Below are 115,343 nucleotides of genomic sequence, written 5' to 3'. Positions count from 1 at the left end.
CGCAATATTTCGCGCATGTCATCATTGCTGCGGAACCGATTTGCCATGGGCACGTTACATGCCTGTCCCCCCGATGGAAGGCAAGCCGGACGAAGTGCCGCCGCGCAATTCACCCAGCTTGCCTTTCCCCTCTCCGAGATCATCAAGACGTTCAAAGCAAGGGTGAGCGCTGCCAGCCAGGCGTTATCGATATGGACATTGCCCATCCGCACCGCGTCGCGCGCTGCGCGAGATTGAAGCGGTAATTCAAGGATTTGCGCGGGTCCAACCGGGTTTTCCACAGCCCCTTCCGCCCTGCCAAAAAAACACGTCCGTGAGCGAAAAAAATCAAATTTACCGCTTGCGGAGCAACGGGAGCCTGACTATAAGGGCGCCACACCACAAGCGCACGCGCCCTTCGTCTATCGGTTAGGACGTCAGATTTTCATTCTGAAAAGAGGGGTTCGACTCCCCTAGGGCGTGCCACTTGCTTCTCCCAAAAAATCAAAAACATGATCGAATGTCTTGATGCAACGCATTGAGATTGCGTGACGCATTTTTCCTGTCCGCCAGTCGTGTTTTTCGTGGAGTTTTTGGCTAATTCCCAAACGCCTCACGGCGCGAAAGCGGCGTCCAGAACGCGCAGCTGCACGCGCCGCTGGCCCTGCCAGAGATCAGCCCCGACGGTGCCCGCCACGTGGATGTTTCTGCCTCGCGCGTTCAGCAGCATCTGCCCCAGGGGCGCCTCTGCGGCACGGAATGCAATGCCGTCCAGCCGAGAGCCGTCCATGGCCTCCAGCGTGATCTTGACATGCGACGTCCCCACCAAGCGCACATCCCGCAGACGATGTGCCGGCACCGCAAAGATCGGCTGCGAATGGCCTGACCCGTAAGGCCCCGCCTGCTCCAGCTGATCGACAAGCTGCACTGTGGCGCCAGACGCGCCGATGGCGCCGTCGATTTTGAGAACGCTGCTCTCCACCAGCTCATTGACGGTCTTTGCGGCCGCCTCCTCAAAGAATGTCCTGAGCTTGCCCAGATTGGCGCGCTCAACCGTGAGGCCCGCAGCCATGGCGTGCCCGCCCCCCTTGACCAGCAGTCCTGCCTCCACGGCCGCCCGCACCATGCGGCCCATGTCGAAGCCGTTGATCGAGCGGCCCGAGCCGGTGCCCTTGCCGGACGGATCGAAAGCGATGGCGAAAGCCGGGCGGCGGAACCGGTCCTTGAGGCGGGAAGCCAGAAGCCCAACGATGCCGGGATGCCAGTTCTCGCGCGCCGTCACGATGACGCCAGCGCCTGAGCCATCGCCGTATTCGAACAGAGCCTCGGCTTCCGCCTCAGCCAGCATCGCCGCTTCCATCGCCTGCCTCTCGCGGTTCAGCTGGTCCAGTCGCTCGGCAATCGCTTCGGCCTGCGAGGGATCATCGATCGTCAGCAGGCGACTGCCAAGCGCCGCATCCCCGATACGGCCGCCGGCATTGATCCGCGGCCCGATGAGGAACCCGAAATGATAGGGCGTGACAGGCCCCCCGAGACCGGCCTTCTTGAAGAGGGCCGCAAGCCCGGCATTGTTCATATGACGGGCGGCAATCAGCCCCTTCACCACATAGGCGCGGTTGAGGCCCTTCAGCGGAACCACATCGCAGACAGTGGCCAGCGCGACGATATCGAGAAGGGACAGCAGGTCGAGCGTAAAGGCCTGTCGATGCCGCCTGTCCTTCAGCATGCGCAGCGTCGCGACCAGCACGAGGAACACCACGCCTGCCGCACACAGATGCCCCTGCCCCGACAGATCGTCTTCCCTGTTGGGATTAACCAGCGCGACCGCAGGCGGCAACTCCGTGCCGACCTGGTGATGGTCGATCACCACCACATCCGTTCCGGCATCCTTTGCGGCCTGAAGGGATTCATGGCTGGTGGAGCCACAGTCCACGGTGACGATGAGCGTCGCTCCATTGGTGGCGAGCTGCTGCATCGCCGCCGGGTTCGGCCCATAGCCTTCGAAAATACGGTCGGGAATATAGATCTCGGGTGTCAGACCGAAATGGGCGAGGAACCGGTACATCAGAGCGGACGCCGCAGCACCATCGACGTCATAGTCGCCGAAGATCGCAACCTTCTCACCGGTCTCGACAGCGCGCACCAGCCGCTGCGCGGCCTTTTCGCAATCGGTCAGCATATGCGGATCGGGCATCAGCGAGCGTATCGTGGGATCAAGAAACGCCAGCGCGTCATCCACTCCAACCCCGCGCCCCGCTAGAACGCGTGCAATCAGTTCGGGAATACCGTGGACCTGCGACATCGCCAAGGCGCGGTTCTGCCCGGCCTGATCCAGCCGCGACACCCATCGCTGTTCTGTTGCCGACCGCTCCACGCTCAGAAATGCGCGGACCACCGTATCGGCCGGCTCCAACATCGCCATTCCGTCCATTCGTCCTGTGATGCGCCATCGCGCTTTCAGAAGGGGCTAAATGGCGATGACGCGTTTTTCAAGCAAAAACGCGCATGGACCATTTCACAGGGAGAAAATCGAGAAAAACGGGCTGATGATCGACACAGCGCCGATGAGAAGCAGCAACGAAAAAACAGCGAGCGAACTCCAGTTGCGCTCGTATTCGCGTGTGTCGAATTCCATGCTGCGGATATTGTCGTTTGCCCCCTGGGGCCGCGGCCGATGCGCCGTAAAGGCGCGCTCGCGCCTGTTGTCCTTGAACAGGATCAGTGATGTCACGGCCACGCCTCCCTCGCTTGGTGAACATCGTCAACAGTAAAGCCGAATCGCTTGGTATTCCAGCGTGGTCCGAAGAGGATCGAACAATTTTTTGGATGTCGCCGGCTCAAAAAAGGAGCGGGATATCAAACGCCGAAAAAAATCGAGCCACTCTAAAAGGACGCTCTCTTCCTACTCGAAACGTCTTTCGTCGTCGTCCTCGGGGCACGCCCGAGGATGACGACGTGCTTGGCAAGAGTGCCGTGCCCCCGTGTGACACGGCTCTAGCGTCTCAGGTCCTCTCAATCCGTATGACCTGAGGCTCGCTGACGAGATATTTCTCGCTCTTGATCGCCTTCACCGCCTTGCGGATCGCATCTTCCATCGTCGCGTGGGTGACGAGGATGATGGTCTGCGGCGCACCTTCGACATGCACGCGCTGGCGCTGCACAATGGATTCCAGCGAGATGTTATTATCCGCCATGCGGGTTGCAATGGAGGCAAAGACGCCTGCCTGATCCTTTACCGTCAGACGGATGAAGTACCCGCCCTCATGGCTCTTCATCTTGGCACGGCGGTACTCCGTCAGGGACTTGGCCGGACGGCCGAGCACCGGCACCTGCTGGGCGCCCGGACGGCTCTTGGCGATATCGGCGATGTCACCCAGCACGGCAGACGCCGTCGCGTTGCCGCCCGCACCCGGTCCCACCATCAGCAGCTCGCCGAGAATGTCGGATTCGATCGCAACCGCATTGGTGACGCCATCGACCTGGGCAATCACGGAATCAAGCGGCACCATGGTCGGATGCACGCGCTGTTCGATGCCGGACTCCGTCACCTGCGCCACGCCGAGAAGCTTGATGCGGTAACCCAGCTCGGCGGCCGCCTGAATATCCTCGATGGAAATATTGGTTATACCTTCGAGATAGATGTCGTCGGCAGCGATCTTGTTGCCAAAGGCGAGTGTCGTGAGGATGGACAGCTTGTGTGCGGTATCGTTGCCCTCAATATCGAAAGCAGGATCGGCTTCAGCGTAACCCAGCCGCTGCGCTTCCTTCAGGCACGCCTCGAACGACAGACCTTCCTTTTCCATCTTGGTCAGGATGTAATTGCACGTGCCGTTCATGATGCCGTAAATGCGCGACACATGGTTGCCGGTAAGCGATTCACGCAGCGCCTTGATGACGGGGATGCCGCCAGCCACAGCCGCTTCGAAATTGAGCAGCGCGCCCTTGTCTTCAGAGAGGATCGCCAGCTCTACGCCATGCTTGGCCAGCAGCGCCTTATTGGCAGTCACCACGTGGAGACCGCGCGCCAGCGCCGCTCGCACGGCATTTTCCGCCTGGCCGGAAGCACCGCCGACCAGTTCGACGAAAACATCGATATCGGCTTCGCTCGCCATCTGCTCCGGCGTGTCGAACCAGGTAATACCCGTGAGATCAATGCCGCGATCGCGCGAACGATCGCGCGCGCTCACTGCGATAATCTCAATTGCGCGTCCGCAGGTAATCGCAAGTTCGTTGCTTCTCTGCTGGAGGATGCGCACGAGCGAAGCGCCGACAGTGCCGAGCCCCGCTATGCCGATTCTCAATGAATCTGCCATGGGTATGTTCCTGATTGCTGGTGATGGTGGCGGCCGAGGCCCGGCCGCCTTGGGTTGCCCTTATCTGTGGGCGTTCAGCGAAACGACATTGTGCATCGTCTCGTCTGCGCTCGACAGGAAACGCTTCAGATTGCGCGCGGCCTGACGAATTCGATGCTCGTTTTCAACGAGCGCGAGACGGACGTAATCATCGCCCATCTCGCCAAAGCCGATGCCGGGAGCAACGGCGATGTCTGCCTTCTCGACAAGAAGCTTGGAGAACTCCAGGCTGCCGAGATGGCGGAACTTCTCCGGGATCTTCGCCCAGGCGAACATGGTCGCTGCCGGTGGCGGAACCTCAAAGCCGGCCTTGCCGAAAGTGTCGACCATGACGTCGCGGCGGCGGCGATAGACATTACGCACCTCGGCAATATCGGAGCCATCACCGTTGAGCGCGTGGGTCGCCGCAACCTGGATCGGCGTGAAAGCGCCGTAATCGAGGTAAGACTTCACGCGCGTCAACGCCGCGATCAGCCGCTCGTTGCCGACGGCAAAGCCCATGCGCCAGCCGGGCATGGAGAAAGTCTTCGACATGGAGGTGAACTCCACCGCAACGTCGATGGCGCCGGGAACTTCCAGAACCGACGGCGGCGGATTGCTTTCGTCGAAATAGATTTCCGAATAGGCAAGATCGGAGAGCACGATGATCTCGTGCTTCTTGGCAAAAGCGATGACGTCCTTATAGAAATCGAGCGATGCGACATGCGCCGTCGGGTTAGACGGATAATTGACGATCAGCGCCAGCGGCTTGGGGATGGAATGGCGCACCGCGCGCTCCAGGGGCCCGAAGAAGCTCTCATCCGGCTCGACATTCATGGACCGGATAACGCCGCCCGCCATCAGGAAGCCGAAGGCGTGGATCGGATAGGTCGGGTTTGGGCAAAGAATGACATCACCGGGTGCCGTGATGGCCTGCGCCATGTTGGCGAAGCCTTCCTTGGAGCCAAGGGTCGCGACGACCTGCGTATCCGGGTTCAGCTTCACACCGAAACGGCGGGCGTAATAGGCAGCCTGGGCGCGGCGAAGGCCGGGAATGCCCTTGGATGAGGAATAACGATGGGTGCGCGGGTCCTGAACGACCTCGCAAAGCTTGTCGACGATCGCCTTCGGGGTCGGAAGATCGGGATTGCCCATGCCGAGATCGATGATATCGGCCCCGCCCGCTCGCGCGCTCGCTTTCAAACGGTTGACCTGTTCGAAGACGTATTGCGGCAGACGCCGGACCTTGTGAAACTCTTCCATCTCTTTCCTCATGGGAATGGACCGGTTCTGCCGGCCCATAACGACGGTTCGTTTTTGCTTTGAAACGCCGCCGACACGAACCGACCCGGCAGGCGTTATTCATTGTAACGCAAAGCACGGGAAAGCCCACAAGGCTTTTCAATGCCCACGCTGCATCGCAGCCACCGTGGCGTCCCTCCGGCAGGGCCATTCAGCCCGGCAACAAAGGATCGCGCACAATGATCAGGAAACCTGCATAACGCCAGATTCTGGCAAAATGCAAGGCAAGCCATGCTCAAGAACGGCGTCAGCCGCGCTCACCCTTCACAATTGCCGACCGGATGACCGAGAGCACGCGCTCCGGCTGGATATCGGTGCAGACAAGCTGGCTCGGATGCCCGTCCCAATCCCCTGGCGGAAAGGCGCGTCCGTCAGGCTTCTGGATCGTCTGGCCATCGGCAAGACCGCCGCAGACGACGCGGATAGGGCCGCTGCGGGTCTCGAAAAGCTCGGGCGCGACAAGATAGACGCAGGCGCAGCTATCGTGCACCACCATGCCGTCACCCGTGCGGGTCTTGTAGAAATCGATGTAGAATTGCGACAAGTCGGACAGCAGTTGCACCGGTTTGCCGCCCGTCTCTGCCATCTCTGCCATGAAGGCGCTCGTCATCACGGTTTTCGTCGTGACATCGAGACCAACAACAGCCACGCGCCACGGCGCGGTGAAAACGAGATCGGCCGCTTCCGGATCGCCGTGAATATTGGCCTCGGCCGCCGGTGAAACGTTGCCGTTGATATCGAAAGCACCGCCCATGACGATGACGTCCTTCACCAGCGCGGCGAAATCGGGTTCCTCCCGCAGCGCCAGGGCCAGATTGGTCATGCGGCCAACGGCAATCAGCGTCACCTCGCCGGGGTTGGCTTTCACCGTTTCGATGATGAAGCGATGCGCCGGACGCGGATCGAGCGGCAGATCGATGGTGTCAGGAATATCGATATCGCCAAGGCCGTTTTCGCCATGGATGAAGGTCGGCCAGTGGCCTTCCTTGCGGGCGGGATCGAAGGTTACACCAGCACCCTTGGCAACCGGAGCCGTCATCTGCCATTCCCGCTTGAGGAAGAGCGCATTGCGGGTGGTAATATCGATGGGCGCGTTGCCGAAAACAGTGGTGACGCCGATCAGATCGATATCGGGGTGGCGGTGCAGAAAAAGAAGCGCCATCGCATCATCTACACCCGGGTCCGTATCGAATATCACTTTATGCATAATGCCCTCATCCGTCTGTCTCTGGCGCCAGCCGGCCTTGCCGCGTTGCGCCACGGAAACATAACGATAAGCGGCCGCACCGCAATCCCCTGCCAGCCGCCGCAAGCACAGAAAGAGATTGCGCGCTTGGCCTTTCGGTGAAAGAAGAAGCCCTCTTCCTCCGCCTGCCCGGACACATCAAGTGCAAGACATCGCCCTCAACGTTTTCATCGTCCTCTTCTGCGTCGCCGTCTTTGCCGGCTTTATCGATTCCATCGCCGGCGGCGGCGGTCTCATCGTCATTCCGGCCATGCTGATCATGGGAATTGCGCCGCTCGATGCGCTCGGCACCAACAAGCTGCAGTCGCAGTTCGGCTCTGCCTCCGCCACGATAGCCTATGCGCGGCGGGGACATGTCAATCTGCGAGAGCAGTTGCCGATGGCCCTGATGGCCATGCTGGGAGGGGCGCTGGGCGCGATCGCTGCCGGCTTCGTGCCCTCGAGCGTCCTGCGCACGATCATGCCGTTCCTGCTGATCGCCATCGCCCTTTACTTCGCCCTGAAACCGCAGATGAGTGACGTCGACAGCCATCGCCGCATCACGCCTTTTGTCTTCGGTCTGGTGATCGCGCCGCTGATCGGTTTTTATGATGGGGTTTTCGGCCCGGGCGCTGGCTCGTTTTATATGCTCGCCTTCGTGGCGCTTGCCGGTTTTGGCATGCTGAAAGCCACCGCCCATACGAAGCTCCTGAATTTCGGCTCTAACATCGGCGGCTTCATTGTCTTTGCTATCGGTGGCTCCGTCTTGTGGAAACTGGGCCTTGCCATGGGTGTGGGCCAATTCATCGGCGCACAGGTCGGTTCCCGATTCGCGATGAAGAACGGGGCAAAAATTATCCGGCCGCTACTGGTGGTATCTTGCCTCGCCATGGCGACGAAGCTACTGATCGACGCATCATCCGCATGGTCGATCGCCGCTATATGGGAAACCATATTCCCGAACTAGCCGGAATAGAAAACGGCGCACCTTGCCATTGCCATCAGAGACGTGCGCGGGCTTCACGCCATGGCGCGGCGTCTGCGATCTTCGATTTCGCGGATGACCACCATCGCACCGACGAGTTTATAGGCAGACGAATAGCAGGGCGACATCTCAAGCGACTTCACGATGGTACGACCGTTCTGATCTTCCGCGTAGGTGTATTTCGACGTGTCGCCCTTGAAGCAATTATCGAGTTTCTCTCTGAGGTCGTTCTGGAACCGGTGAACGCCAACAAGCTCGGCGATGTGGCAACCGACGAGCCCCTCCGGTGCATTGCGCTGAAAGGCATCGAGAGAATTGGCGAAGGAGACGCGGTAACCAGGCGTCACGATGACGACAGGCTCGTCCAGATCGTTCAGCATGTCCTCATCGAGGATCAGGTGGCGATGGTGCCACTCCAGCGTGTCTTCATCCTCATCGCCAACGACCTTGGCCTTCGAGGGCATACCCACGTAACGATCGACCAGCGTGCGCAGCAGTTCGGAGTTGCGCTGCACGCAGCCCAGATCTTCCGCCTCATGGTTGAGGAGGTCGATAGCGAAGCGGAACTGTTCCCTGATATCTTCAGAGTTTTCCGTCTTGCGTCCAACAACCCGTTCGAGGAGCTGTTCAAGCTCGCGCTCCAGCACGGCAATCTTGTCCGCCTCGTTTTTACCAACGGCAGATTGCAGTTCCGTGTAGCGCAGCCAGAACAATTCAATCAAATCTTTCAACCCAACTCTCCCTGAACGGGCATTTGGCTCCAATACGAACCGCGACGAGCCCCTTGCCCCGAGCTATAGCGCCTGCGCGCTTAAAAATGACGTAACGAAAGGCTGCCACGACACGGGACTGTAATAAATTATCACAGCGACGACTATTTTTTCAATTTCGATAATCCATGAACGAGAAATGAGGTTCCGCTGAAATGAAAAAAGATTGAAAACCGCAAAAACTGCGCCGAAACTTGTAAAATCACAAAATACAACGCGTCGAGAACAGTCAGATGCGGTGCTTAACATCCCAGCGGTCGTGATACCACAACCATTGTTCAGGATATTCGCGGACCCAACTTTCAACCTTGTCGTTCAAAAGCTGCGCCGTTGCCTGAATATCGACATTTCCCCTGTCGTCACGCGGAATGTCGACCCTCGGCTCGATCTCCAGCCGGTAGCGATTGCCGGGCAGACGCACGCACCGCGCGGGATAAACATCGCAGTTGAATTGTCGAACGAGCTTTGCGAGAAGCGGGTTGGTCCGCACCTCGTGGCCAAAGAACTTGGTTGTCAGACCCTTGCCGAATTTCTGGTCGACAAGAACACCCACGCCACCGCCCTTTTCCAGCTGCCTGGCCAGCGCGAAGGAGGAACCGGCATGCGAGGGCACGAGATTGCCCATACGCTCCTTGCGGAAGTTGAAGACCTTGTCAGCGACGAACGGATTGTTCGGTGGACGAAACAGCACCGTTACATCGAGGCCGAAGGCGGAACCCGCAACCGGCAACAGTTCAAAGTTACCACTATGGGCTGTAAACACGATGAAGGGCCGCGGGTGGTCGCGTAGCTCCATGAAGGTCGGGATGCCCTCAACCTCGATGCGGCCAGGCTCGTTCTTGTCCGGATCGAAATCGAACAGCCGGTCGAGAAACACATATTCCGCCGCGAGCCGGCCCATATTAGCCCAGCTGTCCATCGCGATCTCCAGCCGCTCCTCCTCGGATTTCTCCGGAAAAGCGCGGGCCAGATTGTAAAGCATCAGCTTGTGGCGGCCGGTTTTCGGCCCCACCAAGCGCGCCAGCCGGTCAGCGGCGCGAATACCCGCATCGGCGGGGAAAAGCTTCAGCAGATTGAGAAGGCCAAAGGCGAATGTCGCAATCAGCCACTGCCGGAAGTGGTCCAGTTTCAGGACAATCCGTGTCAGGAATAGCTTCAAGATGCTCAGTCCATCCGCAGCACGATCTTGCCGAAGACCTGGCGCGTCTCCATGCGCTCCAGCGCCCGGTCGATATCGTCGAAGGTGACTTCGGTATCGATGACGGGATGAACGATGCCGCGCGCCATCTTCTGCATGGCATTGGCCATGTTTTCCATGCGGCAGCCGAAGGAGCCGAGCAGCTTCAGCTGCTGCTGGAACAGCATCATCAGGTTGATTTCGGTCGAAACGCCCGAGGTGGAGCCGCAGGTGACCAGGCGGCCGCCGCGCTTCAGCGAGAACATGGAGGCGACGAAGGTGTCCTTGCCCACGTGCTCGAACACGACATCGACGCCCTTCTTTTTTGTCAGCTTGCGCACGACGCCTTCGAAACGGTCGGTCCGGTAGTTGATGACATGATCGGCTCCGAGCGCCTTCGCCCGCTCGATCTTGTCGTCGGATCCGACCGTCGTGATGACGGTGCAGCCCATCTTCTTGGCAAGCTGGATCGCCGCCGTGCCGATGCCGGAACCGCCGGCATGGATGAGAATGGTTTCGCCCGGCTCTAGCTTGGCATTGTCAAAGAGCATGTGCTCGACGGTACCGAACGTCACCGGTGCCAAGGCAGCGGCAACCGCGTCGATGCCAGGCGGTGCCGGCACGAGCTGGCGGGCTGGAATGTTCATCTTTTCCTGCGCGAAACCATCAAGATGGAAACCGTGGACGCCCTGGACATGTTCGCACAGATTGTCGCGGCCTTCGCGGCAGGGCTTGCACAGGCCGCAGGTGCGCGCGCCATAGACCGACACCAACTGACCGGGCAGCACATTCGAAACGCCGGGACCGATCGCCTCGACCACGCCGGAGGCTTCCGCACCGATGGTGAGCGGCATCTTGCGCTTGGCGAAAGCCATGCCGCGCCAGCCCCACACGTCGATATGGTTGAGCGCCACGGCCTTGACGCGCAGCGTCACCTCGCCCGGGCCCGGAGCGTCCGGTTCGGGGAGGTCCACTTTTTCGAGCTTCCGGTCGTCGACGAGTTGAAGAGCGCGCATATATCAGTCCTTCGCCCGAAGGCGTTATCTAAAATCATTCCAGCAAAACTCTGTAACGGTTTTGCGGCTGGAATGCGAAATCAAAGAAACGGGCGCGTTTCCGCAAGTCATTCGGAAACGCCCCTGTTGTAACGAACCGGTTAAGCCGGTTCCCGCGTCATGACAAGGCTGGCATTCTGCCCGCCAAACCCGAAGGAGTTCGACAGAACCGCACCGACCTCGGCATCCCGCTTCACATTCGGCACCACGTCGAGCGTGATGGTCGGATCGGGATTGTTGTAGTTGATCGTCGGCGGCAGGGTGCCGGTCAGCATGGTCTGCAGCGAGAACACCGCTTCCACGGCACCCGCGGCGGTCAGCGTATGGCCGATCATCGACTTGTTGGACGACAGCGGAATGTTCTTCAGGCCTTCGCCGAAGACGGCCAGCATCGAGCCATATTCCATCTTGTCGTTCTCGGGCGTCGAGGTGCCGTGGGCGTTGATATAGCCGATATCGCTTTCGGCCACGCCCGCATCGGCCAGGGCCGCGCGGATCGTCGCAATCGCCGGGCCGCCATCGGGCGAAGAGCGCGTACGGTGGAAGCTGTCAGCCTTTTCCCCTGCCCCCTTGATGATGCCGAGAACCTTCGCGCCGCGAGCGACGGCTGCTTCGAGCGATTCCAGCACCAGCGTTGCGGCCCCTTCGGCGATCACGAAACCATCGCGATCCTTGCTGAACGGCTTGGAAGCCTTTTCCGGCGGATCGTTCTGGGTCGAAAGCGCCGAGAGCAGCGAGAAGCGGATCAGTGCTTCGGCACTGACGGAACCATCGGTCGCAACCGTCAAAGCCCGCTCGGTGCGGCCCTGACGAATGGCCTCGACACCAAGCTGGATCGCGGTCGCGCCCGATGCACAGGCGGTCGACAGCGTGACCGGCAGGCCGCGGGTACCGAAACGGTCGGAAAGGCGTTCGGAAATCGCACCGAAAAGTGCTGCTTCCTGGAATGTCGGATCGGGACGCTGACGGAAGGCCGTCAGGAACCGCTCATAGGCGTCACCCGGCTGGGAGGCCGGCGGAGACCGGTCGGCCAGTTCGAAACGGGCGCTCCATTCCGGCTCGATCGGCGGTGCCGCGAGAAACAGCGGGCCGTCGAAGTCACCGGAGATGCCAGCCTGAGCCAGCGCCTCTATGGTGGTTTCGCGGGCAAAGGCATAGGAGCGCTCGACCGAATTCGGAACCGGAATATCGATGAAATCCACCGTCCCGCTGATCCGGGTTGAAAGCCCTTCGGTCGGGAAACGGGTGATCTTGTGGATGCCCGACTTGCCTGACGTCAGCGCCGACCAGTTGTCCTGAAGCCCCTGACCGAGCGAGGTGATGATGCCCATGCCGGTGACGGCGACGATCGGGCGACCGAGATGATCCTTAAAATTGGTCATGGTCTATTCTCCTCACACGTCACGGGACAGAACGGCGACACCTTCGCCACGGACATGGCCAACGGTGGTGACGACAGCCTCGGTCGCCGCCTCGCCCATTGGCTTTTCCGCATTTGCGTCGAAGGTAGGAACCTTGGCACCGCTTTCAAGCGTCAGCGCCGCCAGTGCGAGCCCGAGCGGAAACTGCGCCTCGAGTCCATGACCGGTGACACCACCGAAACCACGAATGGCGGCCTTCGGCAAAGTTTTCTCGAGAATGTGCTTCTCACGCGCCGTTACGTCGTCGAGGCCACTGGCGCCGGAAAATACCACGGTCGCGGCGCTATCCGTTGCGGGCGCAAGCAGGCGCTCCATGCGCTTTTCCATCTTGCCGTCGTCGCGGCTGCCGCGGTCACCCTCGATGGCGTCGATGCGGGCATAGATGCGCGCGCCGCGCTCACTGGCATGTTTGCGCGATTCAAGAACCAGGAAGGCTCCGAGCGACCCGGAGATCATGCCGCCGCCTTCATGCCCTTCGCGCGACCACAGGGGCTGCCACGCTCCCTGCGCATGCGCGCCGATGGCTTCGAACAGCAGGATCATGTCGGGACGTTCGGCGGAGAAGGCGCCGCCTACGAGAGCGTGGCTCGATTCGCCTGAACGAATGCGATGAAATGCGGTTTCGACGGCGGAAATGCCGGCCGCTTCTTCGCCCATGAAGGTGCGGGACGACCCTGTGACCTTGTGCACGATGGAAATATTGCCGGCCATCAGGTTGGAAAGCTGGGCGAGAAACAGCGTCGGGCGCAGTTCGGTCGTCAGCTTTTCATTCAGCAGTTTTTCGCGGTCGTTGCGCTTCAAAGCTTCGTCGACGATCAGCGTGTCGACATTGATGTCGCGCTCGCCGCCGCCCGCAGCAACGATCATATCCATGGTGGCGCAGGCTTCGGCGTTTTCCTTCAGGCCGGCATCATCGAGCGCAAGACCAGCGGCGAAAACACCGAGACGCTGCCAGTTTTCCATCTGCCGCTGGTCGCCGCGCTTGGCGATCTGGGCCGACCAGTCGATCTCAGGCATGGGATGAACGGGGTAGGGCTTGAATTTTTCGGTCTCGACAACCGGCGCCGGCGCGGCGGCTCCAGAAAGAAGCGCCAGATGCGCCTGGCTGCCAACGCCGTGACAGGTCACGATGCCGACCCCTGTTATCACCACATCATTGTCAGATTTCATCGTCTGTCATCCTTTGCAGCCGGCCCCGTGAGGCGGTCACGGCTATCCACAGCGGTTGTGAACAACCACGTCATGCGTTGCGGAATAAAGCGCGCGACGCAGATTGGCAATGCCGAAGGCCCGATCCGTCGTCCCGAACCCACGATTTTCATGCGTCAGAAACGGGCCGACGGGAAAAACGCTCTCCTTGGAAACGATTAGAAATATTTACTTCTGAGCATCCGCGGCGATCGCCGCCATCAGGCCGACTTCCTCGGCACGCTTCTTGACGATTGGCCCGAGCGGTATTTCGCTGAAGGGCATGGTGCGCAATTTCAGCTGCGCGTCGCAGACCTTCTTGCCGTCGCTGGTGATCTTGGCCTTGGTCACCGCAAAGCCTGAACCGTCATGCTCAAGCACCGCTTCGATATCCAGAATAGCGCCGGGCTCCACGAAGGTGCGCATCTTGGCGCTATCGACCGACATCAGGAACGGCATGGAGGCAAAGTCGGAAAACGCCAGAACCATCATGCCGGAGGCCTGTGCCATGGTCTCGATCAGAAGCACACCCGGAACCAGTGGCATGCCGGGAAAGTGGCCTTCGAAAACAGGGCTTTTTTCAGGTACGACAGACCGCGCTTTCAACGTGCGCGTCACCATGTCCACGGCTTCAACCTTGTCGATCATCTGAAAATATTCAAGCAGCATCCGTCCGGCCCGTCTCTGGTCGGTTTAACCCGCCATGACGGCGAGCTTTAAAAAGAAATGCCCGCTCGACGCGGGCATCTTCGTCTCAGCCCTTGGCCGCGCGCAATTCGTCGATCTTGGCGCAGAGGTTCTTCAGCACGAAGTATTCTTCGGTGGAAACCTTGCCTTCGTTGACTTCCTGCGTCCACTGCTCGAGCGGAATCTTGATGCCGAATTCCTTGTCGATCGCAAAAACGATATCAAGAAAGTCGAGGCTGTCGATGCCCAGATCGTCGATCGTGTGGCTCTCCGGCGTAATGGTTTCGCGGTCGATTTCGCTGGTTTCGGCGATAATGTCGGCAACCTTGTCGAATGTAGCTGTCACGCCCATAATCCTTATTGTCGTTCGTCTGAATTATTCTGTCTGACGCACCACATAGGCAAGTCGCGCAAAAAAGCCAATGGTTTCGTGACGCAAGTTTGAAATTTGCCCTGAAACTGTTGCCTAAACAGCAACCGAATGCCGGCCCCTTCCATTGCCGAGGTAGCTGTCAAAGATTGCCGCGATGTTACGCACGAATGGCTTTCCAGCCTCGGTTATGGCAAAAATACCGGCATCCAGACGCACAATGCCGTCCCTGTCGCCAGCGGCAAATTGCTGCGCCTCATCCCTCACGGCTTGGCTCACCGTGCCGAAACGGCGCTGCACGTCAGAGAGATCGACGGAGAAGTCGCACATCAGCCTTTCGATCACGTGCGAGCGAAGATGATCGTCAGGCGACAGTTCGATCCCCTTGACGGCGGCCAGGCCGCCCTTGCGCACCATGCGCTGATATTCGGCCGTCGCCACCATGTTCTGCACATAGCCCTGCGGCAGGCGGCCGATGGAGGATGCGCCAAGTCCGATCAGCGCATCGGCAGTATCGGTCGTATAGCCCTGGAAATTCCGCCGCAAAGCCCCAGCTTCTGCCGCCTTGCACAGGGTATCGGAAGGCTTGGCGAAATGATCGAGCCCGATCTGGTTGTAACCGGCGCGCTGGAGCATCTCACCCGCCATGGTCATCTGGCGGTAACGTTCGGCAATGTCAGGCAGGGCATGTTCCGGGATAAGAGACTGGTGTTTCTTCATCCACGGCACATGGGCATAGCCGAAAAGCGCGATACGATCGGGGTCGAGCGATATGATTTGATCGACAGTTGTTTTCAGTGTCTCGCAGGTCTGAAACGGCAATCCATAAAGAATGTCGCAATTGACCGAACGCACGCCCCTCGCCCGCACGGCGTCTACCACGGATTTCGTCTGCTCGAAGGACTGAATCCGATTGATGGTTTTTTGCACTTTGTCATCAAAATCCTGCACGCCGAGGCTCGCCCGCGACATGCCGATGGCGGCAAGCGCGTCATAGCGGCTGTCGTCCAGATCGTTGGGATCCATCTCGACGCTGATTTCTGGTGCGAGCCCGAAAGTGAAGTGACGCCGCAGACAGTCCATCAGGCCCTGCATGTCTTCAGGGTCAAGCATGGTGGGCGAGCCGCCGCCGAAATGCACGGCACCCACCACCGCATCGGGCGAAACAAGCGCGCCGACCGCAGCAATCTCCTGCTTAAGTGCCTCAAGATAAATAGCAATCGGCTCGTATTTCAGCGTGTGCTTGGTATGGCAGGCACAGAACCAGCACAGCCTGTCGCAATAGGGAATATGCAGGTAAAGCGAGAGGCGATTCCTGTGGGTGAGCGCACCGAGCCAGCCGCGATAAACACCATCATCGATTCCCCCATGGAAATGCGGAGCGGTCGGGTAGCTGGTGTAACGCGGAACGGGCCCGGAATATTTGGAAAGAAGCGCGGTACTCATCACCCGATTTGCCTTTTATCAAGAAATTGTCGATTTCCTCTCTTTCAATACCGGCTGCGACAGTTTGCAACTTTGACTTCAATCAAATTGCGCCATAAGTTCTTCCTAAAGTAGACGCGGGGACGACGGCTACAGCGCAAAGCTCTTTATGAAGACCGCGACCGATATCAGCGGTCGCAATCGTCCCGCAAAGCCAGCATTGGAACAGGCTTATGGACACGCTGCAGAAGACCATCCACAATTCGGAAGAGCCCGTCGTTTGCCGCTCCTGCGAGGCGCGCCACGGCGGTCTTTGCAGCACGCTGACACCCCAGCAGCTTTGCGACCTCAACCGCCATTCCAGCCGCAAAAAGCTGGAAGCTGGCAATGAGCTTCTTGGGCAGGGTGAACTGGTCACCTCCTACGGCAACATCCTGAACGGCGTCGTGAAGCTTTCGAAAATGATGTCGGATGGCCGCCAGCAGATCGTCGGCCTGCAATTTGCCCCGGATTTTCTCGGCCGCCCCTTCATGGCGGAAAGCAAGATGACGGCGGAAGCTGCAACCGATGTGGAGATTTGCCTTTTTCCGCGCCGCGTCGTTGACCGCATGGTCTCCGAAGTGCCTGATATGGAGCGCAAGCTCCACACCCAGTCGCTGAAGGAGCTGGATGAGGCACGCGACTGGATGCTGACACTGGGGCGCAAATCGGCGCAGGAGAAGGTTGCCAGCTTCCTTTACATGATCGCCACCCATATCGACCCGGAAAACGACGACAAATCCTGCTTCGACCTGCCGCTTTCCCGCGCCGATATAGCCGATTTCCTTGGCCTCACCATCGAAACCGTTAGCCGGCAGATGACCAAGCTGCGTAAGGAAGGCATTATCCGTATCGAGAACAACCGTCACATCACAGTGCCTGATCTCAATGCTCTGAGCGAAGCCGCCGGCAACGACTGACCGTCGCGCCTCTCGATCATCGCCCCTGAGGCGCGGATGTTCCAAAATCGATGTGAGGCGCTCGCGCCTGCGCCGGTGCAAGCGAGAAACCGGCAAGAACCAGCAACGCGGCAATGAATTTCATGATGTTTCACCCTGTGCCCCGCTTTTTCAGCGGTCTGTTTGTTTTGGCTGCATCCTAAGCGGAAAACGCCTCCACCGGCTTAACATCTTCAGTAAGCAGTTGGTTCAAAGGCAGGGTAAAGAATGGGTTATGTTGTCATGCCCGCATGACGCTCAGCCCACAAATGCGATTGTCGGGAGAACTCGGCACCGCCGCGAGTGTCTTCTCCCCGCCGAGGAGAAGGTGGCCCGAAGGGTCGGATGAAAAGAGGGGCACGGTGCAGGATTTCTGAGAGCTTGCCCCCTCTTTCCGCTGCCGCGGACTTCTCCCCGGCGGGGGGAGAAAAGACAAGAGGCAGGAGCTCGCTCCATCTCAAGACTTATATCGCGCAAACCGCGCGACATGATCTCACTGCGACGCAGGCGTCTCGACCGGCTTCTGGTTTTCGGCGAGCGCCCGCAGCTCGGCCACCCGGCGCTTATATTCGGCTTCGGAAATCTGGCCGTTGCGGCGTGCGGTGCCGAGACGTGTGAGACTCGTTTCCATCTTGGAGGCCTCGTCGTCGCCCATCTGGCTGCCCGCCGCCGTCAGCGGCTGGGAAAAGGTCGGATAGGTGCCGGTGTCCCGCTTCTGGCTGACCGCCGTGTCACTGACCGGGCGTGGGCCGACGATTTCGGTCGCGGGGCGGCGCATATGGGCGGGTGCGACGATCGGCTCGGGAGCCTTGCAGGCAGCAAGCGCGGACACAAGCATCGCGCCGGAAAGCGAAAGCAAAGCGATTCTCGCGGCATTTTCCGCATTTGGTCCGAATGTGCGCATATGCTTGCCCATCGTCATGTTCCGCCTGTAAGGATATCTGCCGATATCGAATTCGACCGCGGTTGGCCTGTTGCGGCCTCCCCTTGCTGGTGGAACTTGTATTCGTTTTCATGCAGAATGTGCAAACACAAATTTGGCGGAGGATGGTGCATGGCAGGTGTTGACGGCGGGGCTGAGAAAAAGGGTGGCGAAACGCCCGGCTTCGACGCCACATCCGCCGAAGCCTACCTGATCCGCGACCCCGAAGCCTTCGCACTCAACATCGCCCGTGCGCTCGAAAACCTCGGCAAGGCCGCCTCCGAATGGCTGGCTCCGCGCGAGCGTGGCGATATCCCCAAGACAACGGCCGATCCCGTGACCGATCTGGTGAAGACGCTGTCAGATGTCGCCGAATATTGGATGGCGGAACCGAAACGGTCGCTCGAGGCGCAGACCCACCTGCTTTCCAGCTATTACGATCTTTGGGCGAAATCGGTCGCGCAATTTTCCGGCGAGGCCGATTCGGCCCCGGACAATAGGGTCGAAAGCGGTCCTGCACAGCGCAGAAACAAGCGTTTCGCCGATGCTGACTGGCAGGCTAATCCGTTCTTCGATTTTCTGCTCAAAGCTTACGAGACGACGGTCGGTTTTGCCGACCGGATGGTGACGGAAGCAGACGGACTGGACGACCATACCCGGACCAAGGCGCAGTTTTACATGCGGCAGGTCACCGAAGCGCTTTCGCCCGCCAATTTTGTCTTCACCAATCCGCAGGTCTTCCGCGAGACGGTCGCCTCCAGCGGCGCGAACCTCGTCAAGGGCATGGCGCAACTGGCGGAGGATGTGGCCGCCGGCAATGGCCACCTGAAGCTGCGCCAGACCGATTACAGCAAATTCGTCATCGGACAGAACATTGCCGTCACGCCAGGCAAGGTCGTGGCGAGAAGCCCGCTCTGCGAAATCATCCATTACGAGCCGACCACCGACAAGGTCTTCAAACGTCCCTTGCTGATCGTGCCGCCCTGGATCAACAAATTCTACATTCTCGATCTCAACCCGCAAAAGTCCTTTGTCGGCTGGTGCCTCGAACAGGGCCACAGCGTCTTCATGGTCTCCTGGGTGAACCCGGATGCGACCCTCGCGCAAAAGAGCTGGGACGATTACGTCAGCGAGGGCATCGGTTTCGCGCTGGATACCATCGAGGCGCAGACCGGCGAAAAGGAAATCAACGCCATCGGGTATTGTGTCGGCGGCACGCTTTTGGCCTCGGCGCTGGCGCTTCACGCGCAGGACGGCGAGGAGCGCATTCGCAGCGCCACGCTTCTCGCTGCCCAGACCGATTTCATCCACGCTGGGGATCTCAAGGTTTTTATCGATGAGGGCCAGCTGACGGCGCTGGACAAACATATGCAGGCAGTCGGTTATCTCGACGGCTCGATCATGGCCACCGTCTTCAACATGCTGCGCGCCTCCGATCTTATCTGGCCCTATGTGGTCGATAATTACCTGCGCGGCACGGAACCGATGCCCTTCGACCTGCTCTACTGGAACTCCGATTCGACCCGGGTGACCGCCGCCTGCCACTCATTCTACCTGCGCAATTGTTATCTCGAAAACAATCTGGCCCGCGGGCTGATGCGCGTTGGCGGCAAGCGCATCAATCTCGGCGATATCACAATACCGGTGTACGATCTCGCGACCCGCGACGACCATATAGCGCCTGCGAAATCGGTCTTTGCGGGTGCTGCCCTGTTCGGCGGGCCGGTGGAATTCGTGCTTGGTGCTTCCGGCCACATCGCCGGCGTCGTCAATCCCCCCCAGCTTGAAAAATATGAGTATTGGACCGGCCCGTCACCATCCGGAGACTTCGAAGCCTGGCAGGCCACCGCCACACCACATAGGGGCTCCTGGTGGGTCCACTGGCAGAAATGGATCGAGAGCCAGGACGCCGAGAAGGTAAATGCCCGCAAACCCGGGGATGGCAAGCGCCCGGTGCTCGGCAATGCGCCGGGAATCTACGTCCTGTCCTGACCCCTGCCCTTCACCTGATCCTTCTGGCACGATGTTCTTCACACCCCCGCTCATTCCAGCGACGCTGATTTCCCGCTACAAGCGCTTCCTCTTCGATGCCGTTCTGGAAGACGGCACTGAGATCACCGGCTCCTGCCCCAATACCGGCTCCATGCGCGGGTTGACGACGCCGGGGTCCCGCATCTGGCTATCGCAGCACGACAGTCCCACCCGCAAATATCGCCACATGCTGGAAATGGTCGAGGCCGATGAAACCGTCGTCGGCATCAACACCGGCATGCCAAACCGGCTGGCGGAAGAAGCCATAATCAACGGCCGCATCCCGGAACTTGGGGGTTATTCGACGATCCGGCGCGAACAGAAATACGGCCGCAACTCTCGCATCGATTTCCTGCTATCCGACCCCGGCCGGCCGGACGCCTATGTGGAAGTCAAGAACGTGCATTTCATGCGCGAAAAGGGCCTTGCCGAGTTCCCCGATACCGCGACCAAACGCGGCGCCAAACATCTGGAGGAGTTGGGTGACGCCGCGGAACTTGGTCACCGTGCGGTGATGCTCTATCTCATCCAGCGCGACGATTGCGACCGCATGCGCATCTGCGACGATCTCGATCCAGTCTATGCGCTGGCTTTCGCACGGGCAATGGCGCGCGGTGTGGAAGCCTATGCGGTGAAATGCGCGGTCTCGCCGACACAAATTTCGGTCAGCGGAACGGTTAAGATGGACGAATGGCGTCCAGCTGTTTTATGAACAGGGACGTGAAGAGACAGAAAGCACTATGATGGTCACCTATATCGACGCAGCCTCCGCCCCCCTCAAGAATACGGGCGTCATCCGCCTTTATACGCCTGAGGATTTCGATGGCATGCGCAAGGCGTGCCAGCTGACGGCGCGTTGCCTCGATGAGCTGGCGGCCATCGTCAAGCCGGGTGTGACGACCGACGCCATCGACCGTTTCGTCTTCGAATTCGGCGCTGATCATGGCGCGTTGCCGGCGACGCTCAATTATCGCGGTTATACGAAGTCCGTCTGCACCTCGATCAACCATGTGGTCTGCCACGGCATTCCCGATGAAAAGCCGCTGCGCGAGGGCGATATCGTCAATATCGACGTGACCTACGTGCTGGACGGCTGGCATGGCGATTCGAGCCGCATGTATCCGGTCGGCCAGATCAAGCGCGCCGCCGAACGTCTGATGGAAGTAACTTATGAATGCCTGATGCGCGGGATTGCGGCGGTGAAGCCCGGTGCGCGAACCGGGGCAATCGGCGCCGCGATCCAGGCCTATGCGGAAGCTGAGCGCTGCTCTGTCGTGCGTGATTTCTGCGGCCATGGCGTCGGACGCCTGTTCCACGATACACCGAACATCCTGCATTACGGCCACCCCGAGGAAGGCCCGGAAATTCGCGAGGGCATGATTTTCACCATCGAGCCGATGATCAATCTCGGCAAGCCGCATGTGAAGGTGCTTTCCGATGGCTGGACGGCGGTCACTCGCGACCGGTCGCTTTCCGCGCAATACGAACATGCCGTCGGCGTCACCGCCACCGGCTGTGAAATTTTCACGCTGTCGCCGGGCGGCCTTGATCGTCCGGGCCTGCCGCCACTCGCTTAAGGCCCCACCATCCATGGCAAAACGCCCCGCCCCGCCTTCCGCCGATCTTTCTCCGACGTCAGGCTTCGAGGCGGGCGAAGGCGATCTGTTCGAAGGGGCAGACGAGCGCGGCTTTTTTTCAGAGCCACGCAGTGCGCCGAAAAAGGCAGAGGGGGCCGCAGCCGCTACGGAACACGAAGCGGATGCCGCTCACTATCACGGTCACCGAGACCGGTTGCGGGCGCGCTACCGCGATGGCGGGGATTCAGCGCTGGCCGATTATGAATTGCTGGAGCTTCTGTTGTTCCGGCTGATCCCGAGGCGCGATACAAAACCCATCGCAAAGGCGCTGCTTGCCCGGTTTGGCACTCTCGGCGGCGTGCTCGGGGCGCCGGTGGCCCTGTTGCAGGAGGTGAAGGGCGTGGGTGAGGCCGTCGCGCTCGACCTGAAGCTTGTCGCCTCCGTCTCCCAACGCATGCTGAAAAGCGAAATCCGCAACAAGCAGGTTCTCGGCTCGTGGTCGTCGGTCATCGACTATTGCCATGCCGCCATGGCCTACGAGACGCGGGAACAATTCCGCATTCTCTTCCTCGACAAGCGAAATGTCCTGATTGCCGACGAAGTTCAGGGACAGGGAACCGTGGACCACACGCCGGTCTACCCGCGCGAAATCGTTCGCCGGGCACTTGAGCTTTCCTCTACAGCATTGATTTTAATCCACAATCATCCCAGTGGGGATCCAACCCCTTCGCGTGCGGATATCGAGATGACCAAAACCATCATCGAGACGGCAAAGCCGCTTGGCATCACTGTCCACGACCATATCATCATTGGCAAGGACGGCCATGCCAGCTTCAAGGGTCTCCGACTGATCTGAAGCGGACGCGAATGTTTAACATGTCCTGCAACCCATAAGGGCGGCATCAACAAAAAATTAACGCCTATAAATTAGCATTTCCGAAAATAATAAAACAAGGCATCGAACCTTGGGTGCCTTTAGGAACGGGGGTGCTTTATGCGTCATGCAGTGCGTTTCCTTCGCGACAGAGCCGGCTCATCTGCCGTCGAGTTCGCCATTGTTGCTCCGATCTTCTTTCTCGTCCTGCTCACCATGATCGCCTACGGTATTTACCTCATGGCGGCCTACTCGGTTCAGCAGATCGCAGCCGACGCGGCTCGAACAGCCGTCGCCGGCCTCAACACGACCGAACGCCAGCAACTGGCCCGCGACTTCGTAACCAAAAGCGACCTCAGCTACGCTTTCATGGACAAGACCCGCTTCACCGTCAATGTCGCCACCGACCCTGCCAATGCGAACCAGTTTACGGTGAAAGTGGAATACGACGCCAGCAACCTGCCGATCTGGAGCCTCTACAGCTACACCCTACCCGAGCCGGTCATCCGGCGCTTTTCAACCATCCGGATCGGAGGAGCATGACATGCGACATCTTCATTCCCTGCTCCCCCGCTTCCTCAAGGACAAGTGCGGCAATATCGCGATTTCCGCCGGCCTCACCGCACCGCTTTTCATCGGCATCCTGGCGCTGGGTGTCGATTACGGTAACCTCACATTGCAGAAACGGCAATTGCAGCAGACAGCCGATCTCGCGGCCATTTCCGGGGCGGCAAACGCTGCCGATCCGGAAAAAGCAGTCCAGCAATATTTCGCCCTCAATGGCATGGACCTCGGCGTCAAGACGGATAAGGGGCTGCTGACCGCCGAGGGGCTGCAACCCTTCGATCCGCTCAATGAGTTCGCGACCAGCAAGGGCTATGCGGAGGTCATCAAAGGTCACTACGAGCCGGATGCGACCGTGCCGGTGGGCCAGCGTTTCGTCGATAATGCGCTCCCCACCAACGCGATCAAGGTGAACATCGTCGAACAGGGGCAGATATTCTTTGCCTCCGCCTTCACAACGCCGCCGAAGGTCTCCGCAGTCGGCACTGCCTCGTCACAGAAGATCGCCGCGTTTTCGGTGGGATCGCGCCTCGCCAGTCTGGATGAGGGCATCCTCAACAGCCTGCTTGGCAGCCTTCTCGGCACGACCGTGTCGCTGAAACTCATGGACTATCAGGCGCTTGTCGCGGCCGATGTCAATGCGCTGAAGATCGTCGAGGCGCTGGCCATCGATCTTAACCTGACCGCCGGCACCTATAAGGACGTTCTGCAGACAGAGATCAGCTACGGCAAATTTCTGGAAGTGCTGACGAAAACTACCGGCCTGCAACCGGCCGTCGTTACCGTCTTGAACACGCTCCAGAAGACCGTCAACAAAAGCAACGTCAAGATCAAGCTCGAGGAAATCCTCAATCTCGGCCCCCTCTCCGACAAGCTGATTGGAACCGGCGAAAACCTGAAAGTCACCGCCGGCGTCTTTGATCTCATCAACGCCGCAGCCGTGGCCGGTAATGGCGGCAAACAGCTTGGCCTCAATCTCAATGCCAATCTGCTCGGGCTCGCCTCCGTCAAGGCAACGCTCGCCATTGGCGAACCGCCCGTTGAAACGCCGTCGCTCGCCGTTGGCGGCCAGGGCACCATCGTGCGCACGGCGCAGACGCGGCTCGCAGTCAATGTCGTGGTCGATGGCCTTCAGGCCCTTGCCGGCCTCAAGATCAATCTTCCGCTTTATGTTGAAGTCGCCCATGCCGAAGCACGGCTTGCCGATATCAGATGCACCGGCGGTGGACAGGGGACGGTGGATGTGGAAGTCGTCCCCGGCGTTGCGGAAATCGCGCTCGGCAATGTCGATACCACGGCCTTTGCCAATTTCGGCAGGGACCCGCGCGTGACAAAAGCAGCGATCGTGGATTCGACGCTGCTCGCCATCAATGGCAGCGCCCTCATCAACGCCACCAACATGACGAAGACAAAACTCACCTTTACCCAGTCGGATATTACGCAAGCGAAGATCAAGAGCGTCTCGACCAAGGACACTGTCACGACGCTTGTCAGTTCGCTTCTGAAGAACCTCAATCTCGATATCAGGCTTCTCTTCATCAATCTTGATCTGGGGGGGCTCGCAGGCGTCCAGTCGGCGCTGGCCAACACGCTGGCGACAGTCACCGCGCCAGTGGACCAGCTGCTCTACAACGTGCTCCTCGTCCTCGGCGTCAAGATCGGTGAAGCCGATGTGCGGGTCACGGATGTCCGCTGCCAGCAGCCCGCGCTGGTGCAATAATCAACACCACGCACGAAAAAGCCGCCGGAGGGTCTCCCGGCGGCTTTTTTGTTTTATACGTTAATCGCCCGGATCAGGCGTTGGCAATCGCCAGACGCTTTTCGTCGCGACCGCTCTTCATGCGCTCGGACAGCAGGAATGCCAGTTCCAGCGCCTGATCAGCGTTGAGGCGCGGATCGCAATGGGTGTGGTAACGGTCGGACAGCGAATCCGCCGTCACGGCGCGCGCGCCACCCGTGCACTCGGTCACGTCCTTGCCGGTCATCTCGATGTGGATGCCGCCCGGATGCGTGCCCTCGGCGCGATGGATCTGGAAGAAGCTTTCGACTTCCGACAGGATGCGCTCGAACGGGCGCGTCTTGTAGTGGTTGAGCGTGATCGTGTTGCCATGCATGGGATCGCAGGACCATACGACCTTGCGGCCTTCCTTTTCCACCGCACGGATGAGCTTCGGCAGGCTGTCTGCCACCTTGTCGTGGCCGAAACGGCAGATCAGGGTCAGACGGCCAGCCTCGTTCGCCGGGTTCAGCGCATCGATCAGCTCGATCAGATTGTCGGGCGTCAGCGACGGACCACACTTCAGGCCGATCGGGTTCTTGATGCCGCGGAAATATTCGACATGCGCATGGTCGAGCTGACGCGTGCGGTCGCCGATCCAGATCATGTGGCCCGATGTCGCGTACCAGTCGCCGGAGGTGGAATCGATACGGGTCAGCGCCTCTTCGTAACCGAGCAGCAAGGCCTCATGGCTGGTGAAGAAATCCGTCTCGCGCAGGCTCGGATTGCTGTCGGCGCTGATGCCGATCGCCTTCATGAAGTCCATGGTTTCGGAAATGCGGTCGGCCAGCTTGCGGTAACGATCCGCCTGCGGGCTGTCCTTGATGAAGCCGAGCATCCACTGGTGAACGTTTTCGAGGTTGGCGTAACCGCCCATGGCGAAAGCGCGCAGCAAGTTCAGCGTCGCCGCCGACTGGCGGTAGGCGTCAAGCTGGCGCTCGGGGCTCGGAATGCGCGAGGCTTCGTTGAATTCGATGCCGTTGATGATGTCACCGCGGTAGGACGGCAGCGTCACGCCATCCTGCACTTCCACGTTGGAAGAGCGCGGCTTGGCGAACTGGCCGGCAATGCGTCCCACCTTCACCACGGGCAGCTGTGCACCGTAGGTCAGCACCACGGCCATCTGCAGGAAGGCGCGGAAGAAGTCACGGATATTGTCCGCGCCGTGCTCGAGGAAGCTTTCGGCGCAATCGCCGCCCTGCAGCAGGAAGGCGTTGCCTTCTGCCACATTGGCGAGCTGTTTTTTCAGGCGGCGGGCTTCACCTGCAAAGACCAGCGGCGGATAGGTCGCAAGCGTGGCTTCCGTCGCAGCAAGTGCTGCCGCATCAGGATATTCGGGAACCTGCTGGATCGGTTTCTGCCGCCAGCTGCCGGGGGTCCAATTCTGTGCCATGTTCTTACCCTTCCTTCGACCGCGCAAAGGACGCGCGACCGCCTCGAAAAATTGAGCGGCTTATAGCTCCAAGCACAGGCTTTGCATAGTGACCCGCACGCCCGCCGCCCCCTTTCTGAGCCTTTTGGTGCGCCGTGAAACAGAAAAATGATTTCAAACGATTTAAATCAGAGTCGTCTCGCCACTGAGGTCATCGATCGCAAGACTTCAAGGTGATGTATCGGCGTAACGTGCGCGTCAAATGAAAAAGAAACACCGCAAGCCGATCAAGCCGCGAGGAGGGCCAGGTCTGCCACTCGTCGGCCTCGTCTTGTGGGCGAAGGTTCTCTTTGCGTCTGATCTTCTCCATCAGGAACATTGTTTCGGGTAACATGGCCGTCTCCTTTCACTGGAGACGAATTAGGTTGCGCCATGGGCAAAGCGTAGACGCGAGATTGAAAGACCCGTTTCATCTCCGGACGGAGAAGACAGACGCCGATGCGTATAAGATGCATTCATGATGTGGAGAGAATGCCATGACGGAAGTGGATTGGGACGAGTTGAGGCTTTTCGACATCGTTGCGACAGAAGGCGGCCTTACCGCCGCAGCCGGCAAAGCAGGCCTGAGTGCGCCAACGATCGGCCGAAAGATGATGCTTCTCGAACGCAAGATGGGGCGAACGCTCTTCGTTCGAAGCCAGAATGGATATCGCCTCGCCCCGGATGGTGAAGTCCTGCTCGAAAAGGTGCGGGCGATGCGAACGAGCGCGACCGAGATCACCCAATGGCATAGCGAGGCCTTTTCGCTGCCGATCGTTTCGATATCCAGCGACATCTGGATTGCCGGCTTTATCGCGGCCAATTCAGCCGCCATACGAGGCCCGTCAGATGCTTTCCGCCTGTGCTGCAAGCAATGTGAGAACGAGGACGAGTTGACCTACAGGCGCGGCATGATCGCGATCAGGCACGACAAGCCAGCCACGGGAAATTTCGCCGTCCGCAAATCGGTCGACGTCGCCTATTGCGCCTATAGCGCACGCGACGGCTCAGGCAAAAATATAGAGCAATGGATTTCGATCGGCACCGAGGTCGCAAAATCCGATGCCGAAAAATGGGTGTTCAGACATCGTGAACCGCTGGTCCACACCTGGACGAATGCCCCTGCTCTTCTGCCGAGCCTGATACAGAGCGGCGCCGGAAAAGGCGTCCTGCCCTGTTTTATTGGTGATAATGTCCCCGACCTTGCCCGCGACGGCGAGATCATCGGGGAACTGTCCCATCCACTTTGGATCATCGTGAACGACGACGACCGGCACGCCCCAGAGATGCGGCTTGCCATAGATCGCCTCGTCGCTCTCTTGAAGAGCAACGAGGCGTTGTTCGATGGCAGCCGCCAGCATCAGGCAGAGACGAGCTGGAAGCAGGAGCGGAAGAGAAGCTAGACCCGCTCGCCATTCACCACTCGGTAGCTCGGCGAATACATCGTCACCAGCTCTTCGGCTGCCGTCGGATGAACAGCCATGGTGCGGTCGAAGTCATCCTTGGTGCAACCGGCTTTCAGCGTGATGCCAAGAAGCTGCGCCATTTCACCGGCCTCGTGGCCGAGAATATGCACGCCAACCACCTTCCGGTCACCAGCATTGACGATCAGCTTCATGATCGTCTTTTCCTGGCGGCCCGACAGCGTCGCCTTCATTGGCCGGAACTGGGCGCGATAAACTTCGAGTTCCGGATATTTCCTGGCCGCTTCCTCTTCCGACAGACCGACCGTGCCGATCTCCGGCTGCGAGAATACGGCCGTCGCGATCAACTCATGATCAGGTTTGGTCGGGTTGTTCTTGTATTCCGTCTCGATAAAGCACATGGCCTCGTGGATCGCCACGGGCGTCAGCTGTACCCGGTCGGTGACGTCGCCCAGCGCGAAGATGCTGGGCACGTTTGTGCGCGAATAGTCATCAACGATGATCGCGCCGCGCGAATCCACCTTCACACCGGCATTTTCAAGCCCGAGGCCCTTGGTGTTCGGATCGCGGCCAAGCGCCAGCATCACCAGACCGACATGCAGGGAATTGCCCTTGTTGGTGCGCGCCACGAAGCCGCCCGCGCCGTCCTTGCTCACTTCTTCGATGACATCTTCCAGAATGATGCGGATGCCCTTGGCTTCCATCGCCTCATGCAGACCCCTGCGCATGTCGTGATCGAAGCGCGACAGGATTTCCTTGCCGCGATAGATCAGCGTCGTTTCCACGCCAAGTCCATGGAAAATATTGGCAAATTCGACGGCGATGTAACCGCCTCCAGCAATCAGGATGGACTTCGGCAACTCTTCGAGATCGAAAGCCTCGTTGGACGAGATCGTCAGCTCGTGGCCGGGAAGAGCCCTGTGCTCGTTCGGCGTGCCGCCGACGGCAATCACGATACGCTCGGCGGTGAAAGTCTGTCCGGTTTTGGTCAGCTTGACGGTATGGGCATCGACCAGCTCGGCACGGCTGTCGAAAATATCGGCCTTGGCGTTTTCCAGTCCCTTGCGATAGAGACCTTCCAGCCGGGCAATTTCCTTGTCCTTCGCCGCGATCAGCTTCTTCCAATCGAAGCTGCGCTCACCCACGCTCCAGCCAAATCCTTCCGAATCCTCGAAATGTTCAGGGAATTGCGAAGCGTAGACGAACAGCTTCTTCGGCACGCAGCCGCGGATGACGCAGGTGCCGCCATAGCGGTATTCTTCAGCAATGCCCACGCGCTTGCCGAGGGACGCCGCAACACGGCCGCTGCGCACGCCGCCGGAACCGCCACCGATGACGAAAAGATCGTAGTCAAAAGCTGTCATAGTCAAAACCCCTGATCAAAATCGCCACGCTCGATCCTGAGCCAGCGGCGATGCATTCACGCCACATATAGGTGCTGCAACGCACAAAAGAAAAGCCCGGTAGGGCAACCGGGCTTTGAATATTTCTGAACCTTGGAAGGCGCCTTACGGCTTGGCAGCCGGAGCGCCGCCCGTGGCGTTGTGATCGGCCGGAAGCGGCTTCAGGTCAGCGCCGGCGACCTTCTGCAGCTCGGTCATGCTGGAGGTGTTGAGGTCGCGGTTGATGCCGGCTGCCCAGATGTCGGCGGCCTTCATCAGTTCGCGGGTGGCGATCGGACCGTCCTTCAACAGCTTCTTGCCAGCTTCGCTGCCGTAGAACGTCGAAATGGCGTTCAGTTCCTCAACGGAGAAAGCGCGTGCGTAGGTCAGTGCGGCTTCACGCTCCAGATCGGCGCGGCGCGGTGCAAGCTCAAGCGCCTTGGCGTCGACGGTCGCCGTGATCGCGTCCTGAACATTGGGCGAAGCCTGAATGAGTTCGGCCTTCAGACGCTCAGCGAGGCCCGGCAGAATGTCGTCAAAACGGTCGGTGACACCAAGGGAGGTGATGGCCTTGCGTGCGGCAGCAATATGCGCTTCGGAAATTTCCTGGGCGCGTGCGGCAGTACCGAACACGATGCCGGAAATAAGGATCGAAGCAGCGGCAGCTTTGCCCAGTCCCGCTAGTTTGATCATGAAAATCTCGCTCCTGTTATACTGCCTGCATCACGCGGGCGCCTTCAGGACCCGCGATAATGGCAAGCGATGCCAAATTAATGAAAAGTCCGTGCTCAACGACACCGGGAATCGTGTGCAGATCGCGTGCTAGCGCTTCTGCATCAGGAATACGGCCAAAAGATGCGTCGAGAATGAGGTGTCCGCCGTCCGTCATGAAGGCGCCGTCGCCGGAAGAGCGAAGCTTCAGATCACCCGACAGGCCGGACCGCGATGCCAGCTTTTCGATGGAGATGCGGGTTGCGACCTGGCCAAACGGATTGATTTCGATCGGCAGGGGAAAGGCACCGAGGGTCTCGACGACCTTGGTCTGATCGGCAATCACGATCATGCGCGCCGAAGCCGCCGCCACGATTTTCTCGCGCAGCAGCGCGCCGCCACCGCCCTTGACGAGCCGCAGGGCATGATCGACCTCATCCGCACCATCAATAGTCAGATCAAGTTCCGGCAATTCATCGAGTGATTTCAAGGGCACACCAAGCTCGACGCACAGGCGCGCGGTGCGCTCTGATGTCGGCACCCCCTCAACCTTGAGGCCGGCAGCAACCTTTTCCGCCAGAAGCCGGACGAATTCCTCGGCCGTCGAACCCGTGCCGATCCCAAGTCGCATTCCGTCCTGCACGTGGGACAGTGCGGCCTCGGCGGCCTTGATCTTCATCTGGCGGGCATCCATGTGCCTGAAACTCCGGTAGCTTTGTTGTCGCCGTGCTGTTTACACGGGTCGAAAGCCAAACGAAAGCCTTTTTCAAGGCAACGAACAGAACGTTGCGATGCGGTTGCAAAGACAGGTGGCTTTGCCTAGGCTTGGCGCGAATGACAGAATGAATAGCTCAGCCCCGCATTCCCCAAGAGGCCGTTTCCGTGACATCCCGCCCGCTCTCCCCGCTCGCCATTTTTGATCTCGACGGTACGCTGGTCGATACCGCCGCCGATCTTATTGCCAGCCTCAACCACACGATTGCCATCGCAGGACTTGCGCCGGTCACTTATGAGGACATCACTCATCTCGTCGGCCAAGGTGCACGCGTAACCATCAAGCGCGCCTTCGCGCTACGGGAAAAGGAACTGCCCGAAGCAGAGGTGGAACCGCTCTACGAACGGCTGATAGAGCATTACCGCGCGGAGATGCCAGGAAAGAGCCGCCCGTACCCGGGTATCGTGAATGCGCTGGATAAGCTCTCCGCGGCCGGGTTCGCGCTCGCCGTCTGCACCAACAAGACCGAAATCCTTGCCCGCCCGCTTCTCGAAGAACTTAATCTTATGAAGTACTTCGCCGCGCTTACCTGTGGCGACACGTTCGAATTCCGTAAGCCGGATGCGCGCCACATTCTCGGCACCATAGAGAAAGCCGGCGGCGACCCGGATCGCACGATCATGGTCGGTGACAGCATCAATGATATCCTTGCCGCGAAAAACGCCAACGTGCCCTCCATCGGCGTCACCTTCGGCTATACCGACGTGCCGATGGCCGACCTTAAGCCAGATGTCGTGATCGATGATTTCGCAGCGCTGACGCCCGATCTGGTTGGCCGATTGCTCGCGGGGCGCGATGCGGCGGCATAAAGCGAGCCGAAATCCGTAGTGCGCGATGGTCGATCATAATTTCCTCTTCCCCCGAACCGCCGTCAGCATAATCGCCCTCGGTGATTCCGGCGAAGCTCTGCTTTTGAGGGCAATGCTGGAAAGCCTCGGCGCGTCGGTGCGGTTGCATCTTCCCGGCACGCCGGAAGATATTCTGGTGTGCCTGAAACAAGGCGATCACCCGCCGCCCTATCTCATCATCAGCGGCCATGGCGATGAAAACGGCCTTGTGGTCGGTGAATTCAACCAGGACGTTACCCGGATGAAATTGAAGAACGGCAGCATGCCCGCCGAGACGCTCGCCGGAAACGTCGATCTGCCGGAGACCGTCATTTTCAGCACGGCGTGCTGCACGGGTTCCGATGTTTTCGCCAAAACATTCATCGAAGGCGGCGCAAAAGCCTATATCGCCTCGCCTGGCTATCCTGACGGCGCGGCGACACCTCTTTTCGTTCATCTGTTTTTCTACGAGTTGCTCGTTCGCAAATCGTCGTTGGAGGAAGCACTCCTGAGCGCCAACATACTTGATAGCGACGGCGACCTGGAATTTAGGCTCTTCAAGGCATAGACGGCAAAGAGTGTCGGGTCGAAACAAAAAAGCGCCGTTTCCGGCGCTTTTTTCTCGGTGCGATCTATCAGATCGAGCTGGCCCTTGCCTTCGTCGTCACGGCAAAGGCTTTCTGCACGTAGCTGTCGCGATCATACACATCGTCGAAAAACTGCACCTTGCCGTCCTTGTCAGGCCAGGCGGTGAAGTAGGACACATAGACCGGGATTTTTACGGGCACCTGAACGGCGCGGTTCTTGCCGGAGGCGATCTGTTCGTTGACCTTGTCGATGGTGGTGCCGAGAACGGCAGCCGCCATACGGCGCGGCTCCACCAGACGGATACAGCCGTGGCTCAGTGCGCGCATGTCGCGGTTGAAGAAGCTCTTGGCCGGCGTGTCATGCATGTAGATGGCATGCGCGTTCGGGAAGAGGATTTTCAGGTCGCCCAGCGCATTGTCGCTGCTCGGCGGCTGGCGCACGGAAACGGCGTTGGTCGAGCCATACCAGTTGACGCTGGAGGACGACACGGCGCGGCCGTTCACCTGCACTTCGTAACCCAGCCGGTCGAGATAGGACGGGTCGCGGCGCAGCTTCGGCAGCATTTCGTTGATGATGATCGACTGCGGCACGCCCCAATAGGGATTAAACTCGACGGTCTGAATCTCGTCCTGGAAGAAATAGGTCTGGTTGGCCTTGGAGCCGACCACGACCTTCATGCCGAACTGTTCGACACCCTCATTGTGATAATAGGCCATGAAGGCGGGCTGGTTGATGAACACATAACGCTGGCCGAGATCGGCCGGCAGCCAGCGGATCTGCTCCATCGCCACCTGTACCTTGGCGATCTTGGCATCGTTGCTTTCGCCAACCATCGCGCGAACCGTTGCGCGACCGATCACGCCGTCGGCCTTCAGGCCATTTTCGCTCTGGAACGCCTTCACGAGGTCAACGAGATCGGGTGTGTATTCCGGCGTCTGCTGGTAGGCGGCGATGATCGCCGCATGCTCTGTCTTGAAGGCAGGCGATGCGCGATGTTCGATTGCTTTCACCACACTCGCCATATCGGCGCTGCTGTTGCCGGGCTTCAGCACCAGATCGGCGGGAACGCGCACGGCATGGGCAGCATCGCCCTCGCCACGCAGACGCGCAAGCTCTGCCTTCAGCGCCTGATATTCGGCGCTGGAGGGCTCGCGGCTGCGCAGATAGGCGGCCACATCGGGGCTCAGGCCCGCAAGCTTCAGAACGGGAGCGAGGTTCACCGTCTTGCGCTTGAAATCATGGTAGCCGGAAATCCGGTTCGGATCGACGCGACCGCGGGTCGTATCCTGCACATAGGCGAGAACTTTTGCCGAAAGCGCGAGCTCGAACTGCATCTGCGCCCGCTGATAAGCGTCGGAAACAGGCGCCGAGGCCGTCTCCACCGGCGTGCCGTTCGACGTGGCGCCGACGACATTGCTGCTGATGCTTGCGGTCACGTCCTTTGCCGGTGCGGAAATGCTGTAATCGGCAGGATCAAGGCCGCTTTCGCCAACCGTCTCGAGGAAAGCGAGGACGGCATTGGCGCGCTCGGTCAGTTCGCCGCCGGAAACCCACAGCGTCTTGCCGCCGGCGCCGTAATAGGCTTCCAGCGCCTTGGCGATCTCCGGCGTGGCGCTGAACTTCAGGTTGGCAAGGCCTTCGCCGAAATTCGCCGTGTTTACCGCACGGGCCGTATCCGCCTTATAGTCATAATAGCGCGGGCCTGAAACGCGCGGCAGAGGCTCAGGGTCGGAAGCATCCGCGCTCTGCGCAGTACCCGATGCGGAACCGGACGGTGAGGTGACGATACCGGCGGGCGGCAACTCGCCGCGGTCACGCGCGATCTTGCCCGGGCCGCCGCGAAGGAGGTCCATCAGGGTCACCGCCCCGGCACTGCCGGGAAGAGCGGTTGAAACGGAAAGACCGAGAGCCAGCACCAGTGCTGCCGATGATTTTCCAGATGTGACTTGCAATTTGATCCTCGTAGCACCCAGCACCACCGGAAAAACGGCGGGCATCAGTTTCATGCATCTCTAGCCGATCAACGGCCCGTTGAAAAGAAAACGCCCAAAGCCCAAAATCGTGCCGAAATGAACCTCATAATACAGCCGAAGCCATAAAAACGTAATTTCCAGAATTGGCGAGAATGGTTAAATTTCTATTTATTTCATTCACTTTGCTTTGACCCGGACGCCACGGAAGCATGCGGCAAAAGCCCGGCTTCTCGGCCTTTTCAGCACGTAGTAAAAATGCCACGCGGGCGCCTTTTTCTTCTTGCCCCACCGGGCGCACGCCAATCGCTGCAAGCCGAAGGGAAATATCTTCCCGCGCCGCATGACAGCGGCTTTCTTTGCTGCCGCGATGATTCTATATATCGGCCGCGCAAGGCGGGCGAAGGCGCCGTTTTGGCGGAGGAACACGAGTAAAAAGGCAAGATTGATGACAGCCACACGGACGGAAACCGATACATTTGGCCCTATTGACGTTCAGGCCGATCGCTACTGGGGCGCGCAGGCGCAGCGCTCGCTCGGCAACTTCAAGATCGGTTGGGAAAAGCAGCCGGCATCGGTCGTTCGCGCGCTCGGCATCGTCAAACAGGCCGCCGCCCGCGCCAACATGGCGCTTGCCGGCCTCGACCCGAAGATCGGCGAAGCCATCATCGCCGCCTCACAGGAAGTCATCGATGGCAAGCTGACCGAGCACTTCCCGCTGGTCGTCTGGCAGACCGGTTCGGGCACCCAGTCCAACATGAATGCCAACGAGGTGATTTCCAACCGCGCAATCGAGATGCTCGGCGGCGAAATGGGCAGCAAGAAGCCGGTTCATCCCAACGACCACGTCAATATGAGCCAATCCTCGAACGACACCTACCCGACGGCGATGCACATCGCCTGCGTCGAGCAGATCGTTCACCACCTGCTGCCGAGCCTCAGGCACCTGCACAAGGCGCTGGAAGCCAAGGTCAAGCAGTTCGAAAAGATCATCAAGATCGGTCGCACCCACACGCAGGATGCAACGCCGCTGACGCTCGGCCAGGAATTCTCCGGTTACGCGGCGCAGGTCGCCTCCGCCATCGCCAACATCGAAACCACCCTGCCCGCGCTGTCGAAGCTCGCCCAGGGCGGCACGGCCGTCGGCACTGGTCTTAATGCCCCGGTCGGTTTTGCCGAAAAGGTCGCCGAGGAAATCTCTGAGATTACCGGCCTTTCCTTCGTCACCGCACCGAACAAGTTTGAAGCGCTTGCCTCGCACGATTCCATGGTCTTCTCCCATGGTGCGATCAATGCGGCCGCTGCGGCGCTCTTCAAGATCGCCAACGACATCCGCTTCCTCGGCTCCGGCCCGCGCGCCGGTCTCGGCGAACTCTCGCTGCCGGAAAACGAACCCGGCTCGTCGATCATGCCGGGTAAGGTGAACCCGACCCAGTCGGAAGCACTGACGCAGGTTTGCGCCCACATCTTCGGCAACAATGCCGCCCTTTCCTTCGCCGGTTCGCAGGGCCACTTCGAGCTCAACGTCTATAACCCGATGATGGCCTACAACTTCCTGCAGTCCGTCCAGCTTCTCGGCGACGCCGCCGTCTCCTTCACCGATAATTGCGTCGTGGGCATCGAGGCCCGCGAAGACAATATCAAGAAGGGCGTCGAAAACTCTCTGATGCTGGTCACTGCGCTGAACGGCAAGCTCGGTTACGACATCTGCGCCAAAATCGCCAAGACCGCCCACAAGAACGGCACGACGCTGCGCGAAGAAGCCGTTGGTGGCGGATACCTCACCAACGAGGAATTCGACCAGTATGTGCGGCCGGAGAACATGATCGGGCCGAAGTAAGCCTGTCGGGATTTTTTGAAACAAGGAACGGGTCTTCGGGCCCGTTTTTGTGTGTTCAACAAAAGATAAGCCCATTCAGAACGAACCTCAGGTCGGTCATTCGGGGAAGAGTTCTCCGTCATGCCGGACTTGATCCGGCATCCAGCCACCGCGCGTCTGCGCGGTGAAAGAGTCTGTTACGATTAAAGACTTGATCGTACTGGACCCGGGATTTAGTCCGGGGTGACGGAGGAAAAGTCTAGACCTCCCCAAACAAAAAAGGGCCGCTTTCGCGACCCTCTTCGTAATCCTTCAAACCGTCAAACCAGCCGGCTCTGCTCCACCGCCGCTTCAATGAAGCTGGCGAAAAGCGGATGCGGGTCGAGCGGGCGGCTCTTGAGTTCCGGGTGATACTGAACGCCAATGAACCAGGGATGGTCAGGATATTCCACCGTTTCCGGAAGCACACCATCCGGAGACATGCCCGAGAAGACCAAGCCGCAATTCTCCAGCCGGTCCTTGTAGTCCACATTCACCTCGTAGCGGTGACGGTGGCGCTCGGAAATATCCGTGGAGCCGTAAATCTCGGCGATCTTGGTATCTTTCTTCAGCGCCGCCTTGTAGGCGCCGAGGCGCATCGTGCCGCCGAGATCGCCCTTGGAGGAACGCTTTTCGAGCTCGTTGCCCTTCACCCATTCGGTCATCAGACCAACAACGGGCTCGGCAGTCGGGCCGAATTCGGTGGAGGAGGCATTTTCGATGCCGGCCAGGTGACGCGCCGCTTCCACGACCGCCATCTGCATGCCGAAGCAGATGCCGAAATACGGCACGTTCCGCTCACGCGCAAACTGCGCCGCCATGATCTTGCCTTCAGAACCGCGCTCGCCGAAACCACCCGGCACCAGAATGCCGTTGACCTTTTCAAGGTATGGCGTCGGATCTTCCTTTTCGAAGACTTCCGACTCGATCCACTCGAGCTTGACCTTGACGCGGTTGGCAAAGCCGCCGTGATGCAGCGCCTCGATCAGCGACTTATACGCGTCCTTGAGGCCGGTATATTTGCCGACGATCGCAATCGTCACTTCGCCTTCCGGCGTGCGGATACGGTTGCAGACCTCTTCCCACTGTTCCAGACGCGGCTTCGGCGCTGGCTCGATGCCGAACGCGGCCAGCACTTCCGAATCGAGGCCTTCCTTGTGGTAGGCAATCGGAACGTCGTAGATATTCGCCACATCCAGCGCCTGGATGACGGCGGAAGGACGCACGTTGCAGAACAGCGAAAGCTTGCGGCGTTCCGCTTCCGGGATTTCCCGGTCGGCGCGCACCAAGAGGATGTCTGGGTGAATACCGAGCGCCTGCAGTTCCTTCACGGAATGCTGGGTCGGCTTGGTCTTCAATTCGCCAGCCGCCGGAATGTAGGGCATCAGCGTCAGGTGAAGATAGATCGCGGTTCCGCGCGGCAGGTCGTTGCCGAGCTGACGGATCGCTTCCATGAACGGCATCGCCTCGATGTCACCCACCGTGCCACCGATCTCGCAGATGACGAAGTCGTAATCGTCATTGCCTTCGATCACGAAATCCTTGATCTCGTTGGTGACATGCGGAATGACCTGAACCGTTGCGCCGAGATAATCGCCGCGCCGTTCCTTGTCGATGATGTTCTTGTAGATGCGACCGGTCGTGATGTTGTCGGTCTTGGTGGCCGAACGCCCGGTAAAGCGTTCATAGTGGCCAAGGTCGAGGTCCGTCTCGGCACCGTCGTCAGTCACGAACACTTCGCCGTGCTGTGTCGGACTCATGGTGCCGGGGTCAACGTTCAGATAGGGGTCGAGTTTGCGAAGCCGCACCCGATAACCACGGGATTGCAGCAAAGCTCCGAGTGCAGCAGCTGCGATGCCCTTACCGAGAGAGGAGACCACGCCGCCTGTGATGAATACATATCGCGCCATGGGATTCACCGGATACCTTTTTACCTCTGATTCCGCCAGCCCAAATTTCATGATGTTGCAAATTCGCTGTTGACGAATTCACAGTTCAACTGGCCGGAATGCGAACAAAAGAAAACCGGCAGGCATTACAGCGCCGCGCGTCATAGACGCGCAAAGGACGCTGTAACGCTTCCAGGTCGGCGCATAGGCCTTTCTTTAAATCATGAATGATTTCAAGGGCTATGCGCTGGCCTGCCGGAGCGTTAAATCAAAACCGGGCTTATTGACCGGTCGGAACTGCGTTCGGATCGGCGGGCTGCGCCGGGGCCGGAGCGGCGGTACCGGAAGCGGCCGGAGCCGGTGTCGTCTGTGCGGGTGCGTTCTGGGCCGGTGCAGCAGCACCGCTATTGGTCGGCACGCCATTTTCAGCCGGAGCCGGGGTTGCCGGTGCCGTGGTCGACGGGCCAAGCGTATCCAGAATGCCGTTACCCTGCCCCTGCGTGGCCGGGATACGATCGAGAATATCGGTCGGGCGCGATTCGTACCGGGTCATGAGACCAAGGCCGAGCGATGTCAGAAAGAACAGCGCGGCGAGGATGCCAGTGGTGCGGGTCAGCGCATTGGCCGTTCCGCGCGCGGACATGAAGCCCGAACCGCCGCCGATGCCGAGGCCGCCGCCTTCGGAACGCTGGATCAGGACCACGCCGACAAGCGCCAGCACGATCATGAGGTGAATTACAATCAAAACGGTCTGCATGACAATCCATTCCATGCCCCGCGCGGAGCACCATAAAGAAGGTTTTGCGGCTCTTTACATGAGGCGAAGGTTTATTCCAAGCCCCTTTCCCGATACTCTTTCAGGAAAGCCTCATTCAGGCCGTCAGTCGCTCATATGCCGCATAGATGGACAGGAAGTCAGACGCTTTCAAGCTCGCGCCACCAATCAGCGCGCCATCCACGTTCTCCACGCCCATCAGCTCCAGCGCATTGGTGGGCTTTACCGAGCCGCCATAAAGAATGCGCATTGTCTTGCCGGCATCGCCGAAGCGCTTGACGAGCTCGTCGCGCATGAAGGCATGGGCCTCGCGCACATCTTGCGTGGTGGGGGTAAGACCGGTGCCGATCGCCCAGACGGGTTCATAAGCGATAACGGTATTTTCCGCGGTCGCCTCATCCGGCAGTGAGCCGGCAAGCTGGCGCTTCAGGATATCGAGCGTCTGGCCCGCCTTGCGCTCATCCGCCGTTTCGCCAATGCAGACGATGGCGATGAGATCGGCCGCATGGGCGGCGGATGCCTTGGCGCGTACCAGATGGTCGGTCTCGGCATGGTCGGTGCGGCGCTCGGAATGGCCAACGATGACATGGGTACCGAAGCAGTCGGCAATCATTTCGGCGGAGATATCGCCGGTATGGGCGCCGGAGGCATTCTGGTGGCAATCCTGCGCGCCGATCATCAACGGGCTGTCATCACAGAGCGCGGTCGCGACATAAAGCAGTGTGGAAGGCGGGCAGATCAGCGCATCCACCTTTTCGGACAGCGCGCCCTTGACGCCCTCTGCCATGGCCTTGATCTGATCGAGCGAGGCACGCGTGCCGTTCATCTTCCAGTTTCCGGCAACAAGCGGTCGAACATTCGGCGTCATGCGTATCCCATTCCCTTTGTCTAGGAGCGCCGCTTGAGGCACCCCATCCCTCGGCCGCAGCCGGCCCTTGATCAAGACAGAAGCTCTGCCTGAATTTCCCGGATATTCCTTTAACCGCAGCCGGCGGCAATTGGTACAAAAAAGCGGTCCAAGGGTTAAAGCCAGCGACAAATCCCGGAAAATTTGTCGTTACTGACTTAGAACCGGCCCACTATCGGCTCAAAATCCAGTTCAAAACCGCCCGCCAGTCGGTCATTCGCACCGGCGTGCCGTGGCTGCCGGTCTCATAGCGCGTGAACCGCGCGGGCTCCCCAGCCTTCAACAACGTGCGGAAGATCGTCGCCTGTTGATCGGCGGAATAGACCTTGTCGGCGCTGCCGTGGGTAAACCAGACCGGCTTCTTCTCTTTCGCAAAGGCGCTTTTCGGAAAATCGGGATCGACCGCACCGCCGAGGATCGCCATGCCTTTGAGATTGGCGACGGCTCCCTTGTCGCGGCTAATGCCATAGCAGATGAAACTGCCCATCGACGCGCAGGTGAGCACGACAGGCTTTCCACCGGATTTTCTGGCCGCATCGGCAATCAGCGCCGCGACATCGGCAACGCCGTTCTCATCGAAGGAACGAACGCTCGGCACGTAATAGGTACCGCTATTGGCGACGGCCAGATTTTTCAGCCGGTTGAAATTACCGCCAAACGTATAGTCGTTCATGCCAAGCCGCCGGTCACCGCCGCGTCCATGGATGAAGATGACGGTGAAGGCCTGCCCGCTGGCCGGTCCGACGCGGCCGACCTCAAGCGCCCTGCCCTCAGCGGACACGGTTTCCAGCGCCTGCACCTTCTTCGGCGCCATATCCACATATTGCCGCTTCACCCGGCGCTCCGGCACCTCGTCGCGGCCGTTGATATCGCGCATCTCCTGATAGTCGATGACCTCGGACGCGCCGTCGTCACCGGTGGAAAGCACCGTCTGCGCCGAAAACAACTCGTCCTTGAAAGGCCGTAGCGGCCCGTCGGCCGCGAAGGCTGAGACGGGCATGGCCGCAACAGTGAGGCTGAAAAGAGTACAAAACGTGAAATGAGCTGTGGACATGCCTTGGCTAACCGTTCATTCGTGGCTGCGAGACTTGCCATCGCAAGGTCCGCAGCGCAATCCTCCTGTTGCGAAACCCTGACACAATCGTGGCATAGGATGCGCCGCGCTCGCCCAGGCGGACCCCGGTTCAATCGGACGGGAACCGCATTTGGCGTTATGATTGACGCTGATGGCATAATGATTCGCATGGCGAAATTCTGACACACGCTTTTGAACTTTGGACATGATGGACGACAGCAACGATCTTTTCTCCGGTCTTCCGGCAGCACGAAACAGCGACACGGACACGAACGAGGACGCGGCGAAACCCGCGAAGGCCCCGGCGACCGCTGCTGCCAATGTGAACGTGCAGCCAAAACCCGCAGCCGTTGCCCCCATCGCTTCGTCCGCTCCGCCGCCGCCTGTGTCTCCCACCGGTGACGACTACGGCGCCTCTTCCATTCGCGTCCTCGAAGGCCTCGAGCCGGTGCGCATGCGCCCCGGCATGTATATTGGCGGTACGGACGAAAAGGCGCTGCATCATCTCTTTGCCGAAGTCATCGACAACTCCATGGACGAGGCCGTTGCCGGTCACGCCAATTTCATCGAGGTCCATCTCGATGTCGAAGGTTTCCTGACGGTAACGGATAACGGCCGTGGCATCCCGGTGGAGAACCACCCGCAGGTCCCCGGCAAGTCCACGCTCGAAGTCATCATGACCAAGCTGCATGCTGGCGGCAAATTCGACGGCAAGGCTTACGAGACCTCTGGCGGCCTGCACGGCGTCGGCGTCTCCGTGGTCAATGCGCTGTCCGACCTGCTCGAAGTTGAAGTGGCGCGGAACCGCAAGCTTTACCGCCAGCGCTTTTCGCGCGGCCTGCCGATCGGCCCGCTGGAAGAGCTGGGAGATGTGCATAACCGCCGCGGCACCCGTGTGCGTTTCCATCCCGATCCACAGATCTTCGGTGATCACGCAAAATTCGAGGCGGCCCGCATTTTCCGCATGGCTCGCTCCAAGGCTTACCTCTTCGGCGGCGTTGAAATCCGCTGGAGCTGCGATCCCGGTCTTGTACCCGCCGGTGGCGAAATACCGGAAAAGGCCGTGTTCCACTTCCCCGGCGGCCTCAAGGATTACCTCGCAGCCACGCTCGGCAAGGAATTCACCGTCACCCGCGAGATTTTCTCCGGGCGAACCGAAAAGACCGGCGGTCACGGCGCGTTGGAATGGGCAGTCACCTGGTATGGCGGCGACACGCAGATCCACTCCTATTGCAACACCATCCCAACGCCCGAAGGCGGCACGCATGAAGCCGGCCTGCGCATCGCGCTCACCAAGGGCCTGAAGAACTATGCCGACCTGACGCAGAACAAGCGCGCCAAGGACATCACCACCGACGACGTGATGATTTCGGCGGCCGGCATGCTCTCCGTCTTCATCCGCGAGCCGGAATTTGTCGGCCAGACCAAGGACAAGCTCGCCACCGTCGAGGCCCAGCGCATCGTCGAAAACGCCCTGCGCGACCCATTTGACCATTACCTTACCGGCAATCCGGCCGAGGCGGCAAAGCTGCTCGACTGGGTCATCGAGCGCTCGGAAGAGCGCATGCGCCGCCGCAAGGAAAAGGAAGTCAACCGCAAGACCGCCGTGCGGAAGCTGCGCTTGCCGGGCAAACTCGCGGATTGCTCCCAGAACACGGCCGAAGGGGCCGAACTCTTCATCGTCGAGGGTGACTCGGCTGGCGGCTCGGCCAAGCAGGCGCGCAACCGCGCCAATCAGGCCATCCTGCCGCTGCGCGGCAAAATCCTGAACGTCGGCAGCGCCAGCCGCGAAAAACTCTCCGCCAACCAGCAGATCGCCGATCTCATCCAGGCGCTCGGCTGCGGCACCCGCACCAAGTACCGCGAAGAGGACCTGCGGTACGAGCGTATCATCATCATGACCGATGCCGACGTCGACGGCGCCCATATCGCCTCGCTGCTCATCACCTTCTTCTATCAGGAAATGCCGGAACTCATTCGCGGCAACCACCTCTATCTGGCAGTGCCACCACTCTACGTCATCCGCCAGGGCGCCAAGAGCGTCTATGCCCGCGATGACGCGCACCGCGCCGAGCTGATGGAAACCGTCTTCAAGGGCAAAAAGGTCGAAGTCGGCCGCTTCAAAGGCCTCGGCGAAATGATGGCGGCCCAGCTGAAAGAAACGACCATGGATCCAGAAAAGCGCACCCTTCTGCGCGTCGAGATCGATGACGTGGACTTCGAAGGCACCCGCGAAGCTGTCGATAACCTCATGGGCACAAAGGCCGACGCCCGCTTCCGTTTCATTCAGGAACGGGCGGCCTTTGCTGATAATCTGGATATCTGATCCAGAAAGAACTGTAAAAGGCAGCGCCCGGCGCTGTCGTCAGAGGTGATGGGGAGGCGTCATCGTGCGGATCGTGTTGACGGGCAGTTCAGGCCGGGTCGGCCGCGCGATCTTCAGCGCTCTTGCCGGCACGCATGAGGTGATCGGTATCGACCGCTCGCCCTTTTCCACCACTCACTTCGTCGGCGATTTCGCCGACATGGGATTGTTGCGTTCGGCTATGGCGCGGGCGGATGCGGTGATCCATGCGGCGGCGCTCCACGCGCCGCATGTTGGCATCGTCCCCGACGCGGAGTTCCGGCGCATCAATGTCGAAGGCACCCGCATGCTGGCGGCAGCGGCGGTGGAAGCAGGCGTACAACGGTTGGTCTTTACCAGCACCACCGCGCTCTATGGCGACGCCGTTTCCGCCGAAACCTGCACCTTCATAAACGAAGACACACCACCCCGGCCAAAGAGCATTTACCACCGCACCAAGCTCGAAGCCGAGCAGGCGCTGGAGGAAATCGCTGGTCCGCATCTCGCCGTACGCGTTCTGCGCATGTCAAGAAGCATCCCGGAGCCTGCCGATGTGATGGCGGCTTACAGGCTGCATCGCGGCGTCGATATCCGCGATGTGGCCGACGCCCATCTATTGGCACTCACCAATGCGGGCGACGATTTCCAGCGCTATATCATATCGGGGGCAACGCCGTTTGCCGCTTGCGATTGCAACGACCTCGCACGCGACGCAGCCTCGATCCTGCGGCAGCGGATGCCTGCCCTCGCCGACGCTTTTGCACAAAGGGGATGGGCGCTGCCTGCAACCATCGACCGCATCTATTCGCCTCTGCAGGCCAGAAAATCGCTCGGCTGGACCTCCCGTTATGGCTTCGAAGAGGTGCTCGCCCAACTTGCCCGCCGCAGTCTGGAGGTGCTGCCTGTGGGTGCGACTATCAACAGGAAATCCGAATAGCGTACCAAGGCACGGCCACCGTGAACGCTTTCCCCCCTCGCGCGTTTTCACTGCGCCTGATACTCTTCGGGCCGGGAGCGATCAAAACAAGTGACTGCATTTACGGTCTTCATCATCATTCTTCTCGTGCTCATCGGGCCCAGCCTGTTTGTCGTCATCGGCAAACAGCGGGAGAAGGCCATTCCGAAACGCCCCTCTACCGCCCTGCCCGTGGCGGAGGAGGAAACGGCGCTGGACCGGCACTGGCAATCGATCAAGAATGGCTGGAACGAAAAGAACGCGCTCTGCCTCCTGCATTCCAATCTCGATGCCTTTGCGGTGCGCGTGGCCTCGGCGCGGGCCGCGGGGCGCAGCCTCGATCTCATGTATTACATGTGGAATGCCGATCTTACCGGACGGCTGATGATGCGGGAGGTGATTGCCGCCGCCGATCGCGGGGTGCGGGTGCGGCTATTGCTCGATGATCTCGGCGTCTCCATGTCGGATCGCATCTTCCACGCCATCGACAGCCACCCCAACATCGAACTTCGCCTGTTCAACCCGACAAGGGCGCGGGAGAACATTCTCTATCGCGGGGTCGAGCTGGTTCTGCGTTTCCGCAGCGTCAACAGGCGGATGCACAACAAGGCATGGATTGCCGACGGGCGCGCAGTCATCGTTGGCGGCCGTAACATTGGCGACGCCTATTTCGATGCCGCCGAGCGGGCGAATTTCCACGATTTCGACATTCTCGGTTTCGGCGACATTGTTGCCGATGCCACCGAAATCTTCGACGATTACTGGAACAGCGCCGTTGCCGTTCCGGTCCGGTCGCTGCTCGCACGCAGGCCTAACAAACTAGCCAAGTTGCGGCGTGAGCTGGACGCCCTGCCAAAGAGCGAGCCAGCAAAACCCTATCTCGAGCGCGTCGAAAGCCAACATGGCCGCGATCATTTCCTGATGTCAGATCGCCTGCACTGGGTCGAGGCGGCAGATGTGCTGGCCGATCCGCCGGAGAAGGCGGCGGGAAAACGCCGCAAAGGTCACAACTTTCTCATGGAGAGCCTGCTGCCGCTGATGCAGGCCGCGAGCGACAGCCTTCACATCACCTCCCCCTATTTCATTCCCGGCAAACAGGGTGTGGGGATATTTTCGGGCCTCGCCGAAAGCGGCGTGTCGGTCGCCATCCTGACCAATTCGCTGGCAGCGACAGATGTGGCCGCCGTGCATGCCGGTTACGCCCGTTACCGCAAACCGCTTCTCACCGCCGGGGTGCGGCTGCACGAATTGCGTGCGCAAGCGGATCAATCAAACTTCACCCTGCGCGGCTCGGGCCAGGCGAGCCTGCATACCAAGGCCTTCACGCGGGATGGAGAGACCGGTTATATCGGTTCGCTCAATTTCGATCCGCGCTCTGCCTCGCTCAATACGGAAATGGGCGTGGTGTTCAACTCCCCCGCCCTCGTTGCCTGCATGGACGAGATTTTCGCCGATGAAATCCGCCGCACGATGAGTTTTGAACTCGAAATCGACAAGGGCAAACACATCGTCTGGGTCACCGAAGAACAGGGGCAATCAAGGACACTCCGTCGCGAACCCGATGCCGCCATCAGCCGGCGGATCGTCGCCGGCATCATGCGCTTCCTGCCGCTGGAATCCCAGCTTTGAAGACGAGCGTCCGGCTCACGCCGCCGGCCGCACCCCTGCCTTTGCCAGCTGTATCTGCACCAGCGTATCCAGGTTCTGGTTGACGCGGCAATAGAACTCTTCGTCGATGAATGGCCGCAGCATGAAATCATTGCCGCCCGCCTTGAGGAAGCGTGCTGAAAGCAGCCGGTTGGTAGAGGAGGACACGCCAATGATGCGCAGCTCGTGCGACCCACGGAAGGTGCGGATGCGCCTCGTCAGCTCGAAGCCGTCAATATCGGGCATGTTGTAGTCGGTCACGACAAGGCCGATATCGGGATTGGCCTTGAGGATATCGAGCGCCTTCGCGCCGCTGTCGGCAAGGCTGACGCGAAAATTATACCGTTTCAGACGGCTTGAAAGCAGCGCCCGCGCGGTTGGACTGTCATCGACAATCAACACGTGATGGCGGTGGTTGGTGAGGAAGCGACAGACGGATTCCGTCAGCATGTCGACGGCGAAAACATTGTCCTTCAGGATGTAATCCACCACATCCTTGGCGATCAGCGTTTCGCGGGTCGCCTCATGGAATGTGCTTGTGAAGACAATGGTCGGGATCGAAAGGTCGATCAGATATTCCAGCGCCTCACCCTTTTCAGCTCCGGGCAGGTTGATGTTGGAAATGGCAAGCGTCACCGGCTCGGACGAATGTTCGTAACAGGCCTGCAACTCTTCGAAAGAGCGACATAGCTCCACGGATACGCCGAGCATCTCGTTCAGCCGCCTGCTGACCATCTGCGTGAACACATTGCTGTCTTCCGCCAGCAAAATCCGGCTATTGGTGAAAGGCACGCCCGAATATTGCATGCCCGTTATGCCCAGGAAATTCATTCTGTCCCGACCCCCATCGAAATGCCAGTGGAACATAGCAGGCTCATTTTTCGGAATGATTAATAGCGGTTTCCCTAAAGCACCAGTTGAGCACATGCTTACCTAAACGGAAATACGGCCCGCAAGGGGCCGTATTTCATTTTCGGGAAGAGACATTTAATCAAGCGCGCAGCAGCGCATTGTCCGTATCGAAGGGGCTCTCTTCCACCACTTCCGCATCGTAGGACGTCCCGAGAATGCGGATCTTCAGCTTTGTGCCGACAGCAGCGTATTCCGGCTTGAGCATGGCGAGCGCGATGGACTTGCCGAGACGCCAGCCGAAGCCACCGCTGGTGGCGCGCCCGGCCAGCGTGCCGTTTTCGTCGAAGATTGCTTCCGAACCGCGTGCATCCACATCCGTGTTGCCGGATACGGTCAGCGTCGAGAAGACCCACTTCGCGCCGCCTTCCTTGTAAGCCACCAGCGCATCGCGGCCGATGAAGGATTTTTCCGGGCGAACAAAGCGATCGAGGCCGGATTCATAGGCGTTGTACTCCACCGACAGCTCGCGTCCCATGTTGCGGTAGGATTTTTCGAGCGACATGGAGACCATGGCGCGGATACCGAAGGGCTTGATCCCGAATTCCGCACCGGCTTCCATCAACCGGTCGAAGATGTAGTTCTGCATCTCGATCGGGTGGTGCAGCTCCCAGCCGAGTTCGCCGACGAAGTTGACACGCAGCGCGTGCGCCGTCGCCACGCCGACGGAAATCTGCTTGCCGGTAAGCCAGGGGAAGTCCTTGTTCTCAAGGCTGGTGCGCGTCAGCTTCTTCAACAGGTCGCGCGACTTCGGACCGGCCAGAACCAGCACGCCATATTTCTGCGTGATCGGCTGCAGCACGACCGAGCCATCGGTCGGTGCCAGGCGGAACAGCACGTCATGGTCATGCGCTTCCAGACCACCGGCCGAAACCATGTAGAAACGGCCAGGCGCCCACTCGTAAACGGTGAATTCCGCCTTCACGCCGCCGGTTGGCGTCAGCAGATGGGTGAGCGCGATGCGGCCACGCTTCTTCGGAATGGCATTGGCGAGAATGCTGTCGAGCCATGCCCGCGCACCGGGGCCCGAGACCTCCATCTTGGCGAAGGCGGACATATCGAGCACGCCGACATTCTGATGAACGTTCTTCACCTCGTTGCCGACATGTTCGAAATAGTTCGAGCGGCGGAACGACCACTTTTCAACAATGCGGCCATCATCCAGAGCCGGCGCATGGTTGTGACTGGTGATGACATCGGCGCCGACGCCGAGATCTTCCTCACGCAGCGCGTAGCCTTCCGGCGCATACCAGTTGGCGCGCTCCCAGCCGTAGACGGAGCCGAACACGCCCCCGAGTTTCTTCAGGCGGTCGTAAACCGGCGTCGTCTTCAGCGGACGGGCGGCGGAGCGTTCTTCATCCGGGTAATGCATGGTGAAGACGTTGGCATAGGCTTCCTCGTTCTTGGCGATGAGGTAACCTTCCGTTGCGTAAGGGCCGAAGCGGCGCGGATCGACACCCATGAGGTCGAGCGTCGGCTCGCCATCGACAATCCATTCCGCCAGCTGCCAGCCGGCGCCACCGGCAGCGGTGATGCCGAAGGAATGGCCTTCGTTCAGCCAGAAATTCTTCAGGCCCGGCGCAGGACCGACGATCGGGTTGCCATCAGGCGTATAGGCGATCGCGCCATTATAGACCTTCTTGATGCCGACTTCGCCGAAGGCCGGAACACGCACCATGGCGGTTTCGATATGCGGCATCAGGCGGTCCAGTTCTTCCTGGAACAGTTCATACTCACTGTCGTCGGAAGGACCGTCGACATAACAGACCGGCGCGCCGACTTCGTAAGGACCGAGGATCAGGCCGCCTGCCTCTTCGCGCATGTACCAGGCCGAGTCGGATTCGCGCAGAACGCCCATTTCCGGCAGGCCCTGGCGGCGGCGTTCCTGAATGGCCGGATGCGGTTCCGTGACGATATACTGGTGCTCGACCGGGATGACCGGAATATTGATGCCGACCATCTCGCCGGTCTTGCGCGCGAACGAGCCGGTGCAGGAGATGATGTGTTCGGCGATGATCTCGCCCTTGTCCGTCGTCACCTTCCAGTGACCGTCTTCAAGCTGCTCGATGGCGGTGACTGTCGTGTTGCGATAGATGGTGGCGCCGCGATCGCGCGCGCCCTTGGCAAGCGCCTGCGTCAGATCGGCGGGCTGGATGTAACCATCGTCCGGATGCTGGATGGCGCCAAGCAGGCCGTCCGTTTCGCAGAGCGGCCAGATTTCCTTCACCTGCTCCGGCGTCAGCATGTTGACGCGCACGCCGATGGTCTCGGCAATGCCGGCATAATACATATATTCGTCCCAGCGATCCTTGGTGCGGGCGAGACGAATGTTGGAGACCTTGGAGAAGCCGACATTCATGCCGGTCTCTTCCTGCAGTTCCTCATAGAACTTCACGGAATATTTGTGGATCTGGCCAACCGAGTAGCTCATGTTGAACAGCGGCAGAAGCCCGGCCGCGTGCCAGGTGGAACCGGAGGTAAGCTCCTTGCGCTCGATGAGCACGCTGTCGCTCCAGCCCTTCTTGGCAAGATGATATAGCGTCGAGACGCCGACAACGCCGCCACCGATCACCACCGCCCGTGCATGTGTCTTCATTTACAGAACCCCTGAAAAGCGCTGGCCTTGCCTTATTCCGCCAGCTTTGGATGGGAGGAATATGAAGCGCTTGCGGGTTGTTCAGCCGCCTGATTGCGACATGGCCATAGGGTGCTGCGACAGGGAAGAAATTGCGACCACAGACGGCGCGCGCCGCCGCGATCATGGACCGCGGCGGGACACCTTGTCGGCTGTTGCTTTTTCAGGAGCGACCTCATCTTCCCTCTTGGCTTTATCCTTGGTATCCGTCGCATCCGCGACAGGTGAGGACGCCGCCCCCGTATGAGCAACCACCGCCTTGTCACCCTCCTCCGAAAGCAGCGCAGCCAGCATCTGTGGATTAGCGTCGCCCTCCACGTGGATATTGAGGTTGCGCTGCGGGAAAGGAATGGCGATGCCTTCGTCGCGAAAGCGTTGGAGGATGGCGATGCGCAAGGCGTTTTTCACGGCCAGCCCGTTCGAAAGGTCGGCCAGATGGAAGCGCAGTTCGAAATCGAGGGAGAAATCGCCAAAGCGCAGGAATTCCACATGCGGCTCGGGATTGCGCAGCACTGGCGGCTGCGCCCGCACCAGTTCCAGCAGAATATCCATCACCTTCTGCGGATCGGAATCGTAAGCGACGGAAACCGGTATTTCCGCACGCATGATGCGGTTGCGGTGTGTCCAGTTGCCGACGGAGGAATTGATGAACTCGGAGTTCGGCACGATGATCGATTGCCCACGGAAGGTTTCGATTTCGGTGGCGCGCACCGAAAGGCGTTTGACAGTGCCCTCCGTCGTGCCGGTGACCACCCAGTCCCCCACCTTGAAGGGGCGCTCGACGAGCAGGATAAGGCCCGACACGAAGTTCGACACGATGTTCTGCAGGCCAAAACCGATACCGACCGAAAGAGCGGACGCGACGAGCGCAAGGCTTGAGAGGTTGAGGCCGGCCGAAGACACGCCGAAGATGGCCGCAACAGCGATGCCGAGATAACCAATGCCTGTTTTGACCGAGTTGCGCACCCCGGCATCCACCTGCCCGCGCGCCATGACGTTGCTGTCCAGCCACTTCTGGAACCAGCGGGTGATGATGTAACCAATGGCAAACACCAGAATGCCGCCGAAAATGCCGATGAGCGAGATCGATGCATTGCCGACGGTAATACCGGTCAACAGGCGGTAGGCCCAGCTTTCGATATCGCCGGGTTGGAAACCCCAGGAAAACAGGATCAGCGGTACGCCGAAGGCGAGAGCGACGACATAGATGCCGAGACCGGCAACAAGGCCCGCCTGATCCAGCGGAACGACACCCAGCCCATAACGCCGGGCGAGATAGCGGCCAGCGAGCGACTCCGCAAACGCGCCCTGCCGTGAAATCGCCTTGCCGGATAGAATGCCGATATACATCGTCGCCAGCACGGCACCCGTCGCGACGATCTGCGTGGCAAGGAAGCGCGCAAGGCCGACATAACCCGTCAGGCAGGCACCGATCAGGATAAGGCCGCCGACACGCAGGAGAATGACCAGCCAGCGCGGCAGACGCTGATGGCCGGTGTCTGAATCCTGCCCCTCACCGATCACCGGACGCAGGAACGAGACGGTAAGCAGGATGAGACCGATGATGATCGAGGCAACGAAACTTTTGGCGACGGTGACGATCAACGGCGAATAAAGCGTCTCGCTGATCGTGCCGAAGAGATAATCGAGACCGTTGACGAGCGCCATCAGCAGCACCGCCGAAGACAGCGTGTGTGCGCCCTTGTTGGAAACCTTCAGCAATCGCCATTCCGGCTGCGTCGGCGCGAAGATCGCGTAGCTCAGGCGCGAGACGAAATAGACGAAACCGGTAACCGCCATCGCCCCGAACAGGATCGGCGCGATGTCCGACCGCAGCACATTGAAATTATCAAGGAAGAAGGCGGAGGTGACGAGGAACAGAAACAGCGACAGCGACTGCACCATGGTGGACCAGAAAGCAACCGACAGGCGCCTCAAATAGGACGGCTCCCCCGTGAACGCCCGCCGCTCCATACGGCTGCCGAACAGGCGGTAGCCGCCCACCAGGAACAGAAGCGCGGCCATGATCGACAGCGTGACGGCCCCGAACATCGGCAACCGCTTGTAATTCCAGACATAGGTCGCCCAGCTGCTGAAGGCATTGTTGAGGTTGGAGAGCTCCGTCAGGAAGGCGGACGACGCATCGCCGAGCGTCTGCGCGGACACTTCGGTACGCTTGAAAAGCGTTGCGGCAAAAAGAGCCCGCCGGACGGCGGTAATATTGTTGGAAATCTGTGCGGCATTGTTGGCGGTGGCCTCAACCTCACCGGCCACGGCGTTCACCTCCCCCCGCTCCGCCGTCAGCCGGTTGCGCTCTTCCGTCACCATGCTTGATTCCGGCGGCTGTCCTTCGCCCGGGGCGGCACCCAGCGCGTCCAACCGCGTCTTGATCTGATCCAGACGGGCGCGAAGCTTGGCGTTGGTGGCGGCAGCATCGGTGGCAATACCGTCTGCCCGGCCCTTGAGGTCGACAAGCTGCGCATCATCGCGCCCACCGGCCTCCACCTGCCCCGAAATGAAGGAGAGATCCGACTTCCATTTTTCGAGATCGGTTTTTGCCTGCTCGATGGTCGATGGCTGAATGGCACCGGATGCTGCGGGCGTTGCCTCCTGCGCAGAGACAGGCGCAACGCCGAGGGCGCTGAACAGCGCAAACAATGCAACCAAAACGGCCGCCAAAGCGCCGGCCCGCCGACCACGTGCCGACGGCTCGCGGAGCACCCGCCTGTCGCCCATCCATCCGCCAAACATCAACCGCACATCCATGCCTTTCGTCTTACCATGCCGCTTCAGGCTATTTAGCGCCTGCAGCGCGGAAAACCAGCCGCATCGGATGAGGTTTTCCGCCGTTTGCCTTGCTTTCCACCACGGGAATCATCACTTTTCAATATGCAGCAACATGGGAGGAAATCATGGAATCTGCTGGCATCGGCTGGATTGCAGCCATTATCATCGGTGGTGTCGCGGGGTGGCTCGCCGAACAAGTCATGAAAAGCAATATGGGTGTTTTCATGAACATCCTTCTTGGAATCGTCGGCGCCGTCATCGCCAACGCCATCCTTGCGGTGTTTGGAATCGTTTTGATTGGCTGGCTCGGTTATCTCATCGCCGGCTTCATCGGCGCCTGTATCCTCATCGCCATTGGCAGGGCCTTCAGACGCGGCTGAATAAGTGTAGATCCGTAAAACCCCGGATTCCCAGGCTTTTCCAGCGCGGCTGAAATTTTTTCGTCACAAAAATCGGATAAATTTCAATTACGCGCTGGACAAGCCCAAACTTCCCCTTTATACGCCCCCTCACACCGCCACACGGTGCCGGTCGGGTGATTAGCTCAGTTGGTAGAGCAGCTGACTCTTAATCAGCGGGTCGTAGGTTCGAGCCCTACATCACCCACCATTTCCTCCTTAGATATCAAGATGCTGTGATGACATGTTAAGGCGTCGCCTCATCGCGACTTCTCGACACCGCACGTGAATTCCGGTTTGGCCTACGGCACGCATTTGCGTGAGCGGATGTGCAAAGGCAGCTAAAGATTGTTTGTCGATGCCCGCCTGGGCGAACCCAGAAAGCGCGGCTCAATCGGCCGGCCGGCGATGCGACTGCCAAACTCCTCGGTAAAGGGCACCGGCTCCGCTCGTCTCACCGCCTCGATGGCGGAGTCGATGAAAGCTTTCCGTCTTGGACTGTCCTCCTGCGGGCTGACACCAACGACGACGACCTTGTTTCGCACCTGCCCATCCCTGTGCAAAATAAACCGCAATGTGACCACCAGCCCTTCCGCATCCTCCGGCGGTTGCCAGCAGGCGAAAATCGCATCGAACATCTCGTTGATGTTGGAGGCAGGTGTTGGGTCTTTGCAGCCCCGCGACTGCGCAACAGCCTGCATCGGAGTGCCGGCAAGCAATGCAGCGACAAAAAGCAGCATAATAAAGCAAGAAAATCTGATGAAGGGGGAAAATATTTTATCCAAATCGAAACCCTGAAAATACAAATAAGCAATATTAAGAAGTATTATTCATCGTAAATAATTCTTCGAGCATCAGCAACATAATTGCACCTGAGAATTCCATCTCTATTTAAGATCATGATATAAAGCCTGGCTTTATCTGATCCGATCCAAGCGATAGCCCCTTCCCTATCGCTTCAGCCAATTTGCGAAAAAGCGCCGTCCTCGGTCGGAGCGGCAATAAGTTTCATCAATTAGATCGCGACGACGCGCGCTTCCCCAAAGCTGTCTCATTCATCCCTATGATCGGGGTCATGAGACTGCTCATCAACATCTTGCTCTTCATCCTCGGCGCGGTCGGAAGCGGCATATTTGCGTCCCTGATATCGGCCGCCCTTGCCGATTCCGGTCTTCTCGGCTCCTGCTTCGAGGGAAATTGCGGTTATGCCGCGCTTTTCATGGTTCTGCCCGTCACATGGTTCGTGCTTTTCGCGCTGTACGTGATGGCGCTCCTGATCTGGCGGCGCAAGCCGTTCCGTAACCGCAGGCTCTGAAAACGAGTATTGCCACCCAATTGCCACCGGGCGCTCGTTGACAGCAATAAAGACTTGCCGCTAACGTCCGCCTGCTGGGGGATTCGCTGCCAGTGATATGCGGGAAGCCCTTCAAGGCGTCCTGATGTCACCGGGCTCTGAATGTGCATGTTCCGATTTGCGTCTTGCTTCTATGGCAAGGCGCTTGGTGGCGTGCCGGAAAACAGGGAGACCAAAAGATGCGGGCCGCTATCAATTCCCCGTCGCTGTCGATCGACACCATGGACTATCAGGCGGAATGCCAGTTCGCGCTGGAGCCTTCCATTCGGGGGCTCATTGAAAAAGCCGAAGACGCCGGCTGGAACCGCCAGCAGGCTGCCCTCGCCATCGTTGCACTCGCCAGCGAGCATTTGACCGATCTCATGGCCACCGCCGCCGCTCCTGTGGCCGATCAACGCCCCCTCTCCTAAACTCCCCGAAAAGCCTCTCAGGACGTCTCTCCGTCCCCAAGACATCTTCCTTGAAGTTGAAGCTGCAGCACCGGAGTGTCCCCGTCGACACTGCCGGGCCGTCGCGCGGGCAGAGCTGCACCGCACTTATGCATACCTCTACAAGGCGAGGCACGGCTGGGCGCCATAGCAACGGGGCGCCGGCCAATTCACCGGCGCTGCCATAGTGTTGACATAAGCACCCAATAATGAGAACATAAAGTGAACATTATGGAGGTCAGCGATGAACACATCAGACGCAGCCATAGAAAATGCCCTTTCCGTCGTTGCCCGCTCGCGTGACCTGCGGGAGCGCGCGCTCGAACGGCGGCGCGAGTTACAGCGGCGAACGGAAGTCATCATTACCCGGCCGCTTTATGTTCTGAAAAAGAATGACGGGCCGAAACAATTGTCATTGAAGCTGGACAGCTGAGGCGACGGGCGACAGGACGCCTATATCGGCGAAAGACGTCCTCAGGGCGCTGAAACGAAAAGCCCGTGCGGATGTTCATCACGCACGGGATTTCACGTTCTAACGGATGTAATGTTGGTTTACTGCATGCGCTGCATCGCAGCCTCTGGCTCGCCGGTCGCGGCAACCGCTCCCGGCAGGCGGTCGGTTTTTTTCAGGATAACGACCGGCTTTTCTGCCGGGTCGGTCGGCGGAACGATGCTTGCGGTTTTGAATTCACGGTCGACGGCAGGAACGGAAGCATTGATCTTTTCATGACCTGCGCATTCCGCGAGCGCTGCACTGGCTGAAAAACCAAAGACAGCGGCGATTATGAGAACTGATTTCATGTCATTCTCCCTTCGCTTTTATGGCATCTCCAGTCTATGTGGAGACAAGCCGGATTGAAAATCACACTTTAGAGACATCTAAAACTATCATTCCTGGTCGGCAGTCGTGGTCATCACTGGCCTTCGACGGCCATTAGGCAAGGTCAACGTCTTTATTTCTTCCGCACATCCAGCGGGTTTTGGCAAAGCGGCCGGCGAAATATCATCGCCACGTAACTTCCCTTGAGGGATATGAGATTTGGCGTATAGGTTGAAACCGTCGCCACATTGGCGGCTTTTATGGTTCTTCCTTCAGAGGTATTGTGCTGCATTGCGCGCCTCCTTCCGTTAGCGATAACGAAAATGAGCTGCTCTTGTTCCGATCACGCTTTCGTTGGCACAGGGCAGAAATGCGCTGATGTCTTCTGCTCATCGGTTGGAAAGAAACACGCGGAACGCCCCGGCCCCCGTCGCCCTTGCTTGAAATATCGGCCCCAAGGCTCTATATCAGCGAGCGCGAGGACGACCTCGGCCATATCGGCAACAGCATGCGGGACGGCCCGGTCAAAAACCGGAGAATGCAATGCGCTCCCTGCAAGATCGTATCCGCCACGCCCTCAGCTTCGAAATCATCGGCCTTCTGCTTGTCATCCCGCTTGGCGCACTGCTTTTTGGCATGCCCATGGAAGACATCGGCGTCGTCGGGCTTGTCAGCGCCACGCTCGCGACGGTCTGGAACTACGTTTACAATCTCGGCTTCGACCATGCCATGCAGCGCCTGAAGGGCACGACACTGAAAACGCCCACCCTTCGGGTCGCCCATGCGGTGCTGTTCGAGCTAGGCCTGCTGATCGTGCTGATGCCGTTCATCGCCTGGTATCTGAACATCAGCCTCGTACACGCGCTCGTGATGGATATTTCGTTCGCGCTTTTTTACGTGGTCTATGCGTTCGTCTTCAACTGGAGCTACGACCGCGTCTTCCCCCTGCCGGAATGGAAGTCACAGCAGGACGCCGCCTGAGCGGCGTCTATCCCCGAAATTGGCCTTTAAGCGCCGCTTTTGACGCAGCGCGACGCTTAGAGCGACTTCAGCGTCCAGGCCACGATCTCGCGCGTGGCGGCGGCGAAGGCCTGGTCGAGTGCCTTGACGAAATTGGCGTTGCCGGAGCCGCTGACGCGGGCGCTGGAACGGAACACCTCCTGCGCCCTCACCGTGCCGTTGCGATCATTCAGAAGCTTCACCGAAATTTCGATATTCGCCACGTTGCGAGCGGTATCGATCTCGAAGGCGCGGATATCGCTCACGACCTGGTAGTCGATGGCGAGGCCCTGCCCCGGGCGGCCGACGCCGCCGAGTTTGCCGGTATCCTCGAAGGCTTCCACGAGCTTGGATTGCACCATGCGCGGCAGACGGTCGCTCCATTGGGAGTTGCCGAGATATTGCACCTCGGAGCCGGAGAGACGCACCACGATGTTCTCGCTATCGAGCGCCTTCAGCGCCGTCGGATCGGCAATCAGCAGCTGACGGCTTTTCAGCGACGGCCCCTGCGTCACCGCAGCCGGCGAGACGGAGAGATCGAATGTATCGTTTTTCGGCGCGCCAGCACAACCCGCCATCATCGCGGCGAGCAGCGGTGCAAGAACGAAGGCGCGACGCATCTGGCCGTTCATCGATAGTCTCATTGGCCCATACCCCTCTTAGCGCCTTGTTCTGCCGTCATATTGTTTCACGGTTTCGCCGCCGAAAATCAACCGTTGCGGATCGCGGTCAATGTTGGTGATGGCGTTGTTGAGATTATCGACCGTCTGGCGCGTGCTGCCGATCAGCGCCTGGAAATCTTTCAGGCCCGAGCTGGAGAAGCGCGTCAGATTATCGGCAATCGGGCCGATGCGGGCATTGAGATTGTCGGCCACCGCCTTGAAGGAGGTGAGCGTCTCGCGCGCCTTGGCAAACAGCGAGTTGGCATCATCAGTGCCGAGCATGCCGTCCACCTTGGCAAGAATGCCATCGACGCGGCTGGAGGCAAGGTTCAGCTTGCGGCCCATCTCGGTGAAGTCGGATACCGCCTGGTCGATATCGGCGCGACGGGCGCCAACATCGTCGGCAATCCGCTTGAAGTTTGCGACGGCGTCACGCGCATCGGCCGTTGCCGACGACACGTCATCGACCACGTTGCCCACCTTGGCGGGATCGACGGAGGCGAGAAGCTCATCCGCGCGTTTGACCACCGTCTGTACTTCCGTGCTCGCCGCCTCGAAGTTTTTCGCTGTGCTCTGCACCGTGTCCATGATGCCCTGGATGTCGCTGGAAGCGGACGCGACATCCTTCGTGACCTTGTCGACGTTGGACAGGATGGAATCGATCTTGCCGGCATCCACCGCCTTCACAAGGTCCTCGACCGCGCTGAGCGTGCCGTCGAGGCGCACCGAGACCGACTGGACCGTCGTGGAAAGCGAACTCAGGCTCGCGATGAAATTCTTGATGCCATCGGAATTGGCCGCCAGCGCATCGGAGAATTTCTCGGCATTGCGCACCGTCTGCGTCAGCGGGCCGCGCGCGTCCTGCACGAAACCCTGTAATTCGCCGATCGCGCCATCGGCGCGCTTCAGTATCTTGTCGGCAGTGGCAAGCAGGTTGGTGACGCTCGAAAGATCGGCGGTCAGTTCGGCCGGAACACCGCTTTCGACGGCTTTCTGCAGAATGCGCTCGCCATCCTTGTTGCCGCCGGAAAGCTCGATATAGGCGGCACCCGTCAGGCCCTGAATTTCTAGCACCGCGCGAGTGGACGGGAAAACCGGCGCGTCTGCCTGCACTTCGGTGAAGGCGATGGAATAGGCCGGATCGTCGCGGTCGATAGCAAGCCCGCGCACCGTACCAACGGGAATGCCGTTGAACCGCACCGGCGAACCGACGGACAGGCCGTTAGCCGAGCCCGGAATACGCACGACAAGCTGCGCCGTTGGGCCGCCACGGCCGAATTCCGCCATCCAGTAAACGAAGCCGAATGCGGCGGCGATCACGATCAGCGTGAAAATTCCGACTATGGTGTAGTTCGCCTTGGTTTCCATGCTTCCCGTTACTCCACCGGATTTTCGTGTTTGCCGTCCGGAAGAACGACAGAGCGTGCCCGTTTGCCGCGGAAATAGGACTGCACCCACGGGTCGTCGCAGGCGAACATGTCCTGCAATGTCCCTTCCACCAGCACTTTCTTCTGCCCCAGCACCGCAATGCGGTCGCAGACGGAGAACAGGCTGTCGAGGTCGTGCGTCACCATATAAACGGTCAGGCCAAGCGAATCGCGCAAGCGCGCTATCAGCATATCAAATTCCGCCGCCCCAATGGGATCGAGACCGGATGTCGGCTCATCGAGGAAGACGAGATCGGGATCGAGCGACAAGGCCCGGGCGAGCGCCGCACGCTTGATCATGCCGCCTGAGAGTTCCGACGGGTATTTGTCACCCGCATCGGGCTTCAGGCCGACCATCTCGATCTTGAGATAGGCCAGCTCGTCCATCAGCTTCTTCGGCAGGTCGAGATATTCCCGCATCGGCAGCTGGATGTTTTCCTTCACCGTCAGGCCGGAAAACAGCGCGCCCTGCTGGAACAGCACGCCGAGCCGCTGGTCAAGCATCATGCGGTCGTCTTCGCTGGCCTTGTCGTAATCGGTGCCGAGAATGCGGATCGCACCCGCCTGCCGCGGCAGAAGCCTTAGGATCGCGCGCATCAACACGGATTTGCCGGCACCGGATGGACCGATGAAGCCAAGGATTTCACCGCGATAGACGTCGAGATCGAGATTTTCGAGCACGTTGCGGCCATTGAAGCCGACAGTCACGCCCTCGACGGAAAGCACTGCCTCGCGGCCGTCCTTTGCGGTTTTTGTCTCTTGCGGCTTCTGGTCCAGGGTTTCCAACGCGCCCTCCTTAAAAATCGATGGCTGCGTAGAAGATGGCAAAGAGGCCATCCACCAGAATGACGACGAAGATGGACTTTACCACCGACGAGGTGACGTGTTTGCCGAGCGATTCCGCCGAACCGCCCACCTTCATGCCTTCCACCGCCGCGACGATGCCGATGATCAGCGCCATGAACGGCGCCTTGATCATGCCGGCGGCAATGGTCGATTCCTCCACCGCCCCATGCAGGCGCGACAGGAACACTTCAAATGTGATGCCGGAATAAAGCAGCGTGACAATGGCTGCCCCGAAAAGCGCTGCAAAATTGGCAAGAATGGTCAAAAGCGGCAGCGCAATCGTCAGCGCCACCAGCCGCGGGAAGACGAGCACGCCAACCGGATTGAGACCGATCACCTTCAGCGCGTCGATTTCCTCGCGCATCTTCATCGAGCCGATTTCAGCCGTGATCGCGCTGCCGGAGCGACCGGCGATCATGATCGCGGTCAGGAGAACGCCGATTTCACGCAATTGCAGAATGCCGACGAGATCGACGACGAAGACTTCGGCACCGAAATACCGGAGCTGGAACGCGCCCTGCTGGGCGATGATCGCGCCGATCAGGAAGGACATCAGCATGATGATCGGCACGGCGCGCACGCCCATATGGTCGATCTGGTTGACGATCGCCGCCGGCGAAACGCCGCGTCCCCGCCCGAGCTTCATCTGCGCGCCGCGCACGGCCGAGCCGAGAATATACATCCCCGCGAGGAAATCCGCGCCGTTCTGCACGACGGCCTGGCCGATCGGTGCAAAGATGCGCTCGGCGAGCCCCACCTTCTTGGGGGCCTCGCCCTCCATCTCCACCTTTTCAGGCAATTGGGAAATGACCTCTTCAATCTGGTCGTTTCCCGTTACGGTGACGGTGGCCCCCTTCGCCTCAAGATCCCGACGCAGACGCTGGATGATCCAGGCACCGGTGGTGTCGATCGCTTCGATGGACGAGAGATCGATTTCCGCAGCGCTGGAAGACGCGTCTTTCTCGATCTTGTCGAGAATGGGGAAAATGCCGGAGAGATTGCTGTTGCGCCAGGAACCGCTCAGCACAAAACGCGACGCGCCGCCGGAGACGGTATCGTCTGCGGAAATTGCGGCCGGGTTCGCCTGTTGCCGTGTGTCCTGTTCTTGCATAATGCTCCGAGCGAGTGCAGCCGTCACGAGATTCTTAAAGGTTTCATAACGTTTTGGCTCACGGCAAGCCACAGTGACAGCCGACAATTCGCGATAAATTTGGCGTCATGTGTCTTTTGACACCGATCAGGAAGTGAAAAAACATGCCCCGTTACCTTCAAGCCACAACAGAACGTTTCGCCGTTGCTGGCAGCTTCACCATTTCACGCGGCACCCGGACGCATGCGGATGTCGTAACGTGCACCATCCGGGATGGTTCCTTTACCGGTAAAGGTGAATGTGTGCCCTACCCGCGTTATGGCGAAAGCATTGAGGGCGTCATCGCCGACATCGAGGTTATGGCCGAGCAGATCGCTGGCGGCCTGACACGGCAGGACTTGCAGCAGGCGATGAAACCGGGCGCGGCCCGCAACGCCGTCGATTGCGCATTGTGGGATCTCGAAGCGAAAATGAGCGGCAAGAGCGCCGCCGAGCAGGTTGTCGGACAGGCGGTAAAGCCGCTCGTCACTGCCTACACGATCTCGCTTTCCGATCCCGACACCATGGCGGCAAAGACGGCACAGAATGCCACCCGCCCGCTGCTGAAGATCAAGACCGGCACAGCCGACGACGAGGCCCGCCTGCGCGCCGTTCGTGCCGCCGCGCCCGAGGCGCGCATCATAATCGATGCGAATGAGGGCTGGAACGACGACAATATCGAATATTATTTGAGGCTTGCAGCAGAACTGAAGATATCGCTGATCGAACAGCCGCTTCCCGCCGGCAAGGACGCGATTCTCACCCGCATCGACCATCCGGTTTTGATCTGCGCCGACGAGAGCGTGCATTCGACAAAGGACCTCGCCGGCCTGCGCGACCGTTACGATGCCATCAACATCAAGCTCGACAAGACCGGCGGCCTGACGGAAGCGCTTGTCATGAAGGCGGAGGCCGAAAGGCTCGGTTTCACCATCATGGTCGGCTGCATGCTCGGCACCTCGCTCGGCATGGCGCCCGCTGTGCTGGCCGCTCAAGGCGCAGCCTTTGCCGATCTCGACGGGCCGCTGCTGCTGGCTGAGGACCGTGAAGCGGGGCTGGTTTATGAAGGGTCGCTGGTCTATCCGGCACGGCCGGAATTGTGGGGGTAAGCCCCTGAAATTAAATCCTGATGAGCCGCAACCTCTCCCCTTGTTTCTTCTCCCCGCCGGGGAGAAGATGGCCCGAAGGGTCAGATGAGGGGGCAACGGTAGAGGTTTACGGCGAGCTCGCCCCCTCATCCCGCTGCCGCGGACTTCTCCCCGGCGGGGAGAAGAAACAGGTGGCAACCGCTCGCTTCACACGAGCCTGCACTGATCTCACGGAAAACACCGAAGGCCAAGTATTCCTTTAGCCTACAGGCCAAATCTCAAGCCGCATGTTTCCCGATCAGCCCCGGAATATTCACCGGCTCCATCTCATCCGATGTCTGCTCGGCAATGACTTCGCTCGTCTGCATCCAGGTGATCAGCTCGAACGTGCCGTCGGCATTTTCGGCAATCGCCGTGCAGCTTTCCACCCAGTCGCCGGTGTTGATGTAGCGGATGCCATCCATGTCTTCCATGACGGCGTGGTGAATGTGGCCGCAGATCACGCCGTCGACATTGTTGCGCCGCGCCTCATCCGCCACCACGCGCTGGAACTCGCCGATAAAGTTGACGGCGTGTTTGACCTGCAGCTTCGCCCAGGCCGAGAACGACCAGTAAGGCAAGCCGATGCGGCGACGCACGGCGGCAAGGGCGATGTTGATGGCGATCGCCGCATCATAGGCCCAGTCACCGAGATAAGCGAGCAGGCGGGCATTGCGCACCACCACGTCGAACTCGTCGCCATGGATGACCAGATATTTCTTGCCGTCCGCCGCCTCGTGGATCATGCGCTCGGCAACTTCTATGCCGCCGAAATGCATGCCGGGAAACTCCCGCAGGAATTCATCATGGTTTCCGGGAATATAAACGATGCGGGTTCCCTTGCGGGCCTTGCGCAGAAGCTTCTGCACCACGTCGTTGCAGCCCTGTGGCCAGTACCAGCTGCGGCGCAGGCGCCAGCCGTCGACGATGTCGCCGACCATGATGATCGTTTCGGCCTCGTGGTATTTCAGGAAGTCGAGCAGATAATCCGTCTTGGCTGCCTTTGAACCAAGATGAACATCTGAAATGAAAAGCGTTCTGAACTGTCTGGTTTCAATTTGACCGGCCACGGATATCATCCCCCTGTTCGGTTGCGTCCCTGCGGCTTTCTTCCCTCTCAGAACCAGACTCGTGTTTCAGCAACATGACAGCGGCCGTTTTTTGCAGGGAATATGACGAAAGCTTTCACGAAAACGCGAATAAGCCATGGCGGCATTTGCATAAGGTACGGTCAAATAACGGCTGTACCACGGGTAAGTTTGTTGTATTCAGGGGGCCGAAATAAAACCAGATACGACGGTGGAAGACATGACCTCTCACGATAAGAACAACACGCCCGCCAACACGGCAAAGGCCGACATCGAGGAACAGGCGCTCTTTTTCCACCGCTACCCGCGCCCGGGCAAGCTGGAGATCCAGGCCACCAAGCCGCTCGGCAACCAGCGCGATCTGGCGCTCGCCTATTCGCCGGGTGTCGCCGCCCCCTGCCTTGCCATCCACGAGAACGCCGAAATGGCAGCGGAATACACGGCCCGCGCCAATCTCGTCGCGGTCATCTCGAACGGCACGGCAGTTCTTGGCCTTGGCAATATCGGCCCGCTTGCCTCGAAGCCCGTTATGGAAGGCAAGGCCGTCCTCTTCAAGAAATTCGCCGGCATCGATGTGTTCGATATCGAAATCGATGCGCCCGGCATCAACGACATGGTCTCCACCATCGCGGCGCTGGAACCCACCTTCGGCGGCATCAACCTTGAGGACATTAAGGCGCCGGAATGTTTCGAGGTGGAGCGCCAGCTGCGCGAGAAGATGAACATCCCGGTCTTCCACGATGACCAGCATGGCACCGCGATCATCGTCGCCGCCGCTGTCACCAACGCTCTGGAACTCGCCGGCAAGTCTCTGTCCAGCGTCAAGATCGTGGCGTCAGGCGCCGGTGCGGCGGCCCTTGCCTGCCTCAACCTCCTTGTTGCGATGGGCGCCAAAAAAGAAAACATCTGGGTGCACGACATCGAGGGCCTTGTCTATGACGGCCGCAACACGTTGATGGACGAGTGGAAGGAAGTTTACGCCCAGAAGACCGACAAGCGCGTGCTGGCTGAAACCATTGATGGCGCCGATGTCTTCCTCGGCCTGTCGGCGGCAGGCGTCCTGAAGCCGGAACTGCTGGAGCGCATGGCGGAGAACCCGCTCATCCTCGCGCTTGCCAACCCGAAGCCTGAAATCATGCCGGAAGAGGCGCGTGCCGCCCGCCCGGATGCGATGATCTGCACCGGCCGCTCGGACTTCCCGAACCAGGTCAACAACGTGCTGTGCTTCCCCTATATCTTCCGCGGCGCGCTCGATTGCGGCGCAACCACGATCAACGAAGAAATGAAGATGGCCGCGGTGCAGGCCATCGCCGAATTGGCGCGTGAGGAAGTCTCCGAAGTGGCTGCCAAGGCCTATAGCGGCGAAACGCCGATCTTCGGCCCGACCTACCTCATCCCCTCGCCCTTCGATCCGCGCCTTATCCTGCGCATTGCCCCGGCCGTCGCCCGTGCTGCCGCCGCGAGCGGCGTCGCCGCCCGGCCGATCACCGACTTCGAAGCCTATCTCGACCAGCTGAACCGCTTCGTCTGGCGCTCGGGCTTCATCATGAAGCCGGTCTTCAACGCCGCCAAAGCTGCCGAAAAGAAGCGTATCATCTTTGCCGAAGGCGAAGACGAACGCGTACTGCGCGCCGCCCAGGTGCTGCTGGAAGAGGGCACCGGCATTCCAATCCTCATCGGCCGTCCGCAGATCATCGAAACGCGCCTCAAGCGCTTCGGCCTGCGCATCCGCCCACATACGGATTTCGCCGTGGTTAACCCGGAAGACGATCCGCGCTACCGCGAATACGTGGATGACTATTTCGCCCTCGTTGGTCGCGCCGGCATCAATCCGGAAGCGGCGCGTACCATCGTGCGTACCAACACGACCGTCATCGGCGCGCTTTCGGTCAAGCGCGGCGAAGCGGATGCGCTGATCTGCGGTCTCGAAGGCCGTTACGACCGCCATCTGCGAGACGTGAACCAGATCATCGGCAAGCAGGACGGCGTGCGCTCCTTCGCGGGCCTCAGCCTGCTCATCACCCAGCAGGGCGCGCTGTTCCTCACCGATACCTTCGTCAACAACGACCCGACATCAGAAGAAGTGGCCGAGATGGCGATCCTTGCGGCGAAGGAAATCCGCCGCTTCGGCATCACGCCAAAGATCGCGCTCGCCAGCCATTCCAATTTCGGCTCGCGCGATTCCGAAAGCGCCCGCAAGATGCGCCGCGCCCTGAAGATCGTGCAGGAGGCTGCACCCGAACTGGAAGTGGACGGCGAAATGCAGGGCGGCTCGGCCCTGTCGGAAGCACTGCGCAAGCGCGCCATGCCCAACAGCGTGCTGACCGGCGAGGCAAACCTGCTGGTCTTCCCGAATCTCGATGCCGCCAATATCACGCTCGGTGTCACCCGCACCTTGACGGAAGGCCTGCATGTCGGCCCGATCCTGCTCGGCACGGCCCTGCCCGCCCACATCCTGTCGCCCAGCGTCACCTCGCGCGGCGTCGTCAACATGGCGGCCTTTGCCGTGGTGCAGGCCTCGCACCCTTCGGTGTGATGAAGGCGCATTAACGCAGTTTTGAACATGCTGTTGCCGCAATGCGGCAACAGCTTATGTTATCTTCCTGAAACACGGATTTCCTGAAGCATAACACCCCTGCCACCGGCCGGGGACATCATACGGATCGCACAATTGACCCGGCGCAGCCGCATCATCGGCCTCCTGCTTCCCCTTGTTTTCATCGCTCCTGCCGCCGCTTTTGCGGATCAGGTGTGCGATACGCTGTATCAACAGTTGCGCGAACCGCCCCGTGTCATCGGCAACACGGCCGAGGTGCGGGGTTACGCCAATGCGCTCGCCCGCCAGAACATCGTCATCCGCAAGATCAGAAACGACATGCGCAGCTATGGCTGCTCGTCCGGTAGTGTCATTGTGTATGGCAATCCCAATGCCGGGCTCTGCGCCGAGATCGGCGATGCGCTGGTGGATGCCGAGGCCGAGCGCGACGCGATCATCCGCGACCGCGATGAGGCCATGGCGGGCGCTCGCAACGATGACAGCAACGTCAGGCGCGAGCGCATTCTCGCCGCCCTTGATGCCAATGGCTGCAGCCCCGCAGAGGATATGAACCGCCAAGCATCGCCTGCGCCCGATGTGACCCGGTATCCCGATGCCTTCAGGCAGAATGGCGATGAGCCGGGACAGGCGGGCCTTTCGCCCTACCCCAACGCCGCCACCGAGGGCGGGCTTCGAACACTCTGCGTGCGCACCTGCGACGGATCGTTCTTCCCGATCGCCTCCAATGCCTCGCCACTTGATTTCCGCGCCCAGGCCGAGCAATGCCAGAAAATGTGCCCGGGAACGGAGACGGAGCTTTATTTCCACTCCATGACGGATCAGGAAACAGCAGACATGGTGTCCGCTGAAACCGGAAAACCCTACAGGGACCTGCCGACCGCCTTCGCCTATCGCAATTCTTCCGCAAAAGCGCCCGGCTGCGCCTGCAACATGGCCGCCTATCACCAGGAGATGCAAAAGCAGGAACAGGCGTCCCGGCCGGAAGCGGATAAGCCCTATTCCAGCATCACCACCATTCCATCGCCGCAAGGTGACAAGGCTCCGAAGCCCGCCGAGCAGCAGGCAGCAAAGCCGCCTGAACAACCCGTTCCCGAGCGCGACTATGACCCGAACGATGCAAAAGTGCGTATCATCGGACCCAAATTCCTGCCGGACCAGACCGGCAAGATCGACCTGAAAAACCCGGCGCTGAAAGGCATCCAGCCGCAGCAGTGACTACGTCGCGAGCGAGCGCGCGAGGCGTATTTCTTCTCCCCGCCGGGGAGAAGGTCGCGGCAGCGGGATGAGGGGGAAAGCTCTCCGAAAATCTCTACCGTTACCCCCTCATCCGACCCTTCGGGCCACCTTCTCCCCGGCGGGGAGAAGAAATGCACGGCAATGTCCCGACCTATTCGCAGGCCTCCGTGTCTACTCCCCACCCCAGCGGTTACGAAACACAAGCTCCTCCAGCGGCACGCGCTGCCGCCAGCCCTTCACCGCCAGTTCCGGCTCTGTATAAAGCGTATCGACGCGACCAAGGCACAGCCAGGCGACGATCTCGATATGATCGGGGATATCCAGAATGGCCCTGATATCGCTGTCGTGGAAAATGCTGACCCAGCCGACGCCGACGCCTTCGGCGCGGGCCGCGAGCCAGAGGTTCTGGATGGCGCAGACGGTGGAATAGACATCCGTGCGTGGATTATGGGTGCGGCCCAGCACCACCTTGCCACCCCGTGTCGGATCGCAGGTGACGCAGATGCTGAGCGGGGCCTTGCGGATGCCTTCGAGCTTCAGGCTGCGGTAGAGCGCCTGCTTCTCGCCCGCAAACATCGCCGCCGCCTCTTCATTGGCGCGGCTGAAGGCCACCCATGCCGCCTGGCGCACGGCGCCGTCGGTAACGAGGGTGAAGTTCCACGGCTGCATGAAACCAACGGAGGGAGCGGCATGCGCCGCTTTCAGGAGGCGCTCGACGAGATCGTCCGGCAGCGGGTCTGGCAGGAACTGGTCGCGCACATCACGCCGCGTCTCGATGGCGCGGTAGATCGCTTCGCGCTCCTCGCTGGAAAACGGGCGGGCGGGTGAAAGCGCATGATCGAAAGGATTGGCGTCGGGTGGCGTTGTGAAGGGCGGTTCGGTCGGCATCGTTTATCCCTAACAATGCGGGCGGGCCGGTGCCGAAACCATGGAGGGTTCGCAGCGACGACTCGCTTTCCATCAACCTGCCGCCGTCCGCGCGGTTCGGTCTATTTTGCCAGGCCGGTCTTCTGACTAGGCTTCATCCGCCCCTTTCGCCTTCCCGAATAACTTCAGTGGCATGAGAAAAAGGGCATCCGCTTCACAGCGTTGGGCACGTTCCGGTCTCTCACCGGATTCCCGATTCTCCCGCTGCAAAGGCGGGCACCTGACCGTTGAAGCTATGGGCAAAATAGCGTGCGAACGCAAGTGTCGCCAAGGCCGCGCGACAATATGACCGTGCTCCCCGCCTCCGTCATTCCGGCCCTGAGCCGGAGTGAAGGGAGGGGGTACACCGCCTCGTCAGAACCGCATCACGCCACCGGGAAGTACCTGACATAAGCGAACTCATCCCCATCCGGCGACCAGTTGGGCGAATTCATCGTGCCCTGCCCGCCGAAAAGCTCGAACAACGTTTCCACATTGCCGCCGTCCATATCCATCAGCCGCACGCGTACATCGAGATCGCGCGGATGGTCGAAAACGTCGCCATCATAGGAAATGAACACCACCTTGTCTCCCTTCGGAGACGGGTGTGGAAACCAGTCGCCATAGGGGCTGTCGGTGATACGCTCCACAGCTGAGCCATCCACCCGCACCCGCCAGATCTGCATTTGGCCCGTGCGGCTGGAATTGAAATAGATCCACATACCGTCAGGCGAATAGTCCGGGCCGTCATTGCGGCCTTCACCATGGGTAAGGCGTGTTTCAACGCCGCTGTCTATGTCCATGGAATAGATATCGAAAACCTGATCGCGAATACCGCAATAGGCGAAGCTTTTCCCGTCGGGGGACCAGCCATGCCAATAGGAGGGCAGGTTCTTCGTCATCAGCTGCGGCGCGCCGCCCGCCGAGGACAGAAGATAGATGGCGCTTTTGCCGAATTCCACCTTGTCTGAAATGGCGTAAAGCGAACCGTCGGGCGAAATGCCGTGATCGTTGTTGCACTGGATTGCGAAACCCGTATCGACCTTTTGTGGCGACGCGTCACCGGAAAGGGACAGGCGGTAAAGCAGCCCTTCGCTGTTCAGCAGCAGATATTTGCCATCGGGCGACCAGTTCGGCGCTTCGAACAGCTCAGGCGTCCGCCACACCACCCGCATCTGCCGGGTCCGGATGTTGAAGATTTCGATGGAGCTGCGCATTCTGCCTCCCGGGCTTGTCAATGTTCCGACCGCAACGGCGCAGACATTCCATTTGAATCCGTCGCCGCCGTGGCTATGATCCTAGGGCGGCAGGCACCGTCCTGCAAATTCAAACCGGAAAAAACGCCTGTGCCCCGGCACCGTCCGCGGCCCTCCCCGTTTCTCCCAGATTCGAGGTTCCGCGATGAATACCATCGCCGATCACGGCATCCGCTTCGGCCGGATCGCCGCAATGCTTCCTGTCAAGAATATCGAAAAGGCCCATGATTTTTATGTCGGCGTGCTCGGTTTCGAAAAGACCTTCGAAAACGGCAATCCCGTCGGCTTCATCATCCTGAAACAGGGCAATGCCGAGCTGCACCTGACATTGCAGCCGGCCCACAGGGCAGCCCCTTTCAACGTCGCGCATATGATGGTCAGCGATGTCGATGCGCTGCACACGGTTTGCAAGAAACATGGGCTGCGCATTATCAAGGGCTTGCAGGACAAGGAGTATGGCCTCAGGGCCTTTGTGTTTGAAGACCCTGACGGCAACCGCATCGATGTGGGGCAGGCTATTTAAGGCGAGTGAACGGCGCGGGGTTTTCTCCGCGCCGCTTGCTTAAACGCGAAGGCTTGTTGTGGAACGAGCGCATGCCCCTCGTTTTTTCTCCCCGCCGGGGAGAAGAAACGAGCGGCGACGCCGGGCAAAACATCCGCTACCAGCGTCTTCCTTCAATCACCGATCCCGGAACCGGTTGGTAATCGGATACCGCCTGTCACGCCCAAAATTCTTCTTGGTGATCTTCACACCCGGCGCTGATTGGCGGCGCTTGTATTCGGCGAGATAAAGCAGATGCTCCACCCGGTGCACGGTCGCGATATCATGGCCGCGCGCCAGAATTTCCTCGACCGACATTTCCTTTTCGACAAGGCATTCCAGAATATCGTCTAGCACCGGATAGGGCGGCAGCGAATCCTGGTCGGTCTGGTTGGGGCGCAATTCGGCCGATGGCGCCTTGGCGATGATGTTGGCGGGGATCACCTCGGCGGAAGGTCCGAGCGCGCCCGGCGGTACATGGGCGTTGCGCCAGGTGGAAATGGCATAGACCTGCATCTTGTAGAGGTCCTTGATGGGGTTGAAGCCGCCATTCATGTCGCCATAAAGCGTGGCGTAACCCACCGACATCTCGGACTTGTTGCCCGTCGTCACGACCATGGATCCGAACTTGTTCGAAACGGCCATCAAAATGGTGCCGCGCGTGCGGCTCTGCAGGTTTTCCTCGGTGATGCCCTCTTCGGTGCCCTCGAAAAGTTCTGACAGCGCCGAGAGAAAGCCTTCCACCGGCTCGACGATCGGCACGATATCGTATCGGCAGCCGAGCGCTTTTGCGCAATCTGCGGCATCCTTCAGCGATTCTTCCGAGGTATAGCGGTATGGCAGCATGATGCAGCGCACCCGCTCCTCACCCAACGCATCGACCGCAAGGGCGGCGCAGATCGCCGAATCGATGCCGCCGGAAAGCCCGAGTACCACGCTCTTGAAGCCGTTCTTGTTGACGTAATCCCGAAAGCCCAGCATGCAGGCGCGGTAATCCGCTTCCTCGCCTTCGGGAATCTTCGAAAACGGCCCGCTTTCGCAGCGCCAGCCATCCGCCGTGCGTTTCCAGTCGGTTACGGCGAGCGTCGCCTCGAACTGGCTCATCTGGAAGGCAAGTGTCTTGTCGGCATTGAAGCCGAAGCTGGCGCCATCAAAAACAAGCTCATCCTGTCCGCCCAGCTGGTTGGCGAAAACCAGCGGCAGCCCGCTTTCGATTACCTGTCGGAGCGCCACCTGATGGCGCACGTCCAGCTTGCCGCGGTAATAGGGCGAACCGTTCGGCACCAGCAGAATTTCCGCCCCGCTTTCGGCGAGCGTCTCGCAGACGCCCATGTCGTTCCAGATTTCCTCGCAGATCGGAATACCGATCCTCACCCCGCGGAAATTATAGGGGCCGGAAATCGACCCTTCGGAGAACACGCGCTTCTCGTCGAATTCGCCGTAATTCGGCAGGTCGATCTTGTCGCGCAGCGCAATGATCTTGCCACCATCCAGAAGCGCCACGGAATTGTGCCGACCGGTCTCGCCCTGTCGCGGAAAGCCGATAACGATACCCGGCCCGCCGTCCGCAGTCTCGGCTGCCAGTTCCTCGACAGCCTTGAGGCACGCCTTCAGGAAAGCCGGCTTCAGCACCAAATCCTCAGGCGGATAGCCTGAAATGAACAGTTCGGTCAGAAGCAGAAGATCGGCACCCTGGGTTGCCGCATCGGCCCTTGCCTCACGCGCCTTGGCGAGATTGCCCGCCACGTCGCCAACAGTGGGATTGAACTGCCCGACGGCAATCCGCAGATGGTTCGCTATATCGTGTCTGTCGCTCATGTCCCTTCAATACCGCGCCCGTGATCGCTCCGCAACGCAGCAATTCCCCCTATATTCATTCGTACGTTTCTCGACACTGCCGCCCTCACGCGAAGGTTATCGCGCCTATATGCGCATTCCTTAAAGTTCATGTCGCGTTCATCGCGCTTATGTGACAGTTACATGACACTTTTGCGACACCCGATTCACCTCCCCGGATCGGCCGTGTCGCCTGAAATACCGGAGTATGGGTTTGAGACATTCGGCGCCAAAAACAACGGCTTCCGAAAAGGCTGGTTTTGTCTTTTCGCCTTCGGGACTCAAGAGCCTTTCGAAGCTTGCGGGCACCGCTTCCACGCTTGTCCATCTGGCGATTGCATCGCTGGTGCTCGTCATTTTGCTCGAATGGATCGCTCGTGGTTCGTTGACGGATATCGGCGCATTCCTCACCTCGTCGGCCCGCCCCGGCATGACAACGGTTGCCGCCGTGCTTGCCCTCCTCGTTTTGCTGGATTCGCTGCTTGGCCGACGTTATCTGTCGCTTATCGTGGTCGCACCGCTTTGCGCCCTTGTGGGGCTGATCTCCGCGCAGAAGCAGACCTACCTTTCCGATCCGCTCTATCCATCAGACCTCTTGTTCGGACGGCAGATTGTCGAGCTTCTGCCGACCATGTTGAAGGCGCAGCCGCTGACAGCGCTGCTGGTGGGTCTCGGCCTTTGCGCCATGATCGCCGCTATTGCCGCTCTCTGGCTGCTGGCGCGCCGCCACTCGCCGGTGCTGAGGCTACGGGAGCGGGCCGTGGGCCTTGCACTGACACTTCCAGTGCTCGCTGGCCTCGCCTCGCTGATGGACTACTCGCACTATTCCTGGGCGCGCGACCGGCTCAACATCATCCCGATGATGTGGGACCAGCAGGAAAACTACCGCCATAACGGCTTCCTGATGGCCTTCGCCTTCAATATTCCGATGGCCAATGTCTCGGCGCCGGAGGGTTACGGCGAAAACAGCATCGCCGAACTCACCTCCGAACCGGCATCTTTTGCCGCCAACAAGGGTGATTACCCTGACGTCATCATGCTGATGAGCGAGTCTCTCTGGGATCCAACCCGGCTCGAAAACGTGCATCTCTCGACCGATCCCATGCCAACGATCCGCGCCAAACAGTCGGGCCATGTGTTTTCGCCGGAATTCGGCGGCATGACGGCCAATGTGGAATTCGAGGCGCTGACCGGTTTCTCCAACGCCTTCCTGCCCTATGGCAGCATTCCCTATCAGCAATACATCCGTCGTCCGGTACCCTCGCTCGCCAGCTTCTTCCGTGGCGAAGGTTATTCCGCCATTGCCATGCATCCGTTCCAGGAATGGTTCTGGAACCGCAAGCAGGTCTATAAAAACTTCGGCTTCGAGGAATTCCGCTCGGAAGAGACGCTGCCCGCGATGGAAAAACGCGGCAATTTTGCCTCCGACGACGCGCTGATGGACGAGATCATGAAGACCGCCGACAAGGCGCAGAACCCGCTCTTCCTCTTTGCTGTCACCCTGCAGGGACATGGCCCTTACGAGGCTGACCGTTATGCGGACAATACGATCGGCGTGACGGGCGATCTTTCCGCCTCCGCCTCGCAGGCGCTCGCCACCTATTCTCAAGGCGTGGCCGAAGCCGACGACGCGCTGCTGAAGCTGATGCGCTGGGCAAAGAAACGCGACCGTGAGACCATCATTGTGCTCTTCGGCGATCATCTGCCGCCGCTCGGCCAGACTTTCGTGGAAAGCGGCTACATGCCGGGCATGGTGGCCAGTCGCCGCGCGCCGCTGGAGGTGATGAAGAAAGAACACGAAACGCCGCTGGTCGTCTGGTCCTCGAAGAAGGGCGTGCGCAAGACTATCGGCACCATCAGCCCCGCGCTTCTGCCCTACCACGTGTTGAAGACCGCAGGCTTTTCCGATCCTTTTTACACCGGCACGCTGGGCGAGGTGCAAAAGGCGTTTTCCGTCATCGACCGCCACATGCTGGTGACGACCGACGGTAACGCCCTGCCCGACTGGTCGATTGCGCCCAACGCGGTGCCTGAGGTGGTGCGCGATTATCGCCTGCTGCAATTCGACATGATGTTCGGCCAGCAATTTGGCCGGCAGCGCTTCTTCCCGGGTTTCAACTGGTTGCATGAAGTGACGCCAGCTGTCTGACCGTCTCGGCGGGGACGCCTTAGCCGCATGGTGGTGGAAATCGTTTGAATTCCGCCCCCATGCGGGTTTATCTCGAAAGGCAGAGGCCCCCCTTGAACCGGAGACACACCGTGTCAGACATCTCCGACTATATCACGTCGCATTTCAAACGCTCATCCCGTGATATCGGTGAGGTCGAGCGGCGTATCCTCGAACTCTCACACCAGAAAAAGCTGATTTCGAGCGACACCAACGCGGAATTTTCCGCCGGCGCCAGTTTCGGCGACAGGCTGGCCGACAATATCGCCAAGGTAGGCGGCTCCTGGGGATTTATCCTTGGCTTCTGCTTTTTCCTGATCTTCTGGGCGCTGATCAACACAATCATACTGACGACGCGCGCGTTCGATCCCTACCCGTTCATCTTTCTCAACCTGCTTCTGTCCATGCTTGCCGCCATTCAGGCACCGATCATCATGATGTCGCAAAACCGGCAGGCAGCCCGCGACCGCTTCGAGGCCGCAAAGGACTATGAGGTGAACCTGAAGGCCGAGCTCGAGGTCCTTTCCCTGCACGAGAAGATCGATGTGAAAGTGCTGGCCGAACTTGCGGCGCTTCGCCAGGAGATCGCAACACTTCACCGCCACGTCAGCAAAAAAGACGACTGACGCGAAAATTTCTTGCCCGCTTTTCCCCACCCGGTTCACCGCTGTTATCTTCTCAACAGTCCTGCCGGGTGGTCGCCAGACGTGGCGTAAACCGAGGGACGGTTCTGATGGGGACGGTGGCGCGTTCGTGACGACAGGACCATTTCGCAAGGCGCAGTGCACGGCCCTTGCGAGATACGGCATGGTGAAAGGCCCGGCTGCGCAACGCATCCTGTCCACACCAACTCAACCGAAGCGCAGCCGGGCAATCGCCCGATGCTCTCTAGCAATCACCCGCCCGGCAGCGCTGGGCGGGATGAAGCTGTTGGGGTTTTGGAACTGGAAAGTGGACCGAAATGCATGAGGCTTCAACCCCCTCTGCCCGGCAGCGCAGAGGGGGTAAGCCACACGCGCCATACGACAGATGCGAACGGACACCCCGCTGAAAATCCACACCCAGTTACGAATCCGTCAGATTCTTGCGCTACAGATTGACGCAGTCGTTTGTTGCATTGCACTCTGGCGGGCAAGGTAAACGGGGGAATCACTCCCCATCGTCGACAGGGCATCACGACCAATTCGCGACCACGCCTTGCCGGATGCGACATCCGGTAATCCTAATGCAGTCTATTCCGGGGTTTTTCATGCACCAGTTCGATCTCATTGTTGTCGGCAGCGGTCCGGCAGGCAGACGGGCCGCCATTCAGGCCGCCAAGCTCGAAAAGAGGGTTCTGGTCATCGAAAAAGGCAGCCGCGTCGGCGGCGTCTCGGTGCATACCGGCACTATTCCCTCCAAGACCCTGCGTGAAACCGCGCTCAATCTGACAGGCTGGCGCGAGCGCGGATTTTACGGCCGCGCCTACCGCGTCAAGCAGGAGATCGATGCGGAAGACTTGCGCCGCCGCCTGCTCATCACGCTGGATCACGAGGTGGAGGTCCTGGAGCACCAGTTTGCCCGTAACCGCGTGCAGCACATTCGCGGCACGGCAAGCTTCGTTGATGCCAACACCATGAAGGTGGTAAAAAACGATGGTGAGGTTCTGGAGGTCACCGGCACCTCCATTCTGCTGACCATCGGCACCCGGCCCTACCGCCCGCCGCATATCCCCTTTGATGGCATAGCAGTGCTCGATTCGGACGAGATCCTCGAAATCAAGGAATTGCCGCGCTCAATGATCGTGGTTGGCGCCGGCGTCATCGGTATCGAATATGCCACCATCTTCAGCGCCCTCGATACGCAGGTAACGGTGGTGGAACCGCGTGAAACCATGCTGGAATTCATCGACAAGGAAATCGTCGAGGATTTCGCCTATCAACTGCGCGACCGCAACATGAAGCTGATCTTCGGCCAGAAGGCGGAGAAGGTGGAACGCGACGAAAGCGGCAAATGTCTTGTCTCGCTCGGCAATGGCCGCGTTCTGAAAGCCGAAACCGTGCTCTTCGCCGCCGGCCGTGTCGGCGCCACCGATACGCTCAACCTTTCGGCCTGCGGGCTGGAGGCCGACAGCCGCGGCCGTCTGAAGGTCAACCCCGAAACCTTCCAGACCTCTGTACCCAACATCTATGCCGCCGGCGATATAATCGGTTTCCCGAGCCTCGCCTCCACTTCCATGGAACAGGGCCGCATCGCCGCCCGCCATGCCGTCGGCGCACCCGCCGGCGAACCGCCGCAGTTCTTTCCCTATGGCATCTATGCCGTGCCTGAGATCTCCACCTGCGGTCTAACGGAAGAAGAAGTGATCGAACGCGGCATTCCCTACGAATGCGGCATCGCCCATTTCCGCGAAACCTCGCGTGGCCACATCATGGGTCTCGACAGCGGCCTGTTGAAGATGATCTTTTCGCTGAAAACCCGCCGCCTGCTCGGCGTCCACATCGTCGGAGAAGGCGCCACCGAACTGGTGCATATCGGCCAGGCGGTGCTGAACCTCAAAGGCACGGTGGAGTATTTCGTCGAGAATACGTTCAACTATCCCACACTTGCGGAAGCTTACAAGATCGCCGGGCTGGATGCCTGGAACCGCATGGGTGAGATCAAGAAGGATTGAGGTTGCACGGAGGGCGGCGGTTGAGACGGCGACGTCTTTTCGTCGGCCTTTTGAGAAGCATGGCCCCCACCTCGACATCCCGGCCTTGCGCCGGGATCCAGCGCGCTCAAGTCTTTGATCGCAAAAGAGTCTTCACGGCGCAGACGCCCCTTGGCTGGATACCGGATCAAGTCCGGCATGACGGAGGAGACGCGCTTGTCTTAATCTCGCGGTACCTGCAAACGCGTGCCACAGCCCGCCCGAACCCTCACCACCGAATACTATACCGCGCACTCACCCCCGGCCGGAAATGATCCGCATAACCCTGATCGAGCGTGCCCCGCAGCGTCAGGTGATCACCCAGCTTCTGCTCGACCGCCACGCCACTGCTGAATTCGTTGAAGCTGTTGCGGCTTGCCCCTGTCAGCACGAAGGCGGTGCCGGTTTCCGCGCGGGACAGGCGCAGAGATTGCGACACATCCAGCCCGTTCCATTGCTGCACGGTTCCGTCATACCGCATGGTGACATTGCGGTTCGCCTCTATATCCAGTTCCGGCGTGACGATGCGCTTCTGCTGCGACGTCACGGAAATGCTGCTCGAACCCGTCAGCGCATTGAAGATGACTCCAACATCACGGGCAAGCGAAACGCCGGGTAACTGTTCGGCCAGCAACGTGACATTACCCCACAGCCGCACCGGCGTATCCACCAGCTGCCCGCCCCTGGACGCGCTCATCCCCATTTCCAGCCCCGCCCGGATCGGCGTATCGACCGGCAGCTTGGCACCTATGCGCGCCGTGTAGGACAGATCGGAATTCTTGACCGGCTTCCAGATCAACCCGCCTTCCTCGGCATGGGCAGCGGGCACCATGGCAGCGGAAAGAACAACAAAAAGGGCAAAACCCGTTCGGAGCGACATGATTGTCCCCTGGCAAATTAAGGGCGCACCGGGAGAACCCGGAAAGCACGGTAAAAGCGTAAGGCCAATGAGCTGGCAGCGATGAGGCCGCAGAGCGGCGCATAATGCCCGAACGACCGCTTGATACGGCCGAGGCAAATCATGCTTCGCAGGGTGCCAGATGAACGGGAGATGAACAAGAGCAGATGCAGCAAAAAATCGTGCTGCACTGCATTGTGATCGATGACCTTGGCGGCCTGTGTCTGCACTGCCGCTTGACGAATCGGCTGTTCGAATTTGATAGTGTTAGCGCGTGGCCTGCGCCTAACCTCCACGACCTTCCCCAGCAGGGTCTTTTAAGGAGGCAAAGGGACTTCTGTCTCAGGCAACTCTCCTCGGTCCGATCGTTTCGGGCAGGTTGCTGGGGAACTGCGTCCGAGACCTGAAAGGCCTGGCAATGACGCAAAATGGCAATCTGAAACGCCGCGTAAGAGCACGCGCCGCCAAAACCGGCGAATCCTATACCGCTGCTCTTCGGCATATTCGCGCAACACCGGATATTTCCTCTAGTCACGCGATACGGCTAGCGGTCGCCCAGACATCCCTGTGCAACGACCCGCGCGACGTATCGGCCCTGAAGACCTGCGGAAATGAGATACGCAATCTTATGAGCGAGGCTCATAAAGCTGGTGCTCGCATCATACATTTTGGCGAAGGAGCGACGTGCTGGCCACATAAACGGATCATGTCAGAGACTGGTCCACGAGAAATCGGTCCATCCGACTGGACGCGCTTTGAATGGGAAACCTTGCATGAAGAATTGGAAACGATCCGAAAACTGGCGCGCAAGCTGAGGCTTTGGACGATTGTCGGGTCGGTCCATCAGCTTACGCCACCTCATAGGCCTTACAACAGCCTCTATGTCATCTCCGAGCGCGGCAAGCTTGTAACCCGTTACGACGAGCGCCTCCTGTCGAACACCAAAATCTCGTTCATGTATTCCCCAGGAAGTGTACCGGTGACGTTTGAAATTGATGGCCTCCGTTTCGGTTGCGCGCTTGGCATGGAAGCGCACTACCCGGAGATATTCATGGAATACGAGAGGCTGAACGTCGACTGCGTGTTATTCTCCACCGCAGGCGATGGCCCGTCCAACGCCCCGGCATTTGCCGCCGAGATATTGGGGCATGCCGTAAGCAACACCTATTGGGTCAGCTATTCCACTCTGGCGGCTCACAGCGCAGTTGCTCCCTCGGGAATCGCTGCACCGGATGGCCGATGGGCAGCGCAATGCCCGATGAATGGTTTACCGGCTATCGCCATAGCAGACATTACCATCGATCGTGAAAATCCCGCGCGACCATGGCGGCGAAAAGCCCGGGGCGATCTTTATGCGCCTCATCAGGTGAATAATGATCCCAGAAGCGAGAGCCGGGAGCGATTTTAACAGTCGATGTCGGCCAGCGGCGCTGTTTGGCTCCGCTGTCCACCGCGCAAAGCGGACCCGACGGCATTGCCCAAACAAAAAGGCCGCAGCTTTCGCCACGGCCTTTCCATTCAATCAGCTTGCGCTGAAGAAGATTATTCGGCGTCGCCTTCAGCGGCCTTCTTCTTGGCCGGAGCCTTCTTCTTCGGAGCGGCTTCTTCGCCTTCAGCGGCGTCGTCAGCCTTGGCGGCAGCCTTTTTCTTGGCAGGCGCCTTCTTCTTGGTTTCCGTGGCTTCTTCGCCGTCGTCAGCCAGCAGCTCTTCCTTGGAAACGGTCTTGTCCGTTACCGAGATTTCGGTGAGCAGCTTGTCGATGACCTTTTCTTCGAAGATCGGAGCACGCAGCGAAGCGGAAGCGCCGGGGGTGTTGCGGAAGAAATCGAGGATTTCCTTCTGCTGGCCCGGGAACTGCTGCAGCTGCTGGAACAGCGCGCGCTGCATTTCTTCTTCGGTCACTTCGACACCGGCCTTTTCGCCGATTTCGGAGAGAACGAGGCCAAGACGAACGCGACGCTCGGCAAGCTTGCGATATTCTTCGCGGGCTTCTTCTTCCGTGGTGTCTTCGTCAGCAAAGGTCTTGCCGGACTGGGCAAGATCGGTGTTGATCTGGCGCCAGATGTTGTCGAACTCGGCATCAACCAGACCAGCCGGCGTGTCGAACTTGTACATTTCGTCGAGCTGGTCGAGGATCTGACGCTTGACCTTCTGGCGGGTCACGTTGCCGTACTGGCTTTCGATCTGGCCCTTAACGATTTCCTTCAGCTTTTCAGCCGATTCGAGACCGAGCTTTTCGGCCAGCTCGTCGTTGATTTCAACCGGAGCAGCGGCAGCAACGTCCTTGACGGTGATGTCGAAGTTGGCTTCCTTGCCGGCGAGGTTCGCAGCCGGGTAATCGGCCGGGAACGTCACGGTGATGGTCTTTTCCTCACCGGCCTTGACGCCAACCAGCTGGTCTTCGAAGCCGGGGATGAAGCGGCCGGAACCGAGAACCAGTTCGGCATCTTCAGCCGCGCCGCCGTCAAAGGCTTCGCCGTCAACCTTGCCGAGATAGTTCATGGTGACGCGGTCGCCTTCAGCGGCCTTGCCCTTCTTGGTCTCGTAAGTACGAGCGCTTTCAGCGATCTTCAGGATCTGCTCATTGATCTCGTCTTCGGTCACTTCCACGACTTCGCGGGTAACCTTGATGCCGTCATTGGCCTTCAGTTCGATAGCCGGAATGATTTCGTAGGCAACGGTGAATTCGAAATCGGATTCGGCCGACAGGATCTTTTCGGCTTCCTGCTCGTCTTCGGTCATGGAGATCGACGGCTGTGTCGCAGACTTCTCACCGCGGCTGGAAAGGATTTCGGTCGGCTTTTCACGAACCAGCTCGTTGACGAGGTCGGCCATGATGGACTTGCCGTACATCTTCTTCAGGTGGCCAACCGGCACCTTGCCGGGACGGAAACCGTTGATGCGAACCTTGTCCTTGGCGTCGACGAGGCGCTCGTCCAGGCGGGCCTTCATGTCGGCGGCCGGAATAACGACCTTCAGTTCGCGCTTCAGCCCTTCAGCGAGCGTTTCGATAACCTGCATTTTCTCAAACCTTCACATCATGGCGGCGGTGCTCAGACAGCCGTTGGTTTACTTTCGAGCACTGCACTGGAACATGGTTCCCGGCCGTGGCTTTCTTAAAATCGTTACACAAGCAGCTGCCGGACACCGTTCTGCCCGCACCTGAAAAGCTAGAGGGACACCCTCAAAGCCCGCGCATCTTCTAAAGATGCACTCTGGCGCAAGCGTGGCACAGCCATGCCTTGCTTGTGGTGCGGGTAGAGAGACTCGAACTCCCACGCCGAAGCGTTGGTACCTAAAACCAATGCGTCTACCAATTCCGCCATACCCGCACGTTGGGCGGCGGTATGTCACAATGTTCAGGAAGGGTCAAGCACGCCGTTCTCCTGCTTTTATTTCCTCCGGGTTTTTCTTGATGCGCCGGGCGAAGATGGCAATGCCGTGCCGCTTCCGATGAACGCCTGCGGCAACGAAAAGCACCGAGGCGACGCCAGGGCGGCGGGCGATTCCATCCGGAAACGACGCATAGAAGATTTGGACGCCGCTGCACCTCGGGTGCCCGGCCGAGACAGGACACAATACGGGCCGGAGGGCTGACATTATATATGGCGTCTGCGTGGGGTAATTTTCTGCAGCGCCGCTCCCGACGCAGACGCCTCTTGCGCCGCCAAGTGAGCCCCGCCTGAATCTGCAAGGCGCGATTACCTAACCGCCACCAAACGCCCATAAAATGGTCACAAATGATGCATGAATCGCCGCGATCCGGCCAACATCGCGGCTTGCCCTGCATTCCGCGCATAGGTGGCATCTTGCTTTGTCTATTTTTGTTTCGATTAAACCGATTATATTCATGGTCATACAGAGATCAGTTCAGCCCCGGACCATAATCCTCCCAAGACTGGCCGTTGAGACTGAACCGCACGAAGAGGAAGATGAAAATGAACATTGCACGCTCGCTTACCAACTGGCGCAAATACCGTCAGACCGTTACCGAACTTGGCCGCATGAGCGACCGCGAACTGAATGACCTCGGCATCGGCCGTCAGGACATCCGCCGCGTCGCCAAGTCTGCCGTCGGCTTCTAATAATGACGCCTCCGCCGCTTATGCGGCGGATGGCAGATAGACGACCCAAAAGGCCTGAGGCTCCCGCCTCCGGCCTTTTTTCGTTTGGGCCACAGGAAAATGTAGCGCCCGCCGAAGCTTGGGTGACATTGCAAAACTGCATCGGTGCCCAGGCCATCGATCCGGCATCGGGCGACCGCCTCAACCGGCCCTTGATGCGGCAACGCCTTCCTATAACTGCACAACCCCTCATACGCGCCCGAAATGCAGGCATCTCCGCTCATATTTTGTTCAGATGCCATCTCAAGCCGCAAATTTAGCCGACATAGTGCACAAATGCATGGCAGTCGCTTAAATTCTGCACTGCACAACATAGCTTCATGTCTATATATAAACCTCAACAGCCGAGAGCACAGAGAAACCGCTGAGCCGGCCGACGAAATCGACAGAGATAGATTGAGGAAACGACCATGAACCCCATCCGCATCGCAAAGAACTGGATCTCCTACCGCCGCACGATCAACGAACTCGGCAGCCTGTCCAACCAGGCGCTCAGCGACATCGGCCTGACACGTTACGACATCCGTAACGTTGCTTCCCGTTCGTTCCGCTAAGGCGTAAACGATCGTCCCGCTGCCCGACCTCCAGGGCGCGACGATTGAGCGACAGGTAAAAGAAAGCGGCGCCTCTGGCGCCGTTTTTGATTCTGGGGTTTGGGCTGGAGTTCGGCCTTCAACATCGCCCAGCGTTGAGAATCACGAGGTAGGCCGCGGCATCGCCTCATGCGTCTTCTCCCCGCCGGGGAGAAGGTGGCCCGAAGGGTCATGAGGGGCAAGCAACCCGCAAACCACTACCCTCGCCCGCTCATCACGCTGCCGCGGACTTCTCCCCGGCGGGGAGAAGAAACAAGCGGCGCCAGCTCGCTCCCATAAACGAGCGCTTCGGGCTTCGGCCTCATCGTAAAGCTCAACTGCCGCGGCCACTGACTACCGAACCAAAAACATTTGGCGGCTCCGGCCATGCATGCTAGTGCATCGGCAACATGCAGCGTCCTTCGGGACCCGTGCTGAACACTCACTCGAATGACAGCCGCCGCACGGGAGCCTCTGCCCCGCGGTCGCCTATGGACATCGACATGCAGGACAAGACCCTTTCTCCCATTCACGTCGTCGGCGGAGGACTGGCCGGCTCGGAAGCCGCATGGCAGATTGCCGAAAGCGGTGTCCCCGTTATTCTGCATGAAATGCGCGGCGTGCGCGGCACGGACGCACATAAGGGCGATACGCTGGCGGAACTGGTCTGTTCCAATTCCTTCCGCTCCGACGATGCGACGGCGAATGCGGTCGGTGTCATTCATGCGGAAATGCGGCTTGCCGGCTCGCTGATCATGGCCTGCGCCGATAGACACCAGGTGCCGGCCGGCGGCGCGCTTGCCGTCGACCGCGACGGGTTTTCCGAAGCCGTGACGAAAAAGCTGGAAGGTCACCCGCTGGTGACGATCATTCGCGAGGAGGTGAACGGCCTGCCGCCGAAGGAATGGGGCAACACCATCATTGCGACCGGTCCCCTCACCTCGCCGGATCTTGCCGCCGCCATCCAGGCCGAGACGGGTGAGGATGCGCTCGCCTTCTTCGACGCCATCGCCCCTATCGTGCATCGCGACAGCATCAACATGGATATCTGCTGGTACCAGTCGCGTTACGACAAGGTCGGTCCCGGTGGCACGGGCAAGGATTATATCAACTGCCCGCTGGATGAGCAGCAATACAATGCCTTCATCGACGCGCTGATTGCGGGTGATACCGTCGGTTTCAAGGAATGGGAAGGCACGCCCTATTTTGATGGCTGCCTGCCGATCGAGATCATGGCCGAGCGGGGTCGTGAGACATTGCGCCACGGGCCGATGAAACCGATGGGCCTGACCAACGCCCATAATCCCACCGTCAAGGCCTATGCCGTGGTGCAGCTGCGTCAGGATAATGCGCTTGGCACGCTCTACAACATGGTGGGTTTTCAGACGAAGCTGAAATACGGCGTTCAGGCGGATGTGTTCCGCATGATCCCGGGTCTTGAAAACGCGGAATTTGCACGCCTCGGCGGCCTGCATCGCAACACCTACATCGATTCCCCCATCCTGCTCGACCGCTCGCTGAGGCTGAAATCCCGCCCGGACCTGCGTTTCGCCGGCCAGATCACCGGCTGCGAGGGTTATGTCGAAAGCGCCTCTGTGGGGCTGCTTGCCGGCCGCTTCGCCGCCGCCGAACAGAAGGGCGAGGCGCCGAGCCTTCCGCCTTCGACCACCGCCCTCGGTTCGCTGCTCAACCACATCACCGGCGGCCACCTCTCCTCCGATGATGAGCCGGGCAAACGCTCCTTCCAGCCGATGAACATCAATTTCGGCCTGTTCCCGGAACTCGCGCCGGGCTCAATCGTCAAACCCGAGGGCGTCAAGCGCTTCCGCGGCAAGGACAAGACGATCATGAAACGCCAGCTGATTGCGGCGCGGGCCTTGAAGGACTGCGCGGCGTGGCTCGGCGTGGAACACATCGCAATGGAAGTCGCAACAGAACAAGAGAGCGACGCAACGCCATAGGCCTTCCTCTTGTCTATCAGCCAGAATAAAAGGGCGTGTGTCCGCACACGCCCTTTTTCCATTCCGGGTCACCGGATTTTGCCTTGCCCGGCCAGCCGCGCTCGGGCAAAACCTTTCTACTTTGATATTAAAAGACTGAGGAGATCGAATATGGACGTTCGCGCCGCCGTTGCCATTCAGGCAGGAAAACCGCTCGAGGTCATGACCGTTCAGCTTGAAGGTCCCCGCGCCGGTGAAGTGCTGATCGAAGTCAAGGCCACCGGCATCTGCCACACAGACGATTTCACCCTGTCTGGCGCGGACCCGGAAGGCCTCTTCCCGGCAATCCTCGGCCATGAAGGTGCGGGCATCGTCGTTGATGTCGGACCCGGCGTCACCTCGGTCAAGAAGGGCGACCATGTCATTCCGCTCTACACGCCGGAATGCCGCGAATGCTACTCCTGCACCTCGCGCAAGACCAATCTGTGCACCTCCATCCGCGCCACGCAGGGCCAGGGCGTGATGCCTGACGGCACCTCGCGCTTCTCGATCGGCAAGGACAAGATTCACCACTATATGGGCTGCTCGACCTTCTCCAACTACACCGTCCTGCCGGAAATTGCGCTCGCCAAGATCAACCCGGACGCGCCTTTCGACAAGGTCTGCTACATCGGCTGCGGCGTGACGACCGGTATCGGCGCCGTCATCAACACCGCAAAGGTCGAGATCGGCTCCACGGCGATCGTCTTTGGTCTCGGCGGCATCGGCCTCAACGTGCTGCAAGGCCTGCGCCTTGCCGGTGCGGACATGATCATCGGCGTCGATATCAACCCTGACCGCAAGGCCTGGGGCGAAAAGTTCGGCATGACCCACTTCGTCAATCCGAAGGAAGTCGGCGACGATATCGTGCCTTATCTCGTCAACATGACGAAGCGGAACGGCGACCTGATCGGCGGCGCCGATTACACCTTCGACTGCACTGGCAATACCAAGGTCATGCGCCAGGCGCTGGAAGCCTCGCATCGCGGCTGGGGCAAGTCGGTCATCATCGGCGTGGCCGGTGCGGGCCAGGAGATCTCGACACGTCCGTTCCAGCTGGTCACGGGCCGCAACTGGATGGGCACCGCCTTTGGCGGCGCGCGCGGCCGCACGGATGTGCCGAAGATCGTCGACTGGTACATGGAAGGCAAGATCCAGATCGACCCGATGATTACTCACACCATGCCGCTCGAAGACATCAACAAGGGCTTCGACCTGATGCACAAGGGTGAAAGCATTCGCGGCGTCGTCGTCTATTGATAGCAGCAGGCGGGCGCGCGGTTTGTAACGGCGCGCCCTCCCTTCATGCACCAGCCGTTCATGCACCAGCCGTTCATGCAAACGTGATTGCCTGCAGCTACTGCGATTAACCGGGCAGTAAATCTATCGTCGTAAGCCGATGCTACGCGGTAGAGTTGAAAATCTCTCCTGCGCCCACAAAGGACGCCAGACCAGCGGAGAGCGACCCTGAACATCGTACCGATCGACAACGGAAACCGGGTCAGTGCCGTCGCCCTGTTGGCGAAAGGTTTCCCGGCAAAAACCGAAGCCTTCTGGTGCCGCGGCCTGTCGCTCATCAGTGACCATCACGGTCGACGCGGCCTTGGCCCGATCGGCCAGTTGCTGATGAAAGGCGATGACGCCGTGGGCGTGCTTCTGACGCTCAAAAGCCGCCTGACCGATACCGGCAAAATCGTCGTCAACTTCTCCAGCTGGTATGTGGAGCCATCGTGCCGCTGGTTTGCGCCGCGCATGCTGCAAATGGCCGCCTCCAACGCGGACGACATCTTCACCGATCTCACCCCTTCCGCCGACGCCCACAGGCTCAACGAGCGACTGGGATTTGCGACGGTAAGCGACTGCACGCTTTTTTATCCGCTGCCGATTGCAGCGCTTCGCCCGGCAAGTGCAAGGTTGCGCCCGCCTGCCGACATCGGGCCGGAAGCCCTCCCCGCCGAAACACGGGACATGCTGGATGACCATGCCGGTCTAGGCTGCATCGTCGCCGTGATGGAAGCGGAAAACCGCCACTACCCTCTCGTCTTCCTGAAAACAACAACCAAAGGCCTGCCCTCCGCGCGCCTTATCCATTGCGAGGACCGCAAAGTTGCGCAACGGCATCTTCCTGCCATCGCGCGCCATCTCCTTCGCCATGGCCGGCTGGCGCTGACGATGGCGGGCCTCTCAGGCGAAAAAACTGCCGGGCTTTCCGCCTCCAGATCCGCGCCGATACAAGTAAAAGGCGCATGGAACCCACGGTTTATTAACGAAACATACTCAGAATTGGTGTTATTGCCACCTTAAGTAACTCATCGAACCCGTTACCGTGATGCGCTGTTCTGGCCCTTCATCGCAAAAGCCAATCGGCCGCGGCAACGAAAGACCAACGTCGGAGAAGAAGCGTGCAGACAGCAAAAAAGAACGACATAGATGTTGCTGATACCATCTATTCCTACCTCTGCGACCGCTTCCCCGCTCACGCGCCTTTTTCATCGGACACGGAACTGCTCGACGGCGGCGTCATCGATTCGCTCGGCTTCCTCGAACTGATGGTCTTCCTCGGCGAAGGCTTCGGCATCATTCTGAATGACGAGCATTTCACGCCTGAGAATCTCGCCACGCCGGGCGATCTCGTCGCCTTCGTCCTCAGGGAACGGAGGAGATGACATCCCCTTTCCTGCTGCACCACCTTCTTGACGCGCGCGCAGCAAGCGAAGATCAGGCTGTCGTCCACAAGGACCGATCGCTGACCTACCGCGAATTTGCCGCAGTGGCGGCGCGCTGTGCTTCTGCATTGCAGCACGCCGGCCTGCAACGCGGCGACCGGGTCGTCATCTTTCTGCCCCGCGGCATCGAGGAATGCTGGTCGATCTTCGGCATCAGCATGGCCTGTGGCGTCTTCGTGCCCGTCAACGCGCTTTTGAAGGCGCAGCAGGTCCGCCACATCATCAGGGATTGCGGCGCAAAGATCGTTATCAGTAACGCCTCGATGATGAACGAGCTGACGGCGGCGCTCACCGAGTTACCCGATGTCACGGTCCTTCCCGCGGAAGAGATTGCCGCCGGCACCGCCGCGCCTGCCCGGCCGTCTGCGGCCATCGGCGAAGACCTTGCCGCCATTCTTTATACCTCCGGCTCCACCGGCTCGCCGAAGGGCGTGATGCTGTCGCACCGCAATCTTCTCGCCGGTACCCGCATCGTGCGCACCTATCTCGACATCACCGGCCGCGACCGTATCCTGTCCCTCCTGCCCTTCAGCTTCGATTACGGTCTGAACCAGTTGCTGACCGCGGTGGAACAGGGGGCGACCACGATCATTTCCAGCTTCCGGCTGGGCGATGAAATCGTCCGCGATCTGCGCGACCATGCCATCACCGGACTTGCCGGCGTGCCCACCATCTGGGCGATCCTGACGAGGGCGGCTGCGTCGCTCGCAAAGACGCCTCTGCCGCATCTGCGCTACATCACCAATTCCGGCGGACGCGTGCCGCAGGAAACCGTCAAGGCGCTGCGCGAAAAACTGCCGGACACGAAAATCTACCTGATGTATGGGCTGACAGAAGCCTTCCGCTCTACTTTCCTGCCGCCTGACGAAATCGACCGGCGCCCGACTTCAATCGGCAAGGCGATCCCCGAATGTGAAATCTTCATCGTCACCGACAAGGGCCAGAGGGCAAAACCGGGCGAACCCGGCATTCTCGTTCATCGCGGACCGACCGTTTCGCTCGGTTACTGGAACCGGCCGGAAGACACGGCGAAGGTGTTGCGGCCTCATCCCTTCCTGGCCGCAGAGCTCGGCGGCGAGACCGTGTGTTATTCCGGCGATCTCGCGGTGGAGGACGAGGACGGCTTCTTCAGCTTCGTTGCCCGGGATGACGCAATGATCAAATCGTCAGGTTATCGCATCAGCCCGACCGAAGTCGAAGAGAGCCTGATGTCGACGGGGCTGTTCCAGCAGGTTGCCGTCATCGGCCTGCCCGATCCCTTTGCCGGCGAAAGGGTGCATGCCGTGGCGACCGCCGCCACCCAGACTGTGGACATCCTGGCGGCACTGAAAAAAGCCGCCGAGGTCCTTGCCCCCTTCATGATTCCCCGCGCCATAGAACTCGTCGAGCGGCTGCCGGTCACAGCCAATGGCAAGGTCGATTATCGCGCGCTGGTGCGCGAACGGACGGATAATGGCACCAACGGATAAAAGCCAGAGCCACGGCCCAGCTTTCGCGGCCGCGCAATTCGGTATCAGCGGCAACGATCTCATGATCGGCGGACAGGCGGTAAGGGAGATTGCCGCCAGGACCGGCACACCGTGCTTCCTTTATGACGCCAGCGCCATGCGTCGCGCCTATCGCGATCTTAAAGAAGCCCTCGGCGGCTTTGCCGACATTTATTATTCGGTGAAGGCCAACCCCCTGCCTGCCATCATCTCGCTGTTCCGGCAGGAAGGCGCGGGTGCGGAAATCGCCTCCGTCGGAGAATACCGCGCCGCGATCAGGGCCGGTGTCGCACCTGCAAAAATTATCTTCGCCGGTCCCGGCAAAGGCACGGGAGAGCTACGCGACGTGATCGAGGGCGGCATCGGTGAAATCCACATCGAGAGCGCCGAAGAGATCGCCCGGATCGAAGCGATCGGAAAGCCCGTCAAGGCTTCGATCCGCATCAACCCGGTGCCGGATGCCCAGGCCGGCGCCATGCGCATGGGCGGCAAGGCCACCGCCTTTGGTTTCGACGAGGAAGAGCTCGAAAATGTGCTGCAGCTCTTCAGCCACACCCAACATATCGACCTCGTCGGCGTGCATATTTACGGCGGCACGCAGATCCTCGATGCCGACATGCTTGTCTCCCAATGGAGACACGCCATCCTGCTGGCGGCGCGCATGGCCGGCATCCTGGGCAAACCGCTCGAAACCATCGATCTCGGCGGGGGCCTCGGCATCCCCTATTTCGCCGGCGAAACGCCGCTCGACCTCGCGGCTGTCGGCGCTGCCATCCCCGACCTCAGGGCGCTCCTTCAATCGTATCCGCTGATTGCAGATGCCCATATCATCGTCGAACCCGGACGCTTCCTCGCAGGCCCGGCCGGCCTCTATGTGACGGAAGTGAACTCGGTAAAGACATCGCGGGGCACGACTTTCGCGGTCACAAATGGCGGGATGCACCACCACCTCGCCGCGTCGGGCAATCTCGGCCAGATCGTCAAGCGCAACTACCCGATCGTCGCACCGGCCATGATGCAGGCGGCGTATGAGGAGACGGTAACCATCGTCGGCCCGCTCTGCACGCCACTCGATACACTGGCCCGAAACGCCGCCCTGCCGGAGCTGAAGGCCGGCGACCTCATCGCCATCCTGCAATCCGGCGCCTACGGCGCCAGCGCCAGCCCCACCGGCTTCCTCAGCCATCCGGCTGCAACCGAGGTGCTGGTGGAGGATGGAGCGTTTGAGGTGATTGGGTCCTGCGGTTGAACACCATCCGGTCCGCACGGCGTTCGTCCACATGACTTACTCTACTACAAACCGGAAATTATTAAAATCGACGTCGTGACTATAAAAAACAGGCCTGCGACTATCAGGCATGTGGCGACGAATAAATTCGATCTGATATTTCTCATATTTTTCTTGATTTTATATACGCTTGAAGATTCAGGGCATTTCAGGAACTGCGCGGTCTGGATAATGCAAAGCGGATGCTCAGAAACTTGTGATGACAGACATGGAATTTAAGAATCCTTAACCACATATTCTCTGAGATTACCTTATGTAACGTTTGCGTTCTCCAAGTCCTCCAAATGGAGTACGTAACGAATGACTAGAAATTCAAAAAACAATTGATGTTGTCTTTTATTATTGGTGGTTGATTTGTCCGCTTTTTGGGAAAGCGATCATCTCGGAAAATGTCTTTCGGAAGCGGGCCTCGGTCACCGGACGTGGCAATCCGCACTTGACAACCTGTGCGGCCGGGCGGGCGCAACGGGGTAGTCTTTCTGCCCCTTAAGGGGACACTGCGTCGCTGCCTGCGTTATAGTTTACAGCTTGGTGGGGCGTCCTCTGCGTGCCGCCGGAATAGCGCGTTCACGCTTGATGTTCGGTTCGACGAGTATGCGGAGGCAGTTCGTATTTGCGGCCCCAGTGACGCAGCGTAATCCTCGGCAACAAAAGCAGACGCGTGACTGGTTCCATCTCGTCTAGGCGAAGCTTCGCCGTCGCCTTGTCCGCAGTGCGGTCACGGTGCATAATGGTTCCTCGTTGTGAGCGGGGAGGCCCTGTCCGGCCTCCTTTTTCATGGATGATCTGGTCTTTATACAAAGAGCGATAACGCAATTTTTGGCGCATTGCAACGCCAATTTTGGCGTAATCGGATTGGAGTGACTTTGGACGCTGAATCGATCGCTGATCGCGTCTTGCTTGTGCGCAATGAACTCGGGCTTTCGCAGAAAGCTATGGCTGAAAAGCTCGGTATCTCCTACCGGTCTTGGCAGGGCCTTGAGGGTGGGAGGAATGTGCCGAGCGGCGAAACGCTTCTTCAGTTTAAAGAAATAGGGATTAATCCAGGTTGGGTCCTCACAGGCCTTGGACCGAAACTCGTAAACGATTTCCCTAGAGCCGAGAACACCGAAACGGCCGTGATCAATCCTTCAATTTATAAAGCGATCAAAAAGGTGTTGCTGGAGACCAACAGCGCGTTCGGCATCCGTCTCTCTGATGAGGCTCGAGACGATGAGGCGGCGCGCTGGTATAATCAGCTGGTGGCGATGGCGACAGGGAATACTGATGAGGGAAAGCTGCGTTCTTTGATGCCCGCGCTGCAGTATGATATCAATGAGGCGGTGAAGTCCGCGGCCGCCGAACCAGGCTCCGGGAAACGCTCGGCTTCATGATTATAGGAGGGCTAATTCTAACGCTCGGCCACTGGATACGTTTTAAAGTTGTTTTTCTGCAATACACTTATGCTTGCAAAATATAATCGTGGTCCGGTTGAAATTTGTATTCTCAATTCAGTATATTAAACAATAAATTGTATTTAAATCAAATCTCCCAAGAAATTTCTGCAACCGACCGACGGAGCGGCAGATGAGATGGGAATTTTTTTGCATGAATGAGAGATTACCTTCGCGGTCACTCCCGCAGCAGCCGGTTCCCGACCGCGAATTTGGATTTCAGCAAGCACTCGTCATATTCCGCCTCGCCGACAGAATCGAAGACGATGCCGCCGCCGACGTTGAAGGTGGCGCGCCCGTCATCGAAAAGCGTCATCGTCCGGATCGCCACGGAGAACCGCATCTCACCGCTCGGCGATATCACGCCGATGGCGCCGCAATAGGCGTCGCGTGGGGTGGCTTCCAGGTCCCGCAGAATTTTCATGGCCCACATTTTGGGCGCGCCCGTTACCGAGCCGCAGGGAAACAAGGCGGCGAAGATATCTTCCACCGTCACATCAGGCAGAAGTTTCGCCCTGACGTGGCTGACCATCTGGTGCACGGTCGGATAGGACTCGATATCGAACAGCCGCGGCACGTGAAGGCTGCCGACCTCGGTGATGCGGGAAATATCGTTGCGCAGCAGATCGACAATCATGCGGTTTTCGGCGAGCGTCTTTTCATCCGCAAGCATCGCCGCGATGATCGCCCGGTCCTCTTCCACATCCGCCCCGCGTGGCGTCGTTCCCTTCATGGGATGGGTTTCGATGAACCCCTGCCCGTCAACCGAGAAAAACAGTTCCGGCGAGCGCGACAGGATGACCGGGCCGCCAAGATCGACCAGCGCGCCGTATTTCACCGGCTGCCGTTCGATCAGCGACCAGAAGGCGGTCAGCGGATCGCCGCTCCAGCGGGCATGAACGGGCATGGTGAGATTGCCCTGATAGCAGTCGCCGCGGCGCAGATGGTCGTGCAACTGCTCGAAACGCTGCTGATATTCGGGAAGCGTCCATGCCGGTACCGGATCGGTGAGAAACGCGTCCGCGTCCGGAACCTCGTCAGGCCGCGCAAAGCGGCCTTCATCCGGCTGCGGGCGGGAGAAGACGCCGAAATTCAGGAACGGCACATTGCGGGGTTCGGTCGCAAAGGGCGCAAGCTTTGGCTCAAACAGGAAACCGGCCTCGTAGGACATATAGCCAGCTAAATATTTTCCGGCACGGCGCAGTTCTTCCATGCGCTTCAGCGCGGCAAAAAATGCCTCTGGCTCATCTGCGACGATGATTTCCTCCGGCTCAGTGAAGGCTGTCACCGTGCCGGTCGTGTCATCCCGGAAAAGAACGTAAGGCGCGTGTGCCAAGGAAAGTGTCCGAAACAGGAGAAAGGGCGGGAAGGGTCAAACCGGGTCTATATCGCCGCGCGCCCACATTTCGATGGTTTCCGCATAAAAATCGGCGAAACGGCCTTCCTCGATCGACTTGCGGATACCCTGCATCAGCTCCTGATAATAGGCAAGATTGTGCCAGGATAGCAGCATGCCGCCCAGCGCCTCGTTGGCGCGCACGAGGTGGTGCAGATAGGCGCGGGAATAGTCGCGCGAGGCAGGGCAGTTGGATTGTTCGTCCAGCGGGCGCATATCTTCGGCATGGCGGGCATTGCGGATATTGACCTTGCCGCGGCGGGTAAAGGCCAGCCCGTGGCGGCCGGAGCGGGTCGGCATCACGCAGTCGAACATGTCGATGCCGCGCGCCACCGATTTCAGGATATCGTCAGGCGTGCCGACGCCCATCAGGTAACGCGGCTTTTCAGTTGGCAGCACCGGCAGGGTGATATCGAGCATGCCCAGCATCACATCCTGCGGCTCGCCCACGGCAAGACCGCCAACGGCGTACCCTTTGAGATCAAGCTCTTTCAACCCTTCGGCGGAACGAATGCGCAGGTCCGGTTGGTCGCCGCCCTGCACGATGCCGAACATGGCCTTGCCAGGCTGCTCGCCAAAGGCGACGCGGCAGCGTTCGGCCCAGCGCAGCGACATCTCCATGGCGCGCTCGATTTCCTTGCGCTCAGCCGGCAGCGCGATGCACTCATCAAGCTGCATCTGGATGTCGGAATCCAGCATGCCCTGAATTTCGATGGAGCGTTCCGGCGACATGTGATGCAGCGAACCATCCACATGGCTCTTGAAGGTCACGCCCTTCTCATCCAGCTTGCGCAGGCCGGACAGTGACATGACCTGAAAACCGCCGCTATCGGTGAGGATCGGGTGCGGCCAGCGGATCAGTTCATGCAGGCCGCCAAGGCGGGCGACACGCTCCGGACCGGGCCGCAGCATCAGGTGATAGGTATTGCCGAGAATGATATCGGCCCCCAGCTCGCGCACCTGATCGAGATACATGGCCTTGACGGTGCCGACCGTGCCAACCGGCATGAAGGCGGGCGTGCGGATGACGCCGCGCGGCATGGCGACTTCGCCAAGGCGCGCGCCGCCACTCGTGGCTTTCAGGGTGAAAGTGAATTTGTCGTGCATCAGTTTTTCCGGAACAACAGGCTGGAATCGCCATAGGAATAGAAGCGGTATCCGGTTTCGATCGCGTGCTTATAAGCGTCACGCATCGTTTCGAGACCGCAGAAAGCCGAAACGAGCATGAACAGCGTCGATTTCGGCAGGTGGAAATTGGTCATGAGCATATCGACCGCGCGGAAGCGATAACCGGGCGTGATGAAGATGCCGGTCGCGTCGGACCACGGCTGGATGGTGCCATCTTCGGCAGCAGCACTTTCGATCAGGCGCAGCGACGTCGTGCCCACACAGACAATGCGCCCGCCCCGCGCCTTCACCGCATTCAGCCGGTCAGCGGTTTCCTGCGAGACGTGGCCGATTTCGAAATGCATCTTGTGATCGTCGGTATCGTCAGCCTTGACCGGCAGGAAGGTGCCTGCCCCAACGTGAAGCGTCACGAAATGCCGCTCGATACCGGCCTTGTCGAGCGCGGCAAACAGCTCCGGCGTGAAATGCAGGCCGGCAGTCGGCGCGGCAACGGCGCCCTTCTCGCGGGCGTAGATGGTCTGGTAGTCGGTCTGGTCCCTGACATCTTCCGGCCGCTTGGCCGCGATATAGGGCGGCAGGGGAATATGGCCGACGGAGGCAATCGCCTCGTCCAGAACGGGGCCGGACACGTCGAACAGCAGCGTTATTTCACCATCCTCACCCTTTTCCTCGACGGTGGCTTCGAGATGGGCAAGGCCGCAGGCCCCGCTGGAGGAATTAACAACGTCGCGCCCGTAACCGAAACGGATGCGGTCACCCTCCTTGATGCGCTTGCCGGGACGGGCGAAAGCCTTCCAGCGGGACTGATCGGTACGCATGTGCAGCGTGGCGGAAACCGCCGTCTCCGGCGCACCTTCGCGCAGGCGCACGCCTTCCAGTTGGGCGGGAATGACGCGGGTATCGTTGAAGACAAGCGCATCGCCGGGCCGCAGAAAGGACGGCAGGTCGAAGACGCGATGGTCCTCCATGCGGTCTTGATTCGGATCGACCACCAGAAGGCGCGCGCTATCGCGCGGGTTCGCCGGGCGAAGGGCGATATTCTCCTCGGGCAGGTCGAAATCGAACAGGTCTACACGCATTGCAAGGGCTCTCGAAAATATCAAAACCCGCCTCGCAGCAAACTGCCGGCGGGTCGTTGTTGGTGAAGGGGCTCCCTCACCTCGACGTCATCCTCGGGCTTGACCCGAGGATCTAACCACGTTGCCGTCGGGGATCGTTAGATCCTCGGGACAAGCCCGAGGATGACGGCGGAGAGGTTTTGACACATCTCAACATTCGAACCGCCCCGCAGTCGCCTGCGGAGCGGTGTGATGCAATATTCCTTAAGCCGCCGAAGCGAGCTTCATCGAAACGATCGAATCGGGATCCTTCACAGGCTCGCCGCGCTTGACCTTGTCGATGGCTTCCATGCCTTCGATGACCTGGCCCCAGACGGTGTACTGCTTGTTGAGCCACGGGGAATCCGTGAAGCAGATGAAGAACTGCGAGTTAGCGGAGTTCGGGTTCTGCGAACGGGCCATGGAGCAGGTGCCGCGCACATGCGGAATGGCGGAAAATTCAGCCTTCAGGTCTTCCTTTTCAGAACCGCCCATGCCGGCGCGGGCCGGGTTGAAGCTTTCCGAACCCTTCTTGCCGAACTTCACGTCGCCAGTCTGGGCCATGAAGTCTTCGATGACGCGGTGGAAAACGACGCCATCATAAGCGCCTTCCGAGACGAGTTCCTTGATGCGGGCAACGTGGCCAGGCGCAACTTCCGGAAGCAGCTGGATCACGACCTTGCCGGTCGTCGTTTCCATAATGATGGTGTTTTCCGGATCCTTGATCTCGGCCATGGTCATTCTCCTCTGTTCGGGCTCTATTGCCCTACCTTACTTCTTGCCGACGGTGACCTTGATCATCCGGTCGGGGTTGGAAACTTCGCCGTTGCCGCCGGCGCCGCGCTTGATCTTGTCCACGGCTTCCATGCCGGACACGACCTTGCCGACCACGGTGTACTGGCCGTTCAGGAACGGGCCGTCGGCAAACATGATGAAGAACTGCGAATTGGCGGAATTCGGATCGCTGGAACGGGCCATGCCGACAGTTCCGCGCGTGAAGGGCTTCTTGGAGAATTCTGCCGGAATATCAGGCATGTCGGAACCGCCGGTTCCGGCGCGCTGGGCGTTGAAACCCTTCTCCATGTTACCGTACTGGACGTCGCCGGTCTGCGCCATGAAACCGTCGATAACGCGGTGGAAAGCCACGTTGTCATAAGCGCCCTTCTTGGCCAGCGCCTCGATCTGCGCCACGTGCTTGGGCGCAACATCGGGCGCAAGCTCGATGACAACAGGGCCGTCCTTCAGCTGGATGGTCAGAAGTTCGGCGGCCGAAGCGATGGTGCTGGCGGCAAGCGCACCGGCAAACAGGGCGCCGGCAAAGGCAAATCGAACGAGTTTCATCGGATTGGCTCCAAATGTAAGGCTGAAGTCAGCGCTTCAGCTTGGCGTTAAGGGCTTCAAGCACGGCTTTCGGCACGAAGGCTTCGACATTGCCGCCCATGGCGGCGATCTGCCGGACCAATGTGGCTGTAATGGGTCGCGACGAGGTGCCTGCCGGCAGGAACACGGTCTGAATATCGGGCGCCATCTGGCGGTTCATGCCGGCCATCTGCATCTCATAGTCGAGATCGGTGCCGTCGCGCAGGCCGCGCAGCAGCAGCTGCGCCCCGTGCTGGCGGGCCGCATCGACAACCAGATTATCGAAGGAGACGACGTCCATGCGTGCCGCCTCAACGGGCAACTGCTCGGCAAGCGCCTGCTTTATCAGCGCCGCCCGCTCCACGAAGGTAAACATCGGCGCTTTGCCCGGATGGATGCCGACGGCAACGATGACTTTCGACGCAACGTTCAGCGCCTGGATAAGCACATCCAGATGTCCGTTGGTCATCGGATCGAATGATCCTGGATAAAAGGCAATCGTCATATCGCTCTCAGATGGTGGGCGCGTTTCGATGCTGGGTATCATGTGCCCGCCTTTTGTCATGGAGATCAACGCGGCGCAAGACTTTATCCTCTTCCCACCCCTCCGCTGCGGCCCGGTGAACCCCCGATGAATGCGGCGTTCAGGGCGGTTTCAGAGCTATTTTGTTTAAATGCACAGCATCGGGAAACCGAAACGCCTTTCACCCGTTAAGCATTCGGAGAACTAAAAATGCTGGCCTTTATGATCGTCCTTTCGATCATCGCATCATTCGCTGCCGAGTATGTTTTTCTCGAATGAGAGTCCCAGCCAGTTTCCTGAACGCCAGATGAACGAGCCATTCAAGGAAGTTTCACCGGGGCGATGCTAATCGATTTTTACGATTGACGCGGAACATGATCAGACGTGGCGCGTTAACAAGAAACCAAAGGAACAGACAGATGTTTGTAAGAGAAAAACAGTCTACTTCGGCGAAGATCAGCGTCATCAGCACAGCCTGGACAGTACTGGTTATCGCAATGGTAGCAACGACGTTTAGTCTTTATGAGCAGAAGCCTGAAACCCAGGGCCCGGACTACCCGCAGCTGACCGCCCGTTATCAGTACATGAATTATTACTGATAGCGGGGAGAAATCCTCAATCCCTCGGAGACGATATCATGTTTACATTTCTGACGATGCTACTGGCCCTCATCAGCGTAATGTTCGTGACATCAATGATCTCCGTCATCGCCGAAATGCGGCGTGAGGATGAGGAATTCAAGGACGCTGTCCGGCGCGACCGCGCTTTCTAAGCGCGGTAGAGCGGATCAGGCCTATCCAAATGATTCTTTGACGCCGCCTGGCTCGTTCAGGCGGTTTTGTTTTGCCGTCAGGGCGGGCGGACATTTCCAAGGGTCTTATTATACGCCTCCGTCATTCCGGCCTTGAGCCGGAATCCAGCCAACGCGCGTTTGCGCGGTGGAAAAACTCTTTTCTGCCCAAGGACTTGGGCTAGCTTGATTCCGGCTCAGGGCCGGAATGACGGGTGAAGAGTTTGACCAGCCTCCTTATCAGCTCGACACTGTCGCTCTGAATATTTCGCTTCCCGTTCATCCCCCAATCACACAACCGTTTTCAAAACCCCGTTTTTCCAAGGGAAATTCCCTTCAATTTCCGAATGGATTGATTTAAGGAACGCCGATACGTTGCGGGCCGGACAGCCGGCGACCGCAATGACGTTCCTGTGAGGTTTGCATAACGATGCTCGATTCCCTGAGAAATGCTTCTCGAACCATGGCAGCTAAGCTGCTGCTTCTCCTGCTTGTTGTTTCGTTCGGCGTCTGGGGCGTCTCCGCATCGCTTGTCACCGCCAATTCCCATGCCGTGATGACGGTGGGCGACCAGACGGTGAGCCCGCAGGAATTCCGTCTCGCCTACCAGCGCCAGATTTCCGATCTTAGCCGCCAGTTCGGCACGAGGCTGACGACCGAGCAGGCCAAGGCCTTCGGCATCGACCGCCAGGTGTTCAGCCAGCTTGCCGCCGGTGCATCGCTCGACGAGCTGGCTTCGAAGATGAACCTCGGGCTTTCGGAAGACCGTCTCGCCAAACTCATCGCCGAAGACCCGGCCTTTAAATCCGTCAACGGCCAGTTCGATCGCAACCTGTTTACCGAGCGCCTGCGCAACTCCGGTTTCCGCGAGGATGACTACATCAAGGAGCGCAGCAAGGTCGCCGTGCGCAGCCAGATCGTTGAAGCCGTCTCCGATGGTTTTGCCGCGCCGCAGGTATTGGTTGACGCGCTGAAGCAATATCGCAACGAGCAGCGTACCGTCGACTACGTCATTCTCTCCAATGCCGTCATCCCGCCAGTCAAGGCGCCGGGCGACGACGTGCTGACGCCGTGGTTCGAAACGAACAAGGCAAAGTACCGCGCGCCTGAATTCCGCAAGTTCACCTATGTGAAGCTCGAGCCGTCTGATATCGCCGAGCCGGCATCAATGACCGATGCACAGATCGCCGACTACTATAACAGCCACAAGGACAGCTTCCGCACCGCCGGCCGCCGCACGGTGGAGCAACTGACCTTCCCGGACAAGGAAATGGCCGCCGCTGCCGCCGAGCAGATCAGGCTCGGCAACACCACCTACGATCAGGTGGTGAAAGACCAGGGCAAGACGGCATCCGACGTGACGCTTGGCGAATTCACCAAGGATACCATTCCCGACCAGTCGATTGCCGATGCGGCCTTCGCCATCCAGAAGGATGGCGGCGTATCGCCCGTGGTGGACGGCGCCTTCGGCCCGGTTCTCCTGCGCGTCACCGGCATCAAGCCGGAAACCACCCGTACGCTGGATGAAGCCAAGGACGATATCCGCAAGGATCTCGCCACCGCCGCCGCGGCTGAGGAAGTCACGAACGTGCACGATCGTTACGAAGACCTGCGCGCCGGCGGCTCGTCGCTTTCCGATGCCGCCAAGCAGCTCAACCTGAAGCCCGTCACCATCGACGCCATCGATGCCGCCGGCCTCAATGAAAAGGGCGACGCCGTCGAGGGCCTGCCCTCGCCGCAGCTGGCGCAGGAAGTCTTCAAGACCGAACCCGGCACGGAAGCCCTGCCGATCAATCTCGGCCGTGAAGGATACATCTGGTTCGACGTCGAGCAGATCATCCCCGCCCGCGACCGCACGCTTGCCGAAATTCGCGACGATGTCGTGGCCGATTGGACAGCCGAGCAGCAGCGCACCGCGCTTGCCGCCAAGGCCGACGAGCTGAAGGCCCGCGTTGAAAAGGGCGAGACGCTGGAAGCCGTCGCCGGTGAACTCAGCCTTGCCGTGGAGCAAAAGTCCGGCCTGCGCCGCACCAGCGAAGACGCGATCTTCGGCCGCCAGACCATCGCTGCCGTCTTCGCCGGAGCCGAAGGTCTGGTGGGCACCGCGGCCGATGCCGACGGTTCCAGCCGCATCCTCTTCAAGGTTACGTCCGTGGACACGAGCGCCGCGCCCGACGCGCTTGCCAACGACGACCAGCAGTTCACCGCCATCGCCCGCGCAGCCGGCGACGACATGTTGGACCAGATGGTCAACCGCCTGCAGAATGACTATGGTGTGACGATCAACCAAGCCCTCGCCGATCAGGCGATGGTTGGCTTCTGACACGGGGGGCGAGAAATGGCCGAACTGAAGCCGCTGATCGCCAAGGTCGCGAACGGAGAAAGCCTGAACCGCGAAGACGCGCGCACGGCTTTCGACATTCTGATGTCGGGCGAAGCCACCCCGTCGCAGATCGGCGGTTTCCTGATGGCACTGCGGGTACGTGGCGAAACGGTCGACGAAATCGTCGGCGCCGTTTCTTCCATGCGCGCCCGCATGCTGCCGGTTTCGGCCCCCGCCAATGCCATCGATATCGTCGGAACCGGCGGCGACGGCATCGGCACCTATAATATTTCGACGCTGGCCTCCATCATCGTCGCCGGCACGGGCCTGCCGGTCGCCAAGCATGGCAACCGGGCGCTGAGCTCCAAGTCAGGCACGGCGGATGCGCTCTCCGCGCTCGGCGTCAAGCTCGATATCGGCCCCGATCTCATTGCCCGCTGCATTGCAGAGGCCGGCCTCGGCTTCATGTTCGCGCAGATGCACCATTCGGCCATGCGCCATGTCGGCCCGAGCCGCGTCGAACTCGGCACACGCACCATCTTCAACCTGCTCGGCCCGCTCTCCAACCCGGCGGGCGCAAAGCGGCAATTGCTGGGCGTCTTTTCGCCACGCTGGCTGGTGCCGCTTGCCGAGGTGCTGCGGGACCTGGGTTCTGAAAGCATCTGGGTCGTCCATGGCGACGGCATGGATGAAGTCACCACGACCGGCGTCACCCATGTGGCGGCGCTCGAAGACGGCAAGATCCGCACCTTCGACCTCACCCCAAAAGATTTCGGCGTCGAGCCGGCTCAGATGAACGAGCTGAAGGGCGGCGATGGCATTGCCAATGCGGCGGCGCTGCGCGATGTTCTCTCCGGCAAGCGCAACGCCTATCGCAACGTGTCGCTGTGTAACGCTGCAGCAGCGCTTGTCATCGCCGGCAAGGCCGAGACATTGAGCCAGGCCATGACGATTGCCAGCGACGCGCTCGACAGCGGCGAGGCTGCCGCCGCACTGGAGCGTCTGGTCGCTGTATCCAACGAAGCCAGTTCAGCGCAGGAATGAGAGCGAGATCATGAGCGACATTCTGAAGAAAATCGAGGCTTACAAGCTCGAGGAAATCGCCGCCGCCAAGGCCAAGGTTTCATTGGCCGATCTGAAGGCGATGGCTGCCGACCAGAGCGCGCCGCGCGGCTTCTATAAGGCGCTGAAGGCAAAACAGGCCGAAGGCAAGTTCGGACTGATCGCTGAAATCAAGAAGGCCAGCCCCTCGAAAGGCCTCATCCGCCCCGACTTCGACCCGCCGGCGCTCGCGGCCGCCTATGAAGCCGGTGGCGCTGCCTGTCTCTCTGTTCTGACGGATAAGCCCAGCTTTCAGGGGGCACCGGAATTCCTGACCGCCGCCCGCAATGCCTGTGCCCTGCCCGCGCTGCGCAAGGATTTCATGTTCGACACCTATCAGGTGCACGAAGCCCGCGCCTGGGGCGCGGATTGCATTCTCCTCATCATGGCTTCGCTGTCGGACGGCGAGGCAAAACGCCTCGAGGACGAAGCTTTCGCGCTCGGCATGGATGTGTTGATCGAGGTGCACGATGAGGACGAAACGGAACGGGCGCTGAAGCTCGATTCGCCGCTTTTCGGCATCAACAACCGTAATCTTCGTACCTTCGAAGTCGGCCTCGAAACCAGCGAAAGACTGGCGGGCCTGGTGCCCGCCGGCAGGCTGCTGGTCGGCGAAAGCGGGATCTTCACCTTCGAGGATTGCCAGCGCCTGAAAAAGAGCGGCATCAGCACCTTCCTCGTCGGCGAAAGCCTGATGCGCAAGGACGATGTGACGGCGGCGACCAAGGCGCTGCTAACCGGCCAATCCGGCATTCTGGCAGCGGAATAACGCCCGATGAGTGAGGCAAACAGGCTCACCCATATCGATGCGAGCGGCGAGGCGCATATGGTCGATGTCGGCGACAAGACCGAGACCGTTCGTGTCGCCGTGGCCGAAGGTTTCGTGAAGATGAAGCCGGAGACGCTGGCGCTCATACGCGACGGCAACGCCAAGAAGGGCGATGTCATCGGCACCGCGCGCCTCGCCGGCATCATGGCCGCCAAGCACACGGCAAACCTCATCCCGCTCTGCCACCCGCTGATGCTGACCAAGGTTGCCGTGGATATCACCGAAGACGCCGCCCTGCCCGGCCTGCGGGTCGAGGCCATGGTGAAACTGTCTGGCAAGACCGGCGTGGAAATGGAAGCGCTGACCGCCGTCTCCATCGCCTGCCTGACGATCTATGACATGGCCAAAGCCGCCGACAAAGGCATGGAAATCGTCAATATCCGTCTTCTCGAAAAGAGCGGCGGCAAATCCGGTAGTTTTCGCCGACAGGAGAACTGAATGAAGCCGCTGCTGCCGGTAGACGAGGCCATCAAACGCCTTCTGGATGCAGCGATCCCGATCACGGATAGCGAAGCGCTGCCGCTTGCCGAATGCGACGGCCGCGTTCTCTCGTCCGATGCTCAGGCGCGTCTCACCCAGCCGCCCTTCGATGCCTCCGCCATGGATGGTTACGCCCTGCGCAGTGTCGATGCGCCCACGATCGGCTCGGTCCTTACGGTTGTCGGCGAGGCGGCCGCCGGTCACGCCTTTTCCGGCGTCGTGGGTAAGGGAGAGGCCGTGCGCATCTTCACCGGCGCCCCGGTGCCTGATGGTGCCGACACCATCCTCATTCAGGAAGATGCCGAAGTTCTGGAACGTGGACAAATCCGCACAACCTTCGAGGTCACCGCCGGAAGACACATCCGCCCGCGCGGACAGGATTTTTCCGAGGGGGAAACGGCGCTGACGGCCGGGCGCGAACTTGGCTTTACCGAGCTCACGCTGGCAGCAGCGATGAACCACGCCACCCTCTCCGTCTATCGCAAGCCGCGCATCGCCATTCTCGCCACCGGCGACGAATTGCTTCAACCGGGCAGCGACCCGCAGCCAGCTCAAATCATCGCCTCCAATACCTTCGGCGTCGCAGCCCTTGCCCGGCAGGCCGGGGCAGAGGTACTCGATCTCGGGATCATCGCCGATGACGAGGCGCTGATCCGCGCCGCCATCGCCAAGGCCATCGCCGCCAAGGTCGACGTGCTGGTGACGCTGGGCGGCGCTTCCGTTGGCGATCATGATCTGGTGCAGGCGGCGCTGAAGGCGCAGGGCATGCAGCTCGACTTCTGGCGCGTTGCCATGCGGCCCGGAAAACCGCTGATGGTCGGCTCAATCGGTGCCATGCAGGTGTTGGGCCTACCCGGAAATCCTGTCGCCAGCCTTGTCTGCGGTCTGCTGTTCCTCGAACCGCTCGTCCGCAGCATCGCCCGCCGCGCGCCCCTGCAACGCCTTGCGACAGCGCGCACTGCCACGGCGCTGAAGGTCAATGACCACCGCCAGGACTATTTGCGCGCGCGTGTCACCGCTGGGCAAGATGGGACGCCGGTTGCGGAGGCGTTCACGAAACAGGATTCATCGATGATGAAAATACTGGCGCATTCCGATGCGCTGATCATCCGTCCGCCCAATGCGCCGGCGCTTGCTGAAGGCGCGGAATGCACGATCCTGAGGCTGAAAGTCTGATATTCCGCCGGTACCCATGATGGGAAGCCCGATATCCGCAGCATCGGCACGAAAAACTTCACCGCCGGCGTTGGGCCGCAAATAAAACCGTAGCATTGCTGGTTCAATATCCCGTCCCGGAGGGCGGAGCGATGGAGCGCGCAACAGCAAGACGCCTATCTACTGCTCGAATGTCTCCCCGTTGCTGTTTCAAAATAAATCACATGATTCCCCTTATTGGGATTGACAGAATAAATGCGATGCTGGCAACAAGGCACGCAGTAGAGAAAAACGCTTCCCGACCCCATCAGAATTGAAATTACTTATATTTTTCAATTAAATAAGATAAAAAATGGGGAAAATCGATTTTCCTGAGACAAAAATTCATTTTCCATAGATTAAGCTTTCCAAAACGGGCTTCATCATAATAATCATAGTTGATAATTTGGCTCATTGGAGTTTCTTGATGAACACGGCATCCACCCCCAAAACATCGGGGCCCGACATTGCCGGGCAGATTGCCTTTGCGATGCGCAGCATGGGTGTTTCGCCGATCCCGCGCAACTACAGCCTCTTTTACGAAGCCTATATCGGCTCGAACCCCGCCCTCACCAAAGATCTGGCCGCGCTTGGAAACAAGATCGCGCAGGAGGATCTGGACGAGCTCTATTCCCGTTATGGCGAGGGTGGTTCAAACCACGCTGTCGACGATGCCCATGAGAAGCTGCGGCGCGAACTGGAGGCTCTGCTCGGCACGCTGAGGCGCGAACAGTCCTCCATGGCGAACTATAACAGGATACTCGGCGAAACCCGCCAGCGCATCGATGACAAGAATGCCGCCAGCAGCAACATCCTGAGAAACGCCATCGCCTTGCTCTCAGAAGCGACCGGCACGAAAATCATCGATGGCGAAAAGACGTTCAACGACGTCAACCGCCACGCCGAGGAGATGCATCAGGTCCGTCTTGAGCTCGACGAATACAAGCGCATCGCCAATACCGACTCGCTGACGCGGCTTTCCAACCGACGCGCCTTCGACGACAAGCTGGCCTCGATCTACGATAGTTCCATCGGCCTGCAATATACGACGCTTGTGCTCCTCGATATCGATCACTTCAAGCGCATCAACGACACGTTCGGCCACCCGGTCGGCGACAAGATCCTCGCCACCGTCGCCTCCGTCATCCGTGCCAATGTGCGCAAGGATGGCTTTGTCGCCAGAAGCGGCGGCGAGGAATTTGCCATCATCATGGACGGCAACACGCCGGAAGAAGTGATGGTCATGTGCGAACGCATTCGCCTCTCACTGGAAAGCACGCCCTTCCGCAATTCGCGATCGGGTGCCGATTACGGCACCGTCACGATCTCCATCGGCTTCGCCTCCGCCGCCCAGGCCACCAACCCTGGTGAGCTGTACGGCCACGCCGATACGGCCCTCTACCACGCCAAGGAAACCGGCCGAAACCGCTCCGTCTTTTACGAAGACGGCATGCAGAAGAATTACACCGGCAAAAACTGGCTGATTTATCGGACGTGAGGATGGTGGTGTGTGCACCACTATCTCCTCCGTCATGCCGGACTTGATCCGGCATCCAGTCACGGCGCGTCTGCGCCGTGAAAAAAGCCTCTTGCGATCAAGGACTTGATCGCGCTCGACCCGGATCCAGTCCGGGGTGACGGAGTGAGGCGCTCCGTTTTCGCCAATGGCGTAAGCCATGCGAGGACTACCTCAGCGGCCCGATGGTCGGTTGTTACTGCGCCTCACCACATCGTTGCCGCTGCGCGCGCCGCCCATTCGCGGTCATAAGTCTCCTGATCGAACTCAGCCTTTGCCGCCTTGAGCATGAGACCGGGCGTTGGCAGCGATGCCGGATCAACGAAGTGATCGGGGTTCCACAGCTCGGAGCGCATCAATGCCCGGGCGCACTGGAAATAGACCTCATCGATCGTCACCAGGATAACGGTTCGCGGATGTTTGCCGTCCATCTCGAAGCTTTGCAGCAGCGCGGGATCGACGCTGACCACCGCGCGCCCATTGATGCGCATGGTGGTGTTCGAGCCGGGAACAAGAAACATCAGCGCCACCCGCGGGTCGCGCACGATGTTCAGAAGCGAATCGACGCGGTTGTTGCCGCGCCAGTCCGGTAACAGGATGGTCTTGTCATCGGCCACCCGCACCACCCCGCCCTTGTCGCCGCGCGGGGAACAGTCCATGCCCTCAGGTGCCACCGTCGCCAGCGCCAGAAACGGTGACGCTTCGATCATCTGCCGGTACTCGGCTGTCAGGGCACGCGTCACCTTGGCGATCGATGCCTCGCTCGTGCCATCATAGATCGCCTTCAGTTCCTCAACCGTGCGAATGATCGTCATGTCCGCTCCAATCCCTCGAAATCCTGTTGCGCCACGGAAAGGCGCAGCTCTTACTCTTCGTCGGCTTCCGCCTTTTCCCGCTCGGCCCGCTCACGCGCGGTGCGCGCCGCCACAAGGTCGGCAGGCTGGGCATTGCCGCGGATAAGCGAGCGCCCTGCATAGATGCCGCCGACGACTTCCATGGCGAAACGCTCCTCGTCGCGGTCGCGGAACTCTTCCACCAGCCGCGCTGCATCTTCCCGCTCCTCACCCATGGCGCCAAGCACTTCCTCGCTAAAGTTCAGCGCCGATTCCAGCGTCTCGCGAATCTGGTAATCGACCCCTGCCTTGAGTAGATCGATGGCATGACCGCGGTCATAGGCCCGGGCAAGGACGGGTACCAGAGGGAATTCGTGCTTGACGATCTCCGCGATCCGAACAGCCGCTTCCTTGTCATCAACGCAGATGAGCACCGCACGCGCGGTGCTGGCGCCAGCCGCATGCAAGATTTCCGCCCGCGAGCCGTCGCCGTAATAGACCTTGAAGCCAAATTCGGCTGCATCGCGCACGAAATCGGCATCCTTGTCGATCAAGGACAGGGTGTAGCCACGCGCCAGAAGCGGCTGGCTGACGATCTGGCCGAAACGTCCGAAACCAATCAGCAAAATGCTGCCTTCGACATTTTCAGGCACGTCGAGATCGTCGGTATTGGGAACCGCCGCCGGCACAAGTCGGTCGTGCAGAATAACCATCAGCGGCGTCAGCACCATGGAGATGATAATGGTCGCTGTCAGGATGGCATTGGCCTCCCGGTCGAGAATGCCGGCGCTGACGGCGGCTGAATAAAGCACGAAGGCGAATTCGCCGCCCTGCGCCATCAGCACCGCCCGTTCCAGGCTTTCGCGCCGTGTGGTGCCGAGCGCCCGCGCTACTCCATAAATCAGGAAAGCCTTGAGCAGCATGTACGCGACAACGCTGACCAGCACGAGCTGCCAGTTGGACGCGATGACGCCGAGATCGATCGCCATGCCCACACCGAGGAAAAACAGGCCGAGCAAGATGCCGCGAAACGGCTCGATATCCGCCTCCAACTGATGACGAAACGAGGATTCCGACAAAAGCACGCCGGCCAGAAAAGCGCCCATGGCCATGGAAAGACCGCTGACCTGCATCAGAAGCGCTGATCCCAGCACCACCAGCAGTGCCGCAGCGGTCATCACCTCCCGCGCGCCGGAAGCGGCGAGAAGGCGGAAAAACGGGTTCAGCAGATAACGTCCGGCGAGGATGAGCGCACCCACGGCGGCAAGCGCGATGCCGATCGATGCCCATCGTTCCGAAGCGGTGACGTGTTCCCCGCCGGACCCGAGGAATGCGACAAGCGCCAGCAGCGGCACGATGGCCAGATCCTCAAACAGCAGGATCGCAATGATACGCTGGCCTTTCAGGCTCGACATGCTGTTTCGTTCCTGCAGCATCTGCATCACGATCGCCGTTGAGGTCAGCACGAAGCCGGTCCCAGCGACAAAGGACATAATGACGGGAAAGCCAAGGCTCACACCCACCAGCGTCAGCCCGCCCATGCACACCAGCACCTGCAATGCGCCGAGCCCGAAAATATCCTGTCGCATCGACCACAGCCGCGAAGGCTGCATCTCAAGGCCGATGATGAAGAGGAACATCACCACGCCGAGTTCGGCAATGTGCAGGATGGCCTGCGAATCGGAAAAGAAACCGAGACCGTAAGGCCCGATCACCAGGCCGGCCGCGAGGTAACCCAGCACCGAGCCGAGGCCGATACGCTTGAAGATCGGCGCGGCCACAACGCCCGCCGCCAAAAGCACGACCACCTGGGCCAGATCATTTCCATTCGCTTCTACAGCCACACGCCACCCCGTTGTATTTGATCAAGACAAGGGTGCTCCCTCGCCCGGGCGATGGCAAAGTACAAACCTTCCTCCGTCATGCCGGACTAGATCCGGCATCCAGCCACGACGCGTCTGCGTCGCGAGAAACATGTCTTTTGCGATCAAGGATTTGATCGCGCTGGTCTCCGGATCACTCCGGGGTAACGAAGTGCGGATGCCACTATTTTGGCAAACGCCCCGTTTGCAACATCTTCATCATCGCCTCACGAGGGCATTTCCCCCCATGTTTTCTCTACCGGTATCGCGGCTCCCTGCTCAAGCCCTTTTCGGCAAGCTCCCGCTCATATTCAGCAAACAGCGTCTGCCCGCTTTCACCCAGTTCCCTGAGATACTTCCATGTATAGATGCCGCTGTCATGGCCGTCATCGAAGGCGATCCGAACCGCGTAATTACCGGTCGCGACGAGGTTGCGGATGGTGACGTCACGTTTGCCGGGCACCGTGACTTTCTGCCCCGGCCCATGGCCCTGGACTTCCGCCGAGGGTGAGAGCACGCGCAGCATCTCGGCAGAGAGCCGGTAAACGCTCCCGTCATCGAAAGAAACGGTCAAATCCCGCCGGTCTTTCGACACAAGCAGCTCGGTCGGCCAGACATCACTCATTTTTCACTTCCGCACGCTCTTTATATGCGCCAGAATTACGGACTTGCCTGACAATAGGCAAGTCACTACATCATTTGGAGAGCAGAGTTCGGGCCTGCGCCCGACACAACGCGCAGTGAGGACGGAGACGTGAATAGTTTCCCCGGTTCGCTTGGAAAAGCGGAAACCCTGACGGAAAAAGCCACCCCCATGGTGGACCCTTTCGGCCGCTCCATCACCTATCTGCGCGTCTCTGTAACGGACCGCTGCGATTTCCGCTGTACCTATTGCATGTCGGAGCACATGACCTTTCTGCCCAAGAAGGATCTTCTGACGCTCGAAGAACTCGACCGGCTCTGTTCCGTCTTCATCGCGCGCGGCGTGCGCAAGCTGCGGCTGACCGGCGGCGAACCGCTGGTCCGCAAGAATATCATGTCGCTCGTCAGAAACCTCGGCCGCCACATCGAGGCCGGCAGGCTGGAAGAGCTGACGCTGACGACGAACGGTTCGCAACTCGCAAAATTCGCCGACGAACTTGCCGATTGCGGCGTGCGCCGCATCAACGTGTCGCTCGATACGCTCGACCGCGAGAAGTTTCGCCACATTACCCGCTGGGGCGATATTGATCGCGTCATGGAAGGGCTCGATGCCGCGCAGGCGGCGGGTATCAAGATCAAGCTCAACGCGGTTGCGCTGAAGGATTTCAACGACGTAGAGATGCCGGAGCTGATGCGCTTCGCCCATGGCCGCGGCATGGACCTGACCGTCATCGAGACCATGCCGATGGGCGAGATCGAGGAAGATCGGACCGATCGTTATCTGCCGCTCTCGCAACTGCGTGCCGATCTCGAAAAGAGCTTCACGCTCATCGACAATGATTACCAGACCGGTGGTCCTGCCCGTTATGTCACGGTGAAGGAAACCGGCGGCAGGCTTGGCTTCATCACGCCGATGACGCATAATTTCTGCGAAAGCTGCAACCGCGTCCGCCTCACCTGTACCGGCACGCTTTATATGTGCCTCGGTCAGGATGACGCCGCCGATCTGCGCACGGCGCTGCGCGCCTCCGACAGCGACGCCCATCTCTCCAGCGCCATCGACGAAGCCCTGCTGCGCAAGCCGAAGGGGCATGATTTCATCATCGACCGCACCCACAACCGCCCCGCCGTCGCCCGCCATATGAGCGTTACGGGCGGCTGAGCATTCACGCGACGTCTTTCTCGTCTACCCACCCATATAAACGGTTGAATTGCCAGCCATGCCGTGCCACGTCTCTATGCATGGAGGAATGCGTGGTCGTGCCGCGGGGGCGGCCCACATCGCCCGTCAGGGGCGGCGGGATACCGCGCATGGTCTGGGATCGTTGGGAATGGCATTGACGGACAATTCGCGCGGCGCACTTTTGATGGCGCTCGCAATGGCAAGCTTCACGGCCAACGATGCGCTGACGAAGTCCGTCACCCCCTACATCAACACTGGCCAGATCATGTTTGTTCGGGGCATCATCACCGTGGTGCTGATCTACATCGCCGCCCGCCACTTCGGCGCGCTGCGGCCGCTGAAAACCCTGCTGCGGCCCATCATCATCCTGCGCTGTCTCTGCGAGGTGACAGCCGCCGTCCTTTATCTGACGGCGCTGGGCCTCATCGAATTTTCCAACGCCTCGGCCATCCTGCAGTCCCTTCCGCTGATCGTGACGCTCGGGGCGGCGCTCTTCCTGCGCGAACCCGTCGGCTGGCGGCGCTGGGTGGCCATCATCACCGGCTTTATCGGTGTCCTCGTCATCATCAGGCCGGGCCCGGAAGGGTTCACGTCAGGCGCCCTGCTGGTCGTCGCCTCGCTTGCGGTCACCGCCGCACGTGATCTGCTGACACGGAAAATGTACGCCGACGTACCCTCCCTCGCCATCACCGTCATCACCGCCTTCGTCAACATGGCCGTGGGCGGGCTACTGATCGTGCCTTTCGGCGGATGGCAGCCAATGAACGTCGCGATCGTCTCGCATCTTGCGGCTTCGGCCATTCTCGTGCTGGTTGGTTACCAGGCCATCATCCTGGCAATGCGGACAAGCGAAATCTCCTTTGTCGCACCGTTTCGCTATACCAGCCTGCTCTGGGGTTTCATGATCGGGGTGTTCTTCTTCAATGAAAAGATCGACAGCTACACCGTCGTCGGCGCCATGATCGTCATCGGTTCGGGCCTTTATACTTTCTATCGCGAAAGCCTGCGCAAGCGCTCGCAGATGGCAAAGCGTTCGGCTGCGACGCCAACGGCGGCGACCACCGTGCGGCCCGCTTCCGTTGCAAAAGCGGCGGTAACGGAAGAGGCGGGAGAATAAAATGAGAACCAGCCGTTTCCTCGACCGGACCACTCCGCCCCATATCATCACGCTTGTTGTCATCGCCGGCGTCGCGGCGCTGTGCATGAACCTGTTCCTGCCGTCGCTTTCGGCCATGGCGGTTCATTTTCAGATCGATTACGCCGTGATGCAGTTTGCCGTGTCGGGTTATCTTGCCGCCACCGCCCTGCTGCAACTGGTGATCGGCCCCCTCTCCGATCTCTTCGGCCGCCGCCCGGTGATGCTGGCCAGCATCGCCACAATGATCGCCGCGACACTGGTTTGCATGCTGGCTCCCAACATTACCGTTTTCATGATCGGCCGCGTGGCGCAGGCCGCCGTCGTCTCCGGTTTCGTGCTCGCCCGCGCCATCGTGCGGGACATGGTCCCGATGGAGCAGGCGGCGTCGATGATCGGCTACGTGACCATGGGCATGTCCGTTGTGCCGATGGTTGGCCCGACGGTCGGCGGGCTGCTGAACGACTTTTCCGGCTGGCAGTCCAGCTTTGCGCTGCTGGCGATTCTTGGCGCAGGCATTCTCGTGCTTGCCTGGTTCGATCTCGGTGAAACCAATCACAGCAGGTCGGCAAGCTTCTCGCAGCAGTTCCATGCCTGGCCGGAGCTTCTGCGCTCGCCCCTCTTCTGGGGGTATGCGCTGACCTCGACCTTCTCGTCAGGCATGTTCTTCTCCTTCCTCGGTGGCGCGCCCTTTGTCGGCAGCGTGCTTTACGGGCTGACGCCGGCGATGCTTGGCCTGCAGTTCTTTTTCATGGCCAGCGGTTATATGCTCGGCAATTTCGTCTCCGGTCGTTATGCCAGTGAAATCGGCATCAACAGAATGATGCTCTCGGGCAATGTCATCGGGATTGTCGGTATCGCCGCTGCGATCCTCTTCGTGATCGGAGGAGCGGACAGCCCTTATGCGTTTTTCGTGCCGCTCGCTTTGATTGGCGTTGGCAACGGCGTGACGCTGCCAAGTGCCAATGCCGGCATGGTCAGCGTGCAGCCGCATCTGGCGGGCTCTGCCTCCGGCCTTGGCGGCGCGATGACGATCGGCGGCGGCGCGGCCCTTTCCGTCCTTGCCTCTTCGGTGCTCACGAAAGAAGAAGGAACGTGGCCGCTCCTCATGGTGATGCTGTTAACCGGCCTTGTCGCCCTTTTCACCACCTACATCGTCAGACGGCAGGAACAGCGGCAATGATCGTCCCTCCCCGAACAATTCCCGGTCTCGTGCTGGCGGGCGGCCTTTCGCGCCGCATGGGCAGCAACAAGGCGCTGGCAACGCTCGGCGACGCGCCGTTGCTTTCCCATGTCATCCGTCGCCTGACCCCGCAGGTGAGCGATGTCACCATCAATGCCGCCGTGACGGATAAGGGCAATTGGGCGGAAAGTTTCGGTCTGCCGCTTCTGCCCGATACGCTGAACGGCCATGCCGGGCCGCTCGCTGGCGTTCTCGCCGGTATGCGGCATTTCCGCGATCGCGACACCTTCGGCAGCCATTTCATGACTGCACCCGCCGACAGCCCGTTTTTCCCGGACGATCTGGTCGCACGACTGTGCGAGTACCTGTCGGATGACGTCATTGTCATCGCCTCGTCCGGCGGCCAGCTCCACCCGGTCTTTGCGCTCTGGCCGGTGGCCCTGGGCGACGATCTGGAGGGCTGGTTAAAAAACGATGCAAACCGCCGCATCCGCGCGTTTCTCGCCCGCCATGTCACCATCGGGGTCGCTTTCCCGCCGCTTGAAACGGCCACGGGCAGCCTCGATCCGTTTTTCAACATCAATACCCCGGATGAGCTGGCTCTGGCGCGTCGTCATCTGGAGAACATGGAAACATGAGCGAGCAAAAGGTCTTCGGCATTGCCGGCTGGAAAAATTCGGGCAAGACCGGCCTTGCAGTGCGGATCGTCACGGAACTGACCGCGCGCGGCTACCGCGTCTCCACCATCAAGCACGCCCACCACGATTTCGACATCGACAAGGTCGGCGCCGACAGCTGGCGTCACCGTCAGGCCGGCGCACACGAGGTCACCATCGTCTCCGGCACCCGCTTCGCCATCATGCACGAATTGCGCGGTGAACCGGAACCCTCCTTCGAGGACATCCTCTCCCGCCTCGCGCCATGCGATCTCGTGCTGATCGAAGGTTATAAATACGAACCCGTGCCGAAGATCGAGGCGCGCCGGCTGGAAGCGGCCAAGACCGAACCGCTTGCGCCGCTCGATCCGCATATCGTCGCCATTGCCGCAGATCATCCGGTGACGGACGCGGCGCTGCCGGTTTTCGATCTCGACGATACCGGCGCCATTGCCAATTTCATCGAGAGGACGGTTGGGCTGGTGAGGGCATGAACAGGCATTGGAACGGAATGACTTCCTCCTTCCTCGTCCAGGCTCCTCCCCCACTTCCGTCATACCGGCCTTGAGCCGGTATCCAGCCAGCCCAAGTCCTTGGGCTGAGGAGACTCATTCCGCCGCGCAGACGCGCGTCGCCTGGATGCCGGATCGGGTCCGGCATGACGGAGGAGAAAACCGCGAGAAACCAATACTCACTAAGCCCGAGGCACCCATTCCAGCACCTTTTCCGCACCCATTACCCCAAAATGAAAAAGCCGGGCTCATCACCCGGCTTCATCATTCCTTGAGACGCAATACCTATTCAAGGAAAGTGGATGGGTTCACCGGCGTCGCATCCTTGCGAACTTCGAAGTGAACCTGCGGACGCTTGGCGCTGCCGGTCATGCCTGATGTGGCGATGGTCTGGCCGCGCTGAACCTTCTGGCCGCGCTGGACGTCGAGATTGGCGGCGTTGCCGTAAACCGTGACCTTGCCGTCGTCATGACGGACGAGAACCGTGTTACCGAGCTGCTTCAGGCCATTGCCAGCATAGATGACCACGCCGTTTTCGGCGGCCTTGATCGGCGTGCCCTCGGGAACCGAGATATTGATGCCATCGTTGCGGCTGCCTTCGACATTGTCGCCGAAATTATTGATGACCGCGCCGCGAACAGGCCAGCGATACTTGCCGATGCCGGTGGATTCCGGTGCGACAGATGCCATGTCGGCCTTCTTCTCGATATCGCTGACACTTGCGGTCGCCGGTGTGGCGGGCGCGGAGGCAGCGGGAGCCGCAGCCGGGGCCTTATAGGGCTCTGGCTTCACCGATGCGGTTTCGACAGCCTTGACTGCCGCCGCTTCCTTGGCGGGAACGGAAGCGGTCTTGATGGCATCGGTCGATGCGCCCGGCATGTTGAGCGTCTGGCCGACGCGGATGCTCTCGGTGGAGATGCCGTTGGCGGCCTTGAGAGCGGCAACCGAGACGCCGTTGGCGCGGGCGATCTTGGCGAGGCTGTCGCCCGGCTGAACCTTGTAGCCACCGGTCGGCGGCAAAGGCTTGCCGCCCGGAGGCGTCAGCTTGCCAGCGTCAGCGGAAACCTTGTCGCGGGCAGCGGCCTGCGACGGCAGCACGGCGACGTTTCCATCCGGCGCGCGCAGCGGTGTCGGCTGATCGCCGTTGCGGTTGAGCGCGATATCGCCAGCCGCATCCTTGGCGGCGTTGCGGACCTGGCCGAACTTCGGAATGAGGATAGACTGACCGGCCTGCGCGGCGGAAGCGGACTTCAGACCGTTGACACGCAGCAGTTCCTTCTCGGGAACGCCATAGCGGTTGGAAAGCGTGGCGATGCTTTCACCCGGACGCAGGGTCACGGAGGAGGCACCATCCGTATGCCAACCGTTCTTGTCGGAGCGAACCGTTGCGGTGGTCAGATTGTCAGCGGCGGGTGCAGCAGCCTGCCGTGCGGGCGCGGCCAGAGACGGCGCGGCCTTGGGTTGGGCGGACGGGAAAGGCTGGGCCATGGCTTCGTTGCGCGTCGATGGATCGCGGCTCGCCACGGCTGTCGGCGCAGACAGCTCCGAGCGCTGCACCGGCGACGCCGAGGCGCGGGCCGTGGACGGCTGAACGCCACCATAACCGCCGGATTGCTGCGGATAGGAATTGCCGGCCATGTTCTGGTTGGCATAGCCACCCTGCGGCGCGGCAGAGGCGTAACCGCCATTCATGTCACCCTGCGGAACCGGGGCCTGCCCGTAAGCACCGCCGCCCTGACGGGCAGGAATTGACGCCGTGGTCATCTGATCCGGTCCACTGGAAAAGAGGCCGCTGAACCGCGTGGCATCCGAGCTACAGCCCGTTGCGACGCTTGCCAGCAATGTCGCTGCGAACATTTTTGCGACTGATTTTCCGATTTTAGACGAATGTCTCATACGCATGACTCGATCTACACTGACGCCAACCCGCCGCATCGAGATCGATCCGGCACCCAATTCACTTCTTGCAAGGCCCATTTCCCGAGGTGGGGAAAACCATGCGTCGATGTTTATGATTAAAGCGCGTTAGTGTTACCACGCCGTTAAAACGTTAAGCCGTTTGGCGCTTTTTTGACACTTCGATAACCATGACAAAAACCGGATGCGTCATGATGGAACAATTATGACTATTGAAATCAGAGGGTTGATGAGCTTCATCACATTAGAAGACAAAAATGAATTGCCTTCAAAATTTTTATGCTGTCACAAATGCCGGGCAATATGGGAGCTGAGCGGCAGATAGGGCGCTTCAAACAGCTCTTCCTTCTCGAAGCGGCTGCCGGTCTTGGAAAAGCGCGTCATCACGCAACGATCACCCTCAACGATGATCGGCGCAATCATCATGCCGCCAGAAACGATCTGCTCGGCAAAGAAGCGGGGCATCGTTGTGAAGGCGGCCGTGGAAACGATTCGGTCAAAAGTGCCCTCGCCCACCAGACCATTGCTGCCATCTGCCTGGCGGATGACGACGTTACGGATCGAAAGGTCGTCAAGACAGTTCTGCGCCTGCTGAACCAGCGTCTTGTAGCGCTCCAGCGAAAAGACCCGCTCGACACGACGGGCAATGATCGCCGTCATGAAGCCGCTGCCAGTGCCGATCTCCAGCACGCGCTGGCCGGGTTTCAGCTGCAGACGGGCGAGGATTTTCACCGCCATGTCGGCCCCTTCCATGAAGGAACCGCAGTCGATCGGGATGGTGCGGCTGGAATAGGCGTCGGCGGCAAATTGCGCAGGCACGAATTTGGAGCGCGGCGTCTGCTCAACCGCCGTCAGCAGGTCGAGATCGGAAATCCCCTCGCCCCGCAAGCGCAGAACGAGAGCTGCAAAACCTTCCTTTTCGACCATGGCAGATTTCAATCGGTGACTCCGAATCCAAGTGCTTGCGCAACCCGATCCTTCACCGTGTAGTCCGTCAGGTCAAGCTTCAGCGGCGTGACCGAAATCTTGCCATGCTTTATCGCGTGGATATCGGTGCCTTCGCGGAAGTTGCCCAGGCGTTCGCCGAAGCGCAGCCAGTAATAAGGAAGACCGCGACCGTCCTGCCGTTCCTCCACCGTCAGGCCGAAATCCAGCTTGCCCTGCCCGGTAACGGAAACGCCCTGCACATCCTTTGGCGCGCAATTGGGGAAATTGAGGTTGAGGAACGTGCCGTCGGGCAGATCGACATTTATCAGCTTGCGAATGAGATCGGGCGCATAAGTCTCCGCCACTTCCCACGGCACAATGCGCCCGTCAGCATGACTGAAGGCCTGGCTGAGCGCAAACGACCGCACGCCCTGCAACGTGCCTTCAATGGCGCCGGCAATCGTGCCGGAATAGGTGACATCATCGGCCATATTCGCGCCGGCGTTGACACCCGACAGCACGAGATCGGGTTTTTCCGGCAGAACCTCGCGAATGCCCATGATGACGCAATCGGTCGGCGTGCCGCGCAGCGCGAAATGCTTGTCGGAAACCTTGCGCAGCCGCAACGGCTCGGACAGCGTCAGGGAGTGAGCAAGCCCGCTCTGGTCTGTCTCCGGCGCAACGATCCAGACGTCGTCGGACAAGGTGCGGGCGATACGCTCCAGCACCGCCAGCCCTTCGGCGTGGATACCGTCGTCGTTTGTCAGCAAAATCCGCATGTTTCTCTCCCGCTGGTCGTTTCTTTCGCGTACTGAGCCCTCCACAACAATCATGCCGGACTTGATCCGGCATCCAGTCGGCGCGCGTGTGCGCGACGGGAAGGACTCTTTCAGCCCAAGGACTTGGGCTGGCTGGATACCGGCTCGAGGCGGTATGACGGCGACGTCTCAACAGACTGGCAATCAAGCCGCCTTCTCGATCCGAGTCAGACCGCCCATATAAGGCAGCAGCACGTCCGGAATTGTGACAGAGCCGTCATCGTTCAGGTAATTTTCGAGAACGGCGATCAGGCAGCGGCCGACAGCCGTGCCGGAACCGTTCAGCGTGTGCACGAACTTCGTCGCCTTGTCGTCCTTGCCGCGGTAGCGCGCATTCATGCGGCGCGCCTGGAAATCGCCGCAGACCGAGCAGGACGAGATTTCGCGATAGGTGTTCTGGCCCGGCAGCCACACTTCCAGATCATAGGTCTTGCGGGCGCCAAAACCCATGTCACCGGTGCAGAGCGTCATGGTGCGG

102 protein-coding genes, 3 tRNA genes and 1 riboswitch (1 of these 106 running past the window's edge) are annotated in these 115,343 nt (G+C 59.9%); of the genes, 52 read left to right on the top strand and 53 right to left on the bottom strand.

Annotated elements, in window-relative coordinates; all coding sequences use genetic code 11:
- Positions 1–390: 390 nt before the first annotated feature.
- Positions 391–465: transfer RNA gene (locus AT6N2_RS02850), tRNA-Glu, on the top strand.
- A gap of 127 nt (positions 466–592) precedes the next feature.
- On the opposite strand, the gene recJ is transcribed toward AT6N2_RS02850, so the two are convergent.
- The 5 genes from recJ to AT6N2_RS02825 form a co-directional block, all read right to left on the bottom strand.
- Positions 593–2,401 carry a single-stranded-DNA-specific exonuclease RecJ gene (recJ, locus tag AT6N2_RS02845; RefSeq protein ID WP_425292730.1) on the bottom strand — a complete coding sequence of 603 codons (1,809 nt, stop codon included), beginning with the start codon at positions 2,399–2,401 and terminating at the stop codon, positions 593–595.
- A gap of 93 nt (positions 2,402–2,494) precedes the next feature.
- Positions 2,495–2,716 (bottom strand): hypothetical protein, encoded by a 222-nt coding sequence (locus AT6N2_RS02840; RefSeq protein WP_209088320.1) that lies wholly within the window; start codon positions 2,714–2,716, stop codon positions 2,495–2,497.
- Between the two features lie 265 nt (positions 2,717–2,981).
- Positions 2,982–4,292: a homoserine dehydrogenase gene (locus AT6N2_RS02835; protein ID WP_209088317.1), complete on the bottom strand. Its 1,311-nt coding sequence runs from the start codon at positions 4,290–4,292 to the stop codon at positions 2,982–2,984.
- A gap of 60 nt (positions 4,293–4,352) precedes the next feature.
- Positions 4,353–5,573, bottom strand: coding sequence for an LL-diaminopimelate aminotransferase (locus tag AT6N2_RS02830; RefSeq protein ID WP_063948929.1), 1,221 nt, complete (start codon positions 5,571–5,573; stop codon positions 4,353–4,355).
- Between the two features lie 286 nt (positions 5,574–5,859).
- Complete coding sequence (locus AT6N2_RS02825; protein WP_209088314.1) at positions 5,860–6,819, bottom strand: nucleoside hydrolase; 960 nt, start codon at positions 6,817–6,819, stop codon at positions 5,860–5,862.
- A 181-nt stretch (positions 6,820–7,000) separates the two neighbouring features.
- Between AT6N2_RS02825 and AT6N2_RS02820 the strand changes: the two genes are divergently transcribed.
- On the top strand, positions 7,001–7,804 hold the full coding sequence (locus AT6N2_RS02820) for a TSUP family transporter (RefSeq protein WP_209088312.1): 804 nt from the start codon (positions 7,001–7,003) through the stop codon (positions 7,802–7,804).
- Between the two features lie 53 nt (positions 7,805–7,857).
- On the opposite strand, the gene AT6N2_RS02815 is transcribed toward AT6N2_RS02820, so the two are convergent.
- From AT6N2_RS02815 to hemN, 8 genes are all read right to left on the bottom strand, one after another.
- Positions 7,858–8,553, bottom strand: a complete 696-nt coding sequence (locus AT6N2_RS02815) for a hypothetical protein (protein WP_063948927.1) — start codon at positions 8,551–8,553, stop codon at positions 7,858–7,860.
- Positions 8,554–8,821: 268 nt separating this feature from the next.
- Positions 8,822–9,751 carry a lipid A biosynthesis lauroyl acyltransferase gene (locus AT6N2_RS02810; protein ID WP_209088310.1) on the bottom strand — a complete coding sequence of 310 codons (930 nt, stop codon included), beginning with the start codon at positions 9,749–9,751 and terminating at the stop codon, positions 8,822–8,824.
- A gap of 5 nt (positions 9,752–9,756) precedes the next feature.
- Complete coding sequence (locus AT6N2_RS02805) at positions 9,757–10,785, bottom strand: zinc-binding dehydrogenase (RefSeq protein ID WP_144574164.1); 1,029 nt, start codon at positions 10,783–10,785, stop codon at positions 9,757–9,759.
- 140 nt (positions 10,786–10,925) lie between these two features.
- The gene (locus AT6N2_RS02800; protein ID WP_209088306.1) at positions 10,926–12,206 is read right to left on the bottom strand and encodes a beta-ketoacyl-ACP synthase; all 1,281 of its coding nucleotides are present in this window, start codon (positions 12,204–12,206) and stop codon (positions 10,926–10,928) included.
- A gap of 12 nt (positions 12,207–12,218) precedes the next feature.
- On the bottom strand, positions 12,219–13,415 hold the full coding sequence (locus AT6N2_RS02795) for a beta-ketoacyl-ACP synthase (protein WP_209088303.1): 1,197 nt from the start codon (positions 13,413–13,415) through the stop codon (positions 12,219–12,221).
- 207 nt (positions 13,416–13,622) lie between these two features.
- Positions 13,623–14,102: a 3-hydroxyacyl-ACP dehydratase FabZ family protein gene (locus tag AT6N2_RS02790; RefSeq protein ID WP_209088301.1), complete on the bottom strand. Its 480-nt coding sequence runs from the start codon at positions 14,100–14,102 to the stop codon at positions 13,623–13,625.
- A gap of 85 nt (positions 14,103–14,187) precedes the next feature.
- Positions 14,188–14,472 carry an acyl carrier protein gene (locus AT6N2_RS02785; RefSeq protein WP_003495848.1) on the bottom strand — a complete coding sequence of 95 codons (285 nt, stop codon included), beginning with the start codon at positions 14,470–14,472 and terminating at the stop codon, positions 14,188–14,190.
- A gap of 114 nt (positions 14,473–14,586) precedes the next feature.
- A complete protein-coding gene (gene hemN / locus AT6N2_RS02780; protein ID WP_209088298.1) occupies positions 14,587–15,936 on the bottom strand; it encodes an oxygen-independent coproporphyrinogen III oxidase in 1,350 nt (449 codons plus the stop codon).
- Between the two features lie 212 nt (positions 15,937–16,148).
- Here hemN and fnrN point away from each other — a divergent pair, with 212 nt between their 5' ends.
- Positions 16,149–16,874 (top strand): transcriptional regulator FnrN, encoded by a 726-nt coding sequence (gene fnrN, locus AT6N2_RS02775; RefSeq protein WP_063948920.1) that lies wholly within the window; start codon positions 16,149–16,151, stop codon positions 16,872–16,874.
- 511 nt (positions 16,875–17,385) lie between these two features.
- Here the strand turns inward: fnrN and AT6N2_RS02770 are convergent.
- Positions 17,386–17,808, bottom strand: a complete 423-nt coding sequence (locus tag AT6N2_RS02770) for a hypothetical protein (protein WP_233282470.1) — start codon at positions 17,806–17,808, stop codon at positions 17,386–17,388.
- Between the two features lie 138 nt (positions 17,809–17,946).
- Between AT6N2_RS02770 and AT6N2_RS02765 the strand changes: the two genes are divergently transcribed.
- From AT6N2_RS02765 to AT6N2_RS02740, 6 genes are all read left to right on the top strand, one after another.
- Positions 17,947–19,806: a PHA/PHB synthase family protein gene (locus tag AT6N2_RS02765; RefSeq protein WP_209088293.1), complete on the top strand. Its 1,860-nt coding sequence runs from the start codon at positions 17,947–17,949 to the stop codon at positions 19,804–19,806.
- Positions 19,807–19,837: 31 nt separating this feature from the next.
- On the top strand, positions 19,838–20,557 hold the full coding sequence (gene sfsA / locus AT6N2_RS02760) for a DNA/RNA nuclease SfsA (protein WP_144574154.1): 720 nt from the start codon (positions 19,838–19,840) through the stop codon (positions 20,555–20,557).
- Positions 20,558–20,588: 31 nt separating this feature from the next.
- Positions 20,589–21,422 (top strand): type I methionyl aminopeptidase, encoded by an 834-nt coding sequence (map, locus tag AT6N2_RS02755; RefSeq protein ID WP_172801608.1) that lies wholly within the window; start codon positions 20,589–20,591, stop codon positions 21,420–21,422.
- Between the two features lie 13 nt (positions 21,423–21,435).
- A complete protein-coding gene (gene radC / locus AT6N2_RS02750) occupies positions 21,436–22,278 on the top strand; it encodes a RadC family protein (RefSeq protein ID WP_144574152.1) in 843 nt (280 codons plus the stop codon).
- Positions 22,279–22,416: 138 nt separating this feature from the next.
- Complete coding sequence (locus AT6N2_RS02745; RefSeq protein WP_209088290.1) at positions 22,417–22,839, top strand: TadE/TadG family type IV pilus assembly protein; 423 nt, start codon at positions 22,417–22,419, stop codon at positions 22,837–22,839.
- A gap of 1 nt (position 22,840) precedes the next feature.
- Positions 22,841–24,580, top strand: a complete 1,740-nt coding sequence (locus AT6N2_RS02740; protein ID WP_209088288.1) for a TadG family pilus assembly protein — start codon at positions 22,841–22,843, stop codon at positions 24,578–24,580.
- Positions 24,581–24,653: 73 nt separating this feature from the next.
- Here the strand turns inward: AT6N2_RS02740 and AT6N2_RS02735 are convergent, their stop codons facing one another.
- Entirely contained in the window at positions 24,654–26,030 is a 1,377-nt protein-coding gene (locus AT6N2_RS02735) for a class II 3-deoxy-7-phosphoheptulonate synthase (RefSeq protein ID WP_209088285.1), read from the bottom strand.
- A 515-nt stretch (positions 26,031–26,545) separates the two neighbouring features.
- On the opposite strand from AT6N2_RS02735, the gene AT6N2_RS02730 reads away from it, so the two are divergent.
- Positions 26,546–27,451, top strand: coding sequence for a LysR family transcriptional regulator (locus tag AT6N2_RS02730; protein ID WP_209088282.1), 906 nt, complete (start codon positions 26,546–26,548; stop codon positions 27,449–27,451).
- Here the strand turns inward: AT6N2_RS02730 and gor are convergent.
- From gor to rpiA, 3 genes are all read right to left on the bottom strand, one after another.
- On the bottom strand, positions 27,448–28,836 hold the full coding sequence (gor, locus tag AT6N2_RS02725; RefSeq protein WP_209088280.1) for a glutathione-disulfide reductase: 1,389 nt from the start codon (positions 28,834–28,836) through the stop codon (positions 27,448–27,450). The genes AT6N2_RS02730 and gor overlap by 4 nt on opposite strands.
- Before the next feature lie 144 nt (positions 28,837–28,980).
- Complete coding sequence (locus AT6N2_RS02720) at positions 28,981–29,547, bottom strand: DUF2059 domain-containing protein (protein ID WP_063948910.1); 567 nt, start codon at positions 29,545–29,547, stop codon at positions 28,981–28,983.
- A gap of 16 nt (positions 29,548–29,563) precedes the next feature.
- Positions 29,564–30,259, bottom strand: a complete 696-nt coding sequence (rpiA, locus tag AT6N2_RS02715) for a ribose-5-phosphate isomerase RpiA (protein ID WP_209088278.1) — start codon at positions 30,257–30,259, stop codon at positions 29,564–29,566.
- Positions 30,260–30,447: 188 nt separating this feature from the next.
- Between rpiA and AT6N2_RS02710 the strand changes: the two genes are divergently transcribed.
- Together AT6N2_RS02710 and AT6N2_RS02705 are read left to right on the top strand one after the other, a co-directional pair.
- On the top strand, positions 30,448–31,149 hold the full coding sequence (locus tag AT6N2_RS02710) for an HAD family hydrolase (protein WP_209088275.1): 702 nt from the start codon (positions 30,448–30,450) through the stop codon (positions 31,147–31,149).
- A 25-nt stretch (positions 31,150–31,174) separates the two neighbouring features.
- Entirely contained in the window at positions 31,175–31,735 is a 561-nt protein-coding gene (locus AT6N2_RS02705; RefSeq protein ID WP_209088272.1) for a hypothetical protein, read from the top strand.
- A gap of 67 nt (positions 31,736–31,802) precedes the next feature.
- On the opposite strand, the gene AT6N2_RS02700 is transcribed toward AT6N2_RS02705, so the two are convergent.
- Positions 31,803–33,671, bottom strand: coding sequence for a L,D-transpeptidase family protein (locus AT6N2_RS02700; protein ID WP_209089591.1), 1,869 nt, complete (start codon positions 33,669–33,671; stop codon positions 31,803–31,805).
- A 502-nt stretch (positions 33,672–34,173) separates the two neighbouring features.
- On the opposite strand from AT6N2_RS02700, the gene fumC reads away from it, so the two are divergent.
- Entirely contained in the window at positions 34,174–35,565 is a 1,392-nt protein-coding gene (fumC, locus tag AT6N2_RS02695; RefSeq protein WP_209088269.1) for a class II fumarate hydratase, read from the top strand.
- Positions 35,566–35,864: 299 nt separating this feature from the next.
- On the opposite strand, the gene AT6N2_RS02690 is transcribed toward fumC, so the two are convergent.
- From AT6N2_RS02690 to AT6N2_RS02675, 4 genes are all read right to left on the bottom strand, one after another.
- Entirely contained in the window at positions 35,865–37,493 is a 1,629-nt protein-coding gene (locus AT6N2_RS02690) for a CTP synthase (protein WP_063949116.1), read from the bottom strand.
- 259 nt (positions 37,494–37,752) lie between these two features.
- Positions 37,753–38,229 carry a preprotein translocase subunit SecG gene (secG, locus tag AT6N2_RS02685; RefSeq protein WP_144574141.1) on the bottom strand — a complete coding sequence of 159 codons (477 nt, stop codon included), beginning with the start codon at positions 38,227–38,229 and terminating at the stop codon, positions 37,753–37,755.
- A gap of 115 nt (positions 38,230–38,344) precedes the next feature.
- Positions 38,345–39,115 carry a triose-phosphate isomerase gene (tpiA, locus tag AT6N2_RS02680; protein ID WP_063948907.1) on the bottom strand — a complete coding sequence of 257 codons (771 nt, stop codon included), beginning with the start codon at positions 39,113–39,115 and terminating at the stop codon, positions 38,345–38,347.
- A 211-nt stretch (positions 39,116–39,326) separates the two neighbouring features.
- Entirely contained in the window at positions 39,327–40,208 is an 882-nt protein-coding gene (locus tag AT6N2_RS02675; protein WP_209088266.1) for an alpha/beta fold hydrolase, read from the bottom strand.
- A gap of 226 nt (positions 40,209–40,434) precedes the next feature.
- Here AT6N2_RS02675 and parE point away from each other — a divergent pair, with 226 nt between their 5' ends.
- The 3 genes from parE to AT6N2_RS02660 all read left to right on the top strand — a co-directional run bounded on the left by parE (position 40,435) and on the right by AT6N2_RS02660 (position 45,157).
- Positions 40,435–42,555 (top strand): DNA topoisomerase IV subunit B, encoded by a 2,121-nt coding sequence (gene parE / locus AT6N2_RS02670; RefSeq protein WP_209088263.1) that lies wholly within the window; start codon positions 40,435–40,437, stop codon positions 42,553–42,555.
- 64 nt (positions 42,556–42,619) lie between these two features.
- A complete protein-coding gene (locus tag AT6N2_RS02665; RefSeq protein WP_209088261.1) occupies positions 42,620–43,510 on the top strand; it encodes an NAD-dependent epimerase/dehydratase family protein in 891 nt (296 codons plus the stop codon).
- A 90-nt stretch (positions 43,511–43,600) separates the two neighbouring features.
- A complete protein-coding gene (locus AT6N2_RS02660; RefSeq protein WP_209088258.1) occupies positions 43,601–45,157 on the top strand; it encodes a phospholipase D family protein in 1,557 nt (518 codons plus the stop codon).
- 15 nt (positions 45,158–45,172) lie between these two features.
- Here the strand turns inward: AT6N2_RS02660 and AT6N2_RS02655 are convergent, their stop codons facing one another.
- The 3 genes from AT6N2_RS02655 to AT6N2_RS02645 all read right to left on the bottom strand — a co-directional run bounded on the left by AT6N2_RS02655 (position 45,173) and on the right by AT6N2_RS02645 (position 51,470).
- Positions 45,173–46,006 (bottom strand): response regulator, encoded by an 834-nt coding sequence (locus AT6N2_RS02655; RefSeq protein ID WP_063949114.1) that lies wholly within the window; start codon positions 46,004–46,006, stop codon positions 45,173–45,175.
- 160 nt (positions 46,007–46,166) lie between these two features.
- Positions 46,167–48,680, bottom strand: a complete 2,514-nt coding sequence (locus AT6N2_RS02650) for a GcvT family protein (RefSeq protein WP_209088255.1) — start codon at positions 48,678–48,680, stop codon at positions 46,167–46,169.
- Between the two features lie 162 nt (positions 48,681–48,842).
- Positions 48,843–51,470, bottom strand: a complete 2,628-nt coding sequence (locus AT6N2_RS02645) for a mechanosensitive ion channel family protein (protein WP_233282469.1) — start codon at positions 51,468–51,470, stop codon at positions 48,843–48,845.
- Positions 51,471–51,631: 161 nt separating this feature from the next.
- Between AT6N2_RS02645 and AT6N2_RS02640 the strand changes: the two genes are divergently transcribed.
- Positions 51,632–51,886, top strand: a complete 255-nt coding sequence (locus AT6N2_RS02640) for a GlsB/YeaQ/YmgE family stress response membrane protein (protein WP_144574129.1) — start codon at positions 51,632–51,634, stop codon at positions 51,884–51,886.
- A 153-nt stretch (positions 51,887–52,039) separates the two neighbouring features.
- Positions 52,040–52,115: transfer RNA gene (locus AT6N2_RS02635), tRNA-Lys, on the top strand.
- A gap of 130 nt (positions 52,116–52,245) precedes the next feature.
- Here AT6N2_RS02635 and AT6N2_RS02630 read toward each other — a convergent pair.
- Positions 52,246–52,710 (bottom strand): energy transducer TonB, encoded by a 465-nt coding sequence (locus AT6N2_RS02630; protein WP_233282468.1) that lies wholly within the window; start codon positions 52,708–52,710, stop codon positions 52,246–52,248.
- A 257-nt stretch (positions 52,711–52,967) separates the two neighbouring features.
- Between AT6N2_RS02630 and AT6N2_RS02625 the strand changes: the two genes are divergently transcribed.
- The 3 genes from AT6N2_RS02625 (at position 52,968) to AT6N2_RS02615 (ending at position 54,119) form a co-directional block, all read left to right on the top strand.
- Positions 52,968–53,219 carry a hypothetical protein gene (locus AT6N2_RS02625; RefSeq protein WP_063948899.1) on the top strand — a complete coding sequence of 84 codons (252 nt, stop codon included), beginning with the start codon at positions 52,968–52,970 and terminating at the stop codon, positions 53,217–53,219.
- A gap of 218 nt (positions 53,220–53,437) precedes the next feature.
- Complete coding sequence (locus AT6N2_RS02620; RefSeq protein ID WP_063948898.1) at positions 53,438–53,668, top strand: hypothetical protein; 231 nt, start codon at positions 53,438–53,440, stop codon at positions 53,666–53,668.
- Positions 53,669–53,930: 262 nt separating this feature from the next.
- Positions 53,931–54,119: a hypothetical protein gene (locus AT6N2_RS02615; RefSeq protein WP_063948897.1), complete on the top strand. Its 189-nt coding sequence runs from the start codon at positions 53,931–53,933 to the stop codon at positions 54,117–54,119.
- A gap of 119 nt (positions 54,120–54,238) precedes the next feature.
- Here the strand turns inward: AT6N2_RS02615 and AT6N2_RS02610 are convergent, their stop codons facing one another.
- Together AT6N2_RS02610 and AT6N2_RS02605 are read right to left on the bottom strand one after the other, a co-directional pair.
- The gene (locus AT6N2_RS02610; protein WP_063948896.1) at positions 54,239–54,487 is read right to left on the bottom strand and encodes a hypothetical protein; all 249 of its coding nucleotides are present in this window, start codon (positions 54,485–54,487) and stop codon (positions 54,239–54,241) included.
- Between the two features lie 152 nt (positions 54,488–54,639).
- Positions 54,640–54,798 (bottom strand): hypothetical protein, encoded by a 159-nt coding sequence (locus AT6N2_RS02605; protein WP_172801600.1) that lies wholly within the window; start codon positions 54,796–54,798, stop codon positions 54,640–54,642.
- A gap of 251 nt (positions 54,799–55,049) precedes the next feature.
- Between AT6N2_RS02605 and AT6N2_RS02600 the strand changes: the two genes are divergently transcribed.
- Entirely contained in the window at positions 55,050–55,487 is a 438-nt protein-coding gene (locus tag AT6N2_RS02600; RefSeq protein WP_063948895.1) for a PACE efflux transporter, read from the top strand.
- 56 nt (positions 55,488–55,543) lie between these two features.
- Here the strand turns inward: AT6N2_RS02600 and AT6N2_RS02595 are convergent, their stop codons facing one another.
- Genes AT6N2_RS02595 through AT6N2_RS02580 form a run of 4 tightly spaced genes read right to left on the bottom strand, consistent with a single transcriptional unit; the run spans position 55,544 to position 59,551 of the window.
- Entirely contained in the window at positions 55,544–56,149 is a 606-nt protein-coding gene (locus AT6N2_RS02595; RefSeq protein WP_063948894.1) for an ABC-type transport auxiliary lipoprotein family protein, read from the bottom strand.
- 15 nt (positions 56,150–56,164) lie between these two features.
- Positions 56,165–57,535 carry an MCE family protein gene (locus tag AT6N2_RS02590; RefSeq protein WP_063948893.1) on the bottom strand — a complete coding sequence of 457 codons (1,371 nt, stop codon included), beginning with the start codon at positions 57,533–57,535 and terminating at the stop codon, positions 56,165–56,167.
- Between the two features lie 8 nt (positions 57,536–57,543).
- Positions 57,544–58,380: an ABC transporter ATP-binding protein gene (locus AT6N2_RS02585; RefSeq protein ID WP_063948892.1), complete on the bottom strand. Its 837-nt coding sequence runs from the start codon at positions 58,378–58,380 to the stop codon at positions 57,544–57,546.
- Between the two features lie 10 nt (positions 58,381–58,390).
- Positions 58,391–59,551, bottom strand: a complete 1,161-nt coding sequence (locus tag AT6N2_RS02580; protein ID WP_209088249.1) for an ABC transporter permease — start codon at positions 59,549–59,551, stop codon at positions 58,391–58,393.
- Between the two features lie 143 nt (positions 59,552–59,694).
- Between AT6N2_RS02580 and dgcA the strand changes: the two genes are divergently transcribed.
- Positions 59,695–60,678, top strand: coding sequence for an N-acetyl-D-Glu racemase DgcA (gene dgcA, locus AT6N2_RS02575; protein WP_209088246.1), 984 nt, complete (start codon positions 59,695–59,697; stop codon positions 60,676–60,678).
- A gap of 257 nt (positions 60,679–60,935) precedes the next feature.
- Here dgcA and AT6N2_RS02570 read toward each other — a convergent pair whose 3' ends face one another.
- Positions 60,936–61,775, bottom strand: coding sequence for a UDP-2,3-diacylglucosamine diphosphatase (locus AT6N2_RS02570; protein WP_063948889.1), 840 nt, complete (start codon positions 61,773–61,775; stop codon positions 60,936–60,938).
- Positions 61,776–62,004: 229 nt separating this feature from the next.
- Here AT6N2_RS02570 and AT6N2_RS02565 point away from each other — a divergent pair, with 229 nt between their 5' ends.
- Together AT6N2_RS02565 and AT6N2_RS02560 are read left to right on the top strand one after the other, a co-directional pair.
- The gene (locus AT6N2_RS02565; RefSeq protein WP_144574121.1) at positions 62,005–64,320 is read left to right on the top strand and encodes an NADP-dependent malic enzyme; all 2,316 of its coding nucleotides are present in this window, start codon (positions 62,005–62,007) and stop codon (positions 64,318–64,320) included.
- Positions 64,321–64,455: 135 nt separating this feature from the next.
- Positions 64,456–65,556, top strand: a complete 1,101-nt coding sequence (locus AT6N2_RS02560; protein WP_209088243.1) for a DUF2865 domain-containing protein — start codon at positions 64,456–64,458, stop codon at positions 65,554–65,556.
- 192 nt (positions 65,557–65,748) lie between these two features.
- Here the strand turns inward: AT6N2_RS02560 and bluB are convergent, their stop codons facing one another.
- Both bluB and AT6N2_RS02550 read right to left on the bottom strand, forming a co-directional pair.
- Positions 65,749–66,465: a 5,6-dimethylbenzimidazole synthase gene (bluB, locus tag AT6N2_RS02555; protein WP_063948886.1), complete on the bottom strand. Its 717-nt coding sequence runs from the start codon at positions 66,463–66,465 to the stop codon at positions 65,749–65,751.
- A 95-nt stretch (positions 66,466–66,560) separates the two neighbouring features.
- Positions 66,561–66,743, bottom strand: a riboswitch (cobalamin riboswitch).
- Between the two features lie 126 nt (positions 66,744–66,869).
- A complete protein-coding gene (locus tag AT6N2_RS02550; protein ID WP_209088240.1) occupies positions 66,870–67,700 on the bottom strand; it encodes a TolB family protein in 831 nt (276 codons plus the stop codon).
- A gap of 184 nt (positions 67,701–67,884) precedes the next feature.
- On the opposite strand from AT6N2_RS02550, the gene AT6N2_RS02545 reads away from it, so the two are divergent.
- Positions 67,885–68,262 carry a glyoxalase superfamily protein gene (locus tag AT6N2_RS02545; protein ID WP_209088237.1) on the top strand — a complete coding sequence of 126 codons (378 nt, stop codon included), beginning with the start codon at positions 67,885–67,887 and terminating at the stop codon, positions 68,260–68,262.
- A gap of 156 nt (positions 68,263–68,418) precedes the next feature.
- Here the strand turns inward: AT6N2_RS02545 and AT6N2_RS02540 are convergent, their stop codons facing one another.
- Complete coding sequence (locus AT6N2_RS02540) at positions 68,419–70,098, bottom strand: NAD+ synthase (protein WP_209088234.1); 1,680 nt, start codon at positions 70,096–70,098, stop codon at positions 68,419–68,421.
- Positions 70,099–70,324: 226 nt separating this feature from the next.
- Here AT6N2_RS02540 and AT6N2_RS02535 point away from each other — a divergent pair, with 226 nt between their 5' ends.
- The 3 genes from AT6N2_RS02535 to sthA all read left to right on the top strand — a co-directional run bounded on the left by AT6N2_RS02535 (position 70,325) and on the right by sthA (position 74,936).
- The gene (locus tag AT6N2_RS02535) at positions 70,325–72,265 is read left to right on the top strand and encodes an LTA synthase family protein (RefSeq protein WP_209088231.1); all 1,941 of its coding nucleotides are present in this window, start codon (positions 70,325–70,327) and stop codon (positions 72,263–72,265) included.
- 110 nt (positions 72,266–72,375) lie between these two features.
- Positions 72,376–72,909, top strand: coding sequence for a DUF1003 domain-containing protein (locus AT6N2_RS02530; protein ID WP_209088229.1), 534 nt, complete (start codon positions 72,376–72,378; stop codon positions 72,907–72,909).
- 623 nt (positions 72,910–73,532) lie between these two features.
- A complete protein-coding gene (gene sthA, locus AT6N2_RS02525) occupies positions 73,533–74,936 on the top strand; it encodes a Si-specific NAD(P)(+) transhydrogenase (protein ID WP_209088227.1) in 1,404 nt (467 codons plus the stop codon).
- Positions 74,937–75,183: 247 nt separating this feature from the next.
- Here sthA and AT6N2_RS02520 read toward each other — a convergent pair whose 3' ends face one another.
- The gene (locus AT6N2_RS02520; RefSeq protein WP_209088224.1) at positions 75,184–75,834 is read right to left on the bottom strand and encodes a hypothetical protein; all 651 of its coding nucleotides are present in this window, start codon (positions 75,832–75,834) and stop codon (positions 75,184–75,186) included.
- 436 nt (positions 75,835–76,270) lie between these two features.
- On the opposite strand from AT6N2_RS02520, the gene AT6N2_RS02515 reads away from it, so the two are divergent.
- Complete coding sequence (locus AT6N2_RS02515) at positions 76,271–77,260, top strand: carbon-nitrogen hydrolase family protein (protein WP_209088222.1); 990 nt, start codon at positions 76,271–76,273, stop codon at positions 77,258–77,260.
- Positions 77,261–77,394: 134 nt separating this feature from the next.
- On the opposite strand, the gene tig is transcribed toward AT6N2_RS02515, so the two are convergent.
- Entirely contained in the window at positions 77,395–78,873 is a 1,479-nt protein-coding gene (gene tig / locus AT6N2_RS02510; protein ID WP_209088219.1) for a trigger factor, read from the bottom strand.
- 228 nt (positions 78,874–79,101) lie between these two features.
- Positions 79,102–79,184: transfer RNA gene (locus tag AT6N2_RS02505), tRNA-Leu, on the bottom strand.
- A 606-nt stretch (positions 79,185–79,790) separates the two neighbouring features.
- Between AT6N2_RS02505 and AT6N2_RS02500 the strand changes: the two genes are divergently transcribed.
- From AT6N2_RS02500 to AT6N2_RS02460, 9 genes are all read left to right on the top strand, one after another.
- Positions 79,791–79,937 carry a DUF1127 domain-containing protein gene (locus tag AT6N2_RS02500; protein ID WP_144574109.1) on the top strand — a complete coding sequence of 49 codons (147 nt, stop codon included), beginning with the start codon at positions 79,791–79,793 and terminating at the stop codon, positions 79,935–79,937.
- Between the two features lie 449 nt (positions 79,938–80,386).
- Positions 80,387–80,530: a DUF1127 domain-containing protein gene (locus AT6N2_RS02495; RefSeq protein WP_003515516.1), complete on the top strand. Its 144-nt coding sequence runs from the start codon at positions 80,387–80,389 to the stop codon at positions 80,528–80,530.
- 509 nt (positions 80,531–81,039) lie between these two features.
- Complete coding sequence (gene trmFO, locus AT6N2_RS02490) at positions 81,040–82,509, top strand: methylenetetrahydrofolate--tRNA-(uracil(54)-C(5))-methyltransferase (FADH(2)-oxidizing) TrmFO (RefSeq protein ID WP_209088217.1); 1,470 nt, start codon at positions 81,040–81,042, stop codon at positions 82,507–82,509.
- Between the two features lie 150 nt (positions 82,510–82,659).
- Entirely contained in the window at positions 82,660–83,787 is a 1,128-nt protein-coding gene (locus AT6N2_RS02485) for an S-(hydroxymethyl)glutathione dehydrogenase/class III alcohol dehydrogenase (RefSeq protein ID WP_003495724.1), read from the top strand.
- Between the two features lie 306 nt (positions 83,788–84,093).
- Entirely contained in the window at positions 84,094–84,831 is a 738-nt protein-coding gene (locus tag AT6N2_RS02480) for a hypothetical protein (RefSeq protein WP_209089589.1), read from the top strand.
- A 98-nt stretch (positions 84,832–84,929) separates the two neighbouring features.
- Entirely contained in the window at positions 84,930–85,193 is a 264-nt protein-coding gene (locus AT6N2_RS02475; protein ID WP_063948876.1) for an acyl carrier protein, read from the top strand.
- Positions 85,190–86,722: an AMP-binding protein gene (locus tag AT6N2_RS02470; RefSeq protein ID WP_209088215.1), complete on the top strand. Its 1,533-nt coding sequence runs from the start codon at positions 85,190–85,192 to the stop codon at positions 86,720–86,722. Before AT6N2_RS02475 ends, AT6N2_RS02470 begins: the two co-directional genes overlap by 4 nt.
- A complete protein-coding gene (locus tag AT6N2_RS02465) occupies positions 86,706–87,989 on the top strand; it encodes a type III PLP-dependent enzyme (protein ID WP_209088213.1) in 1,284 nt (427 codons plus the stop codon). The genes AT6N2_RS02470 and AT6N2_RS02465 overlap by 17 nt, the downstream gene beginning before the upstream one ends.
- Positions 87,990–88,894: 905 nt before the next feature.
- Positions 88,895–89,401, top strand: coding sequence for a helix-turn-helix domain-containing protein (locus tag AT6N2_RS02460; RefSeq protein ID WP_063948873.1), 507 nt, complete (start codon positions 88,895–88,897; stop codon positions 89,399–89,401).
- Positions 89,402–89,639: 238 nt separating this feature from the next.
- Here AT6N2_RS02460 and AT6N2_RS02455 read toward each other — a convergent pair whose 3' ends face one another.
- The 6 genes from AT6N2_RS02455 to coaD all read right to left on the bottom strand — a co-directional run bounded on the left by AT6N2_RS02455 (position 89,640) and on the right by coaD (position 94,946).
- Entirely contained in the window at positions 89,640–90,797 is a 1,158-nt protein-coding gene (locus AT6N2_RS02455) for an aminodeoxychorismate synthase component I (RefSeq protein ID WP_209088210.1), read from the bottom strand.
- Positions 90,798–90,833: 36 nt separating this feature from the next.
- A complete protein-coding gene (gene tgt, locus AT6N2_RS02450; protein ID WP_209088207.1) occupies positions 90,834–91,964 on the bottom strand; it encodes a tRNA guanosine(34) transglycosylase Tgt in 1,131 nt (376 codons plus the stop codon).
- A complete protein-coding gene (queA, locus tag AT6N2_RS02445) occupies positions 91,964–93,064 on the bottom strand; it encodes a tRNA preQ1(34) S-adenosylmethionine ribosyltransferase-isomerase QueA (RefSeq protein WP_209088204.1) in 1,101 nt (366 codons plus the stop codon). The genes tgt and queA overlap by 1 nt, the downstream gene beginning before the upstream one ends.
- A 243-nt stretch (positions 93,065–93,307) precedes the next feature.
- Positions 93,308–93,817 carry a peptidylprolyl isomerase gene (locus AT6N2_RS02440; RefSeq protein WP_063948869.1) on the bottom strand — a complete coding sequence of 170 codons (510 nt, stop codon included), beginning with the start codon at positions 93,815–93,817 and terminating at the stop codon, positions 93,308–93,310.
- A 36-nt stretch (positions 93,818–93,853) separates the two neighbouring features.
- On the bottom strand, positions 93,854–94,423 hold the full coding sequence (locus AT6N2_RS02435; RefSeq protein WP_209088201.1) for a peptidylprolyl isomerase: 570 nt from the start codon (positions 94,421–94,423) through the stop codon (positions 93,854–93,856).
- A gap of 28 nt (positions 94,424–94,451) precedes the next feature.
- A complete protein-coding gene (coaD, locus tag AT6N2_RS02430; protein WP_209088198.1) occupies positions 94,452–94,946 on the bottom strand; it encodes a pantetheine-phosphate adenylyltransferase in 495 nt (164 codons plus the stop codon).
- A 437-nt stretch (positions 94,947–95,383) separates the two neighbouring features.
- Here coaD and AT6N2_RS02425 point away from each other — a divergent pair, with 437 nt between their 5' ends.
- The 8 genes from AT6N2_RS02425 to AT6N2_RS02395 all read left to right on the top strand — a co-directional run bounded on the left by AT6N2_RS02425 (position 95,384) and on the right by AT6N2_RS02395 (position 103,179).
- Positions 95,384–95,563, top strand: a complete 180-nt coding sequence (locus AT6N2_RS02425; protein ID WP_003503030.1) for a hypothetical protein — start codon at positions 95,384–95,386, stop codon at positions 95,561–95,563.
- 38 nt (positions 95,564–95,601) lie between these two features.
- Positions 95,602–95,736 (top strand): hypothetical protein, encoded by a 135-nt coding sequence (locus AT6N2_RS24310; protein WP_256366746.1) that lies wholly within the window; start codon positions 95,602–95,604, stop codon positions 95,734–95,736.
- A gap of 481 nt (positions 95,737–96,217) precedes the next feature.
- Positions 96,218–98,077 (top strand): peptidylprolyl isomerase, encoded by a 1,860-nt coding sequence (locus tag AT6N2_RS02420; RefSeq protein ID WP_233282466.1) that lies wholly within the window; start codon positions 96,218–96,220, stop codon positions 98,075–98,077.
- Between the two features lie 15 nt (positions 98,078–98,092).
- Positions 98,093–99,121 (top strand): anthranilate phosphoribosyltransferase, encoded by a 1,029-nt coding sequence (trpD, locus tag AT6N2_RS02415; RefSeq protein ID WP_144574089.1) that lies wholly within the window; start codon positions 98,093–98,095, stop codon positions 99,119–99,121.
- Between the two features lie 10 nt (positions 99,122–99,131).
- Positions 99,132–99,947, top strand: a complete 816-nt coding sequence (trpC, locus tag AT6N2_RS02410) for an indole-3-glycerol phosphate synthase TrpC (RefSeq protein WP_209088191.1) — start codon at positions 99,132–99,134, stop codon at positions 99,945–99,947.
- A 6-nt stretch (positions 99,948–99,953) separates the two neighbouring features.
- The gene (gene moaC / locus AT6N2_RS02405; RefSeq protein ID WP_209088188.1) at positions 99,954–100,445 is read left to right on the top strand and encodes a cyclic pyranopterin monophosphate synthase MoaC; all 492 of its coding nucleotides are present in this window, start codon (positions 99,954–99,956) and stop codon (positions 100,443–100,445) included.
- Positions 100,446–101,663, top strand: a complete 1,218-nt coding sequence (gene glp, locus AT6N2_RS02400; protein WP_209088185.1) for a gephyrin-like molybdotransferase Glp — start codon at positions 100,446–100,448, stop codon at positions 101,661–101,663.
- Positions 101,664–102,108: 445 nt separating this feature from the next.
- Positions 102,109–103,179, top strand: a complete 1,071-nt coding sequence (locus AT6N2_RS02395) for a GGDEF domain-containing protein (RefSeq protein WP_063948861.1) — start codon at positions 102,109–102,111, stop codon at positions 103,177–103,179.
- 224 nt (positions 103,180–103,403) lie between these two features.
- Here AT6N2_RS02395 and AT6N2_RS02390 read toward each other — a convergent pair whose 3' ends face one another.
- From AT6N2_RS02390 to AT6N2_RS02380, 3 genes are all read right to left on the bottom strand, one after another.
- On the bottom strand, positions 103,404–104,012 hold the full coding sequence (locus AT6N2_RS02390; protein WP_063948860.1) for a pyridoxamine 5'-phosphate oxidase family protein: 609 nt from the start codon (positions 104,010–104,012) through the stop codon (positions 103,404–103,406).
- A gap of 50 nt (positions 104,013–104,062) precedes the next feature.
- The gene (locus tag AT6N2_RS02385) at positions 104,063–105,874 is read right to left on the bottom strand and encodes a monovalent cation:proton antiporter-2 (CPA2) family protein (RefSeq protein ID WP_063948859.1); all 1,812 of its coding nucleotides are present in this window, start codon (positions 105,872–105,874) and stop codon (positions 104,063–104,065) included.
- 274 nt (positions 105,875–106,148) lie between these two features.
- On the bottom strand, positions 106,149–106,517 hold the full coding sequence (locus tag AT6N2_RS02380) for a gamma-butyrobetaine hydroxylase-like domain-containing protein (protein WP_063948858.1): 369 nt from the start codon (positions 106,515–106,517) through the stop codon (positions 106,149–106,151).
- A gap of 129 nt (positions 106,518–106,646) precedes the next feature.
- Here AT6N2_RS02380 and moaA point away from each other — a divergent pair, with 129 nt between their 5' ends.
- From moaA to mobB, 5 genes are all read left to right on the top strand, one after another.
- Positions 106,647–107,696, top strand: a complete 1,050-nt coding sequence (gene moaA / locus AT6N2_RS02375) for a GTP 3',8-cyclase MoaA (protein ID WP_209088182.1) — start codon at positions 106,647–106,649, stop codon at positions 107,694–107,696.
- A gap of 169 nt (positions 107,697–107,865) precedes the next feature.
- Positions 107,866–108,834, top strand: coding sequence for a DMT family transporter (locus AT6N2_RS02370; protein WP_209088180.1), 969 nt, complete (start codon positions 107,866–107,868; stop codon positions 108,832–108,834).
- Position 108,835: 1 nt separating this feature from the next.
- Positions 108,836–110,035, top strand: a complete 1,200-nt coding sequence (locus AT6N2_RS02365) for a multidrug effflux MFS transporter (RefSeq protein ID WP_144574076.1) — start codon at positions 108,836–108,838, stop codon at positions 110,033–110,035.
- Positions 110,032–110,673 (top strand): molybdenum cofactor guanylyltransferase MobA, encoded by a 642-nt coding sequence (gene mobA, locus AT6N2_RS02360; RefSeq protein WP_209088177.1) that lies wholly within the window; start codon positions 110,032–110,034, stop codon positions 110,671–110,673. The genes AT6N2_RS02365 and mobA overlap by 4 nt, the downstream gene beginning before the upstream one ends.
- Positions 110,670–111,185 (top strand): molybdopterin-guanine dinucleotide biosynthesis protein B, encoded by a 516-nt coding sequence (gene mobB / locus AT6N2_RS02355; RefSeq protein ID WP_209088175.1) that lies wholly within the window; start codon positions 110,670–110,672, stop codon positions 111,183–111,185. Before mobA ends, mobB begins: the two co-directional genes overlap by 4 nt.
- A 303-nt stretch (positions 111,186–111,488) precedes the next feature.
- Here mobB and AT6N2_RS02350 read toward each other — a convergent pair whose 3' ends face one another.
- The 4 genes from AT6N2_RS02350 to serS all read right to left on the bottom strand — a co-directional run.
- Positions 111,489–113,060 carry a peptidoglycan DD-metalloendopeptidase family protein gene (locus AT6N2_RS02350; RefSeq protein WP_209088172.1) on the bottom strand — a complete coding sequence of 524 codons (1,572 nt, stop codon included), beginning with the start codon at positions 113,058–113,060 and terminating at the stop codon, positions 111,489–111,491.
- Positions 113,061–113,405: 345 nt separating this feature from the next.
- Positions 113,406–114,059: a protein-L-isoaspartate(D-aspartate) O-methyltransferase gene (locus AT6N2_RS02345; protein WP_063948852.1), complete on the bottom strand. Its 654-nt coding sequence runs from the start codon at positions 114,057–114,059 to the stop codon at positions 113,406–113,408.
- On the bottom strand, positions 114,056–114,826 hold the full coding sequence (surE, locus tag AT6N2_RS02340; protein ID WP_144574068.1) for a 5'/3'-nucleotidase SurE: 771 nt from the start codon (positions 114,824–114,826) through the stop codon (positions 114,056–114,058). The genes AT6N2_RS02345 and surE overlap by 4 nt, the downstream gene beginning before the upstream one ends.
- Positions 114,827–115,009: 183 nt before the next feature.
- Positions 115,010–115,343 carry the 3' end of a serine--tRNA ligase gene (serS, locus tag AT6N2_RS02335; RefSeq protein ID WP_209088169.1) on the bottom strand. 950 nt of this gene lie beyond the right edge of the window, so only the last 334 of its 1,284 coding nucleotides appear in the window; its start codon lies beyond the right edge, outside the window; it ends in the stop codon at positions 115,010–115,012.

Source organism: Agrobacterium tumefaciens, from assembly GCF_017726655.1.
Taxonomy (GTDB): Bacteria; Pseudomonadota; Alphaproteobacteria; order Rhizobiales; family Rhizobiaceae; genus Agrobacterium; species Agrobacterium tumefaciens_B.
The sequence above is the reverse complement of the archived record's forward strand: the minus strand, read 5'-3'. Positions and strand labels throughout refer to the sequence as shown.

What these genes read in the sequence shown, in the direction of transcription:
- AT6N2_RS02625 (WP_063948899.1), top strand. Translation starts at nt 52,968, where the DNA reads ATGATCGGGGTCATGAGACTGCTCATCAACATCTTGCTCTTCATCCTC.
- AT6N2_RS02765 (WP_209088293.1), top strand. Translation starts at nt 17,947, where the DNA reads ATGGCAGGTGTTGACGGCGGGGCTGAGAAAAAGGGTGGCGAAACGCCC.
- trpD (WP_144574089.1), top strand. Translation starts at nt 98,093, where the DNA reads ATGGCCGAACTGAAGCCGCTGATCGCCAAGGTCGCGAACGGAGAAAGC.
- AT6N2_RS02535 (WP_209088231.1), top strand. Translation starts at nt 70,325, where the DNA reads ATGGGTTTGAGACATTCGGCGCCAAAAACAACGGCTTCCGAAAAGGCT.
- AT6N2_RS02640 (WP_144574129.1), top strand. Translation starts at nt 51,632, where the DNA reads ATGGAATCTGCTGGCATCGGCTGGATTGCAGCCATTATCATCGGTGGT.
- AT6N2_RS02540 (WP_209088234.1), bottom strand. Translation starts at nt 70,098, where the DNA reads ATGAGCGACAGACACGATATAGCGAACCATCTGCGGATTGCCGTCGGG.
- sfsA (WP_144574154.1), top strand. Translation starts at nt 19,838, where the DNA reads ATGTTCTTCACACCCCCGCTCATTCCAGCGACGCTGATTTCCCGCTAC.
- moaC (WP_209088188.1), top strand. Translation starts at nt 99,954, where the DNA reads ATGAGTGAGGCAAACAGGCTCACCCATATCGATGCGAGCGGCGAGGCG.
- AT6N2_RS02785 (WP_003495848.1), bottom strand. Translation starts at nt 14,472, where the DNA reads ATGGGCGTGACAGCTACATTCGACAAGGTTGCCGACATTATCGCCGAA.
- AT6N2_RS02735 (WP_209088285.1), bottom strand. Translation starts at nt 26,030, where the DNA reads ATGGCACAGAATTGGACCCCCGGCAGCTGGCGGCAGAAACCGATCCAG.
- AT6N2_RS02790 (WP_209088301.1), bottom strand. Translation starts at nt 14,102, where the DNA reads ATGCTGCTTGAATATTTTCAGATGATCGACAAGGTTGAAGCCGTGGAC.
- AT6N2_RS02835 (WP_209088317.1), bottom strand. Translation starts at nt 4,292, where the DNA reads ATGGCAGATTCATTGAGAATCGGCATAGCGGGGCTCGGCACTGTCGGC.
- AT6N2_RS02550 (WP_209088240.1), bottom strand. Translation starts at nt 67,700, where the DNA reads ATGCGCAGCTCCATCGAAATCTTCAACATCCGGACCCGGCAGATGCGG.
- AT6N2_RS02420 (WP_233282466.1), top strand. Translation starts at nt 96,218, where the DNA reads ATGGCAGCTAAGCTGCTGCTTCTCCTGCTTGTTGTTTCGTTCGGCGTC.
- trmFO (WP_209088217.1), top strand. Translation starts at nt 81,040, where the DNA reads ATGGACATCGACATGCAGGACAAGACCCTTTCTCCCATTCACGTCGTC.
- AT6N2_RS02495 (WP_003515516.1), top strand. Translation starts at nt 80,387, where the DNA reads ATGAACCCCATCCGCATCGCAAAGAACTGGATCTCCTACCGCCGCACG.
- AT6N2_RS02620 (WP_063948898.1), top strand. Translation starts at nt 53,438, where the DNA reads ATGCGGGCCGCTATCAATTCCCCGTCGCTGTCGATCGACACCATGGAC.
- AT6N2_RS02605 (WP_172801600.1), bottom strand. Translation starts at nt 54,798, where the DNA reads ATGCAGCACAATACCTCTGAAGGAAGAACCATAAAAGCCGCCAATGTG.
- bluB (WP_063948886.1), bottom strand. Translation starts at nt 66,465, where the DNA reads ATGCCGACCGAACCGCCCTTCACAACGCCACCCGACGCCAATCCTTTC.
- AT6N2_RS02395 (WP_063948861.1), top strand. Translation starts at nt 102,109, where the DNA reads ATGAACACGGCATCCACCCCCAAAACATCGGGGCCCGACATTGCCGGG.
- AT6N2_RS02465 (WP_209088213.1), top strand. Translation starts at nt 86,706, where the DNA reads ATGGCACCAACGGATAAAAGCCAGAGCCACGGCCCAGCTTTCGCGGCC.
- queA (WP_209088204.1), bottom strand. Translation starts at nt 93,064, where the DNA reads ATGCGTGTAGACCTGTTCGATTTCGACCTGCCCGAGGAGAATATCGCC.
- AT6N2_RS02800 (WP_209088306.1), bottom strand. Translation starts at nt 12,206, where the DNA reads ATGACCAATTTTAAGGATCATCTCGGTCGCCCGATCGTCGCCGTCACC.
- AT6N2_RS02690 (WP_063949116.1), bottom strand. Translation starts at nt 37,493, where the DNA reads ATGGCGCGATATGTATTCATCACAGGCGGCGTGGTCTCCTCTCTCGGT.
- dgcA (WP_209088246.1), top strand. Translation starts at nt 59,695, where the DNA reads ATGCCCCGTTACCTTCAAGCCACAACAGAACGTTTCGCCGTTGCTGGC.
- rpiA (WP_209088278.1), bottom strand. Translation starts at nt 30,259, where the DNA reads ATGGATGCCCGCCAGATGAAGATCAAGGCCGCCGAGGCCGCACTGTCC.
- AT6N2_RS02730 (WP_209088282.1), top strand. Translation starts at nt 26,546, where the DNA reads ATGACGGAAGTGGATTGGGACGAGTTGAGGCTTTTCGACATCGTTGCG.
- AT6N2_RS02600 (WP_063948895.1), top strand. Translation starts at nt 55,050, where the DNA reads ATGCGCTCCCTGCAAGATCGTATCCGCCACGCCCTCAGCTTCGAAATC.
- AT6N2_RS02370 (WP_209088180.1), top strand. Translation starts at nt 107,866, where the DNA reads ATGGCATTGACGGACAATTCGCGCGGCGCACTTTTGATGGCGCTCGCA.
- AT6N2_RS02565 (WP_144574121.1), top strand. Translation starts at nt 62,005, where the DNA reads ATGACCTCTCACGATAAGAACAACACGCCCGCCAACACGGCAAAGGCC.
- tgt (WP_209088207.1), bottom strand. Translation starts at nt 91,964, where the DNA reads ATGCACGACAAATTCACTTTCACCCTGAAAGCCACGAGTGGCGGCGCG.
- AT6N2_RS02795 (WP_209088303.1), bottom strand. Translation starts at nt 13,415, where the DNA reads ATGAAATCTGACAATGATGTGGTGATAACAGGGGTCGGCATCGTGACC.
- AT6N2_RS02825 (WP_209088314.1), bottom strand. Translation starts at nt 6,819, where the DNA reads ATGCATAAAGTGATATTCGATACGGACCCGGGTGTAGATGATGCGATG.
- fumC (WP_209088269.1), top strand. Translation starts at nt 34,174, where the DNA reads ATGACAGCCACACGGACGGAAACCGATACATTTGGCCCTATTGACGTT.
- hemN (WP_209088298.1), bottom strand. Translation starts at nt 15,936, where the DNA reads ATGAGTACCGCGCTTCTTTCCAAATATTCCGGGCCCGTTCCGCGTTAC.
- sthA (WP_209088227.1), top strand. Translation starts at nt 73,533, where the DNA reads ATGCACCAGTTCGATCTCATTGTTGTCGGCAGCGGTCCGGCAGGCAGA.
- AT6N2_RS02470 (WP_209088215.1), top strand. Translation starts at nt 85,190, where the DNA reads ATGACATCCCCTTTCCTGCTGCACCACCTTCTTGACGCGCGCGCAGCA.
- AT6N2_RS02440 (WP_063948869.1), bottom strand. Translation starts at nt 93,817, where the DNA reads ATGGCCGAGATCAAGGATCCGGAAAACACCATCATTATGGAAACGACG.
- AT6N2_RS02365 (WP_144574076.1), top strand. Translation starts at nt 108,836, where the DNA reads ATGAGAACCAGCCGTTTCCTCGACCGGACCACTCCGCCCCATATCATC.
- coaD (WP_209088198.1), bottom strand. Translation starts at nt 94,946, where the DNA reads ATGACGATTGCCTTTTATCCAGGATCATTCGATCCGATGACCAACGGA.
- AT6N2_RS02435 (WP_209088201.1), bottom strand. Translation starts at nt 94,423, where the DNA reads ATGAAACTCGTTCGATTTGCCTTTGCCGGCGCCCTGTTTGCCGGTGCG.
- gor (WP_209088280.1), bottom strand. Translation starts at nt 28,836, where the DNA reads ATGACAGCTTTTGACTACGATCTTTTCGTCATCGGTGGCGGTTCCGGC.
- AT6N2_RS02590 (WP_063948893.1), bottom strand. Translation starts at nt 57,535, where the DNA reads ATGGAAACCAAGGCGAACTACACCATAGTCGGAATTTTCACGCTGATC.
- AT6N2_RS02390 (WP_063948860.1), bottom strand. Translation starts at nt 104,012, where the DNA reads ATGACGATCATTCGCACGGTTGAGGAACTGAAGGCGATCTATGATGGC.
- surE (WP_144574068.1), bottom strand. Translation starts at nt 114,826, where the DNA reads ATGCGGATTTTGCTGACAAACGACGACGGTATCCACGCCGAAGGGCTG.
- AT6N2_RS02805 (WP_144574164.1), bottom strand. Translation starts at nt 10,785, where the DNA reads ATGCGCGCTCTTCAACTCGTCGACGACCGGAAGCTCGAAAAAGTGGAC.
- AT6N2_RS02515 (WP_209088222.1), top strand. Translation starts at nt 76,271, where the DNA reads ATGACGCAAAATGGCAATCTGAAACGCCGCGTAAGAGCACGCGCCGCC.
- AT6N2_RS02500 (WP_144574109.1), top strand. Translation starts at nt 79,791, where the DNA reads ATGAACATTGCACGCTCGCTTACCAACTGGCGCAAATACCGTCAGACC.
- trpC (WP_209088191.1), top strand. Translation starts at nt 99,132, where the DNA reads ATGAGCGACATTCTGAAGAAAATCGAGGCTTACAAGCTCGAGGAAATC.
- AT6N2_RS02745 (WP_209088290.1), top strand. Translation starts at nt 22,417, where the DNA reads ATGCGTCATGCAGTGCGTTTCCTTCGCGACAGAGCCGGCTCATCTGCC.
- AT6N2_RS02615 (WP_063948897.1), top strand. Translation starts at nt 53,931, where the DNA reads ATGAACACATCAGACGCAGCCATAGAAAATGCCCTTTCCGTCGTTGCC.
- mobA (WP_209088177.1), top strand. Translation starts at nt 110,032, where the DNA reads ATGATCGTCCCTCCCCGAACAATTCCCGGTCTCGTGCTGGCGGGCGGC.
- AT6N2_RS02830 (WP_063948929.1), bottom strand. Translation starts at nt 5,573, where the DNA reads ATGGAAGAGTTTCACAAGGTCCGGCGTCTGCCGCAATACGTCTTCGAA.
- fnrN (WP_063948920.1), top strand. Translation starts at nt 16,149, where the DNA reads ATGGACACGCTGCAGAAGACCATCCACAATTCGGAAGAGCCCGTCGTT.
- secG (WP_144574141.1), bottom strand. Translation starts at nt 38,229, where the DNA reads ATGCAGACCGTTTTGATTGTAATTCACCTCATGATCGTGCTGGCGCTT.
- tpiA (WP_063948907.1), bottom strand. Translation starts at nt 39,115, where the DNA reads ATGACGCCGAATGTTCGACCGCTTGTTGCCGGAAACTGGAAGATGAAC.
- AT6N2_RS02720 (WP_063948910.1), bottom strand. Translation starts at nt 29,547, where the DNA reads ATGATCAAACTAGCGGGACTGGGCAAAGCTGCCGCTGCTTCGATCCTT.
- AT6N2_RS02650 (WP_209088255.1), bottom strand. Translation starts at nt 48,680, where the DNA reads ATGAAGACACATGCACGGGCGGTGGTGATCGGTGGCGGCGTTGTCGGC.
- glp (WP_209088185.1), top strand. Translation starts at nt 100,446, where the DNA reads ATGAAGCCGCTGCTGCCGGTAGACGAGGCCATCAAACGCCTTCTGGAT.
- parE (WP_209088263.1), top strand. Translation starts at nt 40,435, where the DNA reads ATGATGGACGACAGCAACGATCTTTTCTCCGGTCTTCCGGCAGCACGA.
- AT6N2_RS02570 (WP_063948889.1), bottom strand. Translation starts at nt 61,775, where the DNA reads ATGATATCCGTGGCCGGTCAAATTGAAACCAGACAGTTCAGAACGCTT.
- AT6N2_RS24310 (WP_256366746.1), top strand. Translation starts at nt 95,602, where the DNA reads ATGTTTACATTTCTGACGATGCTACTGGCCCTCATCAGCGTAATGTTC.
- AT6N2_RS02770 (WP_233282470.1), bottom strand. Translation starts at nt 17,808, where the DNA reads ATGGGCAAGCATATGCGCACATTCGGACCAAATGCGGAAAATGCCGCG.
- AT6N2_RS02705 (WP_209088272.1), top strand. Translation starts at nt 31,175, where the DNA reads ATGGTCGATCATAATTTCCTCTTCCCCCGAACCGCCGTCAGCATAATC.
- map (WP_172801608.1), top strand. Translation starts at nt 20,589, where the DNA reads ATGGTCACCTATATCGACGCAGCCTCCGCCCCCCTCAAGAATACGGGC.
- recJ (WP_425292730.1), bottom strand. Translation starts at nt 2,401, where the DNA reads ATGGCGATGTTGGAGCCGGCCGATACGGTGGTCCGCGCATTTCTGAGC.
- AT6N2_RS02675 (WP_209088266.1), bottom strand. Translation starts at nt 40,208, where the DNA reads ATGTCCACAGCTCATTTCACGTTTTGTACTCTTTTCAGCCTCACTGTT.
- AT6N2_RS02380 (WP_063948858.1), bottom strand. Translation starts at nt 106,517, where the DNA reads ATGAGTGATGTCTGGCCGACCGAGCTGCTTGTGTCGAAAGACCGGCGG.
- AT6N2_RS02610 (WP_063948896.1), bottom strand. Translation starts at nt 54,487, where the DNA reads ATGAAATCAGTTCTCATAATCGCCGCTGTCTTTGGTTTTTCAGCCAGT.
- tig (WP_209088219.1), bottom strand. Translation starts at nt 78,873, where the DNA reads ATGCAGGTTATCGAAACGCTCGCTGAAGGGCTGAAGCGCGAACTGAAG.
- AT6N2_RS02425 (WP_003503030.1), top strand. Translation starts at nt 95,384, where the DNA reads ATGTTTGTAAGAGAAAAACAGTCTACTTCGGCGAAGATCAGCGTCATC.
- AT6N2_RS02580 (WP_209088249.1), bottom strand. Translation starts at nt 59,551, where the DNA reads ATGCAAGAACAGGACACACGGCAACAGGCGAACCCGGCCGCAATTTCC.
- AT6N2_RS02655 (WP_063949114.1), bottom strand. Translation starts at nt 46,006, where the DNA reads ATGAATTTCCTGGGCATAACGGGCATGCAATATTCGGGCGTGCCTTTC.
- radC (WP_144574152.1), top strand. Translation starts at nt 21,436, where the DNA reads ATGGCAAAACGCCCCGCCCCGCCTTCCGCCGATCTTTCTCCGACGTCA.
- AT6N2_RS02520 (WP_209088224.1), bottom strand. Translation starts at nt 75,834, where the DNA reads ATGTCGCTCCGAACGGGTTTTGCCCTTTTTGTTGTTCTTTCCGCTGCC.
- AT6N2_RS02350 (WP_209088172.1), bottom strand. Translation starts at nt 113,060, where the DNA reads ATGTTCGCAGCGACATTGCTGGCAAGCGTCGCAACGGGCTGTAGCTCG.
- AT6N2_RS02645 (WP_233282469.1), bottom strand. Translation starts at nt 51,470, where the DNA reads ATGTTTGGCGGATGGATGGGCGACAGGCGGGTGCTCCGCGAGCCGTCG.
- AT6N2_RS02545 (WP_209088237.1), top strand. Translation starts at nt 67,885, where the DNA reads ATGAATACCATCGCCGATCACGGCATCCGCTTCGGCCGGATCGCCGCA.
- AT6N2_RS02595 (WP_063948894.1), bottom strand. Translation starts at nt 56,149, where the DNA reads ATGAGACTATCGATGAACGGCCAGATGCGTCGCGCCTTCGTTCTTGCA.
- AT6N2_RS02740 (WP_209088288.1), top strand. Translation starts at nt 22,841, where the DNA reads ATGCGACATCTTCATTCCCTGCTCCCCCGCTTCCTCAAGGACAAGTGC.
- AT6N2_RS02485 (WP_003495724.1), top strand. Translation starts at nt 82,660, where the DNA reads ATGGACGTTCGCGCCGCCGTTGCCATTCAGGCAGGAAAACCGCTCGAG.
- mobB (WP_209088175.1), top strand. Translation starts at nt 110,670, where the DNA reads ATGAGCGAGCAAAAGGTCTTCGGCATTGCCGGCTGGAAAAATTCGGGC.